This is a genomic window from Laceyella tengchongensis, assembly GCF_900182735.1.
GTDB classification, from domain to species: Bacteria; Bacillota; Bacilli; order Thermoactinomycetales; family Thermoactinomycetaceae; genus Laceyella; species Laceyella tengchongensis.
Genome location: NZ_FXTU01000006.1, coordinates 114,559 through 204,862, shown reverse-complemented (window position 1 = coordinate 204,862; position 90,304 = coordinate 114,559). Strand labels below are relative to the sequence as shown.

Sequence of the window (90,304 nt, the reverse complement as noted above, 5' to 3'; positions counted from 1 at the left end):
TAAACATAGAAAAAACTCCTTATAGATTGTTTTTTATTGATTCGACAAAAAAGGCTGCTGACCCTGCCTTTCAAGGCAGTTTGTCAGCAGCCTCAGCCTGGCTATGCCAGGCTTTTTTATTGTATATATGGATAAAGCTTATTAATTGTATCATTTGAAACTGAACCTGTACCTCCTAAAATATAAAAATTATTAATATCTAGACTGTACTTTTCAAAGTAACGCAGTGTTTCAATAGGAGTGGAAGTTGGAGTTGCTAGAAGTAGAGGTCCCTTAGATAAGGCTGAAAGAACCCCGCCAGTCAATGCATCAGGAAAATCCATTCCGTTTGCCACTGTAATTGTATTTGGGATTATATTAAATGCATTGGCTGCATTTTCAGCAACTTCAAACCTATTTGATCCACTAATTCTAGATACAGTACCATATGTTTTCAATTGATTCTCGACAGTTGAACTTACAGAACCACCAGATATAACAAAATGATTAATTTGCGGATTATTGGCTAAAAATGTTTTTACTTCTGCTGACAAATTACTAGAATTAGTAGTAAGTAGTGGTATTTGTAATTGACCAGCAATTGATGCAACAGACAAAGCGTCAGGAAAACTTTCACCTGAAGCAATAAAAGCAGTATCAGTATCTTGTGTTATAATTTTTTTAGCAATATTAGTTGCTACCTCATATCTATTGGTTCCAGTTATTCTCTCAATAGAAGTTACTCCTAAAGCTCTTAACTCATCCTCAGTTGAAACTGGTACAGAACCTTCCCCCCCCCAAGATTATAGCTTTGTTTGATTTAAGTCTTTCAATTTCAGTCTTCACTTCACTAGGAATACCATTTGTAGCTGAAGTAAGTAAAATGGGAGCTTTTTCTTTAGCAGCTATAGTCACTCCTGATAATGCGTCAGCAAATGCACTATCATTACTTAAAATTATTGTCTTATCTACTTCTTCTAAACCTCTAAATTCATCAATTTCCTTACTTATATTTGCAGACACAGCATAACGATTAGTACCATCTAACCTTTTATATCCTGGCGCTATAACTTGATGTGATTCAAACACCATATTACCGTTAGAGTTTACTGCTTTAAAATTGATTGTACTTAAACCATACTTTAGATTAACTGTTTTTGTAAAATTCCCTGCTAAACTATAGTTAACCTTATTGACAGAGACACTTGCTTGGGTTCCGTTTGTACTACCTGTTAAATTTATAGTTGAAGTACCCTTACTTAATCTTACTAAGCTACCTGTTGGGTTTGTTACATTTAATGTAGGTAATGAATTATCTGGAGTTCCTAAAAATTGGATACCACTTAATTTAAAACTATATTTACCTGTGTTAGTGTCATCTGAGTTAACCTTGAACAAATATGTACCTGCAGGTAAAATGTGTTGACAGTAAAACACCAGTAATTGTAATAGGCATAATAGATAATAACAATAATTTCTTAGTGTTTTTCTTCAACCAATTTACCTCCTAAAATACTATTTTTTAAAACTCTTATTATAAAATATCATAAAAGATGTTTATTTACCATTACTTTTTTGAAAATAGAGGGGAACTTTATAAAGTATATACCCTATAGAAAAGAGGTGACCCTGCAATTGGTTACCCCTTTTCTTCTAATGAAATCAACTTAGTAAATAGTAAAGCATCACTCAGTATATCCCATCAGTTTCTTCAATCGTTGCATACGTAGTGTCTCTCTGCGTTTGTTCCCACCGCACGCTTGACATCGAACCCCTCTCCTGAAATCAGGCAAGCGAATATAAGAGACTCTTCCACAAGAGCATTGGTACTTAAACGGCTTGAGCATTCCCTCATACTGGCTTATGAGTTTGCAGCCTTCCTTATTCAATTCCAGCTCTACTTGTTCTTGTGTCAATCTTGAATCTTCGATCCAGCACTGTTTGCACCTTTTTCCTGAATCAAACTGATTCCATGATGTTGACCACGCATGACCTCTAGGACAAATCACAGGCACTTTGGTTTGGTTGTTAATGTAGTGGTCAGTTTGAATCGTATAGCCTTCCGCTTCCAGTGCCGTTTTGAACTTCACAAACATTTCCGCGCGATGTTCTTCGCGGGGTTTGTTTTTGCGAGTTGGCTTTTTGGTTTTAGCGGCTTTTTGTATGCCCATTTCATAGCACTGCCGACATCTTTTACCCTGTCGGATGTTGTCCCAAGTGGCTCGCCACTCATGCCCGTGGGGGCATTGCATCTCCAACTTCGTGCGATTGTTGACATACTCCGGCGATTTTACAATATATCCTTCTTGCGCCAATAGCGATTTGATCTCGTCTAACTTCCGTTCACGAAACGCCTGATCATATTTCCCTGTTTTCTTTGGCATGTTGTTTCTCCCCTCGTGCTGTCTTTAAAATACAGGATTTCAGGGGCCTAGTACAGCTTTGCTTCTTGGTATCGTTTGTGAACTACCTATCCTTCATTCGTTTCTACTGGATCGCCAATAATTGTATTGACATCGACCATGTCGCGAATGTTTTCCATAGCGGTTTTCATTAAGTTTTGAATTGGATGCTCAGACATTTAGCGTACTCTTCCTTTCCGCATATGAACTAGTAATCTTTTAATGGCAATGATAGCATGCCCGATCCTAAAACGGATTATGCCATTGACATGCGTATCCCACACCTTCGCATGGAATTCGGGGTCGACTGTGATCTGCGGCTGATGCCGACACTTGACCCTTGAACAGAACCACCCGATGAGGGTCGATTTGATGGCCCACGCCATCCCGGTCAAAATGCCTGCTTCTGCCGCATCCCCCGTACCGATACGCGACTTCCAAACCAGTTTTTCGCAGGTAATTTTGGTCAAAAACCAACGAAGAATTTGGTGAAAACCTGATACATTTCGCACCATCTCTTTGTACGCGCTGTTTAATCTCTTCAAAAGGCGTTTGTTTACCTTCACTTCCGAATTTTGTTGCTCCGCACTCCCATTTCCGATCATCTTGTCCATGCTGGATCGGGTATTTACTTTTACCCCTTGATCCAAGCCTTTCCACTGTATTTGCGGAATGGCAATGCGATACCGAATCAAGCCCCGCCATGCGGTAAGGATGATTTCGCCCCGATCATTTCCTTGTTCGCGTTTATACACCAATTCAACACGGAGTGCGGTAAACCAGATGATGACCAATAATGCAATCAACAAGCCCAAAACAAGCAGCCCAAGAAACAACAACCCCACCACCTGCCATTATTCGGTATTTTTTGCAGGAAAGTGGGGATGTATACACTGCATCGCGCAATTTCCACGGACCCGGCCGCGAAATCCAGATCAAGCGGAACCCGGAAAACGCGGATAACCGCTGATTTCCACATCATTGGAATATTGCCGAATGATTTCTAAGATCTCATCCGCTTCATCGGCTTGAATGATTTTTTGGATGTTTTCTTCCCGTGACAACAAGTTAGACAACTCTGCCAATGCTTTTAAATGGGAATGATTATCGACTGCAGCCAATACGATGATCAAATGCACCTCTTTGCCCCTGTCAAAAGAAACACTCTCTTTCAGGCGCAACAAACTCATCGACAACTGGTTAACCCCTGATCCAGGCCTGGCATGAGTAATCGCCACATGTGGTGTCAACACGACATAGGGGCCCCATTGCTCTATGATTTTAATCATTGCTTGGATATAGTGATCTTCAATATATTTCAACTGGAGTAACGGAAGAGACGCGATCCGCACCGCCTCTTTCCAATGGGATACGAAATCTTTGAGCACGATGGTTTCTCTGGTGATCAATTGATGTAACAAATTAAAAGCTCCTTTCCGCTACATTCTCAAAAAGAATTAAAAAATATTTTGCTGTATATTTTTATTTATCAAAAGAATTATTTTATGTTAATGCAATAAATATCAACTAAATATGTTGCTAAAGTATATATTTACACCATTGATCTCCGTACATCAATTTACTTAAATATTCTATCAATTGGTCGTTTTCCCTGCTTGCTTTTCCAACGATCATTCCTTTCTTTTTTTATCATTTTTTATTCCGCCAATCCATTTCTTTATAAATGAAGATCTATAATATCACTCGCTTTTTATTATAAATCAACCATGTCATTTGCCAATCTTACAAAAAAAGAACAAATCTGTGTTCCCGCCATCCTTCTCATTTAAAACAAAAAAAAGTGCCCGAAGGCACTTTTTTAAACAAACGTTGAGCGTTGCTATTCAACTTTCATGAACTGATTCTAACATAGGTTGCTCTTCTGCTTCCATCTCAGCGTCCGGTTGAATGACGTCGGTGTCCACGCCCAACCGCTCAAACAGGTCTTGCCGCTCTTGCTCCCATTCTTGCCAATCAAAAATGGAATCAGCGGGAGGAAGCTCATCAATATGGTTGAGTCCAAAATAATCCAGGAATTCACGGGAAGTCCCGTACAGAATGGGCCTGCCCGCTCCTTCCGCTCGGCCCACTTCGCGAATCAACCCTTTTCTTTGCAACACCTGAACCACTCGATCACTTTTCACCCCGCGAATCTCTTCAATCTCCGCACGCATGATCGGCTGGCGGTAGGCGATGATGGCCAGCGTTTCCAACGCCGCCCGCGACAATTGTGACCGGTTGGGGGCTTGCGCCAACTTTTCGAAATAAGCGGCGTGTTCGGGCAATGTAGTCATTTGGTAAACTTGTGCCACTTTCATGATTTGCACGCCTCGCTGTTGCTCTTTCCAATCCACTCGCATGTCGTGGATGAGCAATTCCACATCCTTTTTGGACATTCCGGTCACATCCGCGATTTCCTTCAAGCTCAGACCGTCTTCCCCCGCAGCAAAGAGAAGTCCTTCAATGACAGCTTTCATCTCTTGGCTCACGTTTGGCTTCCCCCCACTTCTAACCGCTCAATCAAGATTTCCCCAAACAGCGCATGCTGCCGGCAGATGATTTTTTTCATTTTCATCAATTCTAGTAATGCCAAAAAGGTAGTGATCACCCGTTCTTTCGTCAACGTGTCCCACTTTAACATCTTCGTAAAGAAAAGTTGCCCCTGTTCCAACAGTTCATTATATATTTCATCCATGCGGGCACTGACGGAAATCTCCTCCCGAGCTACTTTGGTCATCGGCTCGGGAGGTTTGCGATTTTTGAGGGCATCGACAAACGCTTGCAACAGATCATCCGGTGTAAGACCTTCGACTGGGTTGGCTTCCTGCGTGTAAGAGGAGAGGTCCATCGCCGGTCGGGAATACACTTTGCTACGCTCTTCTTCCCGTTCGCGCAACACTTCACCCAACCGCTTGTACCGCTTATACTCCAACAAACGCTCCACCAATTCCGTCCGCGGGTCTACCATCCATTCCTCTTCATCGTAAGTGAAATCTTCTTCCAACACTTCTTCTTGCCGCGGCAAGAGCATCCGGCTTTTGATCGCCAGCAACGTGGCCGCCATCACTAAAAACTCACTGGCTACCTCCAATTCAAGCTCTTGCGCTTCATACAAGACCTGCATGTACTGTTCTGTAATCTGCGCGATGGGAACTTGATAAATATCAACTTCCGCTTTTTCAATGAGATGTAGCAACAAATCCAATGGCCCTTCAAATAGGTCCAGCTTGATTTTTACATCATGCGCCATGCCTTTTCCTCTTTCTGTTAGCCGTTGATTTGCCGCATCAGATTGGCCATTTCGATCGCGCTGACCGCCGCTTCCGCTCCTTTGTTCCCCGCTTTGGTTCCGGCCCGCTCTATGGCTTGTTCAATCGTCTCCGTCGTCACTACCCCAAACACGACCGGAAGTTGGTGGCGCTGGCTCACTTGTGCCACGCCTTTGGAGACTTCATTGCACACATAATCATAATGGCTGGTCGCCCCACGGATAACACAGCCCAGCGTGATGATGGCGTCATACCGATGGGTTGCCGCCATTTGGTCAGCGATCAACGGGATTTCAAATGCGCCCGGCACCCAGGCCACGGAAATCTGTTCATCCTCCGCTCCGTGGCGCTTCAATGTGTCGATGGCACCTTCCAACAGTTTAGCAGTGATAAAGTCATTAAAGCGGCTGACAACAATGCCAAATCTTAACCCTTGGGCAACCAACTTTCCTTCATATACGTGTGGCATCTTACCATTCCTCCTCAGCATTCACAAGGGCAACAAGTGTCCCATTTTCTCTTTTTTGGTCATCATGTAATTACGGTTTTCCTTCCGAGGTGGAAATACGATTGGCACCACTTCGGACACTTCCAAGCCGTAACCTTTCAAGCCTGTGATTTTGCGGGGATTGTTGGTCATCAGACGCATACGCCGGACGCCCAAATCGCGCAAGATTTGCGCCCCAATGCCATATTCCCGCAGATCCGGTTGGAATCCAAGCTTCACATTGGCTTCCACGGTGTCCAACCCTTCCTCCTGCAACTTATACGCTTTGAGCTTGTTGATAAGGCCAATGCCGCGTCCTTCTTGGCGCATGTACAGCAGGACGCCTTTGCCTTCTTCGGCGATTCGGTGGAGTGCGGCGTGTAGCTGCGGCCCGCAATCGCACCGATGCGAACCAAACACATCCCCGGTCAAACATTCAGAGTGCACCCGCACCAAGGTCGGTTCCTCCGGGTCAAGCTCTCCCTTGACAAAAGCGACATGCTCCTTGCCATCCACATCGTTGGTGTACCCAACCACCGTGAACTCGCCAAACTCCGTCGGCAAGTGGATCGACACTTCCCGCTTGATCAGCGTCTCTGTGCGACGGCGATATTTGATCAACTCTTGGATGGTGATCATCTTTAGCCCAAACCGCTGGGCGATTTCCGACAACTCGGGCACACGAGCCATGGTGCCGTCTTCGTTGATAACTTCACAAATCACTCCCGCAGGATAGGCGCCGCACAATTTAGCCAAGTCCACCGCCGCTTCCGTGTGCCCCGCCCGTCTCAACACGCCTCCTGGACGAGCGACCAGCGGAAAAATGTGGCCCGGCCTACGAAAATGTTGCGGTTTAGCGGCAGGATCAATCAGTTGGCGGATCGTGTCTGCCCGTTCAAAAGCGGAGATGCCCGTCGTCGTATTGTGTGCATCCACCGAAACCGTAAACGCTGTACCATGCCGGTCGGTGTTGTGCGTAACCATAGGAGGCAAATCCAGCGCTTGCGCCCGCTCTTCCAACAACGGAACGCACACCAAGCCGCGACCATGAGTGATCATGAAATTGACCGTCTCCGGCTTGATCCGATCGGCTAACGCCACAAAATCCCCTTCATTTTCCCTATCTTCGTCATCAACCACGATAATGACCCGGCCTTGTTTCAATTCAACCAGCGCTTCTTCAATCGTGTGAAACATGTTCGCTTCCCCCTTTGTCAACCGAGAAACCCGGCTTCCTTTAGTCTGTCCAACGACAAGCCATCCGGCGCGGCAACAGCAGGTTTGCCTTTCACCCATTTAGCCAGATACTTGCCGATCATGTCGCACTCGATGTTGACCTGATCGCCCGGTTTCCCTTGTTGCAACTGGGTGTGGTGCAATGTGTGCGGGATGATCGAAACGGTGAACGCATTCGCTTCCACATCGACCAACGTCAGGCTGATCCCATTGACCGCAATCGAGCCTTTGGGAATCATGTAATCGGTGAGAGCGGGGTCCACTTGAATGCGAAAGACCACTGCATTGGCCATGGGCGTAATCGATTGAATCACGCCCACCCCGTCAACGTGCCCTTGCACGAAGTGGCCTCCCAATCGGTCTCCTACTGCCAGCGCCCGTTCCAGATTGACCGGGGTTCCAGTCTGCAACTGACTCAGGTTGGTTCGTTTGACAGTTTCCGGCATCACATCAGCGCAGAAAGTGTCCGCGCTCATACGGGTCACTGTCAAACAAACGCCGTTGACGGCGATGCTGTCCCCCAACTCAGTCCCTTGGAGCACGCGGTCGGCCTGAATGGTCAACTCCATCGCCGCCGGTTGCTTCTTCACATGTATCACTCGGCCCACTTCTTCAATGATTCCTGTAAACACAGCCATCCTCCTCCGACATCATGCATGAAGATAACCTGTGACGCAGATGTCTTGGTCAAATTGCGCGACACGCACATCCCGAAGCGAAAGAGATGATTGCATAAGGGAAGGATTTTCCCCCTCAAAGGAAGTGGGGCTATCCTGGCCGCCCAACAATTTTGGCGCGATAAACGCAACCACTTTTTGCACCAATCCTTGCCGTAAAAATGCGGCGTTGACCGTGCCGCCACCTTCGATCATCAGCGACAAGATCCCTTCCTTCCCCAAAATATCAAGCATCTTTTCCAAATCAACTTGCGGCGCCGCACCTGTCGAAATGACGCGCACCCCCTTGGCGAGAAGGAGCTGTTCACGCTCCCGATCCCGTGCATCGGTTGTAAAAATCCAAGTTGGTGCTTCGTCAACCTTTGTAATGGCTGCATCCAACGGGGTTTGTAGGTGACTATCCAATATCACGCGCACAGGATGATTTCCGCCTGGAACCAGCCGAGCTGTCAATCGGGGATCATCGCATAGCACAGTCCGGATTCCCACCAAAATGGCATCATGCCGGTGACGCATCACGTGCACATGTTCACGAGCAGCTTCGCCCGTAATCCAGCGGCTATCTCCCGTCACGGTGGCGATTTTGCCATCCAAGGTCATCGCCGTCTTCAAAGTGACAAACGGCTTGCCCGTTCGGCGGTGGAAAAAATATGCTTCATTCAGCGCTTGGCATTCTGCCGCCAACACCCCTTCGATCACCTCGATTCCGGCCTCGCGAAGCCGGGCGATCCCCCGTCCCTGCACATTTTCATCCGGATCGGTCGTTCCGATCACCACACGCCGAACTCCCGCAGCGATCAACTTGTCCGTACATGGCGGTGTTCGACCAGTATGATTGCAGGGTTCCAATGTGACATAAATGGTGCTCCCTTCTGCTTCACGGCCAGCCATGTTGATTGCGTGCACCTCTGCATGTTCCGTTCCTGCTTTCAGATGAGAGCCCATTCCAACCATTTTGCCGTTTTTCACAACGACCGCGCCCACCATGGGATTGGGGGAAGTCTGGCCGGTTGCGGCTCCTGCCAAATCCAACGCCAATCTCATCCAATCTTCATGCGCTTTCACCTTTTCACCCCCCCTTTGAATAAAAAACCCCGCTTCCCAGTTTGCACAAGGAATCGGGGCAATTGTCAGAAAGAAGCAGGTTCATGTACGTATACAAAATTTAGCATAGCAAAATAAACCTTTAGAAGAGCTTTTTTAAAAAACCTCCCCAAAGGGTACACGACACCTGTTCATCCTTCTCCCATCCAGACTATACTGTCGGCTCCGGAATTTCACCGAATCCACCGCACGCGTGCGGGTCACGGGCTAAGGGGCCAATTTGCCCCATCACCGCCGGTCGGGATTTTCACCCTGCCCCGAAGGATGCAAAAAAACAGATTTAATTTTCCATTTTGAACGAGAAAAATCGTTCATAAGTGATTGTATCAAAAAGAACGGCAACTGGCGAGATGCGAAAATAAATTTTTCCACTTCTTTGATTCTGGCATCTTCCAATTGCACTAATTTCATACGGACAAATACAAAAAAACCGGTGCTCATGAACCCCGTTCATGAATACCGGTTTGTTCGCCAACCCTAACCTAATTCACCATCGGATTTGCAGGCAACTCCGCTTCCTTCAAACTCCGTTTCCAAGGCCAACCGCCTTGCATGCAGAGGTAACTGATTACCGAGAAATAAACGGAAATGATCGTGGTGTGTACCAACGCCGCCACCAGCTGCCCACCGGTCTTAATCGTGATGATCCCGGTCAGCGCCTGCAACGTAATCAAGACAAACGCCATCCAACCGCCTCGCACAAAATCCTGTCGATCGCGAAACGCCTTCAAAATCCCTATCAAGAAAAGCAAACTGAAAAGCCACATAGAATATGCCCCATACCGGTGCAACATGTGAATTCCCGCTAACGAAGTAAAATCAGGTAACAAGGTCGTTCCGCAACCGGGGAACGAATACCCGCATCCCATTGTGGCATCAGCATGGCGTACCAGCGCCCCAGTGTAAACAATGACATACGTCCAAGCAGCCAATCCCCATGTGGCAATCTTCATCCCTTTGCTGATGGGTTGATCGTCTTTCACACTTAATTGTTTTGGCAACTGGAACAACGTCACTGTCAACAAAATTACACTGGCAAATGAGATCAGCGAAAAGCCGAAGTGCAGAGCAAGGGCAAATTTCTTGGCGAATTCGCCTTCAAACACAACCGTCAACGCCCCCAGTCCGCCTTGTAACACCACAAAAAAGAGACTCATAAAGCCCAACGTTTTGACGCGCATATTGTCTTTGAACATCATCCAAGACCATACGGTCAAGATCAAAATCAGCAACCCGTCGATGCCCGAAACAACACGGTGGCTTAATTCAATCAGGGTGCTGATCGGCATCGATTCGGGAATCAATTGTCCATGGCAGAAAGGCCAAGAGTTTCCGCAACCTTTACCCGATTCTGTCTTGCTGACGATAGCGCCCATTAATAGCATGATATAAGCGCCGACCGAGGTGACCACCGCCAGCGCCCGTAAAATTCGAAGCTGTTTCATGCGCATCCTCCTCCATCCACTCCACATCATAACACACTCTGTTCCATCCGTGAAAATCTTGTCAACGAATCGGCACAATCCGCTCACAATATAGGATGATCTTGTCAAGTGGTAGAGGAGCGATCTTCAATACGGTATATCCTCGCAACCCGTAATTTCAGAAACACGAAGTATCACCGAACTGATTAATCAGCAGTCAACCACCGCTCGCGCAAAATGGATATGTTCAAATGCGCGGTAACCATCTGTCCGGCCCAGGAAATAACGTTCTTCAATGTCAGTTGGGGGCAAGTTCTCTTCGAGGCGCAAGCCGATGTGGGCCAGCTCCTTGGCAAGCGTAGCCGGGTCAAACCCTGTTTTCATCGGCTCTCCTACTCGACTCACTGCCTCTTGCATTCGCTTCACGCGAACGGAAGCCCGTTTAGTGTCAAAGGCGTTTAGATCCAAATAATCAAAAACGATCCAACTACCTGTTGCGGCAATATCGGCAAATGAGCGCAAGGTGTCAAACACGGTCTCTCTGTCAAGATAATAAGTCACACCTAGCCAACTAAAAAAACTTCGTAACTGGGGATCAAACGCTGTACGACAAAGCGCATCCGCCAGTTTTTCAGCAGTGAAATCCACTGGAACGAAATGTAATTGCGGCGGTTGCTCCCAGTCCAATTCGGCCAGGCGACGCCGCTTAAATGCTTGTGTGGCGGGATGATCAACTTCAAACACGTGGATCTGCTCCAACATGTCCGGCCGCCGAAACGCAAACGTGTCGAGGCCCGCCCCGAGGATGACATACTGCCGTGCTCCCTGGCGGACGGCTAACTCCAAGCTGTCCTCGGCATGTTTTGAGCGACTGAGGCTGATGGCGTTATGACTTTGCATCACCCATCGTAAGGCACTGGCTTGATCCTGGCAATCAGCGACCTTCTCCGGGGCGAAGTGCGGAAGGGACTGAGCCAGATGGGCTCCCAATTCGGAAAACGCTTCATCGGTAAACCACTGACGAGCTAGAAAATCATCAAATATCTTAGGGGAATCATACATGGCGTGGTATGCGCGGCCATAGGCGGAAATGAGTGCGGTCAAACTAACGCGAGGTTCTTTTTCCATCATTGTTTATCCTCCTCTTGCACGGTTGCTGATAAATTATGAGAGATCAGCTTTCATTATCATCATATTACGCAAGAGGATAAATAGTCAATAAATTTTTTATTATATCATATTTTATTATATTTGTCAAGTGCTATTTTTCGACACCACTCGCCTCAGACTTTGGTAATCGCCGTCTGCTCAACCTATCTTACGACAGACGGCGATTATCAAAAGTCGTCATAGCCAACGATACTCTTTTTTCAGTTGACCCAAGTCAATATCAGCGTATTTATCTGGATGAATCACAATCCGCACCGTGGGAGAAACGCGTTGCTGCTCATGCTGAAGTGAAATGATAATGATGCGAATCAAATCCACTTCGCGAATGCCGATCCCCGCTCTCCCCGTACCAAGCAACGGCACATTGACTGGGTGCCCCTCGCAAAGTTCTCGCGCCTTGGCCCATAAGCCTTTTAACGCATCCCACAAGATGTGCATGTCCATGTAGGGAAGCCCGCTGGGGTCATCCATCATGCTGGAGGCGACAATCAGATACTTTCCTTCGCCAAATACGACGGGCAAAGTGGTGCCGATGGGATAACTGCGCCCTTTGGCTTCAAGTAGCTCATCAACCAACCATCCCACTTCTTTATATCTGTCGAAATCGGCTTGGAAAATCTGCCGCGCCAATTGCACATCCAAAGAGTTGGCAAGGGGGCTGGCTGCAAAATAAAAATAGTTATTGCTTGGAATCACATTAAACCCCTCTTGGGCCAATAAGTCGCCAAACTTGATGACTACTTGGCTCGTTCCCACTCTGATGTTAATTTCCTCTGGGCGAATCATCTGAACCACACCGATGCACAGGCTGATTAGCAACAGGAGCAGAAACGGCCCGATGCCTTGCAACAGTTGCGAAATCGGCAAAAAATACGAAGAGATTTCAATCAATGTCCACATCGTTGCCAATGGAACGAACACCGACGCTAAAAACCGGCCCGGATTGTGTATGATGTCGTGCCATACGACACTCAATTTGATCGATACTGGCCGGAGCTTCTTTTTTACCGAAGAATTCAGTTTAGTCACCCCAAAATAAATCTCTCCTATCCAATTCTCACTATATCGCAAATGGCAAACGCTCACAATCTTCACATCCGGATTTCGTTTTAATACCATCCGCGTTATTTTCCGGGAAACGGAACAAGCTATGAACCAACGAACCATTACAGCCATGAGAGGAGAGTTGGGCATGATTAAGCGAATCGCCACTGTCACCATATACGTTGAAGACCAGGATCAAGCATTGCGCTTCTGGACCGAGCAGGTTGGCTTCACGGTACACGCCGACCATCCGATGGGGCCGAGCGGGCGTTGGATCGAAGTGGGGCCAGCCGGTGCCGAAACCAAGTTGGTGCTTTATCCCCGCGCACTGATGACTCATTGGGCCGAGTTAAAACCTTCCCTTGTCTTTCTCTGCGACGACATCGAGTCCACCTATCAACGCATGAAGGAAAACGGGGTGGTATTCCAAGGTGAGCCCAACAAAATGCCGTATGGTACATTCGCCGTCTTCAAAGACCTGGATGGCTATGAATATGTGTTAAAAGGATAATCCATTAAAACAAGGCAATGCGGCACCGCATTGCCTTGTTTTAAACAACCATTTTCGCCACTATCACCGCCGCGATCGCCCCGATGATCACCAGCATCGTATGCATTCGGAAATAGGCCAAAACCACAGCCACACCGCCACCGATCAACCCGATAACCGGGTTTTTATCAATCAATAACACCCCTGGGAAGATCAATGCTCCCAATGCTGCATAAGGGATGTTCTTTAGCAATCGGTCCACAAAGCCGGGGATCACCATCCTGTCCATGACCCATGCTGGCAACAAACGCGGGACCATCGTCACTAAAGACATTCCGAGAATGATCCACCATGCACTCACGCTTTCTCCCCCTTTCCCGCAAACAAGGCGCTAGCTGCCAACGTCGCCAAAATGATCGACCAACCGGACGCCAACCCAAGTAGCTCCGTGCCCAACGCATTTATTAGCATGGCAGTGCCAGCGATCATGACCACCTTGCGCTCCCGTCTCATCTCCGGGATTAACAAGCTGATGAACATCGCATACAAGGCGATGGACATGCTATTACCGATGTCGGGGGGGATAAACTGGTACAACATGCCGCCCAACAGAGTACCTCCCACCCAAGCCAAATAAGCAGATAACATGATTCCGGCCAAAAAAACGGGGTGGTTTCTTCCCGACAGGGTGGCCACGGCAAAGGATTCATCCGTCACCCCAAGCGACAACGCCCCTTTCCAGGCTGGGCGAACACCCTTCAATAAATTTATCAGAGAAAGTCCCAACACTACATGGCGCAAATTGATGACCAGCGTGGCTAGAATGATTTCCAATCCCCCTGCCCCCGTCGCCAACATATTGACGGCCATAAATTGGCTGGCGCCGGCATACACCAATATCGACATCAATGCCGTATCCCACAGACTGAGTTCCACCTGTCGCGCCATCACGCCAAAAGCGATAGCAATGGGTATGTAGCCGACGGCAATCGGCAAAGCAACTTGAATCCCTGTCCAAAACTGCGCTGCATGTGGCCTTGTTTCTCGCCCTTCCGACGCTCTCACTCGATCACCTTCTTCAAATCATTCGACAAGCGAAATTTTTTTGGTTTTCATTAACTATAGGCTGTTCCAAAAATGACGTCAATCATTTTCATAAATAAAAAATCCTTGCGGACAAAACGCAAGAATCCTATGTCATTCCCTCCCCAGCGTCACGCCTCATTGGGTGCTTGATAAATCCCATGTTTCCAGATTTCAAAGAGGTCCTCGATCTCCGCCAACATGTTCTCAATCATGGACATGCCCAAATCCGGCTCAGCCAACAACCGCTGGCGCCATTTGTCGGTTACTGCTTCTAGACAAAACACCAACAACTCTTTCACCCGCTCGCGCGGCATGTCTTGGCGAAAACGAGAGAAGTCAATCCCTTCCCATAACAGTTGCTGATACACCTTCCAAGTCTTTTCCTGCCATTGTCGGATCTCAATGGCCACCTCTTCCGGCACGGGCGCGTACGCGGTGAGCAGAAAGCGGTATTCCAACGGATGGTTTTGCAACAGCCGCCATTTCATGCGTCCGATTTGCAACAAGCGCTCAAAAATATCGGCGCTCAAATCTTCTTTGGGCGGAACACTCGCGGCCGTCACCCGAGTCACGCAATAATGGAAAGTAGACAAAAAGAGCCCTTTCTTATTACCAAAATAATGAAACAAGAGCCCTTTGGAAATATTCGCTTCCTGCACAATCTGATTAGTCGATGCCCGCTCGTACCCTTTGTCGGCAAATTCCCTCACTGTTACTTCAAATATCTTTTCCCGTTTGTCGTCTGGGATCTTCTGATATGCTTCCACTGCGTTCCTCCAAAATTTATAGACCATATGGTCAACCGATTGATTTCATTTTTCTATTCTACCTTGGGCAAAACGCATGGGCAACAATCCATCGAAAAAGGCGTTTCCCTTCGTAACAACTAAAGGCCTTGGCAAGACATTTCCGTCCTGTCAAGACCTTCGTTTGCCGTATTGCTCCAAAATGAGCCGGATCGCTTTGCAGGTGATGGGCGCACCCCGTTCCACATCATCAAACTCCTTCATTTTACCCACATCACCCATCCCGATGATAAGCGGAACGGGAATTTTGTTCAGTATCTCTACCGTATCTCCAAAAATCCGTAGCGGTTGATCACGCTTCGCCTTCCCGTACTTGTCGACTCCATGCCCGACCAAATTACCATACCGATCCAACGCAAAGTGAACAGGCGTTCCCTTGGAGTGATGGCAATTGGAAGCGACGGCAATCGCCCCCAACACTTCAATGTCAGGATGCGTCGCGACATCGCGCAGGGCCTGCTCTCCTTGGCCCTCTGAGCCGTTGCCGCAGTCGTCGAACATGACTAGCACGGGATCATGTGGCGCTTGTTTAATCAAGCTAACCAATTCAGAACCGGTGAGGGGGGTGGGGTTTCCCGCCGAGCGAGAAATGCAACGTCCGCCCAACCGTTGCGCCGCAACTTCCAGCGCTCGCCTGGCGACATGATCCCCGTCGGTAACCAGAATCACCTGTCTCTTGGACATGCGCGTCAACCTACGAGCCCGGTTGCGGCCTCTTGCAACGCTTCACGAATCGGCGCATTGCCAAAGAACCCAGCGAGCGGAGCCACTCCCGCTCCATCTATCAGACTCAGCCCATAGGCGCAAGACAGATCCATAGGCAAACACCCGTTGACACAGATCAATCCCCCCGCTAAAAAAGCGACCCAATACGAACCCATTTACCTCGCTCCCTCCTCTTACACAACTCCTATTGAAGCGATAGATGTCCTATCCCAGCCCTTTCACTTCATCAAAAAACTAGCCACTGCAAAAGTGATCCGGCCATTTTGCCTAAAACCATGGCGATTAGCAGAAAGGTCAATTGATCTTGCACCCGCAACCGTTTGGCTAGAATTGGGATCACATTGACGACTTCCGTCAACGCCGCCGCCAACAAACCCACAAACGCGCCCATCAACACCCCGAGCACACTGATACACCAATCAGGCAAACGAAAACCGATGTTCAAAAGATCAATCCCCGTAAAGAAAAGGACACCGCTGATGATCGACCATTCATAGACAGGAACATAGGCATATGTCCTGGTTAACTGAGCCAAACGAGGGACGATATCCAACACAGTGATAAAGGCCGCAAAGCCGCCGCCCACAGCAATTCCACCGGCAAAGCCGAAAAAAATGAACAACGCGTCTGCCAAGCCGGTCATGAAAAATCCACTTCTTGCTTCTCATCATTGATCATGTACTGGTCAATCGTTTCCTGATACTGAAACGTCTCCAATTCCAGCGGGCTTGGCTCTTCGTTAAACTTCCTCTGAAATAAGCGATTGAAAAAAAGCATCATTCCCACACCAATGCCAATCGAATAGGGAATTTGTAGAAGCAGAGGCTTTTTCACATGCTGCCCTGTCAACAAAAATACAATCCGTTCATGTACAGCTGCCATACTCACATCCGTATGGAAGTTCATGATGGCCAAGCCTGAACCTGCAAATAATACGAGGGAGACAAGCATCACATATAAAAAACGCGGCCGTTTGTCAGACAATTTCACCTCGACCAACATCTGATGAGGCCCCACTTGTTGCACTTCTATCATAGGAAACTTTTTTTGCACCAACTGAATGATGTCAATCACATCGATGACAAGGTAATTGCCGTGGCCTAACTGGGGGACGCACACAGGCATGCTCCCCACTTCCGGCGGAATCCCTTCCCCTGTCAGCCGGCACAGATCCTTGATGGTGAGCGGTTGCCCTGGAGTGGCCATCACCTTTTTCTTCAAACGAAGATAAAGCACGGGCTTCATGGGCAAGTTCCTTTCCGCTGTGGTAATTATCCCTAGTATGCTTCAATTGGCGGCCGAATATAAAAAAGCACCTGAATATGACAGGTGCTGGCAGTGGCGAAGGGAGTTCCTAGCCCACGTTCCACGTTTATTTTTCGTGTTTCAAATCGAGTTCTTCACGCATACGAGCAATAATCTTTTTTTCCAATCGGGAAACTTGTACTTGGGATATGCCCAGCCGCTCGGCAACCTCGGACTGGGTTTGATCCTTATAATAACGAAGGTAAACGATCAACTTCTCCCTCTCTGACAAACGATGGATCGCATCTTTTAATGTCAACTTGTCAAACCAGGTCGTCACCGGCTCATCCGCGATTTGATCCATCAAGGTGATCGGATCCCCGTCATTTTCATACACCGTTTCATGAATAGAGGCCGGTGCGCGATTCGCCTCTTGTGCAAAGACGATTTCTTCCGGCTCGACATCCATCGCCTTGGCGATTTCTTGAATAGTAGGCACACGATTGAAGCGTTTGGAAAGTTCGTCTTTCGTTTTGCGGATCTTGTTGGCCATCTCTTTTAGCGACCGGCTTACTTTCACCATGCCATCATCGCGCAAAAAGCGCTGAATTTCTCCGATGATCATCGGTACGGCATAAGTGGAGAACTTCACTTCATAATTGAGATCGAACTTGTCGATTGCTTTCAACAGGCCGATGCAACCGATTTGAAACAAATCTTCCGCCTCATAACCACGGTTCAAAAAACGTTGGACAACCGACCACACCAGCCGAATGTTGTGGCGAATCAGTTTGTTGCGGGACTCCATATCCCCTTCCTGGCTCGCCTGGATCAGCTGTTTTACTTCTTCATCGGAGAGGTGGGGGTGCCTGCTGTTACGCACATCCGCTTCCATCGGCATCCCTCAATTGGCCATCGTCTGATGACGACTTTTTAGATGTTTCACCATGTGCACCGTTGTGCCATGGCCCGGTTTCGAATGGATCAACACTTCGTCCATGAAATTCTCCATGATGGTGAAGCCCATACCAGAACGCTCCAGCTCCGGCTTCGACGTGTACAGGGGTTGACGGGCCATGTTGACATCGGCAATCCCCACCCCCTGATCGGAAATCGTGATGCTGATCCGCTTTCCCTCTATCTCGGAACGGACATAAATCGTGCCATCTCCCTTTTCCTCATAGCCATGGATCACCGCATTGGTGACGGCCTCAGACACCACCGTTTTAATGTCTGTCAACTCTTCCACCGTCGGATCGAGCTGCGACACGAACGAAGCCACCGCAATGCGAGCAAATGCCTCATTCTCCGACTTGCTGGCAAAACGGAGCTCCATAAAGTTTTTTCCCACTTCTTTCATGACGCCACCCCACAAGCCTTAATCGCGCTGCGCTCATCTTCATGCGTAGGCAAAATCTTGAACAAACCCGACATCTCCATCAAACGGTGCACCGAAGGGCGGATGGCGCAAAGCATCATTTTGCCCCCCAACTGTGTCACCTTTTTATACCTGCCTAGAATCACACCCAAACCGGAACTGTCCATAAATTCGAGATCAGCCAAATTCAACACCAGATGGGAAAATCCCCCCCGAGCCAACTCATCCTCAATCGAGCGCCGCACCTGCTCTGACGCATGATGATCCAATTCTCCCCGCAATCGGACAATCAAGATATCACGATCATGTTTTACTTGAATATGTAAACCCATCAGTTATGCTCCTCCCTTTTTTAACCCTATTGTTCTACGAATTTCCTTTTTGTTCCTTCCCCCGCCCGAAATAACAAAAAAATCGGGAATTCCCGACAAACTAGTCAAAAATCCCCGATTTCTTTCACTCTGTTTCTTGCAGTTGCTCGGGCAAATGCAACACTTCTCCAAGCACTTGCTTGACCGAAGTCCACCAGCTAGCCCGCCGAATCTCCACCGAGCTTACCAGCTCCAGCTCCTGTACCGGGCGACCATCTTTCACCAGTTGCATCTTGCCCAACACTTGCCCCTGTTTGATTGGGGCTTGCAACGAACGCCACATCCACTTTTTCTGATAACTGTTTGGATCTTCTCCTTTTTTCATCAAAATAGAGATCGGGCGTTTGGCTTTGATCACCAATGTCCGCGGGTCCCCTTTATCAATTTTTTTCACTGCTATGACATCCCCTTGTTTGTAAAGAGGGTGGGACACGTACTGGTTGAAGGCGTAATCGAACATGCCCGCTACTTCGGCATTGCGGGTTTTGGCGTCGGGTTCACCCATGACCACCGAGACGAGGCGCATGCCGTTCCGCTTGGCTGTCGCCGCCAAACAAAACTTCGCTTCTGACGTGTAGCCGGTCTTCAAACCGTCAACTCCTTGGTAATAACGCACAAGCTTGTTGGTGTTCACCAACCAAAAAGGCTTTTTGGAACCTTGGCGCAAATAATCTTGATAGATTCCAGTGAACTTGGTGATGAGCGGATATTTTAAGATCTCACGTGAGAGCAGGGCGATATCGTAAGCGGAAGAGTAATGATTGTTCGCTGGCAGTCCGTTGGCATTTTGGAATTGGGTGTTTTTCATCCCCAATTGGAGGGCGCGCTGGTTCATCATGCGCACAAAATTGGTTTCGGTACCACCTATAAACTCTGCCAAAGCGACGGATGCATCATTGGCAGAAGCGATTGCGACTCCTTTTAGCATGTCATGCACACTCATCTGTTCGCCCGGTTCAAGAAAGATTTGCGTTCCCCCCATCGACGCGGCGTGTTCGCTAACCCGAACGGGGTCTTTCAATGAGATTTTCCCCTGATCAATCGCCTCCACCACCAAAAGCATAGTCATCAGTTTGGTGATACTGGCAGGAGGAAGAGGTTGGTGGGGATTTTTCGCAAACAGCACTTTTCCCGTTCCCGCATCCATCAAAACGGCAGACACTGCTTGCGGAGCCAGATCTTGTTCTTCCGCAGCGTGAGTCTGTCCGGTGCGCGTAAATAAGCCCGCACCTAAGAAAAGGCCGGCCAACACGATTCGGCTGAACTTTTTCAGCATCGGATTTCCCTCCTATATCTTCCGGTGTTTTTTAGTCTGCCTCCTTCATGGAAAAATATGCAAAAAGACTTTCCCGCCTCAATCGGACAGGAAAGCCTTGAAAAATAAGACGTATTTGTCATTTCGTTTGCTTGGATACGGTGATGACCGCCGTTTTTTCATCGGGACTCACCGCGTCAAGGTTGATTTGCAATCCGTGGTATGGCAAAATTTTGCCTCCCGCCGGATTGAAAGGGCTAGAATAATCGTTGCCGTCATGGAACACGGATACGCCCGGCAAAGAATCGTATTTCATATAATAATCAGGGTAAATCACATGGATCGGGGAGGTGGGCTTAACATGGAAAGCGGCGTCATTCACTTGATACCGGGTGCTGCCCACTTGCCCATTGCTCCAATAATGTCCGCGCTGGTGGGCGTCAACCACCCCGACAAACCCTTCACCCGGATGTTTCCCCGTCATATTATCTGTGCCGAAGCGGGCGTCATAATACCAGACCAGCATCCCCGGATCATAAGAAAGGAGACTGTCGTTTCTACGCACATGAGCTAGGCCTCGGTCCACTCCCCGATGGGTGCGCCACTCCACCAAATAATAATGGGCATAAGGGATCTTGGCACCATCGAACAATGCAAATCCCTCCAGCACAAAGAGTGGCGCTCCTTCCGCATCATCGCTGAACACCGCTTTGCCATCCGCTTCTACAACGATATTATCAACATAAAAACCTTCTTCGGTCACTGCGATGTCGGTGACATAACGGAACTCCACCTTCACCTTTTTGCCGACAAAACCGCTCAAGTCGACTTCATCATTGACCCAAGCTCCATTGGTTGTGTCGGAATAAGCCTTCACTCTCACGGGATGAGCGGCGCCGTCTGTGTACACATTGACATATAGATAATCATATCCCACCTCAAGCTTGCGCCAGGAAGCGAAACGAAGCTTCGCCGACTTCGCTTGGGTCAGATCGATTTCTTGTGAAACCATGCGGGTGTCCAACATATCGCCTTTGGTTGAGAAATAGGCTTTAGAACCGAGCGGTTGCGTCGGCGGATCTACCAGCCGGTCAGGGAGGTTGATTTTAAGTAGTTTTCCTCGCTTTCTGTTGGCAACCGCTTCCCAGAGAAGAAACGTTCGCTTGTGATTTAAGTGATTGATATCAATAACTGTTGGTTGAGGCCAATTGCCGCCATACAATTCATGAAAAAACAGTTTGCACCATGCGCTGAGCCCAGTCGGCTCTGTTCCGGGAATTGTGCCCGTCCAGCTACCGTAAGACATCAGCGACCATGCTTCCACCGGAGAGCCGGTACCGGTGTAACCCGTATCATACTCGTCAGGCAAGCCGATGTTATGGCCATATTCATGGACGAATACTCCCGTCGCACCGTCTTCAGGCTGGATGATATAATCAAACGCCTTCAGTTTGGTGCCCGGGATGGGCACTGGCTCCGGCCCGATCACAGAGCGGTGGGACCAAATCGCGTCATCTCCCAACTCCCCACCCCCGGCTTCCTCTCCCATGCCCGAATGGACGATGAACAAATTATCCAACAAACCGTCGGGTTCCATCACGTCACCATCTCCATCGATGTCATAGGGGTCGCGCTGATCATATTTGTCTTCATTCCCTGCTATTTGCCGGGCCACAGCCGGTAACGTCTCTTTAGCCAATTCTTGTGCCCGAACGTCGTTGAGTTCATAACCGTCGCCAACATCATGTGCGCCATAATAGGCCGCGTCATGCTTTGCTTTGACCCAAGGCGTCACCTTGCCGTCCAGGGCCCAAAAACCTGCCGATTGCTGCAAATAATATTGTGTAGCAGACACATATTTTTTACCATTATCCATTTTGAAACCATTACGGTTAAATAGCAAATTCCAATAATGGGCAGAGCTGAAATCCTTTACCCAAAAAGAGCGATCACCTGGATCGGGCAGTTGATTATGGGAATAATCCGGGAATTCGATCAACGCTACCACCGCTTGGTCGACATGCTTGCGTTTGCTTGGCTTGCTTGCCGCGTCCCCTTCTTTCGCCTTAGCGATGTTGCGGGCCGCTTTGGCTTGCACAGCTTTTTTGTTCTTATAAGCCCGCTTGCCGAACGGCTTGGATGTATCAATCCCATCCGTTGCACTGTGCGGGTTGCTTCCCCGCCTCACATACGCCTTGATCGCTTCTTCTATTTCCACCGCAGTGGCATTTGGCCTCAGTTTGCCTCGTTTTTTCAGGGCTTCGATCAAAGCTTGCTCATTGACAGTCGACCAATCAATCGCACGGGCGAGATCCTTTTGGTTTACTGATGATGAAGCAAAGCTACTGGGAGGTGTACCCGCAACCGCCGCCGCCACGCAAAAGGATGTTATCAAGGCGATGATCGGCTTGTTTCGCTTCATATCGAACCCCCTTCTCCAAATAAATGGAAACTCACTTCCATTATAAATGAAGTCTAATTATTTTCAAGATTTATCCATAATTCAATGCTTCATTGTCACGTTCGTAAGAATGATCTTGGCGGATAAATAAATGGGATTTTTTTAAAAAACAAAAATAAAACACCATTTAGAAATAAAACGGATTGACTTCAACAAAACATAATAATATCATTTTCTAATGATTCATAATATTAGTCTCAGACACCAAACAGAAAAGGAGCGATCAATCATGAATCTCTTAATCATCAGCGGCAGTCCTCGCAAACAGTCCAATTCCCTCCGGATCGCGCAGGCGGCGGCCTCTTTCTTAAATCAATCCGGAACCAGTGCAGAACTATGGGATCTCCAGCAACGCCCCTTGCCCATTTATGACGGGGATGAATCAACGTACCAACAGCCGGAAGTGGCTGCATGGCTAAAATCAGCCAGCCAAGCAGATGGCTTTTTTATCGTGACGCCCGAATACCATAACGGCATGAGCGGCGCCCTAAAAAACGCGCTTGACTTTTTGGGAGGAAGTTATTTCCAAAAGAAACCAGTCGCGCTCGCCTGTGCTGCGGGAGGCGGAAAAGGAGGAATCAACGCGCTGAACAATTTGCGTCTCGTCATCCGCGGTGTGGGTGGTCTCGTCCTCGCCGAACAATGCATTGTAGATAAAAATGATTTCGATGAACACGGACGCATCAGCCCGGAAGTTCTTCCACGGTTGGAGCAACTTTTGACTGAATGGGCAACATTGTCCCGCCTTTTAGCCAAAAAATAAAGGCACCGCCAGCCTCGTACGCGCTCCATCCAGCGCGTACAAGGCGGCGATGCCATGCCCAACCAACATATCTCTTCGTCGATAGCGGCCTCACTTGCTTCAGATTTCTTGCACAATGCCTTTAATCAGGTTCATGAACACCGGTTTGGTCCGATTGGCCACTTCCACCACTTGTTCATGGGTGAGCGGCTCTGATCCCAAGTCCTCACCGACGGCCATGTCCGTGATGCAAGAAATGCCCAAAACATCCAAACCCGCATGCCGAGCAGCGATCACTTCGGGAACAGTGGACATCCCAACCGCATCTCCGCCAACACGGCGCAACATGATCAATTCCGCCGCCGTCATATAGGTCGGCCCACTCACTCCCGCATAGACGCCTTGTTGCAAACGGGTGCCCAGCTTATCGGCCACCCTGTGCGCCAATTCGCGAAGCGCAGGGGTGTACGCTTGGGACATGTCAGGGAAACGCGGCCCCAATTCGTCATCATTGGGCCCGATCAGTGGATTAGCGCCGGTAAAATTAAGATGGTCGGTGATCACCATCAGATCGCCCGGTAAAAAAGCGGGATTCATCCCCCCAGCCGCATTGGTGGCGATCAAGCATTTCACCCCAAGCGCTTTAAGCACATAAACCGGAAACACAACCTCCTGTTGGCTATACCCTTCATAAAAATGGAAGCGCCCTTGCATAGCCACCACCGGTTTGCCCGCCAATGTGCCGATGACCAATTGGCCGGCATGCCCTTCGACAGTGGATTCCGGAAAGTGCGGAATCTCTTTGTACGGCACAACCACCGCGTCTTCGATTTCATTGGCCAAATCACCCAAGCCCGATCCAAGAATTAATCCGATCACCGGTTTGACAGTTGTCAAGCCGGTGATTTTCTTTTGGGCGGCCTCGATCTTTTCTCTCAGCTTCATCTGTTTGCGCCTCCTTATGCGATTTCCCGAACCAAGCCTTTGACCAGGCGAATAAACATTTCTTTCACTCGATTCGCCGTTTCCATCACTTCATCGTGGCTGAGCGGTTGCGGCAAGATGCCCGCTGCCATGTTGGTGATGCAAGAAATCCCCAATACGCGAATGCCGGCATGACGGGCCGCGATTACTTCTGGCACTGTAGACATGCCCACTGCGTCCCCGCCCAACACACGGAGCATGCGAATCTCCGCCGGCGTTTCATAAGACGGCCCCAGCACTGCGGCATATACCCCTTCTTTCAACTGGACACCTTGCTCTCCCGCAACACGGTGCGCCAGCTCGCGCAATTCGCCGTCATACGCATTGGACATATCCGGGAAGCGGACGCCCAATTCCGGATCATTGGGGCCAATCAACGGATTGCGGAACATCATGTTAATATGGTCTTTGATCAGCATGAGGTCGCCGGGCTCATAGCTTTCATTGATGCCGCCTGCCGCGTTGGTCACTACCAGGGTCTCAATCCCCAACTCTTTCATGACGCGAATAGGGAACGAAACTTTTTCCACCGCATGCCCTTCATACAGATGAAAACGCCCTGCCATAACCAAAACGGATTTCCCTTCCAGCTCGCCGATGATCAACTCACCGGCATGCCCTTCAACCGTAGACACAGGAAAATGAGGAATCTCTTGGTATGGGATGTGGGCAGCGTCAGTAATCTCATCGGCCAAGACGCCCAAGCCTGATCCCAAAATCAGTCCGATCTGGGGAGTGGCCTTGCATTTTTCACGAATGTACTTCGCCGCTTCTCTGATGTGTGCACGGGTTGTCATATGGATCACCTCATGTGAGTTCATTTAAAAAGCTTTTGCCGATGGTGGGCAGTTGCACTTCAAAGTTTTCAGCCAACGTTGCGCCGATGTCCGCGAAAGTGCCACGCACACCCAGTGATTTGCCGACTTGCGGCAATGATTTGCTGTACACTAACAGCGGCGTGTACTCCCGGGTATGGTCTGTACCGTGGTGAGTTGGGTCGTTTCCATGGTCAGCGGTGATGATCAGGAGATCCTCTTCACCCAATGCGTCAAGCACCTCTGGCAAACGGGAGTCAAACTCTTCCAACGCTTGAGCATATCCAGCCGGATCGCGACGATGGCCGAATTTGGCGTCAAAGTCGACCAGATTGACAAAAGCCAAACCATTGAACGGTTTCTTCATGACATTCAGCAACTGATCAACGCCGTCCATATTGGATTTGGTGTGAATGGCGCGGGTAATCCCTTCTCCAGCGTAAATGTCGGAAATTTTGCCAATGGCGATCACATCCCGGCCAGCCTCTTTCAAGGCATTCAATACCGTTGGATGTGGCGGTTTCACCGAATAATCGCGACGGTTAGCCGTGCGGGTAAATTGGCCAGGCGAACCGATGAACGGACGCGCGATGACGCGGACGACGGAAAATCTTTCATCCAAGGTCAACTCGCGGGCAATCTCGCAACAACGATACAACTCTTCCAACGGCACAACCTCTTCGTGCGCGGCAATCTGAAACACGCTGTCTGCCGATGTGTATACAATCAAGCCGCCTGTGCGCATATGCTCTTCGCCCAATTCATCGATAATTGCGGTGCCGGAAGCAGGCTTGTTGCCCAGCACTTTGCGGCCTGTCCGCTCTTCAAACGCTTGAATCAACTCCCGGGGGAAACCGTCGGGATATGTTTTAAAGGGTTTATCCGTATACACCCCCATGAACTCCCAGTGTCCTGTGGTGGTGTCTTTGCCTTTGGACAGTTCACTCATTTTACCGAAATAAGCCCGCGGCTCATTCACCGCTTCAATGCCGCGGATGGGCTCAATATTTCCCAACCCCATGTTCTGCATGTTCGGCATATGTAACCCATTTTTAAATTCGGCTATATGGCCCAAAGTATGTGCCCCGGCATCATTGTATTCAGCCGCATCGGGCATCTCGCCGATGCCAACGCTGTCCAATACGATCAGGGACACACGCGGAAATCGTCTCATGAAATCGCCTCCAAATAACAACCTCTCCCCCCGTCATGAGGGGTTAAAGAGCAACAAACATCAATCGGTTAACTTTGCCGTGGCTGGCCAATCAAGTGGATAAGCCAACACCTTATAACGATACACCCTGGTGATGCACACGATGTGCACAAAACGACAAAAGAAAGGAGATCACCATTGCCCCATTATGGCGGCACGGGCCCTCCTTATGCTTTGACGAATGAATGGTAGAGAAGTTACTGTGGCAACGCATGCGGTAAGCCGTTGATGTGATGTCGCCCCCCATCTTACATTATATACCCCTAACTCAAATCATAAAGAAGAAATTCATTACATTTGGAGAAAAAAAAGAAACGGACAGGCGGTGCCGTTTCACATCATTCTCCCAACCAATAAAACATAAGTAACCGTTCCTTTATTTTTTGTGCAGGCGCCTCGGCCACTCGCGCCGTTTCCTGCTGATGCCCAAACACCTTGATGGCGCCTCCGTTCGGCTCCTTATACATGTAATCCGGTTTGAACAGAGGCACCAAGAAAGAGAACAGCTGGTACAAAAGCAACGTGAACAGCACAAACAATAAAAAAAATTGGCTCCATCGTTTCAAACGGCGAAGTGAAATAACCATGATCCATCTTTCCTTTACCCTGTATTGCTATAAGGGTATGGGAAAAGGATACAAGTTATGCGAGTTATGCCAAGCGTTGACCAATCGCCTCTTCCAGCGGCACATACGGAAGACCCAAGCTTTCGGCGACGGCAGAGTAGGTGACCTGCCCATTGATGACATTGACCCCACGTGCCAGAAAACGGTTGTCGGCAAGTGCTTGTGTCAATCCTTTGTTGGCGATCTGAACTGCGTACGGAATCGTGACATTGGTCAACGCGATGGTCGATGTCCTCGGCACTGCTCCCGGCATATTGGCCACTGCATAATGAACTACTCCGTGCTTCACATATGTCGGTTCACTGTGAGTTGTCACCCGGTCGATCGTTTCAATGGACCCTCCTTGGTCGATCGCCACATCCACAATCACTGAACCGGGTTGCATAGTGCGAACCATTTCTTCCGTCACCAACCGCGGTGCGCGGCGACCTGGTATCAATACCGCGCCTACCAACAAATCCGCTTTGGCAACGGCCTCCGCCAAGTTGTAACGGTTGGACATCAACGTCCGCAATTGGCCTTGGAATTGATCATCCAGTTGTCTCAACCGATCCGCATTAATATCGAGAATGGTTACGTTGGCTCCCATCCCCAAAGCGATTTTGGCCGCATTCGTACCTACGACGCCACCACCGATAATCACCACTTCTCCAGGCAGTACCCCGGGGACGCCGCCGAGCAAAACCCCTTTGCCCCCTTTGGGCTTCTCCAAAAATTGCGCCCCGATCTGCACCGACATCCGTCCGGCTACTTCGCTCATCGGGGTCAACAACGGCAACGCACCGTTATCCAATTGAATCGTTTCATAAGCGATGGCAGCCACTTTTTTATCCATTAACGCCCGGGTGAGCTCCGGTTCTGGTGCGAGATGCAGGTAAGTGAAAAGAATTAGGTTTTCCCGAAAATAAGCAACCTCCTCCGGTTGCGGTTCTTTCACTTTCATGATCATGTCAGCGTTTTCCCATACTTCTTTGGCACTGCCCATGATTTTGGCTCCATGCGCTGCATACTGATCATCTGTGAAACCGCTCCCATTTCCGGCCCCGCTTTGGATCAGCACCTCATGGCCGGACTGCACCAGCGCATCCACCCCCGCTGGAGTAATGGCGACACGGTTCTCATTGTTTTTGATTTCTGTTGGCACTCCTACTTTCATTCGCGAATCCCTCCTTAAGTCTCCTATCATATTCATGCGCCATTCACGGAGGAATTATTGATGCCAATACAAAAAAAATGAGACCTTTTTAAGAAAAAGATCTCACGTCACTTTAGAACCTACTAATTTTTTGGGGTCGGTCACTTTTCCTTTGCATCGGTGGCATATCCCGTGAAAGGTTAAGCGATGATCAATGATCTGAAAATCATATTCTCTCTCAACTTGCACCTCGATCGGGCCTAACAAGTCTTCCATAATTTCATCCACCGTGCCACAATTGAGGCAGATGAGGTGATGGTGATGATGCTCCGCCCCTTCTGCTCTGAATTCATACCGCGTAACGCCGTCTCCGAAATTGAGTTTGTGGATGATCTGCAAATCACTTAATAGCTCCAATGTCCGATAAACCGTGGCCAAACCGATCTCGGGAGCTTTATCCTTCACCAACAGGTAGACATCCTCTGCGCTTAAGTGATCCTCTTCATTTTCCAGTAGCACACGGACCGTCGCTTCCCGTTGGGGGGTTAATTTATAATTATGGGCGGATAATTGCTGTTTAATTTGTTTCACCCGGTCTTCCACAAAAACACCCCCCTGTTTATCTGACACCATTATATTGGAGAGTCGCAGAAGAGTCAAACCACATGAAAGACACTATTAGATAATAATTATTTTAAAACTGGCGTTAATTCCATGATTGATCCATCAATTGTTCTGTTGGAATCGCTTCTTTCATCATGACTGGTGAAAGGTAAGCTTCTAATGCGGCTGAAACCAACATCACGACAGCCATGGCCGTCACCAATAGCGAAAAGGAGACGAACTGTGGGTATATGGTTCCCCGATAGTGGATCAACCGATTCTTGATGAGCAAGGTGGAAAAGTGAATCCCCGCCACTGTCACAATAATGAGCGCTGGAATCATCAGCAAGTTTTGCGGCACCACTGATACAAAGGCAAACCACAATCCTTCCCACGCCAGTTGGTTGACTAGGAACCCGACTGTAAATCCGATCACCAGGCCTTTTAAGAATATGAACACCAGCAAAAGGGGAATGCCGATAACCGACAGACCCAAAATCCACATGAGGCCAATTGTTTTCAAATGATCCCCCAACGCGTGTTGAAACGCTACTTCGGGCTCGGCAATCGTGTGTTGCTCCAATCCCCTAAAAAAATGGCCCAAGTAAGTCAACAGCCCGTCCTTTTGCGCGGGATCAAGCGTATTGACAATCACCGCCCCGAAGATCACCCCCATCATAAACAAGACGGTGACAAACAAATAGGGTGACCGTTGTTGCTGAATGTGCGATTGAATCGACCGTCTCCACTTGTTCTTCTGCTTCATCCGACTTCGCCTCCTTCAGTCCCGTCACACTACTCTATGACTAAAATGGAAGAGGTATGCCGTATGAAGCTAGAGTTTGAGAAAAGAATTCAACCGCCCCACTCTTTGTTAGATTCTCTTTTTTTCTCTCCGACCGCATACAAGTGGAAGCCTGATCCCTCGCCTAGCCAGCTTTCCACCACCCAACCATCGGCCGAAGCATTGCTTTGCTCGGTCCGCACATGCGCCTTTTGCACGCTCAATCCCAAAATTCCCCGCACGGGCCCCAGCCAGCACATAATTCCGACCAACAAAATCACAAAGGTGATCACCGCATTGCGCAACCAATCTTCAGATGTCTCCGAGGTAAGCATGTTTTGAAACACATAAAAGCCGATGAACAAAAAATAACTGAAGCCAAACAATACCCAAATCGCTTTGAACCCAGCTAATAGATACCCGATTCGCTTGCGTCTCAACAGGAAGATTAATGATTTGATCGCAATTAAGCCAATGATGAACACAATTAATAAGGTCATGAGATTCGTCAACACTTTCCCTGACCAGATGAGTGGACTCACATTCATCCCATACGCCTCCTCCAAGATGCCTCGGCCCCCTTTGACCGGGGGAGGAATGGTGGGTGCGGCCTGGTGTCCCATTTGGCAGGGATGGCTCTCAGGGCGCACCCACACATTTCAAGCCTTGTCCATCTAGGGCGTGTCTGGTGAATCAAGTTGGTAGGGAAGAAGCGGTGGAAAAACCTTTTCTCGATGAGCGCCTCGCCAAGCGTGAAGCGAATGAGAAAATGGTTTTGGAGCCGCTGGCCTATTCATCAGACACACCCTAGCAAAAAGTCGAAGCAACCCGCCCTTGCCTATAAAATCCAGCCATCTCCAAATATTATATTTATCTGAAATTATTATAACCTTTCACGGACTAGCAGATAAGCCCGATGCAGGCGTCACCCCAACTATCATCCCAAACTCACACGGCTTATCATCACACTCATGCGTGGCGCACAAAAAAACACGTTGCTAAAACGTTGATCCACCGGTGTATCACCCGATCGCCTCCATTGCGATGCCTCGCCACAACTAGGCGTTTCCCAGTCTCATCACCTGTGTTGCGACAGGGTAGCAACAGCGATGGATGATCCTACACAAACGAAAGGTGTACATCCACGGGTGCGATTCGTTGATGATTGTTCCATTATCCGTTCTCTTTCCAGTGTCGCATTACCATCAATTTATCATATCACAGCAGCCTAGCATAGATGACGGAAGCAATCCCCCCCTCTTTTTCTGCCCCGCTTCCTTTCAGAATAACTCCTTTACAACTGGCCGACATTAAGGGGGAAAGGAGGATAACAATGGCAGAAAGAGCGATATTCGGATATTTCCAAACGATTGATGCCGCACAGAAAGCCGCTGCAGAGCTACGACAGGCCGGCTTTGAAGTTGATGTGAGCCGTTTTTCTCCCTTGGGCGGCGGAAAAGACGCCGACGGAGACGCCACGCATAGTAATCCGTTCGAAAACCCACGGATGTCATTGGCTGAGAGCACGCTGGGTAGTCCCCGTCTCGATCCCGACAAGAGCGTTATGCAGGCCGCCCATCCCGACGCCAGCGGACTGTCCGGTGGCCAACCCCTATCTTCACTTGAGGATGTGTCAGTCACTGTGTTTGCAACCTCGGAAGACCGGGTGCAGGAAGCGGAATCCATCTTGCGCAAACACGGAGCCAGAGAGTAAGGAAAAAGCTAACCACATCGGTTAGCTTTTTTGTAATGGATCAACTTTGCCATAAACGCCGCCGCCCCCTTCGGACAATGCCAACCGCTGCTCGCGCGCCAATTGGATGTAATGGGCGATAGCCGCGCCGGCTACTTGGCGGATTTCTTCCAACTCCGCATGATGAAGCACGTTCATCTCCGTTCCAAATGCCTGCAATAATTTGTCCAGGGTTTTGGGGCCCAGTTTGGGGATGAATTCAAGCGGCACTTGATAAATATATGGGGGACGGTGTGTCGGGTGGCTACTTGGTTGATCGGCGATCTCCTCGATCCTGTCCTTCACGCCTTTCACCTTTTTCGGGCTACTGCAGTGTGGGCAACAGGCGATTTGGCTTGACGGCCACAATTCGTCACAATTCAAGCAACGGGTTTGATAGTATTTTCCCAGCTTGGGGTTTAAGCCGTAATTAGCTTGGACGCGCCTGCCACCCTCTCTGGCGAGCGCCCGTTTCAATTCTTGAAAACTAGCATCTCGCACCAGCAATTGATTGTATTCGCGACCGATTTTGGGTAGAGAGTGAGCGTCCGAATTGGTGACAAATGTAAACGGTGCCAACTCGGATAGTTGATCTGCCAAAACCGAGTCAGAGCTCAACCCGAGTTCCACTGCCGATACCTTCTTCATGTCCAACAATTGCTCCATGCGGGGTGCGGCATTGCCGTAAACACTTTTAAATGGGGTGAATACATGGGCTGGAATAAACAAACCACCCCACTCCCATACTTTTTCTTGCAGGGCCAGGGCCGATTGCCGCAACCGTTGCGTGCTTAACTGGACGTTTTTCATATAGCGCTCCAACCAGGCGGTAAGTTCTCGCATCTGTTCCAAGCCCGGCAGGTACACTAAGACGTGAAACGCACCGGCCCCCTCCTTAAGCTCGATCTCTGCCCCCAACACGCAAGTCGTCCCCCCATACGTGATGCCACCCTCCGGATGTTCGCGGTAAAGCCCCTTGTCCAATCCTGCCTGAATCTCTTCCTGTACTGGAGGGGACTGGGCGTCGATGATTCCGATCAGCTGAATGCCTTTGCGGTGAAACGCTTCCTTTATGATCGCCTCAAACGTCATGTTTTTCGCCGCTGTGATTTTTACAGGGAGATTGCCCTGGGTTCTGCCAATATGGATATGCAAGTCGGCGAAAATCTCTTGCAACTTCATCTCCCGCTCGACACCCGGGCTTGCCATAAGTAGACTGCGGCCACCGTTTTGGCGTCCATGATGTCGCCACTTTGAATTCGCTCTAGACACTCATCCAGCGTGCATTCAACCAATTCCACAAATTCATCCTCATCGGGGTTCACTTCCCCTTTTGTTAAACCCTCAGCTTGATAAATGTGCAAACATTCATCTGAAAATCCGGGAGAGGTGTAAAAGGAAACCACATGCGTCAAGCCCGTGGCCCGGTAACCCGTTTCTTCTTCCAGCTCTCGTGCCGCGCAATCCCCGGGGTCCTCTCCCGCTTCCAATTTACCCGCCGGGATTTCTAGGATCGTCTTTTCCAACGGCTTTCTGAATTGCCGCACCAGCACCATTTTCCCCTCATCCGTAATAGCCAGAACGGCGACGGCACCTGGGTGTTTCACGATTTCGCGTTTGGCAGCGCGGCCATCGGGCAATTGAACGTCATCCACTTGCAACTGAACCACTTTGCCCGTATATATCGTTTGACTCGCAATCGTTTTTTCTTCAAAATTTCGCATCGTTGTCACTCCTGTCTCAATCTATTCCTTATTATAACTCACATCCATCCCCAAACCGACCATTCTCGTACAAATGGAGACAGCCGTTTACGCATATGGATAAGATGATGTGTCAATGCTGGTTAAGACAAATAATCTCCGGTGGTGATCCAGATGAAATGCACCTGGCGACAATCAAGTTTCTGCGTGAGCGGCAAAGGCTGGCAAGTGCGTGCCTATCTACGCCAATTGACTAACCATCCTCTAACCGTAAAACAGCTCATCGAACGAAAACAGCGCTTGTCCCGTCCACTGCGGAAAGAGAAGCCCATACATCGACTCTTGCCCAATCAACGCACAAAGGCCGAGCCTTGATCGGCTCGGCCCTGATGCCTTTATGATTGAACCGTTTTTCTAGCCCATCCAGGCAGAGACAAGCGATGTTTTACCGCAATGGCTCGCAACTGCCGAATCAGCTTCTCTTCTAAATCGGGGCGCACCATACGTACAAAGTTGGCGTACCCTTTGATGTAATCCCAATAATGCGGATGGCCTGCGCGATTTTCCGCTTCTAGTCCGTTTTTTTCAACATTGTGCAACAACGCCCGAAACTGTTTCCATTCTCGGCGGTTGACATTGATCTTCTCGTTAACTACAATGCCCGTCACTGTCTGCCGATTGGTCCGCTTCAACACTCTCGTTTTATCTTCATTGACGGTGAATCCTTCAAACGCCACAATCCGACGCACTTGGTTTATGACGGCGCCAATTTGGCCGATTCCAGCCTCTGAACAAGAGAAAGTCATGTCATCAGCATAGCGCGAATATTGAAAGCCATACTTTTGTGCTAACCCTGACAAACGCTCATCCAAGCGACGGCACAAAAGATTCGTTATGGCCGGGCTGGTGCAGGCCCCTTGTGGAAGCTGGCGTTCCCCGATCGCCACGTGGTACACACGGCCTCCAAGCGTGACGGCGCGGCGCGGCGGTTCGGTACACAGGAGCGCCAACAACGTACTGATCATCTCACTATACCCAAATGATTGAAACAAGCCTCGAACCCGATAAAAATGAATGCTGGGAAAAAAATCTCGCAAATCCATCTTCATTACCGCCGCTTGGCCGACATGCTGTTTCGCGTTGTCCACAATGCTTTTCCCCGGCACAAACCCTTGCGCCGCAGAGTGTACCGGCAGGCGGTCGAGAAGATGGGTCTTAATCCAAGCCTGTGCTTGCCTGAGCGTTTGTTTGGGAGCGGAAATTTCCCTTTCTTCCCCATTTTGTTTGGGGATGGTGAATCGGAAATAATGGGACAGTGTCGCCGTGTTGCGATGGTATGTAAGCCATTTGAGCTTGCTTACCGAGATTCCTATCGCCTCCGCTAACTCTTCCGCGGTGGTCACGATGGGCAACCCAGCTTGGCGCAACATTTCCGTCTGGGTTTCCTTGTTTTCCAATCCGCCTGAAACCCCTTCTCCTGCATACACAACATGGCGAGCGCGGTGCTGTTCCCACGCTACTTTGGCCTCGCGGCGCTTCTGTTCTCGCTCTGCCTTTTGTTCCTCTCGCCTCTTTCTGCTGGCTTCAATCCGTTTTTGGCGCACTTCTTGTAACAGTTGCTGCACCTTTGGCATGCTCATGCCTTTGGACTGCAACCGCCGCAATTCCGCCGCTAAGCGGGCGCGCTCCTCATCCTCGGCTTGCTGTTGCTTCTTCTCTTCCTCTGTCAATGAATCGTTGCTCCAGAAACCCATGCGGATCATCTCTTCGCGAATGGTCGCTTCCCGCCCATTTGCACTCACTTTTTGAATCCACTCTTCCCTGGTTAAGGGACGTTTTTCCTCCGACATCCGATCTCCCTCCTCCTTGCTCAGTCGCGGGCTATGGCCACAAGCGCCATCATGTGCTCGCACGGCCCTTGCATCAGCTTGTTCTGTTTGTAGAAATAACACGTGCATTCGCCTTGCTCGATCCGCCCGTCATGATCGAGGACCACTTGGGGCTCCACCGACCGGTTGCTCGTCCGGACACTACCATAGAGCGTTACGCCGCTGGCCGACGCTTCTTTGCGGGAGAGGCTCACATGTCCCTGTTGCACCAATTTCTTCGCTTTTTCCTCACGCGGATTAGCGTACCGCAACTGATCCACTGGCAAGGGGTCGCGCGTCAATTCACGCAGGCGGTAACGGCCGATCTCCAAATCGAACATCACCCTGCCGGCACTACACAGCTGGCGCAATGCCGCTTGTACCGTAGGCACCGGCAAACCGGTCCACTCTGCCAATGATTCCGCTGTCGCCGTCTTTTTCCATTTCATCTTGGAAAAAACTTGTTTGCTCTCTTCAGGCGTCACCTGCGCCGAACTGCCGATCAGCAAATCGAAGTTGCCGGCACCGGCCCAGTCGTTGCGGGTCCAACCAGACAAGCCCAATGTGAAACTGAGATTGCCCAAGTCAGCCACATAAAAACTAGGCAATCCCGTGCCCAACAGGTTGACGGTGATCTTGCGGGACAGCGGCAGCAACCGTTCCAATAAGAAGAGGCGGCGGCGCCCCCAAGTGCGAATCTCTTGCTTGGTGTCTCCCAGATAGACGGAATCACTAAACGTCATCACTTCGTTCCACGGTTCGATGACCACTTGCACCGGTTGACCCGGCTTGAGCAGAAACTTGAGCGAACGCGGGCTGTGCCGTTCTTTGTGCCGGCGTAAAAAGGTGCAGAGATTGTACAGATCGATCGGCTTCACATCGAAGGTGACCGCCGGCATCGTCATTGCTGATTGAACTTGGAGAAAACCGCGAATCCAGCTGACAGGCACATCGATTTTCTTCTCTTTGTACACTTCCCGTCCTTCCGTCGCCACTTCAAAGCCCGATGGATCCACTTGAAATTCAGTGGGACGGTATGAGCGGATGCGTTGAATTTCATTGAGCAACGCATCCGAAAAATCAATGTTGGTCGTGCCATAGGCGAAATCCTTCACATCGTCAAACAGTTCGGAATGAACCGCCAACCGTCCGTAGGAAGACTCGTCCAACGAAAAGGCTTCAAAGAAAACTTGGTCAGGCGCGACGGTGATGACGGGATCGAGGACAAACCAAGCGTCAGGATCGTTATGGTACAACCAATTGAAATACCGGGCCCGCGCTTTGTAATAAGGGCCCATGCGTTTAGCGCGCATGCGATCCAATTCTTGTATGCGTTGACGGATAAGCAGCATCCGCGCCGCTTCACCCGACTCTGTACCCATCGTGTCGATCAGGTCCAACACATACTGTTGTTGCACCCACTCTTGATAAGCTCGATGATCCTTCGGTTTTACATTCAAATCTGAAACAACGACATCGCGCAGCGCAATCATGGCGTCGCGGTAGCGGATGGGATCTTTGATTCGGCCTTGGAAAAACGTAGGCTCTCGACCCAGATCCGGGGCAAAGTCAACCAGTGTACGACCGCCTACATGACTGATGTTGCTTGCTTTGGCATAGGTCTGTTGAAATTGCATGCGTTCTCCTCCTTGCTGTGAATTATTCCAACGTCAACGGTGTCTGAATGTGTGGATAGCGCATTTGGATTTGTGTGAGCAGATGAACGATCCGTTCAAAATCCTGCCGCCCGAAATTGCGCACCATGTCATTCAACAGAGGCACCATCGCTTCTGCACATTCCTGTTTCTCCAATGCCAGTCTCTCCAACAGCGCGAAAGCCATGTTTTTGGCACGCCGTCCCTGATGCACACGGAAAAACACAGTCCGAAAAAACAACTCTAACTCAGTCATGCGTTGAGCCGTCCATGTCAGCTGGTCACCAAGAGCTAAGGCGAACTCCTGAACCTCCAGATACGGACTTTCACTGGCCCGCATCATCAGTTCCGTCAAGTCGAGACGTGTCAGATGGCGGTCAATCAACTCCATGGCCAAAGCGCGAATATCCCGGCGGGCGGTATCCAACAGGCCGTAAATCAATTCCGGGGTCTGTTCGTCAGTGGGAAGAGCAGTCACGATACGCATTGCCCATTCCCGTGTGTCATCCCAATCGGTCTCCATCACATTGACCAACAAATCGGGAGACCAAATCAAACGCAATTTTTCCAACATATGCCGCGCTGCTGCACGAATCTCTGCCAAGGGGCGATGTGCGAGATCGACCAGTTGTTGCAATGTGAAATCGTGCGGTTTCGGTTCAATCAGAGCCAGCAGTTGCGCACCGAAAGCCTGCATAGCATGCTCTTGATGCTGTAACAAAGCAAGCACTTGGCTGATTGGGGTCTCCCGTAATTCCTCAAAGAACAATTTCCCTAGCAACACGTCACGGATATAATTACGCACCAGCGCATTTTCATTTTCATCCAGCATCATTTCCCACAAGCGAGGCAAAAGAGCAGGATAAAAAGGTACGACCCAAAGCAAACGATCCGACAAAAAGCGAGTAGTAAACGCTTGCACTCGGCTGTTCGGTGTTTTGATCAAGGCGAGCAAAAAATCCAAATCCAGCTTCAGTTTTTCGAAATACTTCTCAAACAGCGCCTCTGTTTGCTGTTGCACTTCATTATTGGCTGAAGAGAGGAACGGGAGCAACTCGACACCTGTGACCCCCTGTTGTTCCACATCCAATTCTTCCAACAACAGCGCCAACAAATCTTCCTTCATTCTATACATGTAAGACCAACGGCTACCGCTGTCTTGCAATTGCTTGATCAATGCCATGTTCGCAAATTCACTCACATAGGGCCGACAATGGCTCCGCAACAAATCGATACAACCCGTGGCCCGCCAATAATCGCTTCCATCTTTAATGATGTCGATGATCCGCCGGGTGATTTTCAGGTTAAACTCGCGGGGCAGTTTCTGTGCATTCTTCCCGAACCATTCGGCCGCTTTATCACGCACCGTTTGATCTATATGGAACAGCAGTTCCTCCAGCAAGGTAAGATCCGCCTTGCCGTTGCCCGCCAAGATATAGTTCTCCAATATCCATGCCAGTGCGGCTTTGCTGCGTTTGTCATGCTCATCATCCAAAAGATTCATCCATTTTTCACGCGGCACCCGATTCAGATAATCCCGATTTCCATGCCGGAGCGCAGTCCAAGCAAAGCTGATCACTGTGCCTGACGAGGCTTTTGTGAATAACCGCCACAATTCGTCCGCGTGTTGATCCCATAGGTCGGGAAACGCTTCTTCCCTGCGATCGAGCCCGTCGATCGGCACAAACACACCCTCCCACTGCAACCGCTTCGGCTTAAACGTTTGGCTGCGGTGAAACAGCAGATGGTTGAACAGCCAAAGATGATTGTACCTTCTGCCGTACAACCACTTACCGTTTTCGTATTTTGACACGTACCTCGCATCTTGGTCTTCATATTGCAACAACGCTTCCACGGCAAAGCGGATGTACGCCGGATTCCCCGCTTTCCCCAGTTCCCGCAAATAACGCCAACAGCGGCGCCGCAAGTAATAATGCGTTTTGTCGGAGTAAACCTCCACTTCTTGTCCAGCGGCGGTTCGAAGCCGCTTGTTCCCTTTTCGCTCCAGGTCAAAGCGATGAGCGAGGATCGCCCACGTTTCGGCGTCTCCCTTTTTCTCTGCAAGCTTGAAGATCGCTTTTACATAGCGGAAATACACAGCATCAAATGGTATGAGCGCATTCCGTCTACCCCCACGCCATTTCACCTGCAATTTGCTGGAGATCATATGTCTCTGAAATTCAAAAAATCGACGTTGCAGATCATAGATATCGGACTGATAACTCAATAGTTTGCGCACCGCTTTCCGTGCCAGGGGATGCCCAGATACGTACAACGTCCACAGCCACGAGCCGTCTTGCGGATCAAGCTGTGCGATATCTTCTTCCGGCAAACTGAGCTTTTGCCAACTTCCTTTGTTGTAATCCCAAACTTGCACCTCCCCATTCAACAGAAAAGCGAACTTAAGCAGTTCATCAATCACCGCCGGATCATTCCGGTTCAGCATCGCTTGGATTCTCGCGGGCAGCGGGGCCTTGGGTTCTTCTTTTTCCCACCAAGTGTCATGGGTTGCAAATTCTCGCTCTGCTTGGGCTAACATCAAACTCTTTTTCTCCTGGTCAGCCATTCCCCATCCTCCTTAAGTAAAAAGAATGCCCGACCCGGATCCCCGAGTCAGGCATGAATCACTTTGTCTACTAACAGTCTTCGGATCTGGGTTCGCACTGAATAAGCCCTAGTGCACCCCCTTAGTCGTTAGGTCCGGCTACGCCTGCTTAGGCAGAACCTAACGCACTAAGGGGTGCACTAGGGCTGACTAAGTAACGCGGAGCCGGGTGATGAATGTTTTCCATCATGTCCTGCACAGCGTATCACCGTGCAAACGGCTAGACAAAGTCTTCTTTTATGTACAAATAGTATTATGAATTAATCGAATTGAAATGTCAATACAAAATAATTTAAGCGATGCAAATCCTTACAATCCTTCATCTGACCCAGCACTTCCTCCAGCGCCCGCGCTGGGTTAAAATGATGATGCAACCCACATTGCGCCAAATCGACACCTCTACGAACCATTCGGCTTATGACATCAAGGGAGTGACAACATGAAAGTTCAGCCTTATCAGGCCAAGCTGGACCAACTCACCCCACGTGAGAGGCAAACCTATTTTGAACTGGTCCGGTTGGCGGCTCCGGAGGAAATGATCCATCCAGAGTACCAAGTTCTCATTCCCAAAGGGGCTTGCATCATTTCCTACCGGCAATTGGAAAAATACCTCGACCTGACGCGGTCAACCATCCGGCGTGCCTTAGTTCGGTTGGCAGACCGCGATTTCATCGAATTGACCCATTTGGGGCAACTCAAAGGAAAAGACGGATTGCATTATCGCACCATGGTGAAAATCAAACGCTATGAACCGCTCCCGACACACACTGAGGTTAGTGATCAGGAGCCTTCCCCAGTAGTAGGGCTGATCAAGTTGGAATGTGATCACCTCACCCAACGGTTCGACAGCTTGCAAACTTACCTGGCACAGAACCGGACACGCCTCACCCCTACGGAGCGAGCCCAATTGGACCAGATCATCGCGGCCTACCAAGCCGCACTCAATGTGGTCGGTGGCAACAAAGAGTCTTTCCGACGGTAACTAAGCATTAGTGAATGAGGGATGGAACCATTATGGAAAACCGGGAAATGCTATTGGAAGCATTAAAAGAAATAGAAAAATGGGAACAAGATCAAAAGGATTTGTGGTTTTGGGAAAAATTAGGCAGAATCCCTTTCGCCCTGCTCGACCGCATCACTCCCAACATCGTGCATGAATGGCTAGGCAAAATTCTCGATGAATTGGGGGGCTACATCCAAACAGGCGGGCAGTATTTGATCAGCGATAAAGAAATTATCACTCAACTGGCCAAAGAAGCCCAACTTCGTCCCGATTACCTCGCATTGGACAAAGTGCCAGCTCTTCCGCTTCACACGATGGATAAAGTGGCGGAGGAATTGAAAGAATCACGCAAGCAATTCGCCACCATGCAAGGAGCGACAACGGGCTTTGGCGGAGTATTCACCCTAGCTATTGACATCCCCGCCCTCTTGGGCCTTTCACTGAAGGTTCTGCAAGAGATGGCGCTAAGTTACGGCTACAATCCCAAGGACAAACATGAGCGCATTTTCATCGTCAAATGCCTGCAATTCGCTTCCAGTGACTTCGTCGGCAAGCAAGCGATCATCAAAGAACTAGCGGCGGCCGAAACAGCACAAGTTGGCGAATCCATCTCCAAATTGGAGGGGTGGCGCGAAGTGATCTTTACTTACCGGGACAACTATGGCTGGAAAAAACTGTTCCAGCTCGTTCCCGTCGTAGGAATCATCTTCGGCGCCTACATCAACCGTTCCACCATCGATGAAGTGGCGGAAGCAGGACAAATGCTCTACCGCAAACGCCGGGTCTTGGAAAAATTAGCCCGCATGGACAGCGATGATGGATTGGCAAAATACAATTTATGAAAAGCAAACGGCCTCCGACGGGAGACCGTTTTTTGTTCACATGACTGGGATTGGCCATTCGATGGTTACTTCATTTTTTCAACAAACAGGGAATATTTTTCAACCCAACCATCCAGAATAATGATTGCGTCAAAAACGGGCTAACAACCTATTTCCCCAAAGAACCGCTACCCGTAGCGGCCACCCCTACCTTCGCCGATTCTTCGATCAGAGCTACCACCAACTCCGCCGCTTTCACCAACTCTTTGATCGGCATCCGTTCACTGGTGGTGTGGATGTTCTGATAACCGATGCCCAAATTCACTGTGGGAATGCCGTGCCCGGCGATCACGTTAGCATCGCTCCCCCCACCGCTGGCGCCAATGCGGGGCGTGCGGCCAATGCGCATAACCGCTTCTTTGGCTTTTTGCACCACCAGATCCTCTTCGGAAAAGTGGAATGAAGGGTACAAGGTACGTGTTTCCACTTCGGCTTTGGCGTTGAATTCCTCAGCCGCTTCATGAAATGCTTGTACCATGCTGTCCACTTGCCGGCGCAATTTCTCCGGATTGCGGCTACGCGCTTCAGCTAAGATTTCGACCCGCTCCGGAATCACATTGGATGCAGTGCCTCCTTGGAAGCGACCGATGTTGGCCGTCGTCTCTTCGTCAATCCGGCCCAAGCGCATTTTGGAGATGGCCCGACTGGCTACTTGGATGGCGCTAATCCCATCTTCAGGGTTCACACCTGCATGCGCCGCTTTGCCATAAATGGTTGCTAGCACTTTTACTTGCGACGGAGCCGACGTGATGATTTCGCCCACCTCTCCATCGGAATCCATGGCAAACCCGAAATCGGCGTCTACCAGAGACATATCCAGATGGCGAGACCCAATCAAACCAGATTCTTCCCCGGCAGTGATGAGCAATTGGATTTGTCCGTGAGGAAGCCCTTTTTCTTTCAACAGGCGGATTCCCTCCAACAGTGCTGCCAAGCCGGCTTTATCATCCGCACCAAGGATGGTGGTGCCGTCGGATTCGATCACATCGCCGTTGATTTGCGGCTTGATCCCTTTGCCCGGAGCGACGGTGTCCATATGGCAGGTAAAATAGATCTTAGGTGCCCCCGGAACCGTTCCTTTCAGTGTCGCCACCAAATTGCCCGCGCCATGCCCCGTCAATTGAGCAGAGCCATCCTCAACCACATCTAACCCCAACTCCGTCAGTTTTTGGGTCAGAAGGTCACAAATGGCTCTTTCCTCACCTGTCTCACTATCCGTTTTTACTAATTCTATAAATTCATCGATTAAACGCTGTTGGTCTACCACGCGTTACTCCTCCAATCACCCGATAAAATTACTACCTATTTTACCATGACTCAATTCAACTTGTTGGCAACCAAAGACCTAAAATCAGGCAAAAAACGTGGATCTTTGGTTATTGACAGCGGTTTGGCGAAAAAAGCCTGTACAAAGCTATAAAATTTGCCATTTTTTTGCCAGTTGTTCGCTTTGTAATCCGAAATTTTTCAGCAACTCCTCATTACTCATTCTATATTTAAATGAAACAATTTTCTAGAGCGTGTCTGATGCATAGGCCAGCGGCTCCAAAACCATTTTCTCATTCGCTTCACGCGTGACGAGGCGCTCCTCGAGAAAAGGTTTTTCCGCCGCTTCTTCCCTACCAACTTGATATGCCAGACACACCCTAGTGCTATTTTCCTCCACTCCGGTAGTTAGAAGATTGCCACATCATGGGAAAACTGGCTTTGCCCCTATTATGTCCAATTTAATTTTTTTTATTCACATACAATAGAAAAAGCACCGGGGCCAGAGACGGCCTCGCCAGTGCTTCTCATCCCTATCACAAAGGGATGTTTCCATGCTTTTTAGCTGGACGGCTTTCCTGTTTCTGTTCCAGCATTTCCAGAGCGCTGATCAGTTTTTGTCTGGTGGCGCGCGGATCGATCACATCATCCACCATGCCATGCGCCGCGGCCACATAGGGGTTGGAAAACTTTTCGCGATATTCCGCGATCCGCCGCTGTCTGGTCTCTTCCGGCTGTTCACTGTCCGCAATCTCACGTTGGAAGATGATATTGGCCGCGCCTTCCGCGCCCATCACCGCAATTTCGGCGCAGGGCCAGGCGTACACCAGATCAGCCCCAATCGCTTTACTGTTCAGCGCCACATAAGCGCCGCCAAATGCTTTGCGCAGGATCACTGTAATCTTGGGTACAGTCGCCTCCGAATATGCGTACAAGATCTTGGCGCCGTGCCGGATGATGCCATGGTGCTCCTGATTTACGCCTGGGAAAAAGCCAGTGACGTCGACAAACGTGATCAACGGGATGTTGAAGCAATCGCAAAAACGGATAAAGCGGCTCAGCTTATCCGACGAATCAATATCCAAACTTCCCGCCATCACTTTCGGCTGATTGGCAACAAGGCCCACGGTGCGTCCCGCGATCCGACCAAAACCGACGACGATGTTACGGGCGAAATGACGATGCACTTCCATAAAATCTCCTTGATCCACCACCGCTTGAATCACTTCCCGCACATCATAAACGCGCGTTCCTTCCACCGGCACCTTATCGGCCAGCGCTTCTACCCAGTCATCTCCTTGCTCCTCCCACTCCCGACGGGGTGGATTTTCCCGGTTGCTCTGTGGCAGATAAGTACACAGCCGCCGCACCTCCTCCAACACTTCCGTTTCCGTAGGCGCGGTGAAATGAACATTGCCGCTCATAGTAGCGTGCATTTTTGCTCCACCCAATTCCTCCGCCGTGATCTTCTCCTTGGTGACAGCCTCGATCACCTTGGGACCGGTGATAAACATCTGACTTGTATCCTCTACCATAAACACGAAGTCGGTGATCGCGGGGGAATAGACTGCACCACCCGCACATGGCCCCAAGATCACCGATATCTGCGGAATCACGCCAGAATAAATCGAGTTGCGATAGAAGATATGGCCATAACCATCCAACGATACGACTCCTTCTTGGATGCGTGCTCCTCCCGAGTCGTTCAGGCCGATGATCGGTGCTCCGTTTTTCGCCGCCAAATCCATCACTTTGGCAATTTTCAAGGCATGCATTTCCCCCAGCGCCCCACCAAACACGGTGAAATCCTGGGCAAATACATACACGAGCCGGCCGTGGATCTTTCCGTAGCCCGTCACCACCCCTTCACCGGGAGCTTCCGTGTGCTCCATGCCAAAGTGCGTGGCGCGGTGTTCCACAAACGCATTTAATTCAACAAATGAGCCCTCGTCCAGCAAAAGGTCGAGCCGTTCCCGGGCCGTCAGTTTCCCGCGCTTGTGTTGCGACCGGATCCGCAGTTCTCCTCCGCCTAGCTCCACTTTGCTCCGTTTGGCTTCCATCTCTTCAATTTTCTTGTACATATCCATTGATGTCACATCCTCATTCTGCGTTTTCCCGCGCTTCGCACAATTCTAGTAATACGCCGCCCGTTGATTTTGGATGAAGAAAAGCGATATTCATCTGGTGCGCACCGGGTTTGGGCTCTTCATTGATCAGGCGAACCCCCCGCTCAGCCACTTCCCGCAACCTGGTTTTGATGTCACTCACTTCAAGGGCGACATGATGGATTCCCTCGCCGTACCGCACCAGATATTTGTGGATAGCACTCTCTTTGGACATCGGCTCAAGCAGTTCAATCCGGCTTTCCCCGATGCGCAAGAAACCGACCCGCACCTGTTCACTTTCCACCTCCTCCATGCCTTCCAAAGTTAATCCCAGTACTTCTTGGTACCAGGCGCAAGCCTTCTTCAAATCCCAAACCGCAATGCCGATATGACTGATTTTTTGAGGGGGGCACTTCATGCCTGAACCCCCTTTTCCTTGACCACTCGCCGGATGAATTCAGCTGTTTCTGTCGTTGTCGTGCCGGATGTAAACACTTCGGCCACACCTTGCTCTTTCAGGTACGCAATATCTTCTTGTGGAATGACTCCGCCCCCGACAACCACTATGTCGTCGGCCTGTTGTTCCCTGAGCAACCGCACCACTTCGGGAAACAGTTCATTATGGGCTCCAGACAAACAAGATAATCCGATCACATCCACATCTTCTTGAATCGCGGTGGCGACAATTTGCGCCGGAGTCTGTCGCAAACCGGTGTAAATCACTTCCATCCCTTCATCCCGCAAAGCTTGGGCGATGATTAGCGCCCCGCGATCATGCCCGTCTAAACCAGGCTTGGCTATGAGTACGCGAATTGGTCGATTCATGTCCATTTCCTCCTAGACTGGTTTATATTCACCAAACACCGCTCTCAATGTGTTGCAGATTTCACCCACTGTGGCATACGCTTTGACTGCCTCCAGTATGCTAGGCATCACATTTTCCGTTCCCGCCGCAGCCTGTTTAAGCCGCGCCAACGCCTGGTTCACCGCTTCTTGATCGCGCGTCGCCCGCAATTCTTTCAACGCCGCGATCTGTTCTTTGGCAAAGGCCGGGTTGACCCGCAGAAGTGGCGGTTGCGTTTCATTCTCCAAGGTGAACTTGTTCACCCCCACCACCACTTCTTCACCGCGCTCGATTTTCCGTTGTGTTTCCAGCGCTACCCGGCGAATTTCCCGTTGCATAAACCCTTGCTCCACAGCATGCACCGCTCCCCCTAACTCATCAATCCGCTTGATCAGCGCTTCTGCCTCTTGCTCGATCTGGTCTGTCAGCGTCTCGATGTAGTGGGAACCGCCCAACGGGTCCACTGTGTCGGCCACGCCGCTTTCGTAAGCGATAATCTGTTGCGTGCGCAGGGCGATTCGCGCCGACTCTTCCGTGGGCAAGGCCAAAGCTTCATCCCTGGCGTTGGTGTGCAAGCTCTGCGTTCCCCCAAGCACTGCCGCCAACGCTTGCAGGGTGACCCGCACAATGTTGTTGTCCGGCTGTTGCGCAGTCAATGTCGACCCACCCGTCTGGGTATGGAACCGAAGCTGTAACGAGCGCTCGTTCGACGCATGGAAACGATGTTTCATGATTTTAGCCCATAACCTTCTTGCGGCGCGGAATTTGGCGATTTCTTCAAAAAAGTGGTTGTGCGCGTTGAAGAAAAAAGAGAGTCGCGGCGCAAATTGGTCTACTTCCAAGCCCGCCTCCAAGGCCGCTTCCACATATTGAATGCCGTTGGCCAAAGTGAAAGCGACTTCTTGCACGGCGGTGGATCCGGCTTCGCGAATGTGGTAGCCGCTGATGCTGATCGTGTTCCACTTGGGTACATGTTCCGCACAATACTGAAAAATGTCAGTGATCAAGCGCATCGACGGTTGGGGCGGAAAAATGTAGGTGCCCCGCGCAATGTACTCTTTGAGGATGTCGTTTTGAATGGTGCCGCGTAACTGCTCCGGCTTAACGCCTTGCTTTTCGCCAACGGCAATCACCATCGCTAACAAAATCGCTGCAGGGGCATTGATGGTCATCGACGTGCTAACTTGATCCAAGGGAATCCCCGCAAACAATTGTTCCATGTCCCGAAGGGAATCGATCGCCACCCCTACTTTCCCCACTTCTCCCATCGCCATGGGATCATCAGAGTCATAGCCGATTTGGGTCGGAAGATCGAAAGCAACGCTCAAGCCCGATTGCCCCTGTTGCAACAGATATCGAAACCGCTCATTTGTTTCTTTGGCTGATCCGAACCCGGCGTACTGGCGCATCGTCCAAAGGCGACTGCGGTACATGGTCGGGTGTATCCCGCGCGTATAAGGGAATTCACCGGGCCATTCTTCCCGTGCTTCGTGTTCGGTGTATAAGCGTTCCACTTCAATGCCAGAGAGGGTGGTGAATGATTGCTTGCGTTCTGGCGCTTTCTCTAACCAGCGAACGGTTTTTTCTTCCCATCGACTTTTTGCGCTTTTATTTTCCATATGAATGCTATCCCCCTCATCATAATAAAACGCTTTCACTTCTTAATATATCAAATATTACGTTTGTTTGAACGAAGTTTTCGCAAAGAGGCGATTTCATGGACTTTATCCCAAAGGTTGGATACAATAGGATGTTGTGAGGTGAATCAATCGTGAAGCCAAAATGGATCAAAGTGACGGTATATGTGCTTGTTCTCTCGCTTCTCGTTTCAACCCTTGCCACCGGAGCCTATCTCTTTCTATAATTCATAAAGGGTGCGTATGTTAATCAGGAAATGAATCGATTATACTATGTACTGATGAGCGCAAAAGCCCAAGCGCAAACAACAGAAGGCAGGTGAAAATGCAATGGAATACTTCATGGTACCTCTTCTTGTCATCATTTCGATCCTGTCGATCCGCGGTGTCATAGACAATAAAAAGATCGGCAACAAACCGGGCGTTATTATCGGGGGCGTCTTCACACTCGCTTTGGTTGGTGTCACCCTGCTGTCCCTGTATGACTTGTTTGTAGGCATTCAGTAAACCCTACATATGCCAAGCTCCCATCTACGTGTTGGGAGCTTTTTTCTTCAAAAAGGGGCTACGGTTTTCTGATTTTCATTTATAATAATATTTGGGAACGGTTTATTCAGACTATTTCGCGGAAGGGGGATATCCTGCTTGGATTCTTTCTTTTACCGCCGGAGGAGTCCGAAACAAAAGAGAGGCCGCATCGTGCCGCCCAGTCCCCGGATCCCCGCAAGGGCTCATCGCAAGCATCCAGTCAAAGAGGCTAACCGTCGGCTTTTCATACCAAACGGTAAGCATTCCTTTTTCTTGACTGTGCCCGCATCGCAAAACGAGTGGAGGCCCGATGGAAACTATACTTGGCAAAGGGAGGAACAAATCCGATGGATGGCTTGGCTTCAAGCCGTGTTCACTAGGACGAAGCTCCACGTGTTCAAAGAAACGACGGCTTATCAAATCACGTGCGCAGACGGGACTAGCATCCCCCTCAATCATTTCATCCATAAGATAGACAACCCCAATCTTCCTGCCGCTTCCGGCAAGCTCATCACCTTGATTGGACAAGTAACCCGAATTCATAACACTCGCAACACTCACCACCTCACCCTTTCCGGAAACCACGCCAACCAATCCTGCGAGCTCATTCTTTCCCGCTTCACCCATGCCGAAACCGCGATACGTCAATTGCAAGGGCGATGGATCGCTTGTTGTGGATACCTGCACACGCAAGAAAACCAACGCCAGATGAATATCCACTCCCTGCCGCACCAACTGACATTACTTAGCGGCGATCCCTCCATCACATTGCCCTTGCCGCGCATCCAACCGGATGCCATCACGCAAGCGATGATGCGGCACACTCCTTATAAGCCGCTTACCCACTCACGTGTTCGGCACACGTATGCCACCGGCTGGCGTTCCCTCGTTTCCGACCTGAACCAAGATATCCGCGCTCTCAAAGGAAAATTGGCCCAATTGCAAAAATTAGGCGCCTCCACCGAACATGAATGGCGAAAGCAACAAGCCAAATACAAAGCGTCCAAAGGAAAGTGGAACCCGCAGGCCTCTCTGTCAGTATGGTCCAAACTAGGTCTTACCTGTATGCGTAAAAACGCATGTCACGAGCGCGATCAAGCCTTTTTCCACACCTTCGCCCACGAGATTTTGTCCCTGTCCCGGAAACGACGCTCTGTTCAGGAGAAAATCGAGATACTTAAAGTGCAGCTGGCACGCAAAGAAGCGGAGTGGATTGAGCTGAACAAGCTAACGTGGTTGGAGAAAGATTTTGTCCCTCCTGCCGATGCCATATTGCACCTTCTTCCGCTCACCTCGCAAACCGTCGCGATTGTGGCCACTTGCGTCACCGTGACCGCGGAGCAGATTTCTTTGCGGAGCGAACTGTATGTGTACAAATACCACGGCGATGTGCCCTGCCCTTGCGCCAAACTGTCCGGGCCTTCCGTCAAGTTGACTCACTCCTCGTTCCCGGCTCAACTCCAGAGCTACTGGAGCAAAGTCCAGGCGCAATTGCGCCGTTACCAGTTCCCAGAACCTCAGCATAAACGCGTCCTTTAACAACGACAAGGAGCCTTCCGGCGCGCCGGAGGCTCCTTGCTGTGCAACCATCTTCCGATTATTCCATTTTATCGCCAAACACCTCGTGCGTGCAGGCGATGACTTGCTCCATCACTTCATTCATGTCAACGGGTTTTCCCAACTGTTCCTGCATAGAAGTGACCCCATACTCCTTAATTCCGCACGGGACAATCATCTGGAAATAACGCAAATCGGTATTTACGTTTAACGCGAACCCATGGCTAGTAATATAGCCGCGACGGTTGCGGCCTCGGTTAAATTTGACGCCGATCGCCGCGATTTTCACATCCCCCACCCACGCACCGGTATAAGCTTCTTTCCGTCCAGCTTCAATCCCGAACCGCTTCAGGGTACGAATCAATACTTCCTCTAGATCCCGCAAATACCCATGGGCGTTGTTTCCACGTTCCCCCAAGTGGAACAGTGGATAACCCACCAACTGGCCCGGTCCGTGGTAAGTAACGTCGCCGCCACGGTCAATTTCAACCAACTGAACACCTTGTTGCTGGTAATAATCAGGCGAAAAAATGATGTTTTCCTGATGGGAACCGCGCCCCAGCGTGATGGTGTGGGGGTGTTCCAACAATAGCAATTGGTTGTCTAGTCGACCCTGATCAATCGCTTGCACGAGTTCTTTCTGTTTGTCCCAGGCCTCCATGTATGGAAACATGCCTAACCGTTGCACCTCAAAGTCCATCTGTGTCACCTTCTCCATGTCGAAAAGGCATCCCCTGACAGGATGCCGTTCATCATTTGCTGGAAGGAGACAGACGCAACCGTCCGCTCCTTCCAGCTATTGTATCACAAGAAAACGTGGGAATGTCAGATTTGGCTGTCCGGCCCATACGCTTCCAAACGCTCTTTCACGCGCTTCAGGAAGCGTCCGGCCATCAGGCCATCCAAAATGCGGTGGTCAAGCGACATACAGATGTTCATCATATCCCGCACCGCGAACATGTTGTCCCCAAACACCACTGGCCGTTTCACGATCGATTCGAATGAGAGAATAGCCGCTTGTGGGGCATTGATAATCGGTGCCGACAGGACAGAGCCAAACGAGCCGGTGTTGTTGACCGTAAACGTGCCGCCCTGCATGTCTTTCAACTCCAGTTTGCCGGCGCGGGTCTTCTCTGCCAATTGGTTCACCGCTTTGGTCAACCCCAAAATGCTTTTCTCATCCGCGTTATGAATTACCGGAACATACAATGCGTCGTCCGTGGCCACGGCGATGGAAATGTTGATATCTTTCTTCAGAATGATCCGGTCTCCATCCCAAACGGAGTTCAGCTGTGGAAACTCTTTCAGGGAGTCAACCACCGCTTTGATGAAAAATGGCATAAAGGTGAGGTTGACACCTTCACGCTGTTTGAACTCGTGTTTCAACCGATTGCGCAACGCAACCAAACCAGTAACGTCCACTTCCATCATCGTCCAAGCATGTGGAGCCTCATGTTTGCTCTGCACCATGCGTTGTGCGATCGTTTTCCGCACGCCCGTCACCGGAATTTCACGGTCGCCATTTTCCAATACAACGCCTGTTTTTGCCGGAGCCGCTGGGGTGGTGGAAGCGGTCACAGCTTCGCGCGCCGGAGCGGCCGCTGGTGTCGCCGGTGCGACAGGGGCCTCTGGCGCTGGTACTTGGGCAGCAGTTGCAACAGCTGGTTGCGTACCGCCTTGCTCAATGGCCTTAAGCACATCTTTTCTGGTAATGCGGCCTCCTTTGCCCGTTCCCTGAAGTTGAGTCAAATCAATGCCATGCTCTTGGGACAAGCGCAAAACGGCCGGAGAATAACGATGCTTGTTGGAGTTGTCGCCGGCGGTGTCTGCTTTCGCTTTTGACGTCTCCTTAGCGGCCGGAGCAACGGAGCCAGCGGAAGCGGCGGCGGGCTTACTTTCCGCAGCGCCTTCGCCTTCCGTTTCGATACGACAAATCAATTGGCCGACTTCAACCGTTTCGCCTTCTTGGGCGATAATCTCCACCATCACGCCATCAAACGTCGATGGCACTTCTGCATTCACTTTGTCAGTGGACACTTCGCAGATCGGTTCATATTTTTCTACCCGGTCCCCCGGTTGTTTCAGCCACTTCGCAATGGTGCCTTCCACGACACTCTCGCCGAGTTGCGGCATTTTGATATCAGTTGCCATAATTGTCCTCCTCTGTAGCCAGCCTAGAATTCTGCCAGTTCACGAATCGCCGCTACGATTTTATCTGGATTCAGCATAAATTCTTTTTCAAGCGGTGGGCTGTATGGCATAGCAGGCACATCAGGGCCGCACAGACGCTTAATCGGCGCGTCCAACTCAAAGAAGGCTTCTTCCGCGATAATGGAAGCAACTTCTCCCCCAAAGCCCCCTGTTTTGTTGTCTTCATGAACGATCAAGACTTTACCGGTTTTCGCCACCGCTTCCAGGATGGCTTCCTTATCCAACGGCACCAGGGTGCGCAAATCAAGCACATGCACACTGATCCCTTCTTGGGCCAATTGCTCTGCTGCTTGCAGGGCGAAGTGCAAAGTCAGGCCGTAAGAGATAACCGTGACATCCGCCCCTTCCCGTTTCACGTCGGCTTTACCGATCGGAACCGTATAATCCTCAACAGGCACTTCCCCTTTGATCAGCCGGTAGCAACGCTTATGTTCAAAGAAGAGCACCGGATCTTCATCCCGGATGGCCGCTTTCAACAAGCCTTTCACATCGTAAGGGGTGGAAGGCATGACGATCTTCAATCCCGGCACACCCGTGAAAATCTTCTCCACACTTTGCGAATGATAAAGCGCCCCGTGGACACCGCCACCGTATGGAGCCCGAATCACGAGCGGACATTGCCAGTCCCCGTTGGAACGGTAACGGATTTTTGCCGCTTCACTAATGATTTGGTTCACGGCAGGCATAATAAAATCAGCGAATTGCATTTCGGCAACTGGGCGCAAGCCGTAAGCGGCGGCACCAATCGACACGCCGGCGATGGCCGATTCCGTCAATGGCGTATCCAAGACCCGATCAGCGCCAAATTCTTCAATCAAGCCAGCGGTCGCGCGGAACACCCCGCCGCGTACCCCAACGTCTTCCCCCAGCACAAACACGCGCGGATCGCGCTTCATCTCTTCCATCAGAGCCTGCGTTACGGCATCAATATATGAAATAACGGGCATATCTCTCTCCTCCTGCCTTAAGCATAAACATGCTTATACGTTTCTTGCGGATCCGGATACGGCGCCTGCTCCGCGTAATCGGTCGCCTCATCCACTTCGCGATTGATTTCGGCCAAGAGCGCCTGCTCTTTCTCTTCCGTCAACACACCATGTTGCAGCAAGTAATCTTTGAATTGGAGCAAGGAATCTTTCTTTTTCGCTTCTTCCACTTCTTCCCGGCTACGGTAGGTGCGGTCATCGTCGTCACTGGAATGGGGCACCAAACGATAAGCCACCGCTTCGATCAAGGTTGGCCCATCCCCGCGCCGCGCACGTTCGACGGCCTCTTTCATCGCCTTGTAGACTTCCAGCGGGTTGTTTCCGTCCACTCGTACCCCTGGGAATCCGTAACCTTCGGCGCGTTTCCAGATTTCGCCGCCCGCCACTTGCTTATCCAGTGGCACTGAAATGGCGTATTTGTTGTTCTCCACCATGAAGATGACCGGCAAATTGTGCACGCCTGCAAAGTTGCAGGCTTCATGCCAATCGCCTTGGTTGCTAGATCCTTCACCGCACGTGGTCAACACAACATGGTCTTTCTTTTCCAATTTTCCAGCGTACGCAATGCCCACCGCGTGCAATACTTGGGTTGTAACAGGGCTGGAGCCGGTCAAGATGCGGAAACGTTTGTCACCGTAATGCCCCGGCATTTGGCGCCCGCCACTGTTTGGATCTTCCGCCTTGGCGAAAGCGGACAGCATTTGATCTTTAGCCGACTGCCCGAAAGCCAGCACCATCCCTAAATCGCGGTAGTACGGGCAAAGCCAGTCTTTCTCACGATCCAACGCGAAGGCCGCGCCGACCTGAATCGCTTCTTGTCCTTGGCAGGAGATCACAAACGGGATTTTACCCGCACGGTTCAACTTCCACATGCGTTCGTCAATTTTGCGGGCCAAAAGCATCGTGCGGTACATTTCCAGCACTTGCTCATCGCTTAACCCCAATTCTTTATGGTTCAATTCGCTCATTGCGGTTCCTCCTTTGATTACCCATGGATTGCTTTACCGTCAACGGCCAATGCCGCTTCCAGATAAGCTTCGGACAAGGTCGGATGTGGGTGAATCACTTGCGCGATTTCCCAAGCGGTGGCGTCAAGTACTTTGGCCAAGCCAGCTTCTGAAATCATGTCTGTAGCGTGTGGACCGATGATGTGCACACCTAGCAAGTCGTCTGTCTTCGCATCGGACACGATTTTGATGAAGCCATCCGGTTCGCCATAAACCAACGCTTTGCCGGCACCGCGGAATGGGAATTTGCCCACTTTCACTTCATACCCTTGTGCCTTCGCTTCCGCTTCGGTGAGTCCGATGCTGCCCACTTCCGGACGGCTGTAGGTGCAACGCGGAACCTCTTGCGGATTCAGCGGATGTACGTCCAATCCAGCCATATGCTCAACAGCCAGAATTCCTTCATGGGAAGCCACATGAGCCAATTGGTAACCGCCGACCACATCGCCGATGGCATAGATGTGCTTCTCCTTGGTTTGCATAAACTCATTGACCTTGATGACGCCTTTTTCGGTTTCAATCGCCGTGTTGTGCAAACCGATGTCTTCAATATTGGCTTGCCGGCCCACGGAAACGAGCACTTTCTCCGCTGTCAAAGTAATAACCTCAGAGCCCGATTCCGCCTGCAATGTGACCACGCCGTCCGCTTTGGATACGCTTTCAGGCAAGACCTTAGTATTGGTCAGCACTCTCACTTTGCGCTTTTTCATCAGGCGCGCCATCTCTTTGCTGACATCTTCATCTTCAAACGGCAAGATCCGATTGGCGAATTCAACCACGGTCACTTCCACGCCAAAGTCACTCAACATAGATGCCCATTCAATTCCAATCACGCCACCGCCGACGATGATGATCGATTGCGGCAATTCTTGCATCTGTAAGGCGTGATCCGAATTCATCACATACGTGCCGTCTATATCCAACCCTGGCAATGTACGCGGCCGGGAACCCGTTGCAATCAGCACATATTGCGGAACCAACATCACCGGGTCGCTACCGTCTTCAGACTCCACCGAAATTGTTCCCGGTTGCGGAGAGAAAATCGACGGGCCCAAAATGCGGCCGACTCCTTTGTACACATCTACTTTGTTTTTCTTGAGCAATCCTTCCACACCTTTGTGGAGTTGGCCGACCACTTTTTCTTTTCTAGCCTGTACGCCGGCAAAGTCTAAGGTAACATCCCCTACGCGGACCCCATATTCCTCTCCATGTTTTGCATGCTGATAGATCTCCGCGCTTCTGAGCAGGGTTTTGGAAGGAATGCATCCTTTATGGAGGCATACCCCACCCACTTTTTCCTTCTCGACAACGGCTACCTTCATTCCCAATTGAGCGGCGCGAACTGCAGCTACGTAGCCTCCTGGTCCCGCTCCCAACACTACCAAATCTACGTTTTCAGCCATGCGTTACCCCCACTTTTTCTGCGACAGGTGGATAGTTTTTGGCCGTCTCTTCGCCACGTACAACGCGAAGTGCTCCTTCCACAAGCGCTTGTAATTCATTTTCTCCCGGCACAAGGTGGACAGGAGCGATCCATTCCACCCGCTCTTGGATCATTTGGGTGAAACTTTTCCCATAAGCCAGCCCGCCGGTCAAAATGATGCCGTCCACTTTTCCTTTCAACACTGCGGCGCACGACCCGATTTCCTTCGCCACTTGGTAAGCCATCGCTTCATAGACGCTTTTGGCTTTCTCATCGCCCTGCGCAATGCGCTCTTCCACTTCGCGCGCATCCGTCGTGCCCAAATATCCCATCAGGCCACCGCGGCCCACGATCATGCGCATGATTTCGCTGGCGAAATATTTGCCCGAGAAGCAGAGGGACACCAAATCCCCAACCGGTATGCTTCCCGCCCGTTCAGGTGAAAAGGGGCCATCCCCGTGCAATCCGTTATTCACATCGATCACGCGGCCTTTTGCATGCACGCCGACGGTGATGCCGCCTCCCATATGAGCGACGATGTAATTCACTTGCTCATAACTGGTTCCGTTCTGTTTGGCGACACGGCGAGCAACCGCCTTTTGGTTTAGCGCATGGAATATGCTGCGCCGTTCGATGGCGGGCATGCCCGAGATCTTGGCGATCGGTTCCATTTCATCGACCACCACCGGGTCGACGATAAACGAAGGGATGTTTAACTGGGTCGCAATCTCATGCGCGATCACCGCTCCGAGATTGGAAGCGTGCATGCCGTATTCACCGGAACGCAAATCGTCCAGCATCGGCCCGTTTACTTCATAAGTGCCTCCTGGAATGGGGCGCAACAACCCGCCGCGCGCCACCACCGCATCCAACCGTGTCAGGTTCATCCCTTCCCGGTCAAGGGTGTCCAAGATCACTTGTTTTCGAAATGGATATTGCTCAAACAAATCATTAAACTTCGCGATTTCATCTGGGTCATGACGCAACGTTTCAACCAAAATCGCTTTTTCATCATCAAACACACCGATTTTGGTTGAAGTTGACCCTGGGTTAATCGCTAGAACCCGAATCGGCTCCACCATAAACACTCCGTTTCTTTCACGCTTTTATCTGTGACTCAAGATGCTTTGGCCGTTAACGAGGAATGTGCTTCTTGTTTTGCGCATAGCTGCGATCCGCTCTTCTGCCATCCGGTCAGCCGCCTTATAGCTTGGGATGCCGTCGCGCTTTGCGATTTCGAATACTTTGAGCATATTGTCATAAATGGTTTCTACTCTTTTCATCGCCCGGTCACGATTGTATCCGTACAGTTCATCTGCAACGTTGATCACGCCGCCCGCATTGATAACATAATCAGGTGCGTAGATGATTCCTTTCTGTTCCAACATCTCTCCGTGCTTCTCTTCTTTGAGCTGGTTGTTGGCGGCACCGGCTACTACTTTACAGGTCAGGCGTTCGATCGTCTCATCGTTAATGATGGCGCCAAGTGCACATGGGGAAAAGATGTCGCAATCAACGTCGTAGATTTTGTCAGGGCTTACCGCTTCCGCTCCGAATTCTTGCACGGCACGGTCCACATTTGCCTGGTTGATGTCGGTCACGATCAGCTTAGCACCTTCCGCATGCAGGTGTTTACACAGGTTGTACGCGACATGGCCAACCCCTTGCACCGCTACAACCTTGCCTTTGAGAGAGTCATCGCCAAAGGCCACTTTAGAAGCCGCTTTCATTCCTTTGTATACGCCATAGGCGGTCACAGGGGATGGATTTCCGCTGGAACCAAACGCTGGGGAAACACCGGTGACGTATTTCGTCTCCTCACGAATGATATCCATGTCTTCTACCGTGGTTCCTACATCTTCCGCAGTGATATAACGACCGTTCAACCCTTGGATGTAGCGTCCCAATGCTCTAAACAGCGCTTCGCTTTTATCTTTTTTGGGGTCGCCGATGACGACAGTCTTTCCGCCGCCGAGGTTGAGTCCAGCTGCTGCGTTTTTGTAAGTCATGCCACGGGCCAGGCGCAATGCATCTTCAATCGCCGCATCTTCGCTGTCATATGTCCACATCCGGGTCCCGCCAAGCGCAGGCCCCAGAGTGGTATCATGGATGCAGATGATCGCTTTCAAACCAGATTGTTCATCATGGCACAGCACCAACTGCTCATAATCGTATTTCCCCATGTATTCAAAGATTTTCATGTGTAGTTCCCCCTAAACTATGCGCGTTTTTGATTGGCTGCTTGCAGTACCGCCAGAGCGATCGAGTACAATTTCGCTTCAGGAGAGTCCGCACGGGAGGTTAAAACGACTGGAGCGGCAGCTCCCAGCACCAAAGCCCCGACCTTGCTTTTGCCAAAGTAAACAAGTGACTTGTACAACATGTTGCCTGCTTCAATATCAGGAACAAGCAAGACGTCCGCTTGGCCGGCAACCGGGCTTTGGATCCCTTTGTGTTCCGCCGCATGTACAGAGACTGCGTTGTCCAAAGCAAATGGCCCGTCGATGATGCCGCCTTTGATTTGCCCACGTCTGTTCATCTGTGTCAATGCCGCCGCATCCAATGTGGGAGGCATGTTGGGATTAACTACTTCCACTGCACCCAGTACAGCCACTTTTGGTTCTTGGTTGCCAAGCGAATGGCAATAGCCGATCACGTTTTGGACGATTTGCGCCTTCTCTGGCAATGTCGGCGCCACATTCAAAGCTGGGTCTGTCACGTGGATGAGACGATCATAACCGTCCACTTCATGCGTCGACACATGGCTTAACACTTTTCCCGTGCGCAATCCGTACTCTTTGTTGAGAACCGCACGCAAGAAGTCAGATGTTTGGATCATGCCTTTCATCACAACATCTGCTTTGCCTTCACGCACGGCGGATACTGCCATCTGAGCGGCTTTGACGTCAGAATCGGCATGACCGATTGCAGCCGCATCGATCTCCAAGCCAACTTTTTGGCTTAAGGAGATGATTGTATCTTTATCTCCAAACAGAAGAAAATCTGCAATGTTGCGCTCTTTTGCTTCGCGTACCGCCTCTAGCACATCCTCATCAGCAGCTTGAGCCACCGCTACGGTGACAGATGGCAAGGTTTCCGCTTTTTTTACTACTTCCTCAAATGTTTTAATCATCCTACACACCTCTTTTTTCCGACTGTATTTGTCTGTTATCAAATCAGATTAAAAATAGTTTTCTCGGATTAGTCGGTCGCAATACCATATATGCAAATGCGGTGCCAACTAATCGACAAATGCGTGAAAGCATGATGCTTCCTGTTTTTTTATTTAAATCGTAAATAAAACCATTTGCAACGAATTGCAAAACGTCTGCAATTCTCTTCATGCAAAAAAATGCAATGTTACAGCACCCCATACCGCTCCAATTTGTAATAGAGGCTGCGAATGGAGATTCCTAACCTCCGCGCCGCTTCCGTTTTGTTTTGGCCGCATGCCGCAACCACCTGCAAAATGTAGTCCCGTTCCGTTTGCGCCAAAACTTCTTTCAGCGGTTTGCCGACGATTGCGTCGGGAACAGAGGGTGCCGCCGACGGTTGTATCATGCGGGAAAGGTCCAGTGGTGGAATATGTTCGCGCCGCATGCGTCTTTCGTTGAACGCCATATTGATCATAGCCCGCCCCAGCACATTCTCCAATTCGCGCACATTTCCAGGCCAATCGTACTGGGATAGCACGTGAATAGCGTCCTCTCCGATTTCTTCGACTTGCCGGCCGTACTCTTGATTAAACTTTTTGATCAAATGCAGGGATAAATCATACAAATCTTCTTTGCGCATGCGAAGCGGGGCAATATGTATAGGCAATACATTCAACCGGTAATACAGATCTTCACGGAAGCGTTTTTCCTGAATCGCTTTTTCCAGATACACATTCGTCGCCGCTATGACGCGCACATCAACAGGAATTGATTTGGTGCCTCCGACCCGGAGCACTTCTTTCTCTTGCAACACTCGCAACAGCTTGGCTTGGGTGCTTAAGCTCAATTCCCCGATCTCATCCAGGAAAATCGTGCCTCCACTCGCCTCTTCAAACAAGCCTTTTTTTCCGCCCCGTTTGGCTCCAGTAAATGCCCCTTCTTCATACCCGAACAATTCACTCTCTAATAGCGACTCGGACAAGGTGGCACAATTGACACGCACAAACTGGTTGTATTTACGGTCGCTCGCATTGTGAATCGCATGGGCAAACAACTCCTTGCCCGTGCCGGATTCCCCGCGTAGTAGCACCGTCGCCCGCGTTTGTGCCGCTTGCTTCGCTTGTGCCAGGGAGTGGCACATCGACTCACTGTTGCCGATGATGTCCTCAAATGTGTATTTCGCCTCCAAGGTGCGAATGATGCGGCGCGCCCGTTCCAAGTCGCGACTCAATTGCTTCAACTCGGTGACATCGTGGATGATGCCCACACTTCCCTTCAACTCATCTCCGATGATGATGGGAGCTGCATTTACCACCACTTCTTTGTGGTGCGGGCCTACTTTCATGTGAACCCCCCGTGCCGGTTGACGCGTTTTCAACACTTTTTTGTGCAGGCTCTCCCCTTCGGAAATGTCCGTTTCAGCCGGTTTCCCGATCACCTGTTCAGGGGTTAGTCCAGTCAGCCGGGTGTAGGCGGGATTGATCAGTATGCCCATGCCATCTTGATCCACGACGGAAATGGCGTCATCAGAGGAGTTGATAATCGCCTGCAACATGCTTTTCATACTCTCCAAATCAAGCACTTGCTGTGTGAGCTGTTTGATCTCGCTGATGTCGCGAAAGACGGCGACGGCTCCGATCACTTTGCCGTCCGGTGCCTTGACCGGCACACGACTGGTAATGATTTCTAATCCATTTTCCAGCGTTTGCCGGCGATTCAATTCACTAATCCCTTCTTTAATGACCACGCCCAAACGCGTGTTGGGGATGACTTCAGTAACTGGTTTTCCCAAAGACTTTGCCGGATCAACGCCGGTCATTCGCCCTGCCGCCTTATTGAACAGCGTCACTTCTCCGCGTTGGTTGACGGCGATCATCCCGTCATGTGTCGAATTGACGATCGCTTCCAGTTCATTTTGCCGCCGTTTCCACGCTTGTCCCACCAGCTTAACCATCAATCGGGCAACAGCGCCGGAAATCACATGTGTTTGAGGTGGCGCCATTTCTTTTAGACGCCCCTCCACCTCATCTGCATCCGTCACGTCCAAAATCACATCCGGAGGGGGAGCAAGGAACGTTTGCATATCCGTGGAAGTTGGAATCCCCCGCTTGCGCGCCTCCACCAGACCGGGGGCATCCGGCGCTGCATCCACCATGCCGACCACAGCAATAAAGTCGACTGAAGCCAACATGTCCAACACCGTTTTGCCGTCTTCGCCGCCTCCAACGATCAAAAAAGTTTGCAACTTGCACCCTCCTTTCAACCATCCGCCCCTTATCTTACCACACTAGGTACGGACTATTAACTTGTGCTCGGGGCTAATTGGAACGCAGGCTAGCCATCGGCGACAAAATAAGGTACTATTAGCCTTGACCACAGAAAGGACGGATGCGACATGAAACCGGTATACCAACGGATTATCGCCATCATCATCATGTGCGTGCCCGGCGCTTTGGCCATTTACGGCTGGACTTTGATGCGGGACGTCTTGTTCAACTATTTTGGTGGCCAAGGGATGGCTTGGCTTCCTTTCACTGGCGGACTCGTCTTGCTCATCGTCGGATTAGCACTGATCGGCGGTTTCCTCTTCCACCATGACCGCAAACGGAAACGAATCCAGCCACGCCTGATCGGCAAACAAAACGACCCCACCTACCGCAACAAGCCGGGTTATTGACACACTAACAGGCGTCTTTGCGCTCCATAACTCAAACTCAGGCATCCGCACCAACCAGCGGATGTTTTTTTGTGCCGCCATTCACCCTTTACCAACTGGGCACATATCTTGAGAGTGAAGACGCGAGGAGGGAAAACACATGACTTACCCACCATCATTCTGGCATCCCGGCCTTTTCAGCGAACCGATCGCCTCATCTTTTTCCTTTTTTCGCAAACTGCTCAACCGAATAGAAAAGGCAGCAACAGATCCTGCACAACGCGAAACCTCGGTTCGGCTACGGGAACAACTCACGCAAATCGAGCACACGCTGTTTAGCCCAGATCCTTATCTCACGGCAACGGGGGAACAACAATGGCGGCATTGGTTGCGATCGTTTGCTCGCTTGTTGGAACCTATCGAAACGATAGCCACTTCCGCTCGACAACCCGAAGAATCACCGTACAAGCAAGAGACATCTACTGTCTCCGCTTACCGGCCGGTGCCAATCGGTCAACATCAACTCCCACCACTTCCCTATCCGTATGATGCCCTTGAACCCTACATCGATGAAACCACCATGTGCATCCATCATCAAGAACATCACAAAAAATATGTAGAAGACTTAAATAAAGCAGAAACCCAATTGGCGCACGCGCGACAAACCGGCGATTTCTCATTGATCAAACATTGGGAAAGAGAATTGGCCTTCAACGGCGCTGGCCATTATCTCCACACGCTTTTTTGGGAATCGATGAGTCCGCGTGGCGGCGGCGAACCCAGCGGAGCGCTTAAAAAGCAAATCATTCACGACTTTGGTAGCTTCGAAGCCTTTAAAAAACAATTTTCTGAAGCAGCCGAAAAAGTGGAAGGAGGAGGCTGGGCCATCCTCGTCTGGAGCCCCCGCGCCCACCGACTCGAAATCCTGCAAGCCGAAAAGCATCAAAACTTGTCACAACAGGACATCGTTCCCTTGTTGCCGCTGGATGTGTGGGAACACGCCTATTATCTTAAGTACCCCAACAAGAGAAGGCAGTATATCGACGCTTGGTGGCACGTTGTCAATTGGCCTCAAGTCTATGAACGCTTCTGCAAAGCCCGCCAACTCCGCTGGCACCCCTACTAAATGTTTGAGGCAGGTGGTTCGCATGGCCAAACATAAGTCTTACACCAAAGAGAAAAAACCAAACAATCCTCCAAAACCCCGTTACACCAATCAGGCCAATCTATTCCATCGAGATGTGATCGCCCCCCTGGAAAGGCGTTACCGCCAATGTCTGCAAGCGCGGGAATATGAAAGCGCACGCGCCCTCCTGCGAGAACTGGAAACAGCGCGTCGCGAGCACCGGATTTTGATTCACCGCAACGAACGGGTCAAAATCAATTGAGCCTGCAAGCCGACCCACTGACATCGGCACCCTTCCAACTATCACACGCCTAGCATTTCAATCGTATGATGCGGGCGGCATCCAGTTGCTGCCCTGATCTTAGTACCAGGTATTATGACCTTATCATAAAACCTTGCACAAATGAAGCCCTCTGTATCCACTTCCTTTTTCAGCACAAAAAGAAAACAAGCCGCTGATGTTGCCAAAGAATCCTCTCTGACAACATCAGCGGCTTTAGATCATTGGTGTAAATAGCTCCGTTTTCACGTACAATCCCTATCCGACTTTGTGCTCGATCCGCAATTTGTCGGCCACCATCGCAATAAACTCACTGTTGGTCGGCTTCGCTTTGGACACATTGATGGTGTAACCGAACAGACTGCGAATGGAATCCATGTTCCCCCGGCTCCAAGCCACTTCGATCGCATGGCGAATCGCACGCTCCACCCGGCTCGGAGTGGTGTTGTATTTTTCCGCAATCCGCGGGTACAAAGACTTCGTGATCGCCCCCAACAGATCGACCTCATTGTAGACCATGGATATCGCTTCCCGCAAATACAAGTATCCTTTAATATGCGCCGGCACGCCGATTTCATGAATCACGTTGGTGATGTTGGCGTCCAGGTTGTTTGCCCGTGGGGAAGGCACGCTCACCTGCGACGTTTTTACAAACGACGCCTTGCCGCTGATCCCTTTCATTTGCCGGATGCGATGTGTAAGAACGTCAAGATCAAACGGTTTGAGTATGTAATAAGAAGCACCCAACTCGACCGCCCGCTGAGTGATGTTTTCCTGGCCAAACGCGGTCAGCATGATCACTTTGGGCACCGGTTGCAAATTCATTTGCTGGATCTGCTCCAACACGCCTAACCCATCCAAGTGCGGCATGATAATATCCAACACGAGCACATCTGGCACCCGCTGTTTGATCATGTCTATCACTTCGCCACCGTGATGGGCGACCCCGATCACTTCAATATCCCCTTGGCTCATAAGATGTTCCTTCAAAAGCTCGGCAAATTCCCGATTGTCATCCGCTAATATGACTCGGATCTGATTCAATGAGAGACCCTCCTAATCATCCATACCAGTTTCCTTTTTTGCATTCGACAAACGTAAAAATCTTCCTGCAATTCCCGGTACTAATTGCGGAAAATTTGTAAATGTCGTGAAAATGAACGTTTGGTTTTTAAAAGATTTCATTTATGTATTCTAGAATATTCATCACCTTATTGCAGAACCCTATATACAAAGGAGGTGATAACAATGAGACACCAAACTGACGAGCGTAGCTTGGAACAACAGCAAAAAGAGCGGAAAAACAGACATAGCTCACCAGAGCAACCCTCTGTAGAGCCCACCCATGCTGGTAACAAGAAATTGACCGGCCCTGACCGCCCCTCTACATAATCTCACCGGCCGAATGGTATCTCCATTCGGTTTTATTTTGCCGAGACAATGATACCATATATTTTCCGATTAATATTATAATTGTTATTCTAGTTGAATTACAACGCAAAATAATTTAACATATTAAGCATGTGAATTATTGACTTAGTCAAATGTTTTGCCCTGCCACGTAAAGTTATAAACAAATGATTTATCCCTTATATCAGTCATAGCGTGAGGTGATTATATGAAGATGAAAAAAATTGGCTTAGCTTGGCAAATTTTAATCGGACTCATCCTGGGGATCGCGGTTGGTGCCGTATTTTATGGTAACCCCAATTTTGAACAATACTTACAACCAATCGGCGACATCTTCTTACGTCTGATCAAGATGATCGTCATCCCCATCGTCGTCGCAAGCATCATTGTCGGCGTCGCTGGTGTGGGGGATATTAAGAAACTTGGCAAAATCGGCGGCAAAACCATTCTATACTTCGAGATCATCACCACCATCGCCCTCTTGGTCGGGCTTTTAGTAGCTAACATCTTCCAACCCGGCGCCGGGGTCGATATGAAAGCGATTCAAAAAACAGATATCCAAAAATATGTGGATACCACCCAAGAAGTGGAAAGCCATGGCATTGCTGACACTTTCGTCAACATTGTCCCAACGAACCTGTTCACTTCTCTGGCAGAAGGGGACATGCTGGCCATCATCTTCTTCTCGGTGATGTTCGGTCTCGGGGTTGCCTCCATCGGCGAACGGGGCCAACCGGTATTGCAATTCTTCCAAGGTGTGGCTGACGCGATGTTCTATGTGACCAACACTATTATGAAGTTCGCACCATTCGGCGTATTCGCCCTGATTGGTGTAACCGTATCCAAGTTTGGTTTGCAGTCACTCATCCCGCTCAGCAAGCTGGTCATTTTGGTATATGCAACAATGGTGTTCTTCGTGCTCGTCGTACTTGGTCTGACAGCCAAACTGTTCGGCATCAACATCTTCTCATTGATTCGCATCCTAAAAGACGAACTGATCTTGGCGTACTCTACATCCAGCTCGGAAACCGTGTTGCCGAAACTGATTGAAAAAATGGAGAAATTCGGTTGCCCCAAAGCGATCACTTCATTTGTGATTCCGACCGGATACTCCTTCAACTTGGACGGCTCTACATTGTATCAAGCGATCGCAGCCATTTTCATCGCGCAAATGTATGGAATCGATCTCACCTTGACCCAACAAGTCACCTTGTTGCTCACCCTGATGGTTACTTCAAAAGGGATTGCAGGGGTGCCTGGCGTTTCCTTCGTCGTTCTCTTAGCCACGCTCCATGTGGTGGGAATTCCGGCTGAAGGTCTGGCCTTCATCGCTGGCGTCGACCGCATCATGGACATGGCGCGGACCGTGGTAAACGTCATTGGTAACTCCCTCGCGGCAGTGGTAATGTCCAAATGGGAAAAACAATATGATGAGAAACAAGGCCAATCCTATCTGGCTGAAATAAAACAAGCTGCCTAATAAACGTACAAGCCCGTTGCGTTAAGTTTAACCAACGGGCTTGTTTTTTATTAACAGTTCGGCATGCACTTGCTGTAGCCAAGCACCAATCTTCTCCCGGTTTACCACCAAATCGGCCTCAGCGTCAAAATCAGTAGGCTCCCAATTGATGATGACCAGTTTGGCCCCTTGTTCCTTAGCGCGAATGGGGAAGAAGTTGGCCGGACTCACTTGCAAGGAAGAACCCAGTACAATCAACAATTCCACTCCGTCAATCAGCGCTTCGGCCCGCTCTACCTCCTGTTCAGGCAAATTTTCCCCAAACAGCACCACCTTCGGGCGGATAAAACCGCCGCAAACACACGTTGTTCCGGTTTCTGTCTCATACTGTTGCGCAGGGTATGTCTTCTGACACTCCATGCAAACGAGCTCCCGCAAGCTACCGTGCAACGCTGCCACCCGCTTGCTGCCCGCCGCTTGATGAAGCCCATCGACATTCTGCGTGACAATCCCATCGATCCAACCTCTCTTTTCCCATTCGGCCAACACCGTATGGCCTTCGTGAGGCCTTACCTTGAGCAAGCCTTTGATTCGCTGGCGATAAAACTGGATAAATTCGTCACGGTGATGAGTCAGCGCATAGGTACTGGCATAATAAGTCGGATCTTTGTCCCGCCACATCCCTTGCTTAGCAGAACGAAAATCCGGCAAACCGCTTTCCGTCGACATTCCCGCACCTGTGAAAACCACCGTTTTGTTAGATTGTTTGATCCACTCTGTGATCAATTTCCCCCGCCTTCCTTTCCCAATTTTCCGTTATTGTAACACAAAAAACAGCGGGACCCGAAAGGGTACCCGCTGAAGTTTGCATCACGCCCGCATCCTGCAACATCCATTCGATAAACGTTCCATAACCAGAAGTCGGATCATTGACGAACACATGAGTCACAGCTCCGACTAATTTACCGTTTTGAAGGATCGGGCTACCGCTCATCCCTTGTACAATGCCCCCGGTTTTTTTCAATAAGCGCGGGTCAGTTACTTTGATGATCAAGCCTTTGGTTGCCGGATACTTTTGCCGTAGCGCATGCAGTATTTGTATATCGAACGCTTCCACCTTTTGCCCTTCAACGACCGTTAAGATTTTGGCCGGTCCTTCTTTCACCTGATCAGCTAAGGCGACAGGAATCGCCTGCTTCGCTTCACCTGCTCCGGGCATGTCGCCCAATTGCCCGAATATCCCGAATGGCGTGTTTTTCTTGATATTGCCCAAGACCTGATTCTCCTGGAAGAATATCGCCCGTTTTTCTCCGGGCTCCCCTGATTCCCCTTTTTGAATCGATGTCACACTCGATTGCACGATTTTTCCATCTCCCACCCGAATCGGCTGGCCGGTGTCCATGTCAGTGATAACATGTCCCAACGCACCATATACCTGATGAGCCGGATCGTAAAAAGTGAGCGTTCCCACTCCCGCAGCGGAATCCCTGATGTAAAGACCCAAACGGTACATCTGCTCTTTTTCGTCAAACACAGGTCGAATCGACACGGTCCTCTTCTTCCCTTCACGCATGACAACCATGTTCAGCACCCGCTTTTCTTTACCGGCCTGATTGACAGCATCAGCCACATCCCTGATTTGCTTCACCGGCTTGCCATTCATGCGTACCAAATAATCCCCGACACGAATGTCGGCTTGTTCGGCCGGAGATTTCACTTCTTTATTTTTGCTGTGCACCACATGATGCCCCACGACTAATGCCCCATCCGAACGCAATTTGACGCCGATGGATTGTCCTCCCGGCACCACTTTCAACTGGGGATAGACCTGGACATCCACCTGTTTGATTGGCAACTTCCCAAACAACTTCAAGGTCAGTTGCGTTTTGCCCACCGCTTGAGGCAACAAGGTCATTGGCTGCTTGAGGTCAAGCGGCACGCGGGCGTTTGCCGCACCATTCACATGAAGAACAGCTGGATTGGAAACATTAGCCGTAGCTGTTACGGGCATGGAGAGCTGAAGCTTGCGCCATTCTCCCTGAAGGAGACGAATTTCCCGGGGAAAGTTGGTGAATTGACGAAATGTCGTGGTGGTACTTCCCAACGTGATGAGAAGCACGAGGAGAAAGCCAAAGAACTTTTTTGCTGAAATCCTGTTCATTTTCATCATCACTCTCCTCAAGCTTCCCGCCTACCCCTCCGCCTAATTCGTGGTCTTTACTAACTTTAAGTTAACCGCGCCCTTGGGCTTTTATGTTCGACAAATGCTTCCTCCCCAACATAAAAAATGCCTTTGACCGACCAAAGGCATCCCCCTTGAATCCGATCAACGGCATTTATCCATAACGCTTCACTTTTTCAGCCAAACGGATCATCTCTTCCGCGTGTTGCATCGTGCGGTTGGTCACTTCCACTCCACCCAGCAACCGGGCCAACTCCATGGTGCGGCCGCGGCGGTCGAGGCGTTCCACTTTGGTACGCGTCTTATCTTCTTTTAGCTCTTTGGAAATATAAAAATGATGATCGGCCATGCAGGCCACTTGCGGCAGGTGGGTAACGCACAAGACCTGATTTTGCCTGGAAACCACCGCGATCTTCTCAGCAATCGCCTGGGCCGCTCGTCCACTCACCCCGGTGTCGATTTCGTCGAAGACCAAGGTGTCCGCACTGTCGGTGGCGGTAAAAATGCATTTCAATGCCAGCATGATCCGTGACAATTCCCCACCGGAAGCAATTTTGGTGAGAGGCTTGAGCGGTTCGCCCGGATTGGGTGCGATTTGGAATTCCACCACATCCTGCCCATGTGGCAACAGTTCATTCGCTTGGTATGTTTCAGAATAAAAAGCCACATGAAATACGGTTGAAGCCATATTCAGATCGGCCAGCTCTTGCTCCACTTTGGTTTCCAGTTGGGCGGCAGCTTCTTTGCGCAACTGGGTCAGTGTTTTAGCCAGCGCATAAAGGTCGGTTTCCGCGGAAGCAATCTTCTCTTCCAATTCAGCCACAGATTCTTCCCGATGTTCCAGTTGACTCAATTCCTGACGAACCTTGTCTCCGTAAGCCAAAATTTCCTCGATCGAGTCGCCGTACTTCCGCTTCAGCTGCTTAATCATGTGCAAGCGCTCTTCCACCTCATTGAGCCGGCCCGGATCATATTCAAACGCATCCCGGTAACGAGCAATGGCACGCGCTACCTCTTCCAGCTGATAATAAGCGGATTGAGCGCTTTCCAACAAGCCGCCAAGCGACTCATCCACTTCCGCCATTCCTTCCAAATGCGTCAGCGCTTCCTGCACCTGCTCTAATCCGCCTTGTTCGCCGTTTAAGTGTTGGTACGCGTGAGTGGTATGCATCATCAGTTTTTCGGCGTGAGCTAGGCGGCTGCGCTCTTGCTCAAGTTCTTCCTCCTCGCCCGGCACCAATGCCGCGGCTTCAATCTCTTGCGCCTGAAACTGCAACATATCCACACGGTACGCCAAGTCCTGCTGATCCATATGATAGCGGGCCAATTCTTTCTTGAGCGCCTGATATTCGCGAAACCGGGCCTGATACTGCTCCCTGACGGCGATCACTTCATTCCCCGCAAACGTATCCAGCCAGGACAAATGCTCTTCTACGCGCAAGAGAGCTTGGTGTTCATGCTGTCCAGAAATGTCCAACAGCGTCTGCCCCATCTGTTTGAGCATGGCAAGCGTGATCGTACGGCCATTGATTCGGCAGACGCTTTTGCCGCTAGCGGTGATTTCCCGGCGGATGATCAAGGTGTCCAACTCATCAGCGGCGAAGCCCCACTCCTGGAGCAACGCATAGGCAGGATGGGAAGCAGATACTTCGAACACGGCTTCGATCTCCGCCTTGTCCGCGCCGTACCGCACAAATTCTGCCGAGGCGCGCCCACCGATCACCAATCCGAGTGCATCAATCAAAATCGACTTACCGGCACCCGTTTCGCCCGTCAAAACATGAAACCCTTCACTCAATTGCAGCCGAACCTCTTCAATGATCGCAAATTGGCGAATAACGAGTTCTTTGAGCATCTCTTCCTATCGCCCCTTATACCAGATCCAAGAAGCGTTGCACTAGCTCTGGTGCTTTTTCTTTCGAACGGCAAATGATCAAAATGGTGTCATCCCCCGCCAGTGTACCCAATAACTCATCCCAATCCAGATGATCCATCAAAGCCGCGATCGCATGAGCGTTTCCCGGCAAAGTCTTCAGTACGATCAGATTCTCACTCGCATCAATGGAGACAAACGATTCCTGCAAGGTGCGCTTCAATTTTTTGAGCGGATTGATCCGTTTGTCTTCAGACGGCACCGAATATTTATAGATTCCTTTGGAGGTGGGCACTTTCACCAACTGCAATTCCTTGATATCCCTGGAAACAGTGGCTTGCGTTACGTTATAACCCGCCCTCTTCAGCTCTTCCACCAATTCGTCTTGGGTTTCTATCTCCTTCATGCTGATGATTTCACGAATTTTAATATGACGCTGTGCCTTCATCACTTTCCTCCTACCCTACTGTCCACACTTTCTCCTTGAAGTTTTTTCCTAACCACTTCAAAAAAAGAACGGTCTTGCCATTTGATCAAGTGTGCGGGAGTGCGGGAGCGTTTCACCCGCACCACGTCTCCTTCCTTCAAACAGTATCCGATCTGCCCGTCGATGGTGATCGCCATTTCGCGATGGACGGCGGAAACATGGATTTCCAACACCGCTTCTGCAGGAAGAACCATGGGCCGCGATGTTAGGGTGTGAGGGCAAATCGGTGTCAGCAAAAGCACCTGTATGCCCGGATAGACAATCGGTCCTCCGCAAGACAGCGAATACGCCGTCGACCCGGTTGGCGTGGACACGATCAAGCCATCACCGGAATATGTACCCAAAAACATCCCATCCATATAAGCCGTACATTGGATCATCCGTCCGAACGAACCTTTGGAAATGCCGATGTCATTCAGGGCAATCCCCGTTTCAACTACCTCGTTGCCACGCAATACCTCGGCTTCAAGCATTAGCCGCTGTTCAATGGTATAATCCTCATTCAACACACGGTCGACGGCCATAGACAGATCATCCGGCTCCGCTTCCGACAGAAAACCCAGCTGTCCCAAGTTGAACCCCAAGATCGGCAATCCCGCCGCGGCAAAACGCCGGGCCACGCCGAGGAGCGTCCCGTCCCCTCCCAACACGAAAACCAATTGCACGCGTTCGGTGAATAGCTCCAATTCCAACCCCAGATCCGGCCGTTCTAATCGCATGGCCAAAGCGTTGTCCACAAGGACTTCAGCCCCGCGTTCCTCCAAGAGGTGAACCAATCGCTCCGCTACTTGCACACTCTTCGATTTGCTTTGGTTCGCTGTGATGCCGATGGTTTTCAACAGTTCCACCTCTATCTCTCAAATCCGTCAGAATAGTATCAGCCACAACAAAAGCGCGCCCAAACCTAAACCACCGTACACCGCCAACCCAGCTCGCGACCGTTTGGCGTGAAACGACAACTCCGGCACATCAAAAAAAATGCGCTTGACCGTTCTTTTTTCACGATCGACGTATAGCAAGCCATCAGGTTGACACAACAGGTAATACGCGAGGAAAAAGTCGCGCAATCCAGCACCTGACAACCGCAGGGGCTTTCGTTCCCTCGCCACGATTACAATATAACATTCCTCGTCTTGTCTGGCGATATAATCGATGTACAAGCGGCTCTCATATTCCTTGTCATCCATCTCGATCGAGAGAGGAATTCTCTCTTTGCCGCCTATGACTTCATACCCGTTTTCCCTCAACAGATCAGGCACTTCTCCCCGGAACTCCTCCTTCGGCTCCGAGGGAGGATTGCTCCTGATGCGCGGTATGAATTGGGTAGCGATCAAATACAAGATGGCGCCCAATATCAGAAAAAGAACGAGGGTGTCTCCAGGTTGTTGGGCCATTCCCCTCCCCCCTTTTCCTAATTATTCGCATCAAGGGCGGAGAACCCTGCCACCAATGAGAGATTAGCGGGATCTGCCATCCAGCTTATGGGCGCCTAGTGCTTACTTTAGAATCTGTTATGGGCCGCCGCTACAACTTGCGCGATGTCTTCGGACAAGTCGCCTGGCGTCACGGCCTCTTCCAAAACCAAGTAACCGAGAAACTCGATGTTCCCTTCGCCCCCTTTGATCGGAGAAGGGGTCAACCCCCGCACATCAAAGCCAAGCTCTGTGGCCATCTGCACAAAACGGCTTAACACCTGTCGGTGAACGGCTGGGTCCTTGACGATTCCCTTTTTGCCCACTTGTTCCTTGCCGGCTTCAAATTGCGGCTTGATCAGCGCGATCACTTCCCCTTGTGGTTGCAACAGCTTCTTTAGTGTCGGCAAGATGTGTTTAAGGGAAATGAAAGACACATCGATCACCGCAAAGTCAGGAGTAGCTCCTTTGAGGTCTTCTGGTTCAAGGTATCGGAAATTGGTGCGCTCCATTACGATCACACGTTCGTCTTGGCGCAATTTCCAAGCCAATTGTCCATATCCGACATCGATGGCGTACACTTGCTTGGCCCCATTTTGCAACGCGCAATCAGTGAAACCACCCGTGGACGCCCCGATGTCTAGCACCACGCGTTGCTCCATCTGAATCGGAAAAACACGTAGGGCTTCTTCCAGCTTCAACCCGCCGCGAGAAACATATGGATGAAGCTCGCCTTTCACCTCAATCACGGCATCAACGGGGATTTTCATCCCCGCTTTGTCCACCCGTTCATTATTCACCAATACAAGGCCGGCCATAATGGAGCGTTTCGCTTGTTCACGACTTGCAAAATGGCCTTTATTCACAAGCAATATGTCAAGACGTTCTTTTTCCACTTGCAACCCTCATGCTTTCTGGATTTTTTGCGCAACGTGCCGCCGCACTTCTTCGGCGATTGCGTCAGGTGTGAGCCCCACCTCGGCGCGCTGCTCGGCGATGCTACCGTGTTCTACATAATAATCTGGCACACCCAACACTTTCACAACCATCCCAACTTGTTCCTGAGCGGCGTAGTATTCCAACACGGCGCTGCCAAATCCACCCGCGATACAAGCCTCTTCCACCGTAAACACCGGGATCTGCTCTCGCGCCAACTCATCTAGGCACTCCGTGTCCAACGGTTTTGCAAACCGAGCGTTGATCACGCGAGCTTCAATGCCGTCGGCCGCCAAGCGCTCACTTGCGGCCAAAGCGATGGGCACCATGTTGCCGAACGCCAGAATCGCCACATCGTTCCCTTCCCGCACGCATTCTGACTTGCCGATCGGAATGACGCGGAATTCCTCATCCATAGGCACGCCTACACCAGCTTCTTTGGAATAGCGGACGGCAATGGGGCCGTCATGGTTTACCGCCGTATACAACATGTGTTGCAATTCATTTTCGTCTTTCGGCATCATGATGACCAAGTTCGGTTGGTTTCGCAAGAAGCTGATGTCGTAGATCCCTTGGTGCGTCTCACCATCCTCGCCGACAAAGCCGGCCCGGTCAATGGCAAAGACCACGGGTAAGTTCTGGCGGCACACGTCATGCACAACCTGGTCGTAGCCACGCTGTAAGAAAGTAGAATAGATGGCCAACACCGGCTTGATCCCTTGTGTCGCCAAACCGGCGGCAAAGGTGACCGCATGCTGTTCGGCGATTCCCACATCGAAACACCGATCGGGGTAAGCCGCTTGAAACTTCTCCAATTTGGAGCCCGTCAACATCGCGGGCGTCACAGCCACAATTCGCTCATCGTTCGCTGCCAAACGAACCAAGGTGTCTCCAAACACCGCTGGGTACGCAGGCGCCCCGCCCGCTTTTTTCTGGAACGCGCCCGATTCGATTTTGTATGTGCCAACGCCGTGATACACGACAGAATCATTTTCAGCGGGTTTGTAGCCATATCCTTTTTTGGTCACGACGTGAACCAACACCGGCCCTTTTGTTTTGCCGGCCAACCGCAAGCTCTCCATCAATTCGTCTAGCTTGTGGCCATCCACTGGACCGATATAGGTAAATCCGAGAGTTTCGAACAGGACACCGGAGACGACTAGATATTTCAAGCTGTCTTTGATCCGCTCCACCGTTTTGGCAAAAGGCGCACCCACCGTGGGGATCTTCATGAGCAGCTGTTCTACTTCTTCTTTGATTTTGTTGTAACTCTTGTTGGTCCGCAAGCGCGCCAAATGGTTGTGCAACGCGCCCACGTTAGGACTGATCGACATCTCATTGTCATTCAAGATGACAATCAGGTCTTTTTTGGTCTCGCCGATGTGGTTCAACGCCTCCAGCGCCATACCACCTGTCAGAGCCCCATCACCGATGATGGCGATCACTTTGTTGTCCTCGCCTTTGAGGTCGCGGGCCGTGGCCATCCCCATCGCACCAGACAGGGATGTACTACTGTGCCCTGTTTCCCACACATCGTGTTCGCTTTCCCGCATTTTTGGGAATCCGCACAATCCTTTGTATTGCCGCAAGGTGGGAAACATCTCCCGGCGATTTGTCAAAATTTTGTGCACATATGCTTGATGCCCCACGTCCCACAACATTTTGTCCCGTGGACTGTCAAACAAGTAATGCAGGGCGATGGTCAACTCAACCACGCCCAGATTGGACGCCAAATGGCCTCCTGTTTTGGATAAGCTCTCTATAAGAAATTGACGGATTTCCTCTGCTAATTTCGGCAATTCCTCCACAGACAACCGTTTCAGTTGATCCGGAGAATTAATCTGTTCGAGGAGCACGGATAACGCCTCGCTTTCGCTTTCTTTTCTTATTCGATTTCACATGAAACAAAGACAATCGGAACTGTCGGTTTATCCAATAAAAAAATCTACCAACCCTGAAAATGATCTGATTGGAATAATGAATGGATAAGGTTTTGCCGAGCGCCTTTCCCCCAACAGTAAGTGCGGAAATGAGCGAAACCAAAACAATGTCGACCACCCCGCTACTTAGCTTCCATTCTGGGAAAGATATCACAAATGAAGCCACCACGGCAACAGCGACTGCACCGCTGATCACTCCACTGATATCGCCAACCACGTCATTGCAGAAGTTGGAGAATTGGTCTGCTCGCCTCACGATGCCAATGGCTTCTTTGGCTCCAGGAATTTTTTGGGCCGCCATAGCGTGAAGCGGTTTCTCAGAAGCGGCCGCGGCGGCGATGCCCAACATGTCGAATCCGATCCCAATCGCCACAATCATCAGTAGTACCATCATCCCCCCACCCCAGGACATCCCCCGAAGCACAGTTTGGGACGAGACGGACAAAATACAGGCGATAAACGCGGATATCAGACTGACAGTAATCGCCCAGCGCATAGATTTTCGGAGTAATGAAACCATCAGGTAAAAATCCCCTTCATCCCCAACATTCCAGAAAAATGCCGGTCTCATGATGGACCGGTTTTCGTAGCTTAACTCTTCTTCCCTATGTAATTTCCCCGGTTTTCAACCCTATATGTGAGAAGAGTGGCGACAACCTAGGTAAACTCTGCGGCTTAGGTCCAGTAGGCTTTCCCAAAGGGGTATCCCGATCGTCGCCGATCTGGCGGTTTCCCTTTACAACCCCTCTCGGCACCGTCACCGAATGCCGGACTGGACTGCCACTCAGTCCGCACTTTAATCCCTAGGTGGCCATGCCTTTTTCGGCAAACAGTCTAGGAGTTTTCCTCAACAGCCCGTTCCAGTCTCCTAGCCTCTTTTGCAACAGAGCTTTCAACCGCGTTCCGCTTTGAAGCGGAGAGCGGTATCCCCACCCTGTCACTCAAGGCAGGCTACGCTACACCCAGTTGATCCCGAGATGCAGGTTCATACCCCAAGCCGTCGTTCCCGCATGAGAGCGTACACGACGAACATTGGGCCTCCGCGGAAGAAGGGTCAACGCCCGCATGCCATTGCGGATCGCCCTTCAACCTTAACTCTCAGCATCAGCCCATAGCTGGGCGCCACAAGCCAACACCAAGAACTTCATCGATGTGCCCTTTAGCGGATTTTTAGGCCCGCTTTCAGAGGTGGTGGGCTGACTAGAATACTGCGCCACTCTTCAGTAGTACATTTTATTATAGCATAAGCTTATCGCCTTAGCACCTTGCAGAACTTACCTGTCGCGAGCCAAAAGATAGTCGGCAATTTGAAGCAACCGCTCCGGATTGATCCCATCATGCCCGATGATGGCGTTTTTGGCTTGCTCGGTTATTTCATTGAGTCGCTTTTTAGACTCCTCCAGCCCGAGCAAAGCGGGATACGTAGATTTTTGGTTGGCTTCGTCACTACCGACCGGCTTGCCGATCAGCACAGCATCTCCGATGACATCCAAAATGTCGTCTTGAATTTGAAACGCCAATCCCAACCGATACGCATAACGGGTCAAAGCCGCCAAAGCCACTTCATCTGCGCCAGCTACCATCGCTCCTGCACGTACAGAAAACGCGATCAGGTCTCCCGTTTTCCGGTGATGAATGCTTTCCAGTTCAGCCAGCGTCACCGTGCGCCCTTCGCCTAGCAAGTCGTCCACCTGACCGCCAACCATGCCTTTGGCACCTGCCGCCACAGAGGCTTCATTGATCAGCGCCAAAGCCACTTCCGGTGCAACTCCCGTTTCTCCTGCCGCGCGGGCCATAATCCCGAACGCTTCCGTCAGCAAGGCGTCACCCGCCAATATCGCGTGCGCTTCGCCGTAGACTTTATGATTTGTCGGCATACCACGGCGCACATCATCATCATCCATCGCTGGCAAATCATCATGTATCAGGGAATAAGTGTGAATCATTTCAATGGCACAAGCGAAAGGCAACGCTTGCTGAGTGTTTCCCCCAAGCGCTTCCACTGTCGCCAAGACAAGAACAGGCCGAAAACGCTTACCTCCGGCTAAAAGAGAATACCGCATGGCATCCTTTAAAACAGAAGGAATCCCTTCTAATCCGGCTGTGTAATCGTCAAGGGCCTGATGTACGAGCTTGGCTTTTTCTCTCATGTAGCTTTGTATCTGCACCTAATCCATGTCCTCCTCTGCCTCAAACGGTTTTTTAATCCATTCCCCGTTTTCTTGCATCAACATTTCCACCTGTTGTTCGGCCCACTCCAGCTTTTTCCCGCAGAGGTGGGAAAGCTTCATCCCCTCATCGAACAACTGGATGGCCTGTTCTAGGGGTGCGTCTCCCCGTTCCAACAGCTGCACCACTTCTTCCAGCCGCTCCAACGCCTTCTCAAAGGGGAGCGACTCCAGTTGAGTCAGATCGATTGGATCACTCATCGCCATTTTCCTCCGATCTCCAAACTTGACATTTGAGTTGGCCGTCAGCCACCCGTACCCGGATCAGATCTCCCGGCCGGACTTGTTGCCTTGATTTCACCAACTCACCGTTTGCGTGTCGGTACACGAGCGAATAGCCGCGTTGCATCACTTTGAGCGGACTTAGGGCGTCCAATTGGGCCACCAATGCTAGATGCTTCTGACGCATACCGTTTAGCTGTTGCAACATCTCCTGGCGCTGATTGCGCTCTAAGACGGCAACGCGTTCACGCAGTTGTCTGATCCGTTCTTGGGGATGATGCGCTGCCAACCGGACACGCTCATTCGCCAAGCTTTGGCGTTTCTCCCGGACAAGCTGCACCATGGCACGCTCCAATCTAGCTTCCAACTCATCGCGCCGTTGCACGTATTGGTGCAAACGGGCATGGGGATATTTAAAAATCGGTCGGTCCACGCTTTTCTCCAACCGCTCGCGAGCCCGATCAAGTACAGCCATTTGCGCCCGTAACAGCCGTTGCGTCAGCAAAGCAACCCGCGCTTTCAGATCCTCCACATGGGGAACCACCAGTTCAGCAGCGGCGGTTGGTGTCGCCGCTCGCACGTCAGCCGCAAAATCACTGATCGTCACGTCCGTCTCATGGCCTACCGCGGAAATCACAGGTACCTGGGAACGATAAATGGCGCGGGCCACGATCTCTTCATTAAACGCCCACAACTCCTCAAGCGAACCGCCGCCCCGCCCCACGATCAACACATCCGCTTCCAGATGCAGGTTCATCCGGTCAATCGCCGCTGCGATCTCCGAAGCCGCTTTTTCCCCCTGAACCGACACGGGATGCAACAAGATGCGCGTGAGGGGATAGCGGCGGCGCATCGTCGAGATAATGTCGCGCACCGCCGCTCCATGCGCGGAAGTGATCACGCCGACGGTTTTGGGAAACGCGGGGATAGCTTTTTTCGGGGCATCAAACAAACCCTCAGCAGCCAACTGCTCTTTCAAGCGCTGAAACGCCACATGCAAGTCGCCCACTCCGCTCAAGCGCATGTCTTGGGCGTAAAGCTGCAAGCTTCCACTCTTTTGATAGATGGAAACATAACCCTTGACCAACACCCGGTCCCCATTTTTGGGAACAAATCGCAAGCGGCGATTGTTGCCTGCGAACATCACTGCATTCAGGGTGGCATTTTCATCTTTCAAAGTGAAATACATGTGGCGGCTATGGGTGTGTTGCGAGAAATTGGAAATCTCCCCTTCCACCCACACCCCTTTTAAGCTATCGTCGTCTTCCAGCTTGCGGTAAAGATGTTGAACCAAATCCGTTACCGACCAACGTTCGGGTTCACGGATCATCATCTTCCCTCACTTTGTCTGTAAGAATGAGTAAAACCTTTTCTCACCTTATCATGTTCCGCGGCTACCGTCCATGCCTATTTACCAATTCGTTTGGCCGCTTCTACCGTGTTGCGCATCAACATGGCAATCGTCATCGGACCTACCCCGCCCGGAACAGGAGTGATGGCGGAAGCGATCTCCTTGACCTCGTCAAACTTCACATCGCCAACCAGTTTCCCCTCATGGCGGTTAACGCCAACGTCAATGACTACCGCACCCGGTTTAACATGCTCGGCAGTCAGCATCTCCGGCCGCCCCACTGCCGCGATCAAAATATCAGCCTGCTTGGTATGGGAAGCCAAATCAGCCGTCCGGGAATGGCACATGGTGACGGTGGCGTCAGCACGTTGGAGAAGCAGGGAGATCGGTTTGCCCACAATATTGCTCCGGCCGACCACAACCGCGTGCTTCCCAGCGATTTGTACGCCGCTTCGTTGCAATAAATGCATGATGCCATGAGGCGTGCAAGGCAAAAGCGCTTCTTGGCCGATAACCATGTTGCCGACGCTGACAGGTGTGAACCCATCCACATCCTTGGCGGGAGAGATGGTAGCAATGACCTTGTCTGGATTGATATGATCTGGCAATGGCAATTGTACCAAAATCCCATGAATGGCAGGGTCGGCATTGAGCGTTTCGATTAGCTCCAACAGCTCTCGTTCGGAAATAGACGATTCGCGGCGGATAAGCCGGGAGTTGATTCCCACTTCTTCAGAAGCGCGAATTTTCCCTTTCACATAGGATTCCGATGCCGGATGATTGCCTACCAACACCACTGCAAGGCCTGGAATCAAGCCTTTTTCCTTTAATTTAGCCACTTCGATTTTCAATTCGCTACGCACTTCTTTTGCGATTGTTTTTCCGTCGATAATGGTTGCCGTCATTTTATCCACATCCTTATTTCTTAACATTAATAGCAGTTTAACTCATTAATGTTCAGTTTATCCTGTTCACTCTTGGATGTAAAGATAAAATGAGAGGGGGGACACCCCTCTTATGAGTTGATCTCTTGATTGTCGACCTGCTGTTGGGGAGGGAGATCAGCAACCAACCGCCCTAACACCCCGTTGACAAAACGGCCAGATTCGACACCGCTAAACGCCTTGGCCAAATCGACCGCCTCATTTAAAATAGCGGCTCGCGGTGTGTCCACTTCATGCATCAACTCATAGACCGCCAACCGCATGATCGCCCGATCCACAGAAGAGATGCGGGCGAGTGACCAGCCTTCCTTTAAATGGCGTTCAATCACTGGATCAATGGCAGCCTGGTGCTCCCTCACCCCTTGCGCCAGACGGAGGTAAAACGCGTGATCTTCCTGCTCCAGTTTTTCACCTCTCGTCCGGATCACATCCGTCTCTTCATCGGGATGAAATTCACATTCGTACAATGCTTGAATCACTCTTTCGCGTGCGGTTCTTCTGCTCATTAAAACCTTCCTCCAAAAAGAAGCCCGAGCAGTGTCTGCCCGGTCCCATAATTTTGCGCATCCATATTATCGAGCTTGTTTGATCGGCCGTCGCGCATCAAAGCGGTGCCTGCCTCATTCGTATTTTGCCCAGAGAAACACCGTCTCTTGCATGGTTCTCGTCTCTAGAACGCCCGTTGCGCGCGTGGGAAATCGTTAAAGGATGTTCACTCGGATTTTTCCGGCGGCATTTTAATCCCATCTACGCGAACAATCACTTTATCGACTGTCAAACCGGTCATGCTCTCTACTGCCGTCTTCACTTGCTCTTGGATTTCGCGGCCCACATCTGGAATATGGAAACCATATTGTACCACAACCGCCAAGTCGATCGTAAGTTGGTCTTCCAGATCAACGCGAATTCCTTTCTTCAGGTTTTTACGTCCCAGCAGTTGGTTGATGTCCCCAACAACCCCTCCGCTAAGGGTGATCACACCGTTCACCTGGGAAGCTGCGATGCCCGAAATCAATTGAATCACTTCTGGAGCGATCTCCACTTTGCCAAGCTGGTTCGCGTCGTATTGGTACAAATCACTCATGCCGATCCTCCTCGTTTAAATTAGTCTTCTCCAAGAATTGGATATGGAAGTCACCTGACACAAAGTTGGGATGGTTCAACACCTTCAGATGGAACGGAATGGTCGTGTGCACGCCATCGATCGCAAATTCTTTGAGCGCGCGGTTCATGCGTTCGATTGCCTCCTGCCGGTCTTTCCCCCAAACGATCAGTTTGGCCACCATCGAATCATAAAATGGGGAAATTTGATACCCTTGGTAGCAGGCGCTGTCAATGCGCACACCATTTCCGCCCGGAGGTAGGTAGAATTGGATCTTACCCGGAGACGGCATGAAGTTTTTGTCCGGCCGCTCCGCATTGATCCGGCATTCAATCGACCAACCGTCGAAACGAATGTCTTCCTGTTTCCATTTTAATTTTTCTCCGGCGGCAATGCGAATCTGTTCTTTGACCAAATCGATTCCGGTGATCAACTCGGTGACCGGATGTTCCACTTGAATCCGGGTGTTCATCTCCATGAAATAAAAATTGCCGTCTTTGTCCAACAAGAATTCGACTGTCCCCGCACCAGAGTATTGTACAGACTCCGCCGCTTTCACGGCCGCCTCGCCCATACGGGAGCGCAAATCTTCGCTCAGCGCTGGAGAAGGCGCCTCTTCGATCAGTTTTTGGTAGCGGCGCTGGATGGAGCAATCCCGCTCACCCAAATGAATCACATTGCCGTAATTGTCAGCCAGCACCTGAATTTCAATATGGCGGGGCTCAACCAAAAATTTCTCCAGATAAACCCCGGAATTGCCAAAGTTGGCTTCCGCTTCCTTTTGCGCCAAGGTGATTGCACGCGTAAGCTCTTCTTCGTTGTAAACGACGCGCATTCCTTTACCGCCGCCACCTGCTGTCGCTTTCACGATAACGGGGTACCCGATCTCCGCCGCGGTCTTGGCCGCTTCTTCCAGATCATCGATCACCCCTTCAGTTCCGGGAACGGTCGGCACACCCGCCACTTTCATGGTCTCGCGCGCCGTGGTCTTATCCCCCATCTTTACAATCGCTTCTGGTGAAGGGCCGATGAAGGTGATGTTGCATGCCGTACACAATTCCGCGAAATCGGCGTTCTCCGCCAAAAAGCCATAGCCGGGGTGGATGGCGTCCGCTCCCACCAAGGTCGCCGTGCTAAGCAGGTTGGTCATGTTTAGATAGCTGTCTCGAGCAGCCGCCGGGCCAATGCAATACGCTTCATCCGCCAAAGTCACGTGCAACGCATCGCGATCCGCTTCTGAATAGACGGCGACGGTGCTGATCCCCAGTTCGCGGCAAGCGCGGATGATGCGAACAGCAATCTCGCCGCGGTTTGCGATTAAAATTTTCTTAAACATAGCGTAAACCTCCTCCCATGGCCTAAGTTGTTTTCACCAGGAACAGAGGCTGGCCGAACTCAACCAACTGACCGTTTTCGACGAGAACTTTGACAATCGTTCCACGCACTTCAGCTTCAATCTCATTCATCAACTTCATCGCCTCCACGATGCAGACGACCGTATCCCCGTTGACCGTGTCGCCTTCTTTCACATAAGGGTCTGCATCCGGAGCTGGAGCGCGGTAGAAGGTTCCCACCATGGGCGAAACGATTTTATGTAGATTGGCATCTTCCGCCTCTTCCTCTACTTTAGTGGGCGCTGCCACTTGAGGCTCTTTTGGAGACGCAGGTGCTTCTTGAACGGGCGCCGGAGCCGGAGCTTGTGGAACTACACTTACCGGAGCTTGTGGCGCAACAGCCATAACAGGAGCCCCAGATTTTTTGATGGTAACTTTTGTACCTTCTTTATCGATTTCAAATTCTTCAATGCTCGACTCATCAATCAACCGAATCAGTTCACGGATTTCATGCATTTTAAATGCCATTGCCTATCACTCCTTGTATTGTCTTGGCAAGGATACTCAAGTATGATAATAACGCTAATAGCATACCGTTTTTTTAGTGGTTTGACCACCCCTTGAACTTAAACGGAGCCCCATCGTCCCTCTGCCTTTTAAAGCCTTGCGGGTGAGTTGACAGCTCACACATTCATCCTACTTGTTTCTTTTCCTAATATCAACTATTAAGACCAGATACTAAACCGAAGCCCCCTCTTTTCCCACGGCTCACGTTGTTAATACATTTGTAAAACATTTCACTTGCAACTATCTTCCCCTCAATTTGACCAGCGAGTATAATAAAAAAGTCATCCCATTTCCCCTCCAAATGAAAAAATGTAGCCTTATTGCTAAGAGCCGGTTTCCATGAAGGAAACCGGCTCTTTTCCACTTTATTTGCGATAGGCGACCGATACATTGAGCGGAGAAACATTGAGATGTTGTTTCACCAAACTGATCAGTCCGACCACTTGTTTCCTGCTAAGATGCTCAGTCTGTACGACGACATCGACATGTGGACTGTTGCTCACCACCACGGCATCACGGTACCCCTCTTTGCGAATCAGTTCTTCCAGCACCGTTTCCGCATTGTCCACTTTCATCAGCTCTTCAATTTTCGCATTGGCTTCCTGCAGTTCTTTTTCCGAAGCATCCGGATTGGTCAGCACTTTCATGTATTCTTCTACCATCTTCTGACGCAACGTGCTCCGTTGCAATTGGTATCCGACAAAATAATCATCTTGGTCTTTCTTGTTCAGTTTATCCTTGGTGCTGTTTGCCGACGCTGGTTGATGGATTGGTTTAATGTTGACGTCCACATCCCCCTCCGGGTCCACCTGTTTGGCCGCTTGCCGAACCGGCTCCACAGGCCCCGTCACAATATAATAAGCTGACAGCACCACCATGATGGATAACATCGTCACCAACCAAACCGTTTGTTTGTTCACTGACATGTACAATTCCCCCTTATCCTTTTGGCAGAACAGAAATGCGGTGCATGGGAATGTCCAATGTGCGCTGGACGGCCTCGATCACGATAGCCTTGACTTGCAGATTTTCCACTCCGCGCGCTACTACCAGCACACCCCGGACTTTGGGTTTCAACTTCTTCACGACCACTGGCCTTTCGCCATCATCATTGCGATAATACGCCGTTTTTCTGTCCCGCGTGTTTTGGGTGATAGAACGGTTTCCTCCCGTTTTGTCCCGTTCCGTCGTCACTTGCTCCGAATTCCGTTCATCGATTTGCACCACTTCCTCCTCTGTGGAGTCAAGGTTGACGACCACTGAAACATCATCCACGCCGACGATTTTGCCTAGCACTTCCGACAACTGCTGTTCCACTTCCCGTTCATACTGTTGCATCGCCGACATGGGATGGTTCACTTGCGGTTTCGCAGACGCGGGCATCACCCCCTCCGGCTCCGGTTGGACGGCGCTTTCTTTCACTCCCACAAATGAGGAAACCAACATGATCGCCACGCCGGCCCCTCCCAAGATAACCATCCAGCCCAGCTTGCTTTTTTGCTTGTCGCTGCTTGCCAATTTCTGTTCCAACTGCTTCAACCATTTGAACAACACGCTTCACCTCCCCGCGCCTATAATGCATCCACTGTCACCTGAACTTGTTCTTGCCGCACATGCCAAGCATCCGACAAGTAACTGGCGATGTTCTGGGCTAGTTTGTTCCCCGCATGGTCCCCTTTGGGTGAAGCAGTTTCCCTTTCGCCGACCGAAATGTACACAGGTTGAACCGGTTTGCCTCCCAACTGATGGGGTGAAACGGCAGACACGCTAGCCCTCACGTGGATGTGCTTGATTTCGGCCATCCCCTTCGGCCTGGTTTGCAGAGTCACGTTCGACTCCGTCACTTCCACTCCAAACTTCCGCTCCACCTGTTCCTTGATGCTCAGCTCCATTTGCTTCGACGATTGCTCTTGTATCAAGCGGTCTTGCGTGGTTTTCAACTTTTCTCCCTGTTCTCGAATCTGCTGTAGCGATGCCAATCTTTCTCCATGCGACGCATGGGTGAACGCCAACGCGGACAAATCATATTCTTCCGACAATAATTGAAAGATCGGCGTCAGTATCGCCATGATGATCAGTAACCCCATCACCAGCTTGACATAGCGATCCAAGGCGTTGTTGGGCAACAGCAAATCAATAAATGTTGCGATCAAAACCAAGATGATGATTTGTTTGAGCCATTCGCTTATCCATTCGATCACTTTGGGTCACCTACCTCATCATCACCGAGACGTTGCCCGAAGCGACGATTATCGTGATAGCCAAGAAAAACATCAGGCCTACGGTTGCCAGAGCGGCGAAAATGTATATGAGCGTACGGCCGATGGTACTCAGGCTCTCAATGATGGGACTATTTCCCAAAGGTTGCATCACCGCCGCCGTGAAATTGTAAATGAAAGCGAGCGACAAGATTTTCAACGCGGGAAACGCACAGATAAACAGCAAGATCAGCACGCCGGCTAGGCCAATCGTGTTTTTGACCAGCAAGGAGGCGCCCATCACCGTATCCGCCGCTTCGGATATGGTGCGTCCGATCACCGGAATAAAATTCCCCGTGATATACTTGGCCGTGCGTAACGTGACCCCGTCCGCAATGGAAGCAGTGGCCCCTTGGATAGAAATCACACCGAGGAAAATCGCCAACAACCCACCCAGTACCGACACACTGATTTTCCGTAACAAACTGGCCAATTGATTCACCTTGTACTTCTCAGACAGGCAACTCACGATGCTCAGAATGGCGGATAAAAAAAGCAACGGAAAAACAATGGTGTAGATGAATGTGCCAATCATGTGGATCATGAACACGATCAACGGATGGAATAAAGCAACCGAGCCGATGTTGCCCATGGACACCAAGAGGGTGAGCATCATTGGCACCAACGCTAGCATGAAGTCGATCATGCGACCGATTGCGGTTTTGGCCGAATCGACCGCCACATGAAAGCTGTTGGCCGCCAAGATGATCAGCACCATGAACACGATGGCGTAAGCCACTTTGCTTACTTGGTTCTGCTCAAAAGCCGTTTGCAGTGTCCTTAACAACATGCTCAATACGGTCAACACCACAATCGTGCCGAGTAGCTTCCCGTTGTACAAAATTTCATGAAAGAAAAAGCGGACGAATCCCATCAGCACCTGTTCCAATGACAGCTCTTTATTGGGTGACAGCAACAAATCAAACAAACTTAGCCCCTGTTCCCCTCCTAGATACTCACCGTAATCCCCCTTGAGCTGTTTCCAAAAGGTGTCCACTTGCTCCACTTGCGTTTGGTTCAATTGACTTCGCACCAATTGATCAATGACAGAAGAGCCGCTTTCTTCTTCCGCGGCAAAAACGGAAGGGCGAATCAGCAGAAGAAAAAGGCACAGAAATGGAAAGATCCAAGCAATTCGTTTCATCTATCTTCATCCTTACGCAGGCAAAATTCGGATGACCGTCTCAATAATCACCGTGATAATCGGGATTGCCATCACCATGATCAACACTTTCCCCGCCAGTTCGATTTTGGAAGCGATCGCTCCTTGCCCGGCATCCCTGGTCACTTGCGCGCCGAATTCCGCGATGTAGGCGATGCCGATAATTTTGAGGATCGTTTCCAAAAATAGGTCGTTCACTCGCGCTTGGTGAGCCAAACTTTGCAACACTCCCAGCACCTCGGCGATTTTCCCCGCAATGGAGATGAAGATGATGACACCCACAAACGCCGCTAAAAGAAAAGCGAAAATCGGCTTCTGCTCTTTGATGATCAAGATGAGAAACGTGGCAATGAGACCCAGCCCCACCACCTGGATGATTTCCAAGCGGATCGCCTCCCATCATGTGCGAAACAGAAACACATTCTTAATGGTTTGAAACAAATCTTGCACCAGCATGGCCACCATGAAGAGGACAACAACAAAGCCAAACAGCGTCACCCAGTGGGCAAAATCCTCTTTTCCCATCTGTTTCAGCACGGTGTGGATCATCGCGACAATAATCCCGATGCCCGCGATCTGAAACACCGAATCCAGATGATACGGCATACGCACCCTCCATTCCGAAAATTGGCTCAAATCATGAGGATTACCAACAAGACTCCCGTCAAAACCCCCATGGTTTTATACATTTTTTCATACCGGTCTTGTTCTTCACGGGCGCGGTTTTCTTCCAGCTCCAATTGATTGCAGGCCATCGTCAGATGATGCGCTTGGTCTTGGCGGTCTGATGATCCCAGCACCTGACAAAGTTGTAGTAGCACAGTTTGTTCCGATTGTTGTAATGCGGTTCGCTGCCACTCTTGCTCAATGGCTCGCCTAAAACATTCATAGGTGGAAGAGCCGTCCCCCTTGAGCAGCTGATCGGCACTGGCCTGAAACAGCCGGGACACCGCCGTTTCCTCCTGAGAAGCGATGTTAGCGCAAGCTTCAGCGAGCGGCCTTGTCCCATATTCAATCTCTGTTTTCAGGATGGCTAAGTACGATCGAAGTTGCCTCAGCTGTTTGGGGCGGTCGCGCACGCGTCCGGCAAATGTGAAGCCCAACCAGCTCGTAGCCAAAATCACCAACAATCCGCCGATCAATTTCATCATCACCCAGCAACCACCTCGCTCCGGTTTGGGTAAAGAAACCGTCCTGACGCATCTAGCACCCGCTCTACCGTCCCTGGTCCCTGTGCGCGACTAAGTATCATGATGCGCGAAAATACTCCTTCTCCCAGTAGCGGGGCAAACGTGGGCCGGTGCATCAATTCCTCAACCGAACGCCCGTGAACGGTGGCGAAGACGGAAACCCCCGCATAGACCGCTTCATGGATCGCCTCCGTGTCTTCTGCCCGCCCCAACTCATCAACGACTAAAATATCAGGAGACATGGAGCGGATCATCATCATCATCCCTTCTGCTTTGGGACACCCGTCAAGCACATCTGTCCGTAATCCGACATCATGTTGTGGCACCCCATGCAAACATCCTGCGATTTCCGACCGTTCGTCCACAATCCCCACTTTATATGCCGGATATCCTTGTCCACCTGTGCCGGCCAAACGTGCCAAATCACGTACCAACGTGGTCTTGCCGCATTGGGGTGGGGACACGATCAATAGATTTTCAATCCGCCCCCCATGCAACACGGTAGAAATCCACCGCTCTCCAACGCCTTTCACTTGTCGAGCGATACGGATATTAAAGCCGGTAATGTCCCGAAGATGCTTGACCCCGCCTTGTTCCACTACCACTCTTCCCGCCAAACCGATGCGATGGCCGCCTTCGATTGTGACAAAGCCGCGTTTAAGCTCTTCCTCCAACGCATACAGTGAATGATTGCTAATCAGGTTAAGCAGTTTGACACAATCACCGCGTGTGGGGATCCAAGCGCATTCCGGACTTTTGCTCAATGACCCTGCCTTGTCCACAAACCAAGCATGGGTCGGCGTGATCACTTCCAAGGGCCGCCCTTGACGAACGCGAATTTCTTCGATGGTGGCGGACACTTCCTTCGGCAGGGAATGAATCACTTCGCGCAGCCCTGGGGGGAGAATCTTGCAAATCGCTTGATATGGCATGGAACACCTCCTGTCCCATGGTTCTTCTTTATTCCCATTCATATGTGAGCTTGTTTCTTTTATGCCAACCGTTGCCGCAAAAATAGCGCGCTGTTTTTAAGCCACAAAAAAAAAGCACCCCGTATCTTCTGGGGACACTTCGAATGTGCTATCAATTCCATCTTCTTAAAAGTATCGGATGATCTTCCTCATCCCGGATGTGCACACCCTTTGCCGATCGGAACGGCTTCCCATCGATGGATGAAAAGGGGAGCTTTTTCTTGGCTAACGCCACGCGTTTTCCGTGCAATCAATTCCTATGTTCTCTTTGAACTGCTACAGGCGCGGGTCATTCAGTATCATCGTCCGCGCCTGTGGCATCCCGTGACGCTTGCTTTCAACACAATGGTACGATCGCCGCATCACGCTTTTTTAATCTTCGCTGATCACCGTTTCGACATCCTCTTCGTCGATCTCCTCAAGATCCAAGACCGTGTGGCACTTGGGGCACAACAACTCCACATTTTCATCATCCAAATCGTCCTCGTCGATAGTGACATCTTCACCGCATTCAGGGCAAGTCACCTCAATCTCATGATCCCACTCATCATCTTCCTCATCGTCATCGTAACAAAGCAATTCCAGTTCATTGAGGTCTTCGTCGATGGTCTCCACATATTCCTCCAGCTCCGACAACCGGCGCTCCAATTGCTCGACGGATTCAACCAGTAAGTCCACCACATCAACCAACCGTGACAACCCACGGTACTCCACATGGTGCTGATGGTTCACATCTCCTTCCAACAAGCCTTGGATGAAGGACAAATCACGTTTAATGCTTTCGAACATCTTTCACTCACCTCTTTGCGGCTTCGATTTGCTCCTAGTGTGCCACCCGCCTGACCGATCCAATCCATTCAATAAATGGCAAATAGCATCCGGCCTTTCAGGGCAAACTGATGAAGCAGATTGAAATGAGGTGAATTTGGGATGCCACAAGAAAACAACGCGCAAACCACGGCAAAGCCAAGCTGGGCTGTCCTTATCACGTTGAGTTTCATCCCGTTGATCATGGTTTTGGGAAACTCCATGCTGATTCCAGTCTTGCCCACTGCGGAAAAAGTGTTGGACGTCAACGCCTTTCAAGTGAGCTTGCTCATCACGCTCTTTTCCATTCCCGCCGCATTGGCCATTCCGATCGCCGGAGTGTTGTCCGACCGTATCGGCCGGAAAAAAGTTATCATCTTCAGTTTGATCCTGTATGGAATCGGCGGGCTGCTAGCTGGATTCTCCGCTATTTACCGAGGGGGGTCTTACGGATTCCTGCTCGCTTCACGTATCGTGCAAGGAATAGGGGCGGCTGGTACCGCTCCGATCGCCATGGTGTTGGTGAGTGACTTGTTTACCAAAGACAACCGGAGTAAAGCGCTGGGAATCATTGAAGCTTCCAATGCGTTTGGGAAAGTGCTAAGTCCCATCCTGGGCTCACTCATTGCATTGATCACTTGGTACGCCATGTTTTTCGCTTTTCCACTCTTATGCATTCCAGCTTCACTCGCTTTGTGGAAACTAGTCAAAGAGCCCACCAAAAAAGAGAAACCGCAACCGCTGACTCAATACAAAGAGCACATCAAAAAGATTTTTAAGCGGCAAGGCAATTGGATGAGTGTGGCGTTTATCGCCGGGGCTTTGACGATGTTTACCATGTTCGGAGTGTTGTTTCACCTATCCGATTTCTTGGAAACAGCGTATCGCATCGATGGCATCAAAAAAGGGTTCATTCTGGCCATCCCCCTGCTAACCCTTTGCGGAACGGCTTATTTTACTGGTTCGCATGTAAAGGAGAATACCCGGCAAATGAAAAGGCTGATCATCATCGGACTGGGCCTTTCTGCGGTGGCCATCGCCGTCATCCCTTGGGCCAAAAACGCCCCCCTGCTCATCACCGCAGTTTCATTCATCGGGATTGGAAACGGATTGGTCCTCCCTTGCTTAAATACGATGATCACTTCAGCGGTCGGTATACAGGAGCGCGGCATCGTCACGTCGCTGTATGGAAGTGTGCGTTTTTTTGGAGTCGCCATGGGACCACCCACATTCGGCGCTCTGGCCAACCGTCCCTTTTTGCTATTCATCGGGTTGGGCGTTGTCTTATTCTTTATCGCCTGGCTATGCAACGTAATCATCCACCCACCCAAACGCATCAAAGGGAAGAATGGCCGTTCCCGCTTACTCATACGCAAAAAACCGCTCTCTCCCGCTTAAAGAAGCACTTGCTTCTCCTGCCAATTATGAAATAGAGTGAAGATGAACACGGCGTAAGGGGGAGAAGAGCGTGATGGAAATGAAAAGCCTATTGCAAGTTCTAGCCGATTTGAGTGGTACGCGTGCGGATAACGCCAAACCCCGGTCAACGGGTTGCACCATGGTGATAGACAAAGGGTTGGGCTTATCCGCCTATCAAGACCTCTTGCAGCTCACGGGCGAATATATCGATTTCATCAAACTCGCTTTCGGGACAGCCACAATTACCCCCCCTCAAATCCTTCAACAGAAAATCGCTTTGTGTAAACAACACGGCATCCATCTTTATTTTGGCGGAACCTTTTTTGAAATCGCTTATATCCGACGGAAAGTGGATGAGTATTTTCAAATGGTACGTGATTGTGGATTGGATTGGGTCGAAATATCGGACGGCACGGTCACGATCCCAGCTGAAACCCGTTACCGATTGGTGCAACAAGCCTGTCAGATGAGCTTGCAAGTCATCACCGAAATCGGAAAAAAAATGCACGGCTACCATCCTACCGTCGACGAGTTTGCTTCTATGTTTGCGTTGGACCGCCAAGCGGGGGCTGCATACGTGATCATGGAAAGCAGAGAGTCCGGACGAAACATCGGCGTGTATGACCAAGCGGGAAATGCGGATTGCGCCTACCTAGAAAAACTGGCGGAGCGGATCCCGACACAATATGTGATATGGGAAGCGCCCCAGGTCAAACAACAGGTACAGCTCATACAATTACTTGGTAATTCGATCAATTTGGGTAACATCCAACCCAGTGATGTGATGTCGTTGGAGTCTTTACGCCGGGGCTTGCGGGCTGACACATTAACTCAATTCCTCTCGCGCTAAATTATTGGAATATTTCAAATCATAATTAACTTCCCGTTCTGTGTTGGAGAAAAAGATGACTAAAACCACCTTGTCCATCATAAAGTGTAACTAAACAACCTCGGACAGGGGCTATCCATATGAATCCCGATATTTTACTCGTCGTCCTAATTATCATCGGCATCGTGGGTCGATCCCCTCTGATCGCCACTGCCGCAAGCTTTTTATTAATATTAAAACTGATTCATCTTGATCGCTATTTCCCTGCTTTAGAGCGACGAGGGTTAGAGTTTGGTCTGCTGTTTTTGACCCTTTCTGTGTTGATTCCCTTTGCCTCCGGACGGATCAACACCAAAGATGTGCTGATGGTTTTCACCTCCACTCCGGGAATTTTGGCCTTGTTGGGAGGGGCACTCGCCACTTACATGAATGGCAAAGGGTTGGATCTATTAAAAGTGGACCCACAACTGATTGTCGGATT

General features: G+C 50.4%; 98 protein-coding genes, 1 pseudogene and 1 riboswitch (1 of these 100 cut by a window edge). Of the genes and pseudogenes, 18 read left to right on the top strand and 81 right to left on the bottom strand.

Annotated elements, in window-relative coordinates; all coding sequences use genetic code 11:
* Nucleotides 1-116 precede the first annotated feature (116 nt).
* The 15 genes and pseudogenes from QQZ12_RS13295 to QQZ12_RS13225 all read right to left on the bottom strand — a co-directional run bounded on the left by QQZ12_RS13295 (nucleotide 117) and on the right by QQZ12_RS13225 (nucleotide 12,777).
* On the bottom strand, nucleotides 117-704 hold the full coding sequence (locus tag QQZ12_RS13295; RefSeq protein ID WP_223248104.1) for a cell wall-binding repeat-containing protein: 588 nt from the start codon (nucleotides 702-704) through the stop codon (nucleotides 117-119).
* A 40-nt stretch (nucleotides 705-744) separates the two neighbouring features.
* Nucleotides 745-1,377 carry a cell wall-binding repeat-containing protein gene (locus tag QQZ12_RS13290; protein ID WP_102992193.1) on the bottom strand — a complete coding sequence of 211 codons (633 nt, stop codon included), beginning with the start codon at nucleotides 1,375-1,377 and terminating at the stop codon, nucleotides 745-747.
* Between the two features lie 287 nt (nucleotides 1,378-1,664).
* Nucleotides 1,665-2,363 carry a hypothetical protein gene (locus QQZ12_RS13285; RefSeq protein WP_284724536.1) on the bottom strand — a complete coding sequence of 233 codons (699 nt, stop codon included), beginning with the start codon at nucleotides 2,361-2,363 and terminating at the stop codon, nucleotides 1,665-1,667.
* An 89-nt stretch (nucleotides 2,364-2,452) separates the two neighbouring features.
* Nucleotides 2,453-2,560 (bottom strand): annotated as a pseudogene (locus QQZ12_RS13280) (sporulation protein YtfJ); the annotation flags it as partial.
* Nucleotides 2,561-3,220, bottom strand: coding sequence for a DUF2953 domain-containing protein (locus QQZ12_RS13275; RefSeq protein ID WP_284724535.1), 660 nt, complete (start codon nucleotides 3,218-3,220; stop codon nucleotides 2,561-2,563). It abuts the pseudogene before it with no gap.
* 96 nt (nucleotides 3,221-3,316) lie between these two features.
* A complete protein-coding gene (locus tag QQZ12_RS13270) occupies nucleotides 3,317-3,802 on the bottom strand; it encodes a PTS sugar transporter subunit IIA (protein WP_284724534.1) in 486 nt (161 codons plus the stop codon).
* A gap of 423 nt (nucleotides 3,803-4,225) precedes the next feature.
* On the bottom strand, nucleotides 4,226-4,858 hold the full coding sequence (scpB, locus tag QQZ12_RS13265) for an SMC-Scp complex subunit ScpB (protein ID WP_054095492.1): 633 nt from the start codon (nucleotides 4,856-4,858) through the stop codon (nucleotides 4,226-4,228).
* 8 nt (nucleotides 4,859-4,866) lie between these two features.
* A complete protein-coding gene (locus QQZ12_RS13260; protein ID WP_102992191.1) occupies nucleotides 4,867-5,631 on the bottom strand; it encodes a segregation and condensation protein A in 765 nt (254 codons plus the stop codon).
* Between the two features lie 17 nt (nucleotides 5,632-5,648).
* Nucleotides 5,649-6,119 carry a 6,7-dimethyl-8-ribityllumazine synthase gene (gene ribH / locus QQZ12_RS13255; RefSeq protein WP_022736240.1) on the bottom strand — a complete coding sequence of 157 codons (471 nt, stop codon included), beginning with the start codon at nucleotides 6,117-6,119 and terminating at the stop codon, nucleotides 5,649-5,651.
* 21 nt (nucleotides 6,120-6,140) lie between these two features.
* Nucleotides 6,141-7,334: a bifunctional 3,4-dihydroxy-2-butanone-4-phosphate synthase/GTP cyclohydrolase II gene (locus QQZ12_RS13250; protein ID WP_102992190.1), complete on the bottom strand. Its 1,194-nt coding sequence runs from the start codon at nucleotides 7,332-7,334 to the stop codon at nucleotides 6,141-6,143.
* Between the two features lie 17 nt (nucleotides 7,335-7,351).
* Nucleotides 7,352-8,005: a riboflavin synthase gene (gene ribE / locus QQZ12_RS13245; RefSeq protein ID WP_054095375.1), complete on the bottom strand. Its 654-nt coding sequence runs from the start codon at nucleotides 8,003-8,005 to the stop codon at nucleotides 7,352-7,354.
* 18 nt (nucleotides 8,006-8,023) lie between these two features.
* Nucleotides 8,024-9,115 carry a bifunctional diaminohydroxyphosphoribosylaminopyrimidine deaminase/5-amino-6-(5-phosphoribosylamino)uracil reductase RibD gene (gene ribD, locus QQZ12_RS13240; protein WP_102992189.1) on the bottom strand — a complete coding sequence of 364 codons (1,092 nt, stop codon included), beginning with the start codon at nucleotides 9,113-9,115 and terminating at the stop codon, nucleotides 8,024-8,026.
* Nucleotides 9,116-9,284: 169 nt separating this feature from the next.
* A riboswitch (FMN riboswitch) is annotated at nucleotides 9,285-9,423 on the bottom strand.
* Nucleotides 9,424-9,636: 213 nt separating this feature from the next.
* A complete protein-coding gene (locus QQZ12_RS13235) occupies nucleotides 9,637-10,599 on the bottom strand; it encodes a COX15/CtaA family protein (protein WP_189319009.1) in 963 nt (320 codons plus the stop codon).
* Between the two features lie 189 nt (nucleotides 10,600-10,788).
* The gene (locus QQZ12_RS13230; RefSeq protein ID WP_223248069.1) at nucleotides 10,789-11,709 is read right to left on the bottom strand and encodes a class I SAM-dependent methyltransferase; all 921 of its coding nucleotides are present in this window, start codon (nucleotides 11,707-11,709) and stop codon (nucleotides 10,789-10,791) included.
* 216 nt (nucleotides 11,710-11,925) lie between these two features.
* Nucleotides 11,926-12,777: a macro domain-containing protein gene (locus QQZ12_RS13225; RefSeq protein WP_123827428.1), complete on the bottom strand. Its 852-nt coding sequence runs from the start codon at nucleotides 12,775-12,777 to the stop codon at nucleotides 11,926-11,928.
* Nucleotides 12,778-12,940: 163 nt separating this feature from the next.
* Here QQZ12_RS13225 and QQZ12_RS13220 point away from each other — a divergent pair, with 163 nt between their 5' ends.
* Entirely contained in the window at nucleotides 12,941-13,303 is a 363-nt protein-coding gene (locus tag QQZ12_RS13220) for a VOC family protein (protein ID WP_054095378.1), read from the top strand.
* Nucleotides 13,304-13,343: 40 nt separating this feature from the next.
* Here QQZ12_RS13220 and QQZ12_RS13215 read toward each other — a convergent pair whose 3' ends face one another.
* The 12 genes from QQZ12_RS13215 to QQZ12_RS13160 all read right to left on the bottom strand — a co-directional run bounded on the left by QQZ12_RS13215 (nucleotide 13,344) and on the right by QQZ12_RS13160 (nucleotide 22,571).
* On the bottom strand, nucleotides 13,344-13,643 hold the full coding sequence (locus tag QQZ12_RS13215) for an AzlD domain-containing protein (protein WP_083464793.1): 300 nt from the start codon (nucleotides 13,641-13,643) through the stop codon (nucleotides 13,344-13,346).
* Complete coding sequence (locus tag QQZ12_RS13210) at nucleotides 13,640-14,347, bottom strand: AzlC family ABC transporter permease (protein ID WP_245888358.1); 708 nt, start codon at nucleotides 14,345-14,347, stop codon at nucleotides 13,640-13,642. The genes QQZ12_RS13215 and QQZ12_RS13210 overlap by 4 nt, the downstream gene beginning before the upstream one ends.
* Nucleotides 14,348-14,496: 149 nt before the next feature.
* Nucleotides 14,497-15,135, bottom strand: a complete 639-nt coding sequence (locus QQZ12_RS13205) for a TetR/AcrR family transcriptional regulator (RefSeq protein ID WP_054095380.1) — start codon at nucleotides 15,133-15,135, stop codon at nucleotides 14,497-14,499.
* A 150-nt stretch (nucleotides 15,136-15,285) separates the two neighbouring features.
* Nucleotides 15,286-15,858 (bottom strand): stage V sporulation protein SpoVABEA, encoded by a 573-nt coding sequence (gene spoVAEA / locus QQZ12_RS13200; RefSeq protein ID WP_022736229.1) that lies wholly within the window; start codon nucleotides 15,856-15,858, stop codon nucleotides 15,286-15,288.
* A gap of 5 nt (nucleotides 15,859-15,863) precedes the next feature.
* The gene (locus tag QQZ12_RS13195) at nucleotides 15,864-16,055 is read right to left on the bottom strand and encodes a hypothetical protein (RefSeq protein ID WP_102992186.1); all 192 of its coding nucleotides are present in this window, start codon (nucleotides 16,053-16,055) and stop codon (nucleotides 15,864-15,866) included.
* Between the two features lie 71 nt (nucleotides 16,056-16,126).
* Entirely contained in the window at nucleotides 16,127-16,543 is a 417-nt protein-coding gene (locus QQZ12_RS13190; protein ID WP_022736227.1) for a stage V sporulation protein AB, read from the bottom strand.
* Nucleotides 16,540-17,145: a stage V sporulation protein AA gene (locus QQZ12_RS13185; RefSeq protein ID WP_022736226.1), complete on the bottom strand. Its 606-nt coding sequence runs from the start codon at nucleotides 17,143-17,145 to the stop codon at nucleotides 16,540-16,542. The genes QQZ12_RS13190 and QQZ12_RS13185 overlap by 4 nt, the downstream gene beginning before the upstream one ends.
* Nucleotides 17,146-17,272: 127 nt before the next feature.
* Complete coding sequence (gene sigF / locus QQZ12_RS13180; protein ID WP_102992185.1) at nucleotides 17,273-18,040, bottom strand: RNA polymerase sporulation sigma factor SigF; 768 nt, start codon at nucleotides 18,038-18,040, stop codon at nucleotides 17,273-17,275.
* A gap of 9 nt (nucleotides 18,041-18,049) precedes the next feature.
* The gene (spoIIAB, locus tag QQZ12_RS13175; RefSeq protein WP_022736224.1) at nucleotides 18,050-18,505 is read right to left on the bottom strand and encodes an anti-sigma F factor; all 456 of its coding nucleotides are present in this window, start codon (nucleotides 18,503-18,505) and stop codon (nucleotides 18,050-18,052) included.
* Nucleotides 18,502-18,855 carry an anti-sigma F factor antagonist gene (gene spoIIAA / locus QQZ12_RS13170; protein WP_022736223.1) on the bottom strand — a complete coding sequence of 118 codons (354 nt, stop codon included), beginning with the start codon at nucleotides 18,853-18,855 and terminating at the stop codon, nucleotides 18,502-18,504. The genes spoIIAB and spoIIAA overlap by 4 nt, the downstream gene beginning before the upstream one ends.
* Nucleotides 18,856-18,979: 124 nt before the next feature.
* Nucleotides 18,980-20,170, bottom strand: coding sequence for a D-alanyl-D-alanine carboxypeptidase family protein (locus QQZ12_RS13165; protein WP_154986908.1), 1,191 nt, complete (start codon nucleotides 20,168-20,170; stop codon nucleotides 18,980-18,982).
* A gap of 118 nt (nucleotides 20,171-20,288) precedes the next feature.
* The gene (locus tag QQZ12_RS13160) at nucleotides 20,289-22,571 is read right to left on the bottom strand and encodes an immune inhibitor A domain-containing protein (RefSeq protein ID WP_106342836.1); all 2,283 of its coding nucleotides are present in this window, start codon (nucleotides 22,569-22,571) and stop codon (nucleotides 20,289-20,291) included.
* Between the two features lie 268 nt (nucleotides 22,572-22,839).
* Between QQZ12_RS13160 and QQZ12_RS13155 the strand changes: the two genes are divergently transcribed.
* Nucleotides 22,840-23,373 carry an NADPH-dependent FMN reductase gene (locus tag QQZ12_RS13155; protein WP_284724533.1) on the top strand — a complete coding sequence of 178 codons (534 nt, stop codon included), beginning with the start codon at nucleotides 22,840-22,842 and terminating at the stop codon, nucleotides 23,371-23,373.
* 99 nt (nucleotides 23,374-23,472) lie between these two features.
* On the opposite strand, the gene QQZ12_RS13150 is transcribed toward QQZ12_RS13155, so the two are convergent.
* The 8 genes from QQZ12_RS13150 to QQZ12_RS13115 form a co-directional block, all read right to left on the bottom strand.
* A complete protein-coding gene (locus tag QQZ12_RS13150; RefSeq protein ID WP_284724532.1) occupies nucleotides 23,473-24,297 on the bottom strand; it encodes a purine-nucleoside phosphorylase in 825 nt (274 codons plus the stop codon).
* 14 nt (nucleotides 24,298-24,311) lie between these two features.
* Nucleotides 24,312-25,133: a purine-nucleoside phosphorylase gene (locus QQZ12_RS13145; RefSeq protein WP_102992181.1), complete on the bottom strand. Its 822-nt coding sequence runs from the start codon at nucleotides 25,131-25,133 to the stop codon at nucleotides 24,312-24,314.
* A 10-nt stretch (nucleotides 25,134-25,143) separates the two neighbouring features.
* A complete protein-coding gene (gene deoB, locus QQZ12_RS13140) occupies nucleotides 25,144-26,325 on the bottom strand; it encodes a phosphopentomutase (protein ID WP_102992180.1) in 1,182 nt (393 codons plus the stop codon).
* 377 nt (nucleotides 26,326-26,702) lie between these two features.
* Nucleotides 26,703-26,951, bottom strand: coding sequence for a DUF4227 family protein (locus QQZ12_RS13135; protein ID WP_022736216.1), 249 nt, complete (start codon nucleotides 26,949-26,951; stop codon nucleotides 26,703-26,705).
* A 64-nt stretch (nucleotides 26,952-27,015) separates the two neighbouring features.
* Nucleotides 27,016-28,146: an alanine dehydrogenase gene (gene ald / locus QQZ12_RS13130; protein WP_102992179.1), complete on the bottom strand. Its 1,131-nt coding sequence runs from the start codon at nucleotides 28,144-28,146 to the stop codon at nucleotides 27,016-27,018.
* Nucleotides 28,147-28,248: 102 nt separating this feature from the next.
* A complete protein-coding gene (gene fur / locus QQZ12_RS13125; protein ID WP_022736214.1) occupies nucleotides 28,249-28,758 on the bottom strand; it encodes a ferric iron uptake transcriptional regulator in 510 nt (169 codons plus the stop codon).
* Nucleotides 28,759-28,831: 73 nt separating this feature from the next.
* On the bottom strand, nucleotides 28,832-29,494 hold the full coding sequence (gene spoIIM, locus QQZ12_RS13120; protein WP_102992178.1) for a stage II sporulation protein M: 663 nt from the start codon (nucleotides 29,492-29,494) through the stop codon (nucleotides 28,832-28,834).
* Nucleotides 29,495-29,583: 89 nt separating this feature from the next.
* A complete protein-coding gene (locus QQZ12_RS13115; protein WP_284724531.1) occupies nucleotides 29,584-30,060 on the bottom strand; it encodes a hypothetical protein in 477 nt (158 codons plus the stop codon).
* A 140-nt stretch (nucleotides 30,061-30,200) separates the two neighbouring features.
* Here QQZ12_RS13115 and QQZ12_RS13110 point away from each other — a divergent pair, with 140 nt between their 5' ends.
* Together QQZ12_RS13110 and QQZ12_RS13105 are read left to right on the top strand one after the other, a co-directional pair.
* On the top strand, nucleotides 30,201-30,323 hold the full coding sequence (locus QQZ12_RS13110) for a hypothetical protein (protein ID WP_284724530.1): 123 nt from the start codon (nucleotides 30,201-30,203) through the stop codon (nucleotides 30,321-30,323).
* 522 nt (nucleotides 30,324-30,845) lie between these two features.
* Complete coding sequence (locus QQZ12_RS13105; RefSeq protein ID WP_102992177.1) at nucleotides 30,846-31,226, top strand: hypothetical protein; 381 nt, start codon at nucleotides 30,846-30,848, stop codon at nucleotides 31,224-31,226.
* Nucleotides 31,227-31,247: 21 nt separating this feature from the next.
* Here the strand turns inward: QQZ12_RS13105 and QQZ12_RS13100 are convergent, their stop codons facing one another.
* Nucleotides 31,248-32,453, bottom strand: a complete 1,206-nt coding sequence (locus tag QQZ12_RS13100) for an endonuclease Q family protein (protein ID WP_284724529.1) — start codon at nucleotides 32,451-32,453, stop codon at nucleotides 31,248-31,250.
* Entirely contained in the window at nucleotides 32,423-32,968 is a 546-nt protein-coding gene (locus QQZ12_RS13095) for an NUDIX domain-containing protein (protein ID WP_102992175.1), read from the bottom strand. Before QQZ12_RS13095 ends, QQZ12_RS13100 begins: the two co-directional genes overlap by 31 nt.
* A gap of 153 nt (nucleotides 32,969-33,121) precedes the next feature.
* Here QQZ12_RS13095 and QQZ12_RS13090 point away from each other — a divergent pair, with 153 nt between their 5' ends.
* Nucleotides 33,122-33,322, top strand: coding sequence for a hypothetical protein (locus QQZ12_RS13090; protein WP_123827427.1), 201 nt, complete (start codon nucleotides 33,122-33,124; stop codon nucleotides 33,320-33,322).
* Between the two features lie 20 nt (nucleotides 33,323-33,342).
* On the opposite strand, the gene QQZ12_RS13085 is transcribed toward QQZ12_RS13090, so the two are convergent.
* Genes QQZ12_RS13085 through QQZ12_RS13075 form a run of 3 tightly spaced genes read right to left on the bottom strand, consistent with a single transcriptional unit; the run spans nucleotide 33,343 to nucleotide 39,036 of the window.
* Complete coding sequence (locus QQZ12_RS13085; protein WP_284724528.1) at nucleotides 33,343-34,797, bottom strand: reverse transcriptase domain-containing protein; 1,455 nt, start codon at nucleotides 34,795-34,797, stop codon at nucleotides 33,343-33,345.
* 20 nt (nucleotides 34,798-34,817) lie between these two features.
* Nucleotides 34,818-36,452 (bottom strand): SWIM zinc finger family protein, encoded by a 1,635-nt coding sequence (locus QQZ12_RS13080; RefSeq protein WP_284724527.1) that lies wholly within the window; start codon nucleotides 36,450-36,452, stop codon nucleotides 34,818-34,820.
* Between the two features lie 22 nt (nucleotides 36,453-36,474).
* Nucleotides 36,475-39,036: a hypothetical protein gene (locus QQZ12_RS13075; protein WP_284724526.1), complete on the bottom strand. Its 2,562-nt coding sequence runs from the start codon at nucleotides 39,034-39,036 to the stop codon at nucleotides 36,475-36,477.
* A 478-nt stretch (nucleotides 39,037-39,514) separates the two neighbouring features.
* On the opposite strand from QQZ12_RS13075, the gene QQZ12_RS13070 reads away from it, so the two are divergent.
* A complete protein-coding gene (locus QQZ12_RS13070; protein ID WP_284724525.1) occupies nucleotides 39,515-40,057 on the top strand; it encodes a hypothetical protein in 543 nt (180 codons plus the stop codon).
* 32 nt (nucleotides 40,058-40,089) lie between these two features.
* Nucleotides 40,090-40,920, top strand: a complete 831-nt coding sequence (locus QQZ12_RS13065) for an EcsC family protein (protein WP_102992171.1) — start codon at nucleotides 40,090-40,092, stop codon at nucleotides 40,918-40,920.
* A 148-nt stretch (nucleotides 40,921-41,068) separates the two neighbouring features.
* Here QQZ12_RS13065 and QQZ12_RS13060 read toward each other — a convergent pair whose 3' ends face one another.
* The 5 genes from QQZ12_RS13060 to QQZ12_RS13040 form a co-directional block, all read right to left on the bottom strand.
* Nucleotides 41,069-42,226, bottom strand: a complete 1,158-nt coding sequence (locus QQZ12_RS13060; RefSeq protein ID WP_284724524.1) for a M20/M25/M40 family metallo-hydrolase — start codon at nucleotides 42,224-42,226, stop codon at nucleotides 41,069-41,071.
* Between the two features lie 535 nt (nucleotides 42,227-42,761).
* On the bottom strand, nucleotides 42,762-44,306 hold the full coding sequence (locus tag QQZ12_RS13055; RefSeq protein ID WP_284724540.1) for an acyl-CoA carboxylase subunit beta: 1,545 nt from the start codon (nucleotides 44,304-44,306) through the stop codon (nucleotides 42,762-42,764).
* A 19-nt stretch (nucleotides 44,307-44,325) separates the two neighbouring features.
* The gene (gene mce, locus QQZ12_RS13050; protein WP_284724523.1) at nucleotides 44,326-44,748 is read right to left on the bottom strand and encodes a methylmalonyl-CoA epimerase; all 423 of its coding nucleotides are present in this window, start codon (nucleotides 44,746-44,748) and stop codon (nucleotides 44,326-44,328) included.
* Entirely contained in the window at nucleotides 44,745-45,155 is a 411-nt protein-coding gene (locus QQZ12_RS13045) for a cobalamin B12-binding domain-containing protein (protein WP_029071794.1), read from the bottom strand. Before QQZ12_RS13045 ends, mce begins: the two co-directional genes overlap by 4 nt.
* A 12-nt stretch (nucleotides 45,156-45,167) precedes the next feature.
* Nucleotides 45,168-46,793: an acyl-CoA mutase large subunit family protein gene (locus QQZ12_RS13040; RefSeq protein WP_102992167.1), complete on the bottom strand. Its 1,626-nt coding sequence runs from the start codon at nucleotides 46,791-46,793 to the stop codon at nucleotides 45,168-45,170.
* 152 nt (nucleotides 46,794-46,945) lie between these two features.
* On the opposite strand from QQZ12_RS13040, the gene prli42 reads away from it, so the two are divergent.
* The 3 genes from prli42 to QQZ12_RS13025 all read left to right on the top strand — a co-directional run bounded on the left by prli42 (nucleotide 46,946) and on the right by QQZ12_RS13025 (nucleotide 48,878).
* Nucleotides 46,946-47,038 carry a stressosome-associated protein Prli42 gene (gene prli42, locus QQZ12_RS13035; RefSeq protein ID WP_154987287.1) on the top strand — a complete coding sequence of 31 codons (93 nt, stop codon included), beginning with the start codon at nucleotides 46,946-46,948 and terminating at the stop codon, nucleotides 47,036-47,038.
* A 103-nt stretch (nucleotides 47,039-47,141) separates the two neighbouring features.
* Nucleotides 47,142-47,318, top strand: a complete 177-nt coding sequence (locus QQZ12_RS13030) for a hypothetical protein (RefSeq protein ID WP_022736197.1) — start codon at nucleotides 47,142-47,144, stop codon at nucleotides 47,316-47,318.
* A gap of 372 nt (nucleotides 47,319-47,690) precedes the next feature.
* Nucleotides 47,691-48,878: a hypothetical protein gene (locus tag QQZ12_RS13025; RefSeq protein ID WP_284724522.1), complete on the top strand. Its 1,188-nt coding sequence runs from the start codon at nucleotides 47,691-47,693 to the stop codon at nucleotides 48,876-48,878.
* 58 nt (nucleotides 48,879-48,936) lie between these two features.
* Here the strand turns inward: QQZ12_RS13025 and lipB are convergent, their stop codons facing one another.
* The 9 genes from lipB to QQZ12_RS12980 form a co-directional block, all read right to left on the bottom strand.
* Entirely contained in the window at nucleotides 48,937-49,614 is a 678-nt protein-coding gene (lipB, locus tag QQZ12_RS13020) for a lipoyl(octanoyl) transferase LipB (RefSeq protein ID WP_102992165.1), read from the bottom strand.
* 107 nt (nucleotides 49,615-49,721) lie between these two features.
* Complete coding sequence (locus tag QQZ12_RS13015; protein WP_102992164.1) at nucleotides 49,722-51,047, bottom strand: dihydrolipoamide acetyltransferase family protein; 1,326 nt, start codon at nucleotides 51,045-51,047, stop codon at nucleotides 49,722-49,724.
* A 23-nt stretch (nucleotides 51,048-51,070) separates the two neighbouring features.
* Nucleotides 51,071-52,054, bottom strand: a complete 984-nt coding sequence (locus QQZ12_RS13010) for an alpha-ketoacid dehydrogenase subunit beta (protein WP_284724521.1) — start codon at nucleotides 52,052-52,054, stop codon at nucleotides 51,071-51,073.
* Nucleotides 52,055-52,071: 17 nt separating this feature from the next.
* Nucleotides 52,072-53,061, bottom strand: coding sequence for a thiamine pyrophosphate-dependent dehydrogenase E1 component subunit alpha (locus QQZ12_RS13005; RefSeq protein ID WP_284724520.1), 990 nt, complete (start codon nucleotides 53,059-53,061; stop codon nucleotides 52,072-52,074).
* A 17-nt stretch (nucleotides 53,062-53,078) separates the two neighbouring features.
* Nucleotides 53,079-54,503, bottom strand: a complete 1,425-nt coding sequence (lpdA, locus tag QQZ12_RS13000) for a dihydrolipoyl dehydrogenase (protein ID WP_284724519.1) — start codon at nucleotides 54,501-54,503, stop codon at nucleotides 53,079-53,081.
* Entirely contained in the window at nucleotides 54,496-55,602 is a 1,107-nt protein-coding gene (buk, locus tag QQZ12_RS12995) for a butyrate kinase (protein ID WP_416332431.1), read from the bottom strand. The genes lpdA and buk overlap by 8 nt, the downstream gene beginning before the upstream one ends.
* 27 nt (nucleotides 55,603-55,629) lie before the next feature.
* On the bottom strand, nucleotides 55,630-56,724 hold the full coding sequence (locus QQZ12_RS12990; RefSeq protein WP_102992159.1) for a Glu/Leu/Phe/Val family dehydrogenase: 1,095 nt from the start codon (nucleotides 56,722-56,724) through the stop codon (nucleotides 55,630-55,632).
* A 17-nt stretch (nucleotides 56,725-56,741) separates the two neighbouring features.
* Nucleotides 56,742-57,656, bottom strand: a complete 915-nt coding sequence (gene ptb, locus QQZ12_RS12985; RefSeq protein ID WP_022736187.1) for a phosphate butyryltransferase — start codon at nucleotides 57,654-57,656, stop codon at nucleotides 56,742-56,744.
* Nucleotides 57,657-57,883: 227 nt separating this feature from the next.
* The gene (locus QQZ12_RS12980; protein WP_284724518.1) at nucleotides 57,884-59,923 is read right to left on the bottom strand and encodes a sigma-54 interaction domain-containing protein; all 2,040 of its coding nucleotides are present in this window, start codon (nucleotides 59,921-59,923) and stop codon (nucleotides 57,884-57,886) included.
* A 150-nt stretch (nucleotides 59,924-60,073) separates the two neighbouring features.
* On the opposite strand from QQZ12_RS12980, the gene QQZ12_RS12975 reads away from it, so the two are divergent.
* From QQZ12_RS12975 to QQZ12_RS12965, 3 genes are all read left to right on the top strand, one after another.
* A complete protein-coding gene (locus QQZ12_RS12975) occupies nucleotides 60,074-60,355 on the top strand; it encodes a DUF2627 domain-containing protein (RefSeq protein WP_102992157.1) in 282 nt (93 codons plus the stop codon).
* A 139-nt stretch (nucleotides 60,356-60,494) separates the two neighbouring features.
* Nucleotides 60,495-61,460, top strand: coding sequence for a superoxide dismutase (locus QQZ12_RS12970; protein WP_284724517.1), 966 nt, complete (start codon nucleotides 60,495-60,497; stop codon nucleotides 61,458-61,460).
* Between the two features lie 22 nt (nucleotides 61,461-61,482).
* Nucleotides 61,483-61,722, top strand: a complete 240-nt coding sequence (locus QQZ12_RS12965; protein ID WP_102992155.1) for a hypothetical protein — start codon at nucleotides 61,483-61,485, stop codon at nucleotides 61,720-61,722.
* A gap of 276 nt (nucleotides 61,723-61,998) precedes the next feature.
* Here QQZ12_RS12965 and spo0A read toward each other — a convergent pair whose 3' ends face one another.
* Nucleotides 61,999-62,784 carry a sporulation transcription factor Spo0A gene (gene spo0A, locus QQZ12_RS12960; protein WP_102992154.1) on the bottom strand — a complete coding sequence of 262 codons (786 nt, stop codon included), beginning with the start codon at nucleotides 62,782-62,784 and terminating at the stop codon, nucleotides 61,999-62,001.
* Nucleotides 62,785-62,988: 204 nt separating this feature from the next.
* Here spo0A and QQZ12_RS12955 point away from each other — a divergent pair, with 204 nt between their 5' ends.
* Complete coding sequence (locus QQZ12_RS12955; protein ID WP_284724516.1) at nucleotides 62,989-63,132, top strand: hypothetical protein; 144 nt, start codon at nucleotides 62,989-62,991, stop codon at nucleotides 63,130-63,132.
* Between the two features lie 232 nt (nucleotides 63,133-63,364).
* Complete coding sequence (gltP, locus tag QQZ12_RS12950) at nucleotides 63,365-64,630, top strand: glutamate/aspartate:proton symporter GltP (protein ID WP_102992153.1); 1,266 nt, start codon at nucleotides 63,365-63,367, stop codon at nucleotides 64,628-64,630.
* Nucleotides 64,631-64,657: 27 nt separating this feature from the next.
* On the opposite strand, the gene QQZ12_RS12945 is transcribed toward gltP, so the two are convergent.
* From QQZ12_RS12945 to QQZ12_RS12820, 26 genes are all read right to left on the bottom strand, one after another.
* Complete coding sequence (locus tag QQZ12_RS12945; protein WP_284724515.1) at nucleotides 64,658-65,395, bottom strand: NAD-dependent deacylase; 738 nt, start codon at nucleotides 65,393-65,395, stop codon at nucleotides 64,658-64,660.
* Nucleotides 65,367-66,770 (bottom strand): SpoIVB peptidase, encoded by a 1,404-nt coding sequence (spoIVB, locus tag QQZ12_RS12940; protein WP_431606311.1) that lies wholly within the window; start codon nucleotides 66,768-66,770, stop codon nucleotides 65,367-65,369. Before spoIVB ends, QQZ12_RS12945 begins: the two co-directional genes overlap by 29 nt.
* A gap of 175 nt (nucleotides 66,771-66,945) precedes the next feature.
* Complete coding sequence (gene recN, locus QQZ12_RS12935) at nucleotides 66,946-68,646, bottom strand: DNA repair protein RecN (RefSeq protein ID WP_284724514.1); 1,701 nt, start codon at nucleotides 68,644-68,646, stop codon at nucleotides 66,946-66,948.
* A gap of 16 nt (nucleotides 68,647-68,662) precedes the next feature.
* Nucleotides 68,663-69,115 (bottom strand): transcriptional regulator AhrC/ArgR, encoded by a 453-nt coding sequence (ahrC, locus tag QQZ12_RS12930; RefSeq protein WP_102992149.1) that lies wholly within the window; start codon nucleotides 69,113-69,115, stop codon nucleotides 68,663-68,665.
* Nucleotides 69,112-69,990 carry an NAD(+)/NADH kinase gene (locus QQZ12_RS12925; protein WP_102992148.1) on the bottom strand — a complete coding sequence of 293 codons (879 nt, stop codon included), beginning with the start codon at nucleotides 69,988-69,990 and terminating at the stop codon, nucleotides 69,112-69,114. The genes ahrC and QQZ12_RS12925 overlap by 4 nt, the downstream gene beginning before the upstream one ends.
* Before the next feature lie 27 nt (nucleotides 69,991-70,017).
* On the bottom strand, nucleotides 70,018-70,545 hold the full coding sequence (locus QQZ12_RS12920; RefSeq protein ID WP_284724513.1) for a hypothetical protein: 528 nt from the start codon (nucleotides 70,543-70,545) through the stop codon (nucleotides 70,018-70,020).
* A gap of 107 nt (nucleotides 70,546-70,652) precedes the next feature.
* On the bottom strand, nucleotides 70,653-71,465 hold the full coding sequence (locus QQZ12_RS12915; protein WP_102992146.1) for a TlyA family RNA methyltransferase: 813 nt from the start codon (nucleotides 71,463-71,465) through the stop codon (nucleotides 70,653-70,655).
* Nucleotides 71,466-71,468: 3 nt separating this feature from the next.
* Complete coding sequence (dxs, locus tag QQZ12_RS12910) at nucleotides 71,469-73,355, bottom strand: 1-deoxy-D-xylulose-5-phosphate synthase (RefSeq protein ID WP_102992145.1); 1,887 nt, start codon at nucleotides 73,353-73,355, stop codon at nucleotides 71,469-71,471.
* Complete coding sequence (locus QQZ12_RS12905; RefSeq protein ID WP_022736171.1) at nucleotides 73,336-73,959, bottom strand: hypothetical protein; 624 nt, start codon at nucleotides 73,957-73,959, stop codon at nucleotides 73,336-73,338. Before QQZ12_RS12905 ends, dxs begins: the two co-directional genes overlap by 20 nt.
* A 754-nt stretch (nucleotides 73,960-74,713) precedes the next feature.
* A complete protein-coding gene (locus tag QQZ12_RS12900) occupies nucleotides 74,714-75,607 on the bottom strand; it encodes a polyprenyl synthetase family protein (RefSeq protein WP_223248066.1) in 894 nt (297 codons plus the stop codon).
* Nucleotides 75,608-75,868: an exodeoxyribonuclease VII small subunit gene (gene xseB / locus QQZ12_RS12895; protein ID WP_223248065.1), complete on the bottom strand. Its 261-nt coding sequence runs from the start codon at nucleotides 75,866-75,868 to the stop codon at nucleotides 75,608-75,610.
* Entirely contained in the window at nucleotides 75,861-77,222 is a 1,362-nt protein-coding gene (gene xseA / locus QQZ12_RS12890) for an exodeoxyribonuclease VII large subunit (protein WP_284724512.1), read from the bottom strand. The genes xseB and xseA overlap by 8 nt, the downstream gene beginning before the upstream one ends.
* A gap of 74 nt (nucleotides 77,223-77,296) precedes the next feature.
* Nucleotides 77,297-78,145 (bottom strand): bifunctional methylenetetrahydrofolate dehydrogenase/methenyltetrahydrofolate cyclohydrolase FolD, encoded by an 849-nt coding sequence (gene folD, locus QQZ12_RS12885; protein ID WP_106342864.1) that lies wholly within the window; start codon nucleotides 78,143-78,145, stop codon nucleotides 77,297-77,299.
* Between the two features lie 110 nt (nucleotides 78,146-78,255).
* Complete coding sequence (gene nusB / locus QQZ12_RS12880; RefSeq protein WP_102992141.1) at nucleotides 78,256-78,690, bottom strand: transcription antitermination factor NusB; 435 nt, start codon at nucleotides 78,688-78,690, stop codon at nucleotides 78,256-78,258.
* Nucleotides 78,691-78,896: 206 nt separating this feature from the next.
* Nucleotides 78,897-79,268 (bottom strand): Asp23/Gls24 family envelope stress response protein, encoded by a 372-nt coding sequence (locus QQZ12_RS12875; protein WP_102992140.1) that lies wholly within the window; start codon nucleotides 79,266-79,268, stop codon nucleotides 78,897-78,899.
* Nucleotides 79,261-80,622, bottom strand: a complete 1,362-nt coding sequence (accC, locus tag QQZ12_RS12870; RefSeq protein WP_106342866.1) for an acetyl-CoA carboxylase biotin carboxylase subunit — start codon at nucleotides 80,620-80,622, stop codon at nucleotides 79,261-79,263. Before accC ends, QQZ12_RS12875 begins: the two co-directional genes overlap by 8 nt.
* 22 nt (nucleotides 80,623-80,644) lie before the next feature.
* Complete coding sequence (accB, locus tag QQZ12_RS12865) at nucleotides 80,645-81,148, bottom strand: acetyl-CoA carboxylase biotin carboxyl carrier protein (RefSeq protein WP_102992138.1); 504 nt, start codon at nucleotides 81,146-81,148, stop codon at nucleotides 80,645-80,647.
* Nucleotides 81,149-81,552: 404 nt separating this feature from the next.
* The gene (locus QQZ12_RS12860) at nucleotides 81,553-82,113 is read right to left on the bottom strand and encodes a SpoIIIAH-like family protein (RefSeq protein WP_102992137.1); all 561 of its coding nucleotides are present in this window, start codon (nucleotides 82,111-82,113) and stop codon (nucleotides 81,553-81,555) included.
* Between the two features lie 13 nt (nucleotides 82,114-82,126).
* Nucleotides 82,127-82,741, bottom strand: coding sequence for a stage III sporulation protein AG (spoIIIAG, locus tag QQZ12_RS12855; RefSeq protein WP_102992136.1), 615 nt, complete (start codon nucleotides 82,739-82,741; stop codon nucleotides 82,127-82,129).
* Nucleotides 82,742-82,758: 17 nt separating this feature from the next.
* Entirely contained in the window at nucleotides 82,759-83,388 is a 630-nt protein-coding gene (gene spoIIIAF, locus QQZ12_RS12850; RefSeq protein ID WP_102992135.1) for a stage III sporulation protein AF, read from the bottom strand.
* A gap of 10 nt (nucleotides 83,389-83,398) precedes the next feature.
* On the bottom strand, nucleotides 83,399-84,589 hold the full coding sequence (gene spoIIIAE, locus QQZ12_RS12845) for a stage III sporulation protein AE (protein ID WP_102992134.1): 1,191 nt from the start codon (nucleotides 84,587-84,589) through the stop codon (nucleotides 83,399-83,401).
* A 12-nt stretch (nucleotides 84,590-84,601) separates the two neighbouring features.
* A complete protein-coding gene (gene spoIIIAD / locus QQZ12_RS12840) occupies nucleotides 84,602-84,991 on the bottom strand; it encodes a stage III sporulation protein AD (protein WP_022736160.1) in 390 nt (129 codons plus the stop codon).
* A gap of 15 nt (nucleotides 84,992-85,006) precedes the next feature.
* Nucleotides 85,007-85,213, bottom strand: coding sequence for a stage III sporulation protein AC (gene spoIIIAC / locus QQZ12_RS12835; RefSeq protein ID WP_022736159.1), 207 nt, complete (start codon nucleotides 85,211-85,213; stop codon nucleotides 85,007-85,009).
* A 26-nt stretch (nucleotides 85,214-85,239) separates the two neighbouring features.
* Nucleotides 85,240-85,758, bottom strand: a complete 519-nt coding sequence (gene spoIIIAB, locus QQZ12_RS12830; protein WP_102992133.1) for a stage III sporulation protein SpoIIIAB — start codon at nucleotides 85,756-85,758, stop codon at nucleotides 85,240-85,242.
* On the bottom strand, nucleotides 85,758-86,729 hold the full coding sequence (gene spoIIIAA, locus QQZ12_RS12825; RefSeq protein ID WP_102992132.1) for a stage III sporulation protein AA: 972 nt from the start codon (nucleotides 86,727-86,729) through the stop codon (nucleotides 85,758-85,760). Before spoIIIAA ends, spoIIIAB begins: the two co-directional genes overlap by 1 nt.
* Nucleotides 86,730-87,140: 411 nt before the next feature.
* The gene (locus QQZ12_RS12820) at nucleotides 87,141-87,557 is read right to left on the bottom strand and encodes a CD1247 N-terminal domain-containing protein (RefSeq protein ID WP_022736155.1); all 417 of its coding nucleotides are present in this window, start codon (nucleotides 87,555-87,557) and stop codon (nucleotides 87,141-87,143) included.
* Between the two features lie 141 nt (nucleotides 87,558-87,698).
* Between QQZ12_RS12820 and QQZ12_RS12815 the strand changes: the two genes are divergently transcribed.
* From QQZ12_RS12815 to QQZ12_RS12805, 3 genes are all read left to right on the top strand, one after another.
* A complete protein-coding gene (locus QQZ12_RS12815; protein ID WP_284724511.1) occupies nucleotides 87,699-88,973 on the top strand; it encodes an MFS transporter in 1,275 nt (424 codons plus the stop codon).
* A 73-nt stretch (nucleotides 88,974-89,046) separates the two neighbouring features.
* The gene (gene comA / locus QQZ12_RS12810) at nucleotides 89,047-89,844 is read left to right on the top strand and encodes a phosphosulfolactate synthase (RefSeq protein ID WP_284724539.1); all 798 of its coding nucleotides are present in this window, start codon (nucleotides 89,047-89,049) and stop codon (nucleotides 89,842-89,844) included.
* A 119-nt stretch (nucleotides 89,845-89,963) separates the two neighbouring features.
* Nucleotides 89,964-90,304: the 5' portion of a DUF441 domain-containing protein gene (locus QQZ12_RS12805; RefSeq protein WP_102992129.1), read on the top strand. It continues 115 nt past the right edge of the window; only the first 341 of its 456 coding nucleotides appear in the window; the start codon lies at nucleotides 89,964-89,966; the stop codon falls past the right edge of the window.

Coding starts and splice junctions, on each gene's coding strand:
- QQZ12_RS13285 (WP_284724536.1), bottom strand. CDS start 2,363: ATGCCAAAGAAAACAGGGAAATATGATCAGGCGTTTCGTGAACGGAAG.
- scpB (WP_054095492.1), bottom strand. CDS start 4,858: ATGAAAGCTGTCATTGAAGGACTTCTCTTTGCTGCGGGGGAAGACGGT.
- QQZ12_RS13260 (WP_102992191.1), bottom strand. CDS start 5,631: ATGGCGCATGATGTAAAAATCAAGCTGGACCTATTTGAAGGGCCATTG.
- ribH (WP_022736240.1), bottom strand. CDS start 6,119: ATGCCACACGTATATGAAGGAAAGTTGGTTGCCCAAGGGTTAAGATTT.
- QQZ12_RS13250 (WP_102992190.1), bottom strand. CDS start 7,334: ATGTTTCACACGATTGAAGAAGCGCTGGTTGAATTGAAACAAGGCCGG.
- QQZ12_RS13235 (WP_189319009.1), bottom strand. CDS start 10,599: ATGAAACAGCTTCGAATTTTACGGGCGCTGGCGGTGGTCACCTCGGTC.
- QQZ12_RS13230 (WP_223248069.1), bottom strand. CDS start 11,709: ATGATGGAAAAAGAACCTCGCGTTAGTTTGACCGCACTCATTTCCGCC.
- QQZ12_RS13220 (WP_054095378.1), top strand. CDS start 12,941: ATGATTAAGCGAATCGCCACTGTCACCATATACGTTGAAGACCAGGAT.
- spoVAEA (WP_022736229.1), bottom strand. CDS start 15,858: ATGTCCAAGAGACAGGTGATTCTGGTTACCGACGGGGATCATGTCGCC.
- QQZ12_RS13195 (WP_102992186.1), bottom strand. CDS start 16,055: ATGGGTTCGTATTGGGTCGCTTTTTTAGCGGGGGGATTGATCTGTGTC.
- QQZ12_RS13190 (WP_022736227.1), bottom strand. CDS start 16,543: ATGACCGGCTTGGCAGACGCGTTGTTCATTTTTTTCGGCTTTGCCGGT.
- QQZ12_RS13185 (WP_022736226.1), bottom strand. CDS start 17,145: ATGAAGCCCGTGCTTTATCTTCGTTTGAAGAAAAAGGTGATGGCCACT.
- sigF (WP_102992185.1), bottom strand. CDS start 18,040: ATGGAAGCGGATGTGCGTAACAGCAGGCACCCCCACCTCTCCGATGAA.
- spoIIAB (WP_022736224.1), bottom strand. CDS start 18,505: ATGAAAGAAGTGGGAAAAAACTTTATGGAGCTCCGTTTTGCCAGCAAG.
- spoIIAA (WP_022736223.1), bottom strand. CDS start 18,855: ATGGGTTTACATATTCAAGTAAAACATGATCGTGATATCTTGATTGTC.
- QQZ12_RS13165 (WP_154986908.1), bottom strand. CDS start 20,170: ATGCTGAAAAAGTTCAGCCGAATCGTGTTGGCCGGCCTTTTCTTAGGT.
- QQZ12_RS13160 (WP_106342836.1), bottom strand. CDS start 22,571: ATGAAGCGAAACAAGCCGATCATCGCCTTGATAACATCCTTTTGCGTG.
- QQZ12_RS13155 (WP_284724533.1), top strand. CDS start 22,840: ATGAATCTCTTAATCATCAGCGGCAGTCCTCGCAAACAGTCCAATTCC.
- QQZ12_RS13150 (WP_284724532.1), bottom strand. CDS start 24,297: ATGAAGCTGAGAGAAAAGATCGAGGCCGCCCAAAAGAAAATCACCGGC.
- QQZ12_RS13145 (WP_102992181.1), bottom strand. CDS start 25,133: ATGACAACCCGTGCACACATCAGAGAAGCGGCGAAGTACATTCGTGAA.
- deoB (WP_102992180.1), bottom strand. CDS start 26,325: ATGAGACGATTTCCGCGTGTGTCCCTGATCGTATTGGACAGCGTTGGC.
- QQZ12_RS13135 (WP_022736216.1), bottom strand. CDS start 26,951: ATGGTTATTTCACTTCGCCGTTTGAAACGATGGAGCCAATTTTTTTTA.
- ald (WP_102992179.1), bottom strand. CDS start 28,146: ATGAAAGTAGGAGTGCCAACAGAAATCAAAAACAATGAGAACCGTGTC.
- fur (WP_022736214.1), bottom strand. CDS start 28,758: ATGGTGTCAGATAAACAGGGGGGTGTTTTTGTGGAAGACCGGGTGAAA.
- spoIIM (WP_102992178.1), bottom strand. CDS start 29,494: ATGAAGCAGAAGAACAAGTGGAGACGGTCGATTCAATCGCACATTCAG.
- QQZ12_RS13115 (WP_284724531.1), bottom strand. CDS start 30,060: ATGAATGTGAGTCCACTCATCTGGTCAGGGAAAGTGTTGACGAATCTC.
- QQZ12_RS13105 (WP_102992177.1), top strand. CDS start 30,846: ATGGCAGAAAGAGCGATATTCGGATATTTCCAAACGATTGATGCCGCA.
- QQZ12_RS13100 (WP_284724529.1), bottom strand. CDS start 32,453: ATGGCAAGCCCGGGTGTCGAGCGGGAGATGAAGTTGCAAGAGATTTTC.
- QQZ12_RS13095 (WP_102992175.1), bottom strand. CDS start 32,968: ATGCGAAATTTTGAAGAAAAAACGATTGCGAGTCAAACGATATATACG.
- QQZ12_RS13090 (WP_123827427.1), top strand. CDS start 33,122: ATGAAATGCACCTGGCGACAATCAAGTTTCTGCGTGAGCGGCAAAGGC.
- QQZ12_RS13085 (WP_284724528.1), bottom strand. CDS start 34,797: ATGTCGGAGGAAAAACGTCCCTTAACCAGGGAAGAGTGGATTCAAAAA.
- QQZ12_RS13080 (WP_284724527.1), bottom strand. CDS start 36,452: ATGCAATTTCAACAGACCTATGCCAAAGCAAGCAACATCAGTCATGTA.
- QQZ12_RS13075 (WP_284724526.1), bottom strand. CDS start 39,036: ATGGCTGACCAGGAGAAAAAGAGTTTGATGTTAGCCCAAGCAGAGCGA.
- QQZ12_RS13070 (WP_284724525.1), top strand. CDS start 39,515: ATGAAAGTTCAGCCTTATCAGGCCAAGCTGGACCAACTCACCCCACGT.
- QQZ12_RS13065 (WP_102992171.1), top strand. CDS start 40,090: ATGGAAAACCGGGAAATGCTATTGGAAGCATTAAAAGAAATAGAAAAA.
- QQZ12_RS13055 (WP_284724540.1), bottom strand. CDS start 44,306: ATGTACAAGAAAATTGAAGAGATGGAAGCCAAACGGAGCAAAGTGGAG.
- mce (WP_284724523.1), bottom strand. CDS start 44,748: ATGAAGTGCCCCCCTCAAAAAATCAGTCATATCGGCATTGCGGTTTGG.
- QQZ12_RS13045 (WP_029071794.1), bottom strand. CDS start 45,155: ATGAATCGACCAATTCGCGTACTCATAGCCAAGCCTGGTTTAGACGGG.
- QQZ12_RS13040 (WP_102992167.1), bottom strand. CDS start 46,793: ATGGAAAATAAAAGCGCAAAAAGTCGATGGGAAGAAAAAACCGTTCGC.
- QQZ12_RS13030 (WP_022736197.1), top strand. CDS start 47,142: ATGGAATACTTCATGGTACCTCTTCTTGTCATCATTTCGATCCTGTCG.
- QQZ12_RS13025 (WP_284724522.1), top strand. CDS start 47,691: ATGGCTTGGCTTCAAGCCGTGTTCACTAGGACGAAGCTCCACGTGTTC.
- lipB (WP_102992165.1), bottom strand. CDS start 49,614: ATGGAGAAGGTGACACAGATGGACTTTGAGGTGCAACGGTTAGGCATG.
- QQZ12_RS13015 (WP_102992164.1), bottom strand. CDS start 51,047: ATGGCAACTGATATCAAAATGCCGCAACTCGGCGAGAGTGTCGTGGAA.
- QQZ12_RS13010 (WP_284724521.1), bottom strand. CDS start 52,054: ATGCCCGTTATTTCATATATTGATGCCGTAACGCAGGCTCTGATGGAA.
- QQZ12_RS13005 (WP_284724520.1), bottom strand. CDS start 53,061: ATGAGCGAATTGAACCATAAAGAATTGGGGTTAAGCGATGAGCAAGTG.
- lpdA (WP_284724519.1), bottom strand. CDS start 54,503: ATGGCTGAAAACGTAGATTTGGTAGTGTTGGGAGCGGGACCAGGAGGC.
- QQZ12_RS12990 (WP_102992159.1), bottom strand. CDS start 56,724: ATGAAAATCTTTGAATACATGGGGAAATACGATTATGAGCAGTTGGTG.
- ptb (WP_022736187.1), bottom strand. CDS start 57,656: ATGATTAAAACATTTGAGGAAGTAGTAAAAAAAGCGGAAACCTTGCCA.
- QQZ12_RS12975 (WP_102992157.1), top strand. CDS start 60,074: ATGAAACCGGTATACCAACGGATTATCGCCATCATCATCATGTGCGTG.
- QQZ12_RS12970 (WP_284724517.1), top strand. CDS start 60,495: ATGACTTACCCACCATCATTCTGGCATCCCGGCCTTTTCAGCGAACCG.
- QQZ12_RS12965 (WP_102992155.1), top strand. CDS start 61,483: ATGGCCAAACATAAGTCTTACACCAAAGAGAAAAAACCAAACAATCCT.
- QQZ12_RS12955 (WP_284724516.1), top strand. CDS start 62,989: ATGAGACACCAAACTGACGAGCGTAGCTTGGAACAACAGCAAAAAGAG.
- gltP (WP_102992153.1), top strand. CDS start 63,365: ATGAAAAAAATTGGCTTAGCTTGGCAAATTTTAATCGGACTCATCCTG.
- spoIVB (WP_431606311.1), bottom strand. CDS start 66,770: ATGAACAGGATTTCAGCAAAAAAGTTCTTTGGCTTTCTCCTCGTGCTT.
- recN (WP_284724514.1), bottom strand. CDS start 68,646: ATGCTCAAAGAACTCGTTATTCGCCAATTTGCGATCATTGAAGAGGTT.
- QQZ12_RS12920 (WP_284724513.1), bottom strand. CDS start 70,545: ATGGCCCAACAACCTGGAGACACCCTCGTTCTTTTTCTGATATTGGGC.
- QQZ12_RS12905 (WP_022736171.1), bottom strand. CDS start 73,959: ATGGTTTCATTACTCCGAAAATCTATGCGCTGGGCGATTACTGTCAGT.
- xseB (WP_223248065.1), bottom strand. CDS start 75,868: ATGAGTGATCCAATCGATCTGACTCAACTGGAGTCGCTCCCCTTTGAG.
- xseA (WP_284724512.1), bottom strand. CDS start 77,222: ATGATGATCCGTGAACCCGAACGTTGGTCGGTAACGGATTTGGTTCAA.
- folD (WP_106342864.1), bottom strand. CDS start 78,145: ATGACGGCAACCATTATCGACGGAAAAACAATCGCAAAAGAAGTGCGT.
- nusB (WP_102992141.1), bottom strand. CDS start 78,690: ATGAGCAGAAGAACCGCACGCGAAAGAGTGATTCAAGCATTGTACGAA.
- QQZ12_RS12875 (WP_102992140.1), bottom strand. CDS start 79,268: ATGAGTGATTTGTACCAATACGACGCGAACCAGCTTGGCAAAGTGGAG.
- accC (WP_106342866.1), bottom strand. CDS start 80,622: ATGTTTAAGAAAATTTTAATCGCAAACCGCGGCGAGATTGCTGTTCGC.
- accB (WP_102992138.1), bottom strand. CDS start 81,148: ATGGCATTTAAAATGCATGAAATCCGTGAACTGATTCGGTTGATTGAT.
- QQZ12_RS12860 (WP_102992137.1), bottom strand. CDS start 82,113: ATGTCAGTGAACAAACAAACGGTTTGGTTGGTGACGATGTTATCCATC.
- spoIIIAE (WP_102992134.1), bottom strand. CDS start 84,589: ATGAAACGAATTGCTTGGATCTTTCCATTTCTGTGCCTTTTTCTTCTG.
- spoIIIAC (WP_022736159.1), bottom strand. CDS start 85,213: ATGCCGTATCATCTGGATTCGGTGTTTCAGATCGCGGGCATCGGGATT.
- spoIIIAB (WP_102992133.1), bottom strand. CDS start 85,758: ATGATGAAATTGATCGGCGGATTGTTGGTGATTTTGGCTACGAGCTGG.
- spoIIIAA (WP_102992132.1), bottom strand. CDS start 86,729: ATGCCATATCAAGCGATTTGCAAGATTCTCCCCCCAGGGCTGCGCGAA.
- QQZ12_RS12820 (WP_022736155.1), bottom strand. CDS start 87,557: ATGTTCGAAAGCATTAAACGTGATTTGTCCTTCATCCAAGGCTTGTTG.
- QQZ12_RS12815 (WP_284724511.1), top strand. CDS start 87,699: ATGCCACAAGAAAACAACGCGCAAACCACGGCAAAGCCAAGCTGGGCT.
- comA (WP_284724539.1), top strand. CDS start 89,047: ATGGAAATGAAAAGCCTATTGCAAGTTCTAGCCGATTTGAGTGGTACG.